This is a genomic window from Streptomyces sp. SP18CS02 (assembly GCF_036322365.1).
Taxonomy (GTDB): domain Bacteria; phylum Actinomycetota; class Actinomycetes; order Streptomycetales; family Streptomycetaceae; genus Streptomyces.
Genome location: NZ_JAQYXC010000294.1, coordinates 394,851 through 510,193, shown reverse-complemented (window position 1 = coordinate 510,193; position 115,343 = coordinate 394,851). Strand labels below are relative to the sequence as shown.

Genomic DNA, 115,343 nt, shown 5'->3' with positions numbered 1-115,343 from the left:
TCTGCCAGTCGGACCAGTCGGTGGTCCCGGTGGCGCGGGTACGGACCTGGACGGTGCCGTGCAGTTCGTCGTGGGGGTCGTCCCAGACGACGCCGACCAGCGAGAACGGCTTGACGTCCCGTCGGGCCAGGCCCTGTTGGACCGCCGCGGCCGCGCGTTCGGTACCGAGGGGCACCAGGGGCACGGACTGGGTGGAGCCCGGCGGCGCCGGATCGTCCACGAATGCCGCGGTGACGGCGGAGGCGGAGGCGGGCACGGACAGCGGAATGACGAGGGCGGCGGTGCACGCGACGCCGATCGAGGAAGCAAGGAAGTCACGCATGGAAAAATCCTGAACATTCCGCACTTTCCGCGCCCCCCGGGAAACCCGCCGGAGACTGACGGCCCCTCGGGCCGACCGGTGGACGGCGTCACCGTTACGGCCCCTTCGCCCGGCCCGTCGCGCGTACCCTTGCGCGGGTGAACGCACGCGACCGCACCCCCGCCGACCTGCTGCGATCCGCGCTTGCCGCGGACCCGGCCCGCCCCTTGATCACCTATTACGACGACGCCACCGGAGAGCGCGTCGAATTGTCGGTGGCCACCTTCGCCAATTGGGTGGCGAAGACGGCCAACCTCATCCAGGACCATCTCTCCGCCGAGCCCGGTGAGCGCATCGCGCTGCTGCTGCCCGCGCACTGGCAGACCGCCGTCTGGCTGGTCGCCTGCTCCTCGGTGGGTGTCGTCGCCGAACTGGACGGCGACCCGGCCGCCGCCGACCACGTGGTCGCGGGAGCCGGCCGGCTCGACGACGGCCTGGCCTGCTCCGGGGAGCGGCTGGCGCTCTCCCTCGCCCCGTTGGGGCGCCGCTTCACGACGCCCCCGGACGGCTACCAGGACTACGCGGTCGAGGTCCCGACCCACGGCGACCGCTTCACGCCGTACGTCCCGGTGGACCCCGACTCCCCCGCCCTGGTCGTCGGCGGCACGGAGCTCACGGGGGCCGCCCTGGTCGAGCGGGCCCGCGAGGAGGCCGGACGGCTGGGGCTGACGGCCGGGTCACGCCTGCTGTCGGAGCTCCCGTACGACTCCTGGGCGGGCGTGGCGGCCGGGCTGTACGCACCGCTCGCCGCGGGCGCCTCGGTCGTGCTCTGCCGCAACTCGGACCAGCTCGCACCCGGTTCCATGGAGAAGCGCGTCGAGAGCGAGCGCATCACCGGCCGCGCGGTATGACAAGCCGCTGAGGGCCACCCGTCCGGCGCACGGCGTGCCGAGTCCCCCGGGACTCGGCACCGCCCGCGGTGGATGATCGGCGTCAAGGACCGCGCTGCGGACAACCAAGCGTCCGGTTCGGCCGTCTACTCCTGCGAACGGCCGCCGGGCGCGCGCCGACGCCGAGCAGGCACGAGGGACGGACCCAGACGTGACGGACAGTGCTGATACGCCCACCGGGCCGGACATTCCGGACGGGGACGACACGGCGTCCGTCGACGGTGGGGCGAGGGCCGGCGAAGGCGGCGGGGAGTCCCGGCGGGGCAGGGCGAAGTCCGGCCGGGGCCGGAAGCGGCCCCCGGATGGGAAGCGGTCCGCGGACGGGAAGCGGTCCGGCGAGGGCGGGGCGGCCGGAGCAGCCGGGCGGGCGGGAGCCGACGGCAACCGCAGGCGCTCATGGCTGCGTTGGACCGCTCTCGGCTCCTCCGTCGTGGTGCTCGCGGCGGCCGGTGGCGGCTGGTGGCTCTACCGCAAGCTCGACGCCAACATCACCACCGACCACAGCGCCGCCGCCGAGCTGGAGCGGTACGAGCGGGAGCGCCCCGCCTCCCTCGTGCGCGGCGCCCGCAACATCCTGATGATCGGCTCCGACACCCGCGCGGGCGAGGGGAACGCCGAGTACGGCCGCGACAAGGGCACCCAGCGCTCCGACACCACGATCCTGGTGCACCTGGCGGCCAACGGCGCGAGTGCGACGGCCGTCTCGGTCCCCCGCGATCTGATGGTGCAGCATCCGAGCTGCCTCAAGCCCGACGGGACGCGCACCGCGGCGCGGTTCGTGCAGTTCAACTCGGCGTTCGAGGCCGGTGGTACGGCGTGCACGATCCGGACCCTGGAGAAGCTCACCGGCGTCCGCGTCGATCACCACATGGTGATCGACTTCCGGGGCTTCAAGGACATGGTGGACGCCGTCGGCGGTGTGCGGGTCTGCGTCCGGGAGCCCGTCAAGGACGCGGACGCGCGGATCGACCTCAAGGCCGGGCCGCAGACCCTCCACGGCGAGCAGGCGCTGGGCTACGTACGGGCCCGCAAGTCCCTCGGGAACGGCAGCGACACCGAACGCATGGACCGCCAGCAGCAGTTCCTCGGCGCGCTGGTCAGCAAGGTGCAGAGCAACGGCGTCCTGCTCAACCCGGCGCGGCTCTACCCGGTCCTGGACGCGGCGACCAGGTCCATCACCACCGACCCGGGGCTCGGTTCGCTGAAGGACCTCTACTACCTGGCGCGCGCGATGCGAAGCGTGCCGACGGAGAAGGTGCAGTTCCTGACGGTGCCCCGACGGCCCTACAGCGCCGATCCGAACCGCGACGAGCTCGTGCAGCCGCAGGCGGGACGCCTCTTCAAGCGGCTGCGCGACGACGCGCCCGTGGTGGTGGTCCCGAACGACGCGTCGCGCAGCGAACCCGACGCGGACGCCTCGGCGAGCCCTTCGGCGACGCCGACTTTCGCCGGCACGAACGCCGCCGACGGTAGCTGCGAGTAAAGCAATATCCGAACAGGGGGAGGCAGTCTATGGAGATTGAGCGGAATGCCCGGTTGTAAGGGGCGTGGAATTTGTCACGGACGTCGCCCCGCGCTGAACTGGGCGGATAGTGTGACGCGATCCGGTGCTCCCGACCTCGTGGTCGCGCACTCATGGAGCACTCAAGGATCGAAAGACCGAGCGCCTGACGGGGGAGGCGCCTCGCGTGGCACCGACGGAGGACTCAAGCAACCGTGGACGCGCACAGCCGTGGACGGGCGGACGATATCGACCCCGCCGACCAGTGGGTGCTCAACCCGCAGACCGGTAATTACGAACTGCGACTGGACCAATCCGCAGGGAAGTCGTCCGGTTCGGGCCGGCGTCGCAGCACCGCTTCCAGAACGCCCGCGCAGGCGTCCCCGGCTTCCTCCGCGGCGTCGGCCGCCCCGGCCCCTTCGGGGTCCGCGCCTTCGGGCCCTTCCGGTTCCCCCCCCTCGCGCGGCCGCACCGCGGAGGTGCCCGGCCAGCGCAGGCGGCGCGCCCCCGGGAGCACGGACGGCCCGGGCGCGGGCGACGGCGCACAGGCGGCGGCCGGCCGTCGCAAGCGCAAGCCGCAGAAGTCCAGAAAGAAGAAGGCCCTGGTCTGGACGGGCGGGGTGACGGCCTTCGTGGTGGTCGCCGCGGGCGTCGGCGCGTACGCGCTCTACGCGCACTTCGACGGGAACCTGAACACGGTCGACGTCTCGGGCGCGGGCAGCGGCGGCTTCAAGAAGGACCAGGCGGTCAACATCCTGGTCATCGGTACGGACAAGCGGACCGGTGCGGGCAACGAGGGCTACGGCGACAGGAACAGCCCCGGTCACGCCGACACCACGATCCTCTTCCACGTCTCGAAGGACCGGACGAACGCGACCGCGCTCTCCATCCCGCGCGACATGATCACGGACATCCCGGACTGCCCGACGAAGCAGCCGGACGGTTCGAGCAAGGTCGTTCCGGGGCAGTCGGGCGTCCGGTTCAACATCAGCCTCGGCCAGAGCGGCCGCGACCCGGGCTGCACCATGCGTACGGTCAAGGAGCTCACCGGGCTGACCGTCGACCACTTCATGATGGCCGACTTCAACGCGGTCAAGGAGCTGACCACGGCGGTCGGCGGTGTCGACGTCTGCCTGGCCAAGCCCGTCAAGGACCCCGACTCGCACCTCGACCTGCCCGCCGGGCCGTCCAAGATCGAGGGCGAGCAGGCGCTGGCCTTCGTCCGTACCCGGCACAGCTTCGGGAACCAGAGCGACCTGGACCGGATCAAGGTGCAGCAGCAGTTCCTCAGCTCGATGATCCGTCAGATGAAGTCGGACGAGACGCTGACGAGCCCGACCAAGATGTACGGCCTCGCGGAGGCCGCGACGAAGGCGCTGACGGTCGACTCCGGCATAGGGAGCATCAAGAAGCTCACCGAACTCGCCGGGGAGCTCAGCAAGATCGACACCAAGAACATCACCTTCGCGACCGTGCCGGTGCGCGACAACCCCGCCGAGCGGGTCAAGGCGACGGTCGTCCTCGACGAGGCCACGGCCGAGCCGCTGTTCGCGATGATGCGCTCCGACACCTCGCTCACCGAGGTGAAGGAGAAGGAGAAGGACGCCAAGAACGCCCAGGCGGCGCTGTTGAAGGGCGCGCGGGCGCAGGCGTCGGACGTACGCGTGGACGTGTTCAACGGCAGCGGCAAGCAGGGCGCGGCGCAGGCCACGCTCAACTGGCTGCAGAACGAGCAGGGCGTCGGCAAGTCGACGAACATGAGCAACGCCCCGCAGAAGATCGCCAAGACGACGCTGGAGTTCGCGCCCAACCAGGCCGACCAGGCGCGCAAGCTGGCCGACCTGATGGGTCTGCCCGCCACGGCGCTGAAGCAGGGAACGAAGGACGCGGAGGGGCTCCAGGCGATGACGCTTACCCTCGGCGGTGACTTCAAGGGCGCGGGGGTGCCCATCACCGGTCCGGCGAAGGCGCCGGAGGGTGTGCAGAAGGTTGAGGCCGACAAGCAGGTGTGCGCGAAGTGACGGGCACAGCCTGAATGACAGGGGGACCTGGGGTGGGACAGAGCAGCGTGCGGGGGGAGGGTACGCGGGATCGCGTACCGCACGCCCGCGAACGGGGCTGGGACGACAGCTTCTACGGCGAGGACGCGGACGCGAAGGCGGACGCGGCGGAGGGCGGGCGGGGCGAGGGGCGTCCGGGCGCGGGGTCCGGTCCGGGCGGCGGGAGCCGTCCCCGGGACGGCAGGCGCCGAAGAGCCGGAGGCGGCCAGGGCGCGAAGAGCGGCAAACGGCGGATATTCCGCTGGATCGCCTCGGTGCTCTCGCTGCTGATACTCGGGACGGCCGGCGCCGGATACCTCTACTACCAGCACCTCAACGGCAACATCAAGAAGGACAAGCTCAACCTCGGCAAGAACAAGATGGCCGAGCACAAGGCGAACGCCGCCGGGCAGACACCGCTGAACATCCTGCTGATCGGCTCGGACGCCCGCAACACCAAGGCGAACCAGGACCTGGGCGGGGCCAAGGAGACGTTCAACGGCACCCCGCTCGCGGACGTGCAGATGCTGGTCCACCTCTCCGCGGACCGCAGCAACATCTCGGTGGTCAGCATGCCGCGCGACACCGTGGTGAAGATCCCGGAGTGCGAGGACCCGAAGACCCACCAGGTCTACAAGGAGAGCCGGTTCGCCCCGACCAACGAGTCGCTGGGCCGCGGCGGCCCCGGCTGCACGGTCGCCACCTGGTACGAGTTGACCGGCATCACCATCGACCACTTCATGATGATCGACTTCGCCGGCGTGGTGTCGATGGCCGACGCCATCGGCGGTGTACCTGTCTGCGTGGAGCAGAACATCCACTCCCGCAACCGCCAGGGCCAGGGCTCCGGCCTGAAACTGCGCGCGGGCACCCATCCGGTCCAGGGCGAGCAGGCGCTCCAGTGGCTGCGCACCCGGTACGGCTTCATGGACGGCACCGACCTCGCCCGTACGCGCGGTCAGCACATGTACATGAACTCGATGGTCCGGGAGCTGCGGGCGAACACCAAGCTCACCGACCCGATCAAGCTGCGCAAGCTGGCCGAGGCGGCGACCGACGCGCTCACCGTGGACACCGGGATCAACACGATCACCAAGCTGTACGAACTGGCCGAGGAGCTCAAGAGCGTCCCGACCGACCGCATCACCATGACCACGATGCCCAACTTCTACTCGACCCGCTTCAAGGAGAAGGTCGAGCCGCAGCCGGGTGACGCGGACAAGCTCTTCGAGATGATCCGCGAGGACATCCCGCTGGACGGCAAGGCGTCCAAGCGCAAGGCGCCCGCGGCGTCGAAGGACGCGGCCGCGCCGGCCGCCGAGATCGAGGTCATGGTGCAGAACGGCACCTTCACCAACCAGCTGGGGTCGGCGAAGGGCCGCGCGACGTCGGTCGCCGGTGTCCTGACCGGGAAGGGCTACACCCGGGCCAAGGCGGACAGCACCACCAATCCGCAGGCGAAGACGGTCGTCCAGTTCCCGAGCGCGGACCTGGAGGGTGACGCCCAGGCCGTCGCGAAGGCGCTGGGCGTCCCGGCGTCCTCGGTGAAGAAGTCCTCCGCGGTCCAGCGCATCACGCTCGTCGTGGGCGCGGACTGGCGCGAGGGCGACACCTACCCGAAGGCCGCCGCGAAGACCGGGGACAAGGCCCCGACGTCGGCCAAGCCCCTGTCCGCCGACGACACCACCGCGTGCATGCCGGTCCAGCCGGGCTTCACCTGGTCCTGACGGAGGTCGGGGTCGGGGGCCCGGGGGCGACGCGCTCCCGGGCCCCCGCCCGTACCGGCGACCGGAGGCGCAGCCGGCACCGGCGGGCCTGACGCGACAGCCCCGGGGCCGGCACCGGCGGGCCTGACGCCCGGACCGGCGGCCCTGACGCGACAGCCCCGGGCCGACGCGTGAACGCGTCGTGCGGCCGGGGCTGTCGCGGCCCGTCACGGACGGGCGGGGCGGGAACGCGGTGTCAGACGGAGGTCCGCACCGCCGGGCGGCGGCTCGCGATGACCTTGCGGGCCAGCGAGCGCGGGCTCGTCAGGAAGCCGAACCCCCACGACATGTGCATCGTCGCCAGCGCGACCGGGATCTGGGCGCGCGCCTTCAGCGGCAGCCCCTTGCCCGCCGGGACGGAACCCGCGACGATCGCGGCCAGATAGCCCGCCGGGATCACGAAGCCCACCGGCGAGACGGCCGCGCCCACGACGACACCCGCCGCGATCGCGCAGACCGCCGTCGGCGGCGCCAGGTACCGCAGGTTGATCGAGCCCTGGTGGTAGCGGGCGACCACATGGCGCCAGCGGCCGTAGTCCTTGTACTGCTTCGCCAGCGCGCGCACGCTCGGCCGCGGCCGGTACCGGACCTTCAGCTCGGGCGAGAACCAGATCAGACCGCCGGCCTCGCGGATGCGGAAGTTCAGCTCCCAGTCCTGGGCGCGGATGAACTCCTCGTTGTAGCCGCCCTGCTGCTCCAGCGCCTCGCGGCGGAAGACGCCGAGGTAGACCGTCTCCGCCTCGCCCGCGGCACCGCCCGTGTGGAAGGCCGCGTTGCCCACACCTATCCTCGACGTCATCGCGGCCGCGACCGCGTCCTCCCAGGCGTTCTCGCCCTCGGCGTGCATGATGCCGCCGACGTTCTGCGCGCCGGTCTCCTCCAGCAGCCGGACCGCCGTCGCGATGTAGTTCGGCGAGAGCATGCCGTGTCCGTCGACCCGCACCACGATCGGGTGGCGCGACGCCTTGATCGCCGCGTTCAGCGCGGCGGGCGTGCGCCCCGTGGGGTTGGGCACGGTGTGGACCCGGGCGCGCGGGTCGGACGCGGTCTCACGGACCAGCTCGGCGGCGATCTCGTCCGTACGGTCCGTGGACGGGCCGAGGGCGATCACCACCTCCATCTCGCCGTCGTACTCCTGGTCGAGGATGTGGCGGACCGAGTCGCGCAGGTGCCGCTCCTCATTGAGGACCGGCATGATCACGGAGACGGGGGGCAGGGGCATGGGTTCCTCGGAGGTCCGGGGGTCGTCCCCAGGGAGACAGCAGTTTCGGGCGCCACGTTACCGCGAACGGGGGACACGGTCGCGCGCCGCCCGGACGGCGGGCCCGGTCGCAGATCGTATGGGCTTACTGTGCTCAGGATTCCCCCCAGCCGCCCGCGGAGGTGTCCTTCGTGCCCACGCCGCCCCGCCGCCCCGCCCGCCCCCGGCCGCCCGCTCCCGGGCGCCCGAGACGGGCGGCCGGACGGAGGCCGCGGTGGGGCATGCGGGTGGCGACGGGCCTGTCGATGCTGGTCCTGGGCGCGGGCGGCATCGGGCACGCGGTGGTGACCAGCCTGGACACCGGGATCGGCCGGGTGGACCCGTTCCGGGACATGAAGAACCGGCCCGAGCCGGGCCACGGCACGAACGTCCTGGTCGTCGGCACCGACGGCCGCGACCGGATCACGCCCGAGGAGAAGGAGAAGTACAGACTCGGCGGAGCCCCCTGCCGCTGCACCGACACGATCATGCTGGTGCACATCTCCGCGGACCGGAAACGGGCGAGCATGGTGTCCCTGCCCCGCGACTCGTACGCCGAGATCCCCGAGCACACCGACAGCACCACCGGAAAGCACCACGCCGCCCACCCGGTGAAGCTGAACGCGGCGTACGCGGAGGGCGGGCCGAACCTGACCGTGCGGACGGTGGAGCACATGACGGGCGTGAAGATCGACCACTACCTGGAGGTCGACTTCACCAGCTTCATGCGGACCGTGGACGCGGTCGGCGGGGTGGAGATCTGCACGGCCAGGCCGATGAAGGACCCGTTCACCGGCCTCGACCTGACGGCCGGCACCCATGAGCTGGACGGCGGTCAGGCCCTCCAGTACGTGCGCTCGCGCCATATCGACGGCGCCTCCGACCTCGGCCGCATGCAGCGTCAGCAGCGCTTCCTGGCGGCGCTGATCGACCGGGCCACCGGCAACGGCGTCCTGCTGAACCCGGTGCGGTTCCAGGAGGTCGTCACCTCGATGCTGAGTTCGGTCCGGGCGGACGAGGACTTCGACACGGAGCAGATGCTGTCCCTGGCCAGGGCGATGCGCGGCTTCACCGCGGCGTCGTCCGAGTTCGCCTCCGTCCCGGTCAGCGACCCGAGCTTCCCGGTCAAGGGCCTCGGCTCGACGGTGAAGTGGGACGCGGCGAAGGCGAAGAAGCTGTTCCGCGCGGTACGGGAGGACAGACCGCTGGCCGCCCACCCCCCGCGCAGCGGTCCCCGCCGCACGCTCGTCGGTGTCTCGCCCCAGCAGATCCGGGTGCAGGTCTACAACGGGACGCGGCTGCGCGGCCTGGGCGCGCGGGTCGACGCGGCGCTGCGGGCCACCGGATTCAATACGACCCGGGTGGCCGCCAACTGGCCCCGGCGCGATCTCACCCGCACCATCGTCTGGTACGACCCGCGCTGGGACCGGTCGGCGAAGTCGCTGGCCACGGCGCTGCCGGGCTGCGAGCTACGGCAGGTCAAGGGGCAGGGCGCGACCCTGAAGGTGACGGCGGGCCCGGACTTCAGGGGGGTCCTCCCGGTCCGCGCGGAGACGGCCTACCAGGGCGAGTTCGGGGTGGTCACCGGGGACCAGGTGGTCTGCGAGTAGCAGCCGGGGCCACGCGACGCCGGGCCGGGCCGTCGGGAGGAGCGGGCGGGGCGGGCCCGGGGCGCGGACCCCGGTCCCGTCGTGCTCCCCGGCCTCAGTCGTCGATGCCCTCCGCCGCGCGCTGATCACGCAGCTCCTTGATCGCACGCCGGCGGGCGAGGCGGTGCGTACGCCGGATCTGTGCCTCCTGGTAGCGGCGCTTGTCCCGCTCGGTCTCCGGGATCACCGGCGGCACGATGCGCGGCTTGCCGTCCGCGTCGACGGCCGCGAAGACGAGGTAGGCGGAGCCCACCTGGGTCGCCGGGGTCGACTCGTTCCAGCGCTCGGCCAGCACCCGGACGCCGACCTCCATCGAGGACCGTCCGGTCCAGTTGACCTGGGCCTTCACATGGACCAGGTCCCCGACCCTGACCGGCTCCAGGAAGACCATCTCGTCCATGGACGCGGTGACCGCGGGCCCGCCGGAGTGACGTCCGGCGACGGCGCCCGCCGCGTCGTCCACGAGTTTCATGATCACGCCGCCGTGCACCGTACCCAGGAGGTTGGTGTCGCTGCCGGTCATGATGTGGCTGAGGGTGGTCCGGGACGCCGCGGTGGGCTTTCCTTCGAGCGTGGCCTGTTCGATGGCCTGATCTGTCATGCCCTCCACCATATGCCGGACTCCGGCATAGCCCGATTTGCATCAGCTTCGCAACAGCCCTGAACCGAATTTCCCCCCACCCTGTGAGGCGCGCGGGCCCGACCGTCACACTGGTCCGCATGAATGACTGGCCTGATGGATGGACCGAGGACCGCGACGGGCGCTACGGTCGCGGCAGCGCCGACGCCCAGCCCGAGGGCGCGCGGGTGATGCGCCATGTACAGCGCCCCGCGGTCCCGCAGCAGCAGTCACAGGGGTACGACGACCGGTACGGGCAGGCACCCGCGTACGACAGCCGGTACAACACGGGCCAGGTCTACGGCGCGCCCCCCGGAGGCGGCGGCCAGGGCGGTACGCGGATACCTGCCGGCACCCCCCGCCCCGCCCCCGACTGGCGCCGTCGCATCAAGGTCGGCTCCATCGTGCTGGTGGTGGCCGTCCTCGGCACCTCCATCGGTACGTACTTCTGGGCCGACGGCAAGATGCGCCGCGACGTCGATCTGTCCAAGGTCATCGACCGCCCCAAGGAGGGCGACTGCACGACGTATCTGATCGTCGGCTCCGACAGCCGTGAGGGCATGTCGGCCGAGGAGAAGAAGAAGCTGCACACCGGCTCCGCCGAGGGCAAGCGCACCGACTCGATGATGATCATGGCGGCCTGCGGCAGCGGGAACACCATGATCTCCCTGCCCCGTGACTCGGACGTGGAGATCCCGTCCTTCGTGGGCTCCGAGTCCGGCAAGACCTTCCCGGCCCAGGGCCGCCGGGTGAAGCTGAACGCCGCGTACGCGGAGGACGGCCCCGAGCTGCTGGTGCGGACCGTCGAGCACAACACGGGCCTGCGCATCGATCACTACGCGGAGATCGGCTTCGCGGGCTTCGCCAACATCGTGGACGCGCTCGGCGGCGTCGACATGAACATCGAGAAGGGCTTCAAGGACAAGAAGTCCGGCGCCGACTTCCAGGCGGGCGAGCAGACCCTCGACGGCGAGCAGGCCCTGGCGTTCGTACGGACCCGGTACGCCTTCGCCGAGTCGGACCTGGCGCGCACGAAGAACCAGCAGAAGTTCCTGTCGGCGCTGGCGAGCCAGGCGGCGACGCCGGGCACGATCCTCAACCCGTTCAAGCTGTACCCGGTCATGGGCGCGGGCCTGGACACGCTGATCGTCGACAAGGACATGTCCCTGTTCGACCTGGGTGAGATGTTCTTCGCGATGAAGGGCATCAGCGGCGGTGACGGAACGTCGATGAACATCCCGATCAGCGGAAGCCGGGGCGGCAATCTGACCTGGGACAAGGCGAAGGTCCAGCAGCTGGTGCAGCAGATCCAGAACGACGAGAAGGTCACCGTCACGGGGAAGTGAAAACCGCGTCGGGGGCCGCACCGCCAAGGCGGGCGGTCGGCCGGAGTCAATTCGAGGCATGTCCGGCCGCTGTGGCACACAGCGAGCGACTCCCGGGCGCGGTGCCGGCTCTCACCCGGTTCGGTACGCGGCCGGCCCGCCCTCCCCGCCCTCCCTGGGCGGGCCACCGAACGGGCCACCGGACGGGCGGACGGACGGACGGACGGACGGACGGCGCATCCGGCGAACCCCGATGGCCGTAACAGGAAGGCCCCTTCCCGGAGTCCAGGAAGGGGCCTTTCCGCGCTGGGCCTCGCGTCCGTCCCGGGACGTCAGCTCCCGGACGCGTACGTCACGAAGTCCGCCCACGCGGTGGGCGCGAAACCGAGCTGGGGGCCGCCCGGCGCGGCCTTGGAGTCACGGACGTGGACCGTACCGGGTGCCGCGGCGACCTCGACGCACTCAGGGCCGTCGTTGCTGCTGTAGCTGCTCTTGAACCACTGCAGGGCGGAGCCCTCGCCGCCCGACGACTTGCGGGTCATGTCTCTCCCAGCGCTTTCTCGATGAAGGCCAGAGACTCCCGTGGAGTGAGAGCCTGGGCCCGGATGATTCCGTACCGCAGCTCGATGATCCGGATCTCCTTGGGGTCGGAGACCAGGCGGTTGGACAGCTGGCCCTCCCAGTGTGCCACCGCGGTGCCGTCGTCGAACTTGAGCAGCTGGAACTGACCACCCATCCCCGCGTGGTCCTCCCGGTCGCTCGGCATCACCTGGATCTCGACGTTGCGCAACTGACCGACTTCCAGCAGGCGTTCGAGCTGACGGCGCGCAACCATTCTGCCCCCGAGAGGGCGCCTGATGGTCACCTCTTCCAGGACGAACGTGAGCGAGGTCAACGGCTGCCGCTCGAAGACCTCCTGACGCGACATCCGGGCCGCGACATAGCGATCGACCTGGTCCCGGCCGAACGACGGCCTCCGCATCTCGTACAGCGCACGGGCGTACTCCTCGGTCTGCAGCAGCCCATGCAGATTGTGGTTGCTGTAAGCCCCGAGCTCTGCCGCGTTCCGCTCCAACTTGGCCAGATCGCGGACCTTCTTGGGATACCGGGCCTCCGCCACGTCCTTCTTCATCGCGGCCAACTTGCCGCCCGCGCCCAGGGCCTCGTCCGCCCGGTCCAGGAACTCCGGCCTCGGGATGCGCTTTCCGGCCTCGACCTTGTGGACCAGGTTCTCGCCGTACCCGATCGCCGCGCCCAGCTCCGCGGCACGCATCCCGGCCGCCTCGCGCCAGAGCCTGACCTGCCGGCCGACCGCGGCGACGACCGCTCCCGAGTCGTCCTCCGGGTCCACGTCCCGGTCGGGCTCGTCCCCGCCGTCCGCCGTGTGAACCCCGCCGATCGCATCCGCCATACGACACCCGCTTCCGCCCGCGTCCGTACCGTGCTTACGCCCCGGCGCCGCCCGGGAATGGTCACCGTCCGTGCGTACGCCGCTTCGCTCAGCGTAAACACGAACCGCCCACCCCGGGCCCGACGAACGCCCACATCACCCGAACCGGACGTTCCCCTCACGGCGGGCGCGCGTGGATGCCGCGCGGGGACGCGGATTCCCGTTCCGTCAACCGTGATCGTTTGACCCGCGCACCTCACCCTCGGGAGCATCGAGCCGCGTTCCGGCTGGAAACCCTGGCCGACTACAGCAAGTCCGGGAACGTGCGCGGAAGCAGTTGACCCGCGAGCGCTTCCGGCCTCTTCGGTTCCGGGGCGGTCGACCCCACGGAGGCGTCAGAGGCCGCCGAACGGGCGTACGACAACAGCCCTCGGCGTCACCCCGGGGGCTGCGTCGTCCCTACGGGCCAGCGGCTGCCTGCAGCCCGGAGAACAGTCGGTGACCTGCACAAACGCCGCTACGGTGGTTGCGGACCATCACGATCCGCTGCGCGTGATTCGTAGCTTCGTAGATCTGGGTGCTTACGGAACACGCGGCCCTGACCAGCACGGACACCCGTCGCAGAGGGGTCACCCCAGGATTCCCCCATGATCGCGGGATCGCTGCCGTCCGGCCCCTACTCGGGGGCGCGACTGTACCGCTCCAGCGTCGCCTTCGACGTGGACTTGTCCTCAAGCCGCAGTTCCCACGGCCCCGTGTTCACGTCGAAGTCCTTCCCGAAGCCGACCCACTTCCCGGTCATCCGTCGGCCGGTCGGCTCGACCAGGAGCTGAATGGCCCCGTGGTAACGGGCCCCGTTGTAGTAGCCATCCGAAGCGGTCTGCTCCACCCACGACCCGGTCACCACGTTGCGGTCCACGGTCAGGTCCAGCGTGAGCGGGCTGTCCGGGTTCGAGGATGCCCCCGGCAGGCTCTGAGCGGTCAGCCGGTTGCCGTGCTGGACGATCACCATGTAGTGCTTGCCCTCGTACGTGTCTCCCCGGCTGGACGAGTAGAACTCGTACCGGCTGAGCCATACCCCTGAGAACGTCTCCTCGACGGTCTGCGCAGCCGACTGTGCCCCTACCGCGGCGGAGGTGACACCCTCTGCCCCTCTATCCATGTCGTGCCCTCCTGTCCCGTCTGCGTGGACTCTCGCCATCGGCATGGGCAGGGAAAACCCCAGGGCCTCGACAGGACGGCCCGTGACCCGCTCTAACGCCCTCGCGTAGACGCCTCGAGGTGTCTTGCTCGTACCTGACTCCCAGCGCTGTACCAGACGCTTCGACGCCTCGTTGGGTTCTCCCAGCTCTGCCCCTGCCCGGCGCAGGGCCTTGGCAAAGTCGTCCTGACTTAAGCGCAGGCCGATACGCACGGCCCGCAGCACATTATTCGGCACCACGGCGGTCGGCGTCATGACGTCAAAGCTAGACCCAACCCGCCTGCAGTGACACCGGTTTGACACCCCTGGGGGTGTCATTGACGCCCCTGTCGAGTGACGCCAAGGTGACGCCCGAAGTGTCGTCGCTCTGCCCCTTCCGGCGGCAGGAACATCTACCTCACGAACCAGGCAACCGGACGAGAGGGAGAGTGATGGCCAGCCAGAACGACGGAGCCCCCGGAGGGGGTCCGGGAGTAGCCGTAATCCTCTCCATGCCAGTACTTCAGCCCACCCCCGTGGAGGGCTGTGAGATCTGCGGAGAGCAGGCAGCGCAGCGGTCGGCCGCGCACCAGCGTGGGGACTACTCCGCCGTCAGCGACGCGAATGTCCGGCTCCGCAATCACAGGTACCACCGGGCCATCCGGTGACACGGGCACGCTCCTCGTCCGCGCCGTGCGGGGAGACCAAGCCCAGGTGTTTCAGGGCGACGGGCTTTCCCGATTCAGTCGGCCTGCGCCCCACCGATGTGCGCCATGTTCAACGGTGCGGCCGATTGGACGGGCCACAGCAGCACGGATGTGCTCCGCGAGCACTGTCCCTACATCTTCGAAGGCGCCGAGCGCGCGGGCGTGCTGCCGGCGCGACCATGCTGACCCCCGGCGCGGACGGCCCCACCGAGCGAGACGAAGTCGCCCGACCCAGCCCATGCGGAAGGCCCCCGGCAGCACGCCGGGGGCCTTCTCGTCATGCGGGTCAGCACCCGTTCCGCGGCCGGTGTCCGCCCAGTATCTCCCCAGCGTGACGCCCGGGAACAGCCCGGAACGGGCCCGAACGGACCGGAAGCCGATCGCCGCTCCCGGAGCGCCGGAGAAGGCCGCTGACCTGCGAAAACCCTGCTACGGCAGGTTGCGGGCCATCACGATCCGCTGCACCTGGTTCGTACCCTCGTAGATCTGGGTGATCTTGGCGTCGCGCATCATGCGCTCGACCGGGTAGTCGCGGGTGTATCCGTAGCCGCCGAGCAGCTGGACGGCGTCCGTGGTGGCCTCCATGGCCACGTCGGAGGCGAAGCACTTGGCCGCGGCGCCCAGGTAGGTGAGGTCGGCGTCGCCGCGCTCGGAGGCTGCGGCGGCCTGGTAGGTGAGGGCGCGGGCGGCGGAGATCTTCATCGCCATGTCGGCGAGCATGAACTGGATGCCCTGGAAGTCGGCGATCGGCTTGCCGAACTGCTTGCGTTCCTGGACGTAGCCCTTGGCGTAGTCCAGGGCGCCCTGGGCGATACCGAGGGCCTGGGCCGCGATGGTGATGCGGGTGTGGTCCAGGGTCTTCATCGCCGTGGCGAAGCCGGTGCCCTCCTCGCCGATCATGCGGTCGGCGGGGATGCGCACGTTGTCGAGGTAGACCTCGCGGGTCGGCGAGCCCTTGATGCCGAGCTTCTTCTCCGGCGCGCCGAAGGAGACGCCCTCGTCGCTCTTCTCGACGACGAACGCCGAGATGCCCTTGGAGCGCTTGGTCGGGTCCGTGACGGCCATGACCGTGTAGTAGTCGGAGACGCCCGCGTTGGTGATCCAGCGCTTGACGCCGTTGAGCACCCAGAAGTCACCGTCCCGGACGGCCTTGGTCTTCATGCCCGCGGCGTCCGAGCCGGCGTCGGGCTCGGAGAGGCAGTACGAGAACATCGCGTCGCCCTTGGCGAGCGGGCCCAGGTACTTCTTCTTCAGCTCCTCGGAACCGGAGAGGATCACCGGGAGCGAGCCGAGCTTGTTCACGGCCGGGATCAGGGAGGACGACGCGCAGACGCGGGCCACCTCCTCGATGACGATCACCGTCGCGAGCGCGTCGGCGCCCGCGCCGCCGTAGGACTCGGGGACATGGACCGCGTGGAGGTCGGAGGCGACCAGGGCGTCCAGCGCCTCCTGCGGGAAGCGGGCCTCCTCGTCCACCGCGGCGGCGAACGGAAGGATCTTGGCCTCGGCGAGCGAGCGGACGGTGTCCCGGAGCATGTCGTGCTCTTCGGACGGGCGGTACAGATCGAAGTCAGGCGTTCCCGCCAAGGTCTCTCACTCCCCAGAGCTCTGCTAACTACCGTTAAGTAACCCTGATTTTAGAGGCCACGACCCGGTCAGGCATACGTGAGCTTGATGACAGCGGAAACCATGCCCCCGCGGTGGCCCGACTATGCTCGGGCAGGCATTCCGAGCCCGCAGGCTCGCTTTCCGAGCCCGTACGTCGATGGAGCACCGCATGGCCCTCAAGATCACCGTGATCGGCACCGGATATCTCGGCGCCACCCATGCGGCGGCCATGGCGGAACTGGGCTTCGAGGTCCTCGGCCTCGACGTCGTACCCGAGAAGATCGAAATGCTCTCGGCCGGCAAGGTCCCGATGTACGAACCGGGACTGGAAGAGCTGCTGCGCAAGCACGTGGCGGGCATCGAGGGCTCCACCGGCCGACTGCGGTTCACGACCTCCTGGGAGGAGGTCGGGGAATTCGGCGACGTCCACTTCGTCTGTGTGAACACTCCGCAGAAGCACGGCGAGTACGCCTGCGACATGAGTTACGTCGATGCCGCGTTCGGCTCCCTGGCCCCGCATCTGAAGCGGCCCACGCTGGTGGTCGGCAAGTCGACCGTGCCGGTCGGCAGCGCGGAGAGACTGGCCGGGCTGCTCACCGCCCTGGCACCCGTGGGCGCCGACGCGGAGCTGGCCTGGAACCCGGAGTTCCTGCGTGAGGGCTTCGCCGTGCGGGACACCCTGCACCCCGACCGGATCGTGGTGGGCCTCGCCTCCGAGCGCGCCGAGAAGCTGCTGCGGGAGGTGTACGCCACGCCGATGGGCGAGGGGTCGCCCTTCGTGGTGACCGATTTCCCGACCGCGGAACTGGTGAAGACCTCCGCGAACTCCTTCCTGGCCACGAAGATCTCCTTCATCAACGCCATGGCGGAGGTCTGCGAGGCCGCCGGCGGCGATGTCGCCAAGCTGGCGGAGGCGATCGGCCACGACGACCGGATCGGCGCGAAGTTCCTGCGGGCGGGCATCGGCTTCGGCGGCGGCTGCCTTCCGAAGGACATCAGGGCCTTCATGGCACGCGCGGGCGAACTGGGCGCCGACCAGGCGCTGACCTTCCTGCGCGAGATCGACTCCATCAACATGCGGCGGCGCGGCCAGATGGTCGGCATGGCCCGCGAGGCGCTCGGCGACAGCTCGTTCCTGGGCAAGCGGGTCGCGGTGCTCGGCGCGGCGTTCAAGCCGGACTCGGACGACGTACGGGACTCCCCTGCCCTCAACGTCGCCGGGCAGATCCACCTGCAGGGCGGCCAGGTGACGGTCTACGACCCGAAGGGCATGGACAACGCCCGCCGGCTGTTCCCGACGCTCGGTTACGCGGACAGCGCCCTGGAAGCGGTGCGGGGCGCCGATGTGGTGCTGCACCTGACGGAGTGGCGCGAGTTCCAGGAGCTGGACCCTCAGAAGCTGGGCGAGGTCGCGACGGCGCGGATCATCCTCGACGGCCGCAACGCCCTGGACCCGGTGCGCTGGCGTGAGGCGGGCTGGACCTACCGCGCGATGGGCCGCCCGCGCGCCTGACGGGCGTCCGCGCCGCCCCCGCCGCCCCTACGGGTTCCGGCGGGCGCGGTACGTGCGCATCTTCGCGCGGGCGCCGCACACCGACATGGAGCACCAGCGGCTCCGGCCGCCCGGACTGCGGTCGTAGTACGCCCAGTGACAGTCGGGTGCCTGGCACGCCTTGAGCCGCGCCCAGCTGCCGTCCGCGGACGCCGTCGCGATCGCCTCGGCCACACGCGAGACGAGCCTGTCCGGGGCCGCCGGGCGCAGACCCGCCGCGCCCCGGTCGTCGACGGTCACCACGAGCGGGGCTTCGGCCAGCAGGTCGGCCAGCGGAGTCGTCGTACCGTGCGGCGGGTGGCCGGCGTGCGCGAGGCAGGCGACGCGCAGCGCCTCGCGCAGTTCACGGGCGGCCGGCACCTCCCCCTCAGCCAGTCCGAGGGCGGCGCGACCGGTCGGCGTGTCGAGGGAGTCGACACGCGTCTCGATGTGCAGCGAGTTCACCAGGGCCTCGATCAGGGCGAGTCCTCCCGGCGCCGGCGCTCTTTCCATCATGGTCGCGACGTTACCCCCTGTCCGGCCGCATGCAGTAACAGTTACCGACTAAGCTGCTCAAGCGGTAACGACATCGCGAGAGGAGTTGGCCATGGCCATCGCCAGGCTCGGGACCGTGGTCCTGGACTGCCCTGATCCGCACGCGCTCGCCGCCTTCTACGCCGAGCTGCTGGGCGGCTGCGCCGAGGACGGCCCGGACGGCTGGGTCGACCTGATCGGGCACGGCGGCACTCCGCTCGCCTTCCAGGCCGCCCGCGGGTTCGTCCCGCCCCGGTACTCCTTCCACGACGGCACGCAGCAGTTCCATCTGGACCTCACCGTCCACGACCTCGACGAGGCGGAGGAACAGGTCCTGGCCCTCGGCGCCAAGGCGCTGGACACGGACAACCGGGGACGCTCCTGGCGTGTGTACGCCGACCCCGCGGGGCACCCGTTCTGCCTCTGCGCCTGCTGAGGAGGGATTCATGGCATTCGCCACACTCACCCTGACCGCGATCGACTGCCCCGATCCGCGCGTGCTCGCCGACTTCTACGCCGCCGTCCTCGGCGGGGACATCAAGGACGACCCCGACGGCGAGTGGGTCGAACTCCGCCTGGCCGACGGCGGGCGGCTCGCCTTCCAGCGGGCTCCGGAGCTCCGCCCGCCGAACTGGCCGCGGGCCGACGACAACTCGCAGCAGCTGCATCTCGACCTCACGGTCGAGGACATCGACTCCGCACAGGAACAGGTCCTGGCGCTGGGCGCGCGACCGCTGGACATCGACGACAACGGCGGTGAGCGGGGATTCCGGGTGTACGCGGATCCGGCCGGGCACCCGTTCTGCCTCTGCCGCGCCTGACCAGGGTCCATCGCGCGGAGCCGGGCGCCGGCCGGTCCGCCACGAGGACGCCACCGACCGCTGTACGTGACCGCTGTACGTGACCGCTGTACGGACCGCGCCGCCGGCCGCCGTACGGCCATGTCGCACCCGCCGGGCGGCGGTCGTACGCCGTCGGGCGGCCGGGCAGCGGCGCACCCCTCGCGGCCACCGCCGCGGGCGTCACGTCCCGTACGGCGCCTCGCGCGCCACACCCTCCGCCTCGCGTACGACACGCGCCGCGTTTCCCCAGGTCAGCGCGGCGATATCGGCCTCCTGCCAGTCCCGGTGCAGTAGCTCGGCCAGCAGATTGGGGTAGCAGGACGCGTCTTCCAGGCCGATGGTGTGCGGGGCGTCGGTGGCCGCGCCGTACGACCCGGACAGGCCGACGCACTCCGGGCCGGCGACCTCGCGGACGTGCTCGACGTGGTCGGCGACGTCCCGGAGTGTGGCCGGGCCCTCGCGGACGACCTGGTCGGGGGCGAAGCTCACCATGCACACGCCGGCGTTGGCCCGCAGCAGGCGCAGGACGTCGTCGGCGACGTTCGCGGGGTGACCGGTGAGCGCCCCGGCCGCCGAGCGGGAGAGCATGACCGGTGCCTTGGTGACCTCCAGGACGCGGCGCATGGTGGCGGCGGAGGCCCCGGAGAGGTCGATCAGGACGCCGAGCCGGTTCATCTCCCGGACCGCCTCCTCGCCGAAGGCGGTGAGACCGCCCGCCGTCCACCGGGTACCGGCCACGCTGACGCTGCGCACGCCGAGGGCGTGGTAGGCGCGCAGGGTGCCGAGCGAGTCGCCGAGCGCGGTGCCGGCGACGGGCCCGAGCAGGGACGCTATCCGTCCGCAGTCCCGGGCCTCGGTCATCTGGCGGGCGTCGAGGGCCAGCCGCAGGGCCTCGGGGCAGGCAGCGATCAGCGTCCGCACGGCGTCGATGCGTTCCAGCGTGCCGCTGACGGCCCGCTCGGTGGAGCCCGCCTCGTCCGGCGCGACGTGCAGCGACCAGAACTGGGCGCCGACGCCGCCGGCGCGGATGCGGGGGATGTCGGTGTCGAGGGAACTCGCCCCGTGCTCCAGGTCGTGCCAGAGCGTCCGGTCGAGCTCCTGGGCCAGCGTGTTGTGCCCGTCGACGACGAGTTGCGCCGCGAGGAGCACTCGGGCCCGTTCGATGTCCACCTCGGCCGCGGCGGGCGCCTCGGCGCCGCTCGGCGAATCGTCGAGCTCGCCGACCGCGAGGGGTGCGGCGGGTGCGACGTAGGGATGATCCTGAAGATCTGCCATGAGGGCTCCGGGGATGCGGTGCGAGCCGATGGGCCCACGCTCGCACGATCCGTCCACGAGTTCGCGCAGACGTACTGCATCCGGGTGATGCCCCGCCGGGTGCGGGCCTGGCCGGGGCGGCCTCGCCCGGGCCACGCAGAAGGCGCCCGCCCCGGGGCCTGGCGGGCGCCTTCGGGGACCGACCGCTGCGGTCAGGCGTCCAGGGATCCGAGCGTGGCGTTCGACGGGGCGCGGCCCGCCAGGGAGGCCGCGACCGTCTCCGCGTCGCGCAGCACCCGGACCGCGTTCTTCCAGGTCAGCTGGGCGATGTCGGCGTGGGACCAGTGCCGGGAGAGCAGTTCGGCGATCAGGCGCGGGTATCCCGAGACGTCCTCCAGGCCCGAGGGCGTGAACGCCGTGCCGTCGAAGTCGCCGCCGATGCCGATGTGGTCGATGCCCGTGACCTCGCGCATGTGGTCGAGGTGGTCCGCCACCGTCGCGACCGTGGCGACCGGGCGGGGGTTCTCCGCTTCGAAGGCCTCATGGATCCGCATGGCCTGCGGCGTGGTGTCCAGGCCGTGCAGACCGTGCGCGCGCATGTTCTCCTCGGCCCGCCGGGTCCACTCCACCGCCGCCGGCAGGATGAACTTCGGTACGAAGGTGGCCATGGCCACTCCCCCGTTGGCGGGCAGCAGGGCGAGCACGTCGTCCGGGATGTTGCGCGGGTGGTCGCACACCGCCCGGGCGGACGAGTGGGAGAAGATCACCGGCGCTTCGGAGGTCGACAGCGCGTCCCGCATGGTCGTGGCCGCGACGTGCGAGAGGTCCACCAGCATGCCGAGGCGGTTCATCTCACGGACGACCTCGTGGCCGAACGGCGACAGGCCGCCGACTCCCGGCGCGTCCGTCGCCGAGTCCGCCCAGGCGGTGTTGTCGTTGTGCGTCAGGGTCATGTAGCGCACGCCGAGCGCGTACAGCGCCCGCAGGGTGGCCAGCGAGTTGTTGATGGAGTGGCCGCCCTCGGCGCCCTTCAGGGACGCGATGCGCCCGGCTGCCCGCGCCGCCTCCATGTCGTCGGCCGTCAGCGCGGGCGCCAGGTCCGACGGGTAGCGGGCGAGCAGCTGGTCGACGCAGTCGATCTGCTCCAGGGTCGCGCTGACCGCCTCGTCGCCCGCCAGGTCGCTGCGGACGTAGACCGACCAGAACTGGGCGCCGACCCCGCCCGCCCGCAGCCGGGGGATGTCGGTGTGCAGCCGCCCGGTCTGGTCGACCGCGATGTCGAGCCGGTCCAGGTCGTAGCGGGCCTTGTTGCGCAGCCCCGAGGGCAGGTCGTTGTGGCCGTCCGCCACGGGGAAGGAGGCCAGCAGCTCGCGGGCCTCCCCGTCGAACGCGGCCGCCGTCACTTGGCGAACCCGAACGACGGGGAACCCTCGACCTTCGCGCGCAGTCGCTTGCCCTTCTCGGTGGCCTGGTCGTTGAGCTCCTGCTGGAACTCGCGCATCCGCGCCAGCAGCTCGGTGTCGTACGTCGCGAGGATGCGCGCCGCCAGCAGGCCCGCGTTGCGCGCACCGCCCACCGAGACGGTGGCGACCGGGACGCCGGCCGGCATCTGGACGATGGACAGCAGCGAGTCCATGCCGTCGAGGTACTTCAGCGGGACGGGCACGCCGATGACCGGCAGCGGGGTGACCGAGGCGAGCATGCCCGGCAGGTGCGCCGCACCGCCGGCGCCCGCGATGACCGCCTTCAGGCCGCGGCCGGCGGCCTGCTCGCCGTAGGCGACCATCTCGCGCGGCATCCGGTGCGCGGAGACGACGTCGACCTCGTAGGGGATCTCGAACTCGTCGAGCGCCTGGGCCGCGGCCTCCATGACGGGCCAGTCGGAGTCCGAGCCCATGACGATGCCCACCAGTGGATTACTCAACGATCGTTCCTCGCAGGTAGCCGGCGGCGTGGCGGGCGCGCTCCAGCACGTCGTCCAGGTCGTCGCCGTAGGTGTTGACATGCCCCACCTTGCGGCCGGGCTTCACGTCCTTGCCATACATGTGGATCTTGAGCTGCGGGTCACGGGCCATGCAGTGCAGGTAGGCCGTGTACATGTCAGGGTAGTCCCCGCCCAGGACGTTGCACATGACCGTCCACGTCGCGCGCGGACGCGGGTCGCCGAGCGGGAGGTCGAGCACGGCGCGGACGTGGTTGGCGAACTGCGAGGTGATCGCGCCGTCCTGGGTCCAGTGGCCGGAGTTGTGCGGGCGCATGGCGAGCTCGTTGACGAGGACGCGGCCGTCGCGGGTCTCGAAGAGCTCGACCGCCAGGTGCCCGACGACGCCGAGCTCCTTCGCGATCCGCAGGGCCAGCTCCTGGGCCTGGCCGGCCAGCTCCTCGGAGAGGCCGGGCGCGGGGGCGATCACCGTGTCGCAGACGCCGTCGACCTGCCGCGACTCGACGACGGGGTACGCCACGGCCTGGCCGTGCGGCGAGCGGACGATGTTGGCGGCCAGCTCACGGACGAAGTCGACCTTCTCCTCCGCGAGCACCGGGACGCCCGCCAGGAACGGGTCACGGGCGTCGGCCTCGGAGCGCACGAACCAGACGCCCTTGCCGTCGTACCCGCCGCGCACCGTCTTGAGGATGATGGGGAAGCCGCCCACCTCGGCGGCGAAGGCCGCCGCGTCGGCCGGGTCGGCCACGATGCGGTGCCGGGGGCAGGGCGCGCCGATCGCGTCGAGCTTCGCGCGCATCACCCCCTTGTCCTGGGCGTGCACCAACGCGTCGGGCCCCGGCCGGACGGGAATGCCGTCCGCCTCCAGGGCCCGCAGGTGCTCGGTCGGAACGTGCTCGTGATCGAAAGTGATCACATCGCAGCCGCGAGCGAACTCACGCAGCGTGTCCAGGTCGCGATAGTCGCCGATGACGACCTCACTCACCACCTGGGCCGCGGAGTCCTGCGGGGTGTCACTGAGGAGCTTGAACTTTATGCCGAGGGGGATGCCCGCCTCGTGGGTCATACGGGCGAGCTGACCGCCACCGACCATGCCGACTACCGGGAACGTCACTCTCCCAGGGTATCCGCCCGCCCGGTGGGCCTGTCACAGCACTGCTACACCGCCGGGGCTCCCGCGAGCGCCCCGCACGAGTGGTGGTTAGCATGGCTTGGTTGACCGAACCGACCGGACGGGGCCAGAGACCACCATGAGTGAACGCGGCGCACTGCGTGTGCGGCTGGACCAGCTCGCCCGGGAGATCGCCAAGTTCGGCCTCATCGGCGGTCTGGGCCTGCTGGTCAACATGGCGGTCTTCAACCTGGTGCGCCACACCACGGACGTCCCGGTCGTGCGGGCCAGCCTGCTGGCCACGGTCGTGGCCATCGTCTTCAACTACGTGGGCTTCCGCTACTTCACGTACAAGGACCGCGACAAGAGCGGCCGCACCAAGGAACTCACCCTCTTCCTGCTGTTCAGCCTGGTCGGACTGGTGATCGAGAACGGCGTGCTGTACGCCGCGACGTACGGGTTCGGCTGGGACACCCCGCTGCAGAGCAACTTCTTCAAGTTCTTCGGCATCGGCGTCGCCACCCTGTTCCGCTTCTGGTCCTACCGCACCTGGGTCTTCCGGGCGCTGCCCGCCCGCGAGGCCGTGCAGACGGCCGAGTCCTTCCTGGAGCAGCGCCGCCACGAGCCGGCCGCCCCGGCCGGCCAGAACGCGCGCTGACCCGGCCGTCCGCACGGCCTCGGACGACACCGCCCGGGGTCTTCCGTCCGGGGCCTTCCGTCCGGATCGGGCCGGATCGGTGAGCGGGGTCGGTCCGGCGGACGACGCGACGGGAGGGCACTCCCTAGCGCACCGGACGGTGCTCGTCGTCCTTGTCCTTGCGGCTGCGCGCCTCCCGGCTGAGGAAGAGGGCGAAGACCGCCGGCTGCTGCTGGAGCAGCTCCAGCCGTCCGCCGTCCGCCTCGGCCAGGTCGCGGGCGACCGCGAGCCCGATGCCGGTCGAGTTGCGGCCGCTGATGGTCCGCTCGAAGATCCTCGCCCCCAGGTCCGCCGGTACCCCGGGGCCTTCGTCGGTGACCTCGATGACCGCCTGGTTCCCGGTGACGCGGGTGCGCAGGGCGACCGTGCCGCCGCCGTGCATCAGTGAGTTCTCGATCAGCGCGGCGAGCACCTGGGCGACCGCGCCGGGCGTGCCGACCGCCCGCATGCCGACCTTGCCGGAGCGTACGATCGCCCGCCCGGCGCTGCGGTAGGCGGGGCGCCACTCCTCGATCTGCTGTTTGACCACCTCGTCGAGGTCGAAGGTGATCGCCGAGCCGGTGCGCGGGTCCCTGGAGTTGGTGAGCAGCCGCTGCACGACGTCCGTCAGCCGTTCCACCTGGGTGAGCGCGATCGTCGCCTCTTCCCGCACGGTGTCCAGGTCGTCGGTGACCGTGATCTCCTCCAGCCGCATGGACAGGGCGGTCAGGGGCGTGCGCAGCTGGTGCGAGGCGTCGGCGGCCAGACGCCGTTCGGCCGTCAGCATCCGGGCGATCCGCTCGGCGGAGGCGTCGAGGACGTCGGCGACCCGGTCCAGCTCCGGCACCGCGTACCGCTTGTGGCGGGGCCTGGGGTCGCCCGATCCGAGCCGTTCGGCCGTCTCCGCGAGGTCGGTGAGCGGCGAGGCGAGCCTGTTGGCCTGACGTACGGCGAGGAGGACGGCGGCCACCACGGCCAGCAGCGCCACCGCGCCGATGATCAGCAGGGTCCGGCCGACCTCACGGGTGATCGAGGAGCGGGACTCCTCGACGGTGACGGTCTCGCCGCGCTCGCCGTGGGCGGTGCCCCGGATCACGCTGTCGTCGGGACGCGCGCCGATCTCGATGGGGGCCCGGCCGGGGATCTCGATCATGGCGTACCGCTTGGCGCCGCTCTGCTCGGCCAGGATGTCGGGGTTGACCGGCTCCCCGCCGATCAGCCGGCTGTCGACGATGCTGACCAGCCGGAGCGCCTCGGAGTCCACGCTCTCCTGGGCACTGCTGCTGATGGTGCGGGTCTCCACGATGACGAGGGAGACCCCGAAGACGGCGATGACGACGAGCACCACGGCGAGCGTGGAGTTGATCAGCCGACGACGCACGGTGCCCTCCGGGCGGGTTGTACCGGAAGCGGTGGGGCCCCGGCGGTGGACGGCCCGACGACGGCCCGCTGCGGGACGTCACGGCCGGGAGTCTTCCGTCCGGACCAGGCCGGCGCGGTCCGGACGAGCGGCCCTGGGGACCTAGCTCTTCTCGAAGCGGAAGCCCACACCGCGGACGGTGGCGATGAAGCGCGGGTTCGCGGCGTCGTCCCCGAGCTTCTTGCGCAGCCAGGAGATGTGCATGTCGAGGGTCTTGGTCGACGACCACCACGTGGTGTCCCAGACCTCGCGCATCAGCTGGTCGCGGGTGACGACCCGGCCCGCGTCCCGGACCAGGACCCGCAGCAGGTCGAACTCCTTGGCGGTGAGCTGGAGCTCCTCCTCGCCCATCCAGGCGCGGTGCGACTCGACGTCGATGCGCACCCCGTGGGTCGAGGGCTGCGGCGCGGGCTCGCTGGCGCCGCGCCGCAGCAGCGCCCGGACGCGGGCGAGGAGCTCGGCGAGCCGGAACGGCTTGGTGACGTAGTCGTCGGCGCCCGCGTCGAGGCCGACCACGGTGTCCACCTCGTCGGCGCGGGCCGTCAGGACGAGGATCGGCACGGTGAGGCCCTCGGCACGCAGTCGCCGGGCCACTTCGAGGCCGTCCATGCCGGGCAGCCCGAGGTCGAGCACGACGAGGTCGATGGCGCCCTGGACGCCGGCGTCGAGAGCGGTGGGCCCGTCCTCGCGCACCTCGACCTCGTACCCCTCCCGCCGCAGGGCGCGGGCCAGCGGTTCCGAGATGGATGCGTCGTCCTCGGCGAGCAGTACACGGGTCATGGGGTGATGGTAGTCCGCACCGGGCGGCCGTCGCCGCGCCCTTCGCTCAAGATCGTCAAAGCCTGCGGGTATGGGATGCCATCCTGGTGATGACCTTCGAATCTGCTCCGGCGGTTCCAGTGAAACCTGTGATCCATCTCTCAAGTCCTTCCATATACGGCACTGTCGTGTCGTATGGTGGCGAGACGCCTGATGCACTACTCAGGGACCTTTGGCCCGATTCGAGCGCCAAGGGTCTCTTTTCTGCGCAAGGTCGGCTCTGCCAGCCTTGAGGCAGTGAATGACCTCTGGGCCGGGCTCCGTGGCGCGACGTTGCGTCCGGGGCGTGGATCCCGGCGCTGACCGTCCCCCCGCCGCGTACGCGGCGGACCCCCCTCGGGCGCGGGTGGGGCGGTCGTGCGCGCCGGTGCCGGCCCGCACCCCACCGGGCGCGTACCGCTCACGAAGCGACGCGTCCCGAGCAAGCAAGGATCGACCATGGCGTCAAGCCTGACGAAGGACTCGGCCAGTACCCCTGGTGCGGAGAAGACCTTCTTCGGCCACCCCCGCGGCCTGGCCACTCTCTTCCTGACCGAGATGTGGGAGCGCTTCAGCTACTACGGCATGCGCGCCCTTCTCGTGTACTACCTGGTCTCCGGGGGCGCCGACGCCGCCACCGGCAGCCAGGGCGGCGGCCTTGCGATGACCGCGGCGATGGCCACGGCCATCTACTCCGTCTACGTCTCCATGGTCTACCTGATGGCCATGCCGGGCGGATGGTTCGGCGACCGCGTCTGGGGCGCCCGCAAGACGGTCGCGATCGCGGGCTTCGTGATCATGGGTGGTCACCTCGCGCTGGCCCTGCCCGGTCAGGCGATGTTCTTCGTCGGTCTGGTGCTCGTCGCCGCCGGTTCGGGCCTGCTGAAGGCCAACATCTCCACGATGGTCGGTCACCTGTACGACGGCCCGGAGGACCCGCGCCGCGACGGTGGCTTCACGCTCTTCTACATCGGCATCAACCTCGGCGCCTTCGTCGCCCCGTTCGTCATCGGAACGGTCGGCAAGGAGCACAACTGGCACCTCGGCTTCGCGCTCGCCGCGGTCGGCATGGGCCTGGGTCTGCTGCAGTTCCTGCTCGGTACGCGCCACCTGAGCCCGAAGAGCAACATCGTCCCGAACCCGCTGAGCGCCGAGGAGCGCCGGACCGTTCTGCTCAGGATCACGGGTGCCGTGGTCGTGCTGGCCGTCTTCTACGGCGCCGTGGTCGCCCTGGGGATGTACACCCTGAACTGGGCGCTGGTCCCGCTGACCCTCGCCGGTCTGATCATCCCGGTCGCGGTGCTGGTCCGCATCAAGCGCGACAAGGACCTGTCGGCGACCGAGCAGTCCAAGATGAACGGCTACATCTGGTTCTTCGTGGCCGCCGCCATCTTCTGGATGATCTACGACCAGGGCGGTTCGACCCTGTCGCTCTTCGCGGACAGCAAGACCGCGGACACCGTCTTCGGCCTGGGCTTCTCGGCCACCTGGTACCAGTCGCTTAACCCGCTGTTCGTCATGGCGCTGGCCCCGGTCTTCGCCTGGCTGTGGCTGTGGCTGGCCCGCAGGAACCAGGAGCCCAACACCATCGTGAAGTTCGCGATGGGCCTGGTGGCGGTCGGCGCGTCGTTCTTCATCTTCATCGTCCCGATGGGCATGGCCTCGGACGGCAAGGTCTCCCCGATGTGGCTGGTCTCGATCTACATGATCCAGACCATCGGTGAGCTGTGCCTCTCCCCGGTCGGCCTCTCGGTGACCACCAAGATGGCGCCGCAGAAGTACGCCTCGCAGATGATGGGTGTCTGGTTCCTCGCCGTCACCGCGGGCGACTGCACCACCGGTCTGCTCTCCCTGGCCGGTGTCGATCTGAACGGCATCGGGATCATCGCCATGGAGGCGTCCCTGGCGGTCGCCGCCGGTGTGGCGGTGTTCATGTACCGCAAGAAAGTCCAGGCGCTGATGGGCAACGTGCACTGACACGCGCTCCCGTACGTCGGCAAGGGCCGTCCGCACCGGTTTCCGGTACGGGCGGCCCTTCCGCCGTCCCGGGGCGGCGGAAACGGCGCACGAGGCAGACGCGGGGAACGCGGCGGACGCGCGGTGCAGACGGCGGGCGAGCCGTGGCGCGGGCGCGCGGCCTGCGCGGCCCTGGTCGCCACCTCCGGGGCCATCGACCGGGCCGTGGCGCGGGCGCGCGGCCTGCGGCCCGGCGGATCGGCGTCCGGCGTCCGGCGCGCTACCGCCGAGCGTGCCGAGGGCAGGCGGCGAGGCGGGCGGACCGGGCCCCCGGGAGGTGGCCCCGCTGTCCGCGCCTGCCACCCGGGTGGCCACGGCGGGCTTCAGGGCGTCGTTGCCGGGCTCTCCCGCACCGGGCGCGGCCGGCAGCAGGACCGGGACCGTCCAGCCGGCCTCCGGCACCGCGGGCACAAGAGCCGTCCGCCGGCGGTACGGCACATGGCGGTCACCTCACCGGAGGCGGTCGCGATTCCTGACGCCTCATCAGTCCGTCCGTGCCGGGGGAAGACAAAGAGCACGCCGTATCGGCGTGCTCCACAAAGAACCTCTCGGACCCCGACGGCTACGCGGGGGAGGCCAGTTCGGCCCAGACCGTCTTGCCCGGCCGGTCGTCGTCCCTGATGACCCCCCAGTCCAGACAGAGGCGCTGGACGATGAACATGCCGTGTCCGCCCGGGCGTCCGGCGCGGTGCGGGGTGCGCGGCTCGGGCTGACCGGCGCCCCGGTCCTCGACCTCGAGACGGAGCACCTTGGCCTCCAGCGAGACGCGCAGCTCCTCCGGCCCTTCGGCGTGCAGACAGGCGTTGGTGACCAGCTCCGAGACGACCAGCAGTACGTCCTCGGCGGCGGCCCGCCGTTCGGCGCCGTCGGCCGGCAGCCAGCCCCAGTCGTACAGGGCCTGACGGGTGAAGTCCCGGGCGAGCGGAACGATTCCGCTCGCGCTGCCGAGGGAGAGCCTGCGCAGCTGCCGGTCGGACACGGCGCCGGAGCCGGCGGCGGCACCCGCGCCGGCCGGGGAGCCGGACGCTCCGGAGGGGCTCGGGGCCCCCATGGAGCCGCCGGAGCCGCCGGAACCGCCCGACGCGTCGACCTCACCCACGAAACCCGTCACGCCGCTCACGACGCCCGTCCCGCCCGGGACGGCGGCGACGCCCGTGGCGCCGGCCACCACGTCGGTGGCGCCGCCGATCCGGGAAACGCCGGAAGTGCCGGAGCCGTCCGGCTCGGGGCCGAGATCGCTCGGCGGATGCTGCTGGGGGGTACCCATCAGCGCATCACCTCACCGATTCACCAGTTCGCCATTACATCGATACAGAGCGTGCGGGCCCTTTGCAGACCCCCAGGGGTGCTGCGAAGTTCTTCTGCCCGACAGGGCGGGAAAGACACCCGCTTTGTCGCCACGAGCCGGGAGAAACGGGCGACAGGGACCTCTATGGGCCGCAACGGCCCTGGTGGGCGGGGTGAAGACCCGCCCCGTGCGCTTTCAGCCGGCGAGTGCCGACTCCAGGGAGTCGTGCACGGTGAAGACGGCTTCCGCACCGGTGATCTCGAAGACCCGGGCCACCACGGGCTGCATGGCCGCCAGGTGCACCGCGCCCCCCGCCGCCTCGGCCTTCAGCCGGGCGCCGAGCAGCACGTTGAGTCCGGTGGAGTCGCAGAACACAAGCTGCGAACAGTCGACCACGAGGCGTGAGCGCCCCTGATCGATCGCGGCTTCCAGCGGGGCGCGCAGCAATTCGGCGGTGTGGTGATCGAGCTCACCCGCCGGCGTAAGGATCTCGCTGCGACCCTCCGTCCGGACGCCGACCTTGAGTCGGCCCTGATTAGCGCTGCCGACCGTCCCGCGGTCCATGCCGCCCCTCTTCGCCGTGCCGTTGAGTCGGTAGAACAGTACGCCCTCCGCCGGGCGGCCGGTAGTCGGACTCCCGTACAATACGGACATACAGAACAATTGACACTTGCAACGATCCGCGTAGACCGGGTAGGGCTAGTAGGGACACAACCAACACGGCCGGCTTTGGAGGCGCCGCTCACCGCAGCCACACGTATGAGGCATCGGCGGCCATATGCCGAGAACGATGGAGGAGACCATGTCACCCCGGCTCGACGAAGCGCGTACCCCGGACGCGTCGTCGACACTGCCCCACCACACCGCGACCGACGGTCCCGAGCGGTTCGCGCTGCCCGAGATCCCCCCGTACGACAAGGTCGAACCGCTTGACGCGAGGGCCCTCTCCAAGACGCTCTTCGCCCGCCTCGACACCCTTGAGGAGGGCACGCACGAGCGTGCCTACGTACGCAACACCCTGGTCGAGCTGAACCTCGCCCTGGTGAAGTTCGCCGCCTCCCGGTTCCGCTCCCGCAGCGAACCCATGGAGGACATCATCCAGGTCGGCACCATCGGCCTCATCAAGGCGATCGACCGCTTCGAACTCGCCCGAGGGGTCGAGTTCCCCACCTTCGCGATGCCAACCATCGTCGGTGAGATCAAGCGCTTCTTCCGCGACACCTCCTGGTCCGTGCGCGTCCCGCGCCGGCTCCAGGAACTCCGCCTCGACCTGGCCAAGGCCGGTGACGAGCTGGCCCAGCAGCTCGACCGCTCGCCGACCGTGGGCGAGCTGGCCGAGCGGCTCGGCCTCAGCAAGGAGGAGGTCCTCGAAGGGATGGCCGCGAGCAACGCGTACACCGCGAGCTCGCTGGACGCCCAGCCCGAGGAGGACGACAACGAAGGCGCGCTGGCGGACCGCATCGGCTACGAGGACCACGGACTGGAGGGCATCGAGTACATCGAGTCCCTCAAGCCGCTGATCGCCTCGCTGCCGGCGCGTGACCGGCAGATCCTCTCGTTGCGCTTCGTCGCCGGACTCACCCAGTCCGAGATCGGCGAGGAGCTCAACATCTCGCAGATGCACGTGTCCCGCCTGCTCTCCCGCACGCTGGGCAAACTCCGCAAGGGCCTGACCCTGGAGGAATGAGCCCGGCAGCACCTCTTGGCGCCGCCGCCTCAGGGCGAGGGGCCCGTTCCGTCAGGAACGGGCCCCTCGCCCTGTCGCCCCTCGCCCGTACCGCTGTCCCGCCGTACCGCCTCCTGAGGAACTTCGGCGACCGCACGCGCAGGCCCGCCTCGTAGGCGGCGTACCCCTCACCGACGTCGATGGCGGGCGAGGCGAACTCCTCGGCGGTGTCGAGACGGAACGGCGCCTGCCCGGCCGCGAGGTTGTCGAACTCCCAGGCCGACAGCGCGCACGCGCGCAGCAGCTCCCCGGCCCGGGTGACGAGACCCGGCCGCAGTACGACCCCCCTGACAGTCCGACACCCCCAGCCCGATGGCCCGGCCGTGTCCCAGCGGCCCCGCCGCGTGCGCCGTGTGCGCCGTGTGCGCCGTGTGCGCCGAGGCGGCCGTCGCCGCGTGGGGCGACGGCGCCGTGTTCGCCGTGTCCATACGGTCAGGCCGCCATGCCGGACGGTGACGGGCGCCCGTGGGGGCGACGGCCTCCGCCGGGGCCGGGGGACGGGGGACGGGCGCCCGTCTGTGCGGCTCCCTCAGCGGCCGGCCGGGGTGATCCCGGCGACGTGGGCGGCGACCGCGGCGAGGTGCGCGAGGGAGGAGTCGGCGGCCGCGTCCGGCAGGGCGACGATGACGTGGTCGATGCCCTGCCCGGCGAGCTCGCCGCAGAGCTGGACGGTCTCCTCCACGGACCGGCCGTCCGGGACGCGCAGGTGAAGGGTCTTCTCGATCGCCTCGAAGGGCCGCCCGACACGCTCGCAGTGCGCCCGCAGGACGGCCAGCTTGTGCGGGATGTCGGCGCCGAAGAACAGGTTGCAGGCGTCGGCGTACTCGGCGACCAGCCGCAGGGTCCTCCTTTCGCCGCTGCCGCCGACGAGGATGGGCGGGTGCGGCGCCCTCAGGGGCTGCGGGGAGTTGAGGGTGCGCTCCAGCCGGTAGTGCCGCCCCTCGAACGCCTCGTCGCCCTCGCCCCACATCCCCTTGGCGATCCGCAGCGTCTCCTCCAGCCGCTCGAACCGCTCGGCGACCGGCGGCAGCCGGAAGCCGAGCCCCCGGTGCTCGTCCTCGTGGAACCCCGCGCCGATGCCCAGGACCGCCCGCCCGCCGGACAGTACGTCCAGAGTGGTGACCTGCTTCACCAGCAACCCGGGCTGCCGGTAGGTGACCCCGGTGACCAGGGTGCCGAGGGTGACGCGACGGGTGAGGGCGGCGGCGTAGGACAGGGCGCTGTACGCCTCCAGCATCGGGTCCTCGGCGGCACCGAAGTTGGGGATCTGCCAGAAGTGGTCCATGACCCAGAAGCTGTCGAGCCCCGCCTCGTCGGCACCGCGCGCGGCCGCCGCGAACCTCCCCGCGATGGCGGCGTCCCCTCCGCTCCACAGGAAACGGGGACAGGTGAGACCGAGCTTCATGAGGTGCTCCTTCAGGGCATGCCGAACAGCCTGCCGGTGGCCGGCAGGCTGTGGCGGATCGCGTGGAGTGTGCGCGGAGGCCGTCGAGCGCGGCCGTCCGGAGGCGCTCCGGGGATTCCTCCGGAAGCGCTCCGGGATTCTACGGCACCGCCCCCGGGCCTGTCAGGGCCCCGCGGCAACGCCCGGCACTCCGCCGGGCGTTGTCTCCGACCCGGCACGTCCGGCACCGGCCGGCGCCGCCCCGTCAGAGCTCAGGACACCCGCACGCCCGCCCGCCAGACCGCGGACGTCAGGGGTACGCCCGGCCGGTAGGCGAGGTGGACGTGGGAGGGGGCGTCCAGCAGGGCGATGTCCGCGCGGGCGCCGGGGGCCAGGCGGCCGATGTCGGTGCGGCGGAGCGCGCGGGCGCCGCCCGCCGTGGCCGACCAGACCGCCTGGTCCGGGGTCATGCCCATGTCCCGAACCGCCAGCGCGACGCAGAACGGCATGGAGGACGTGAACGAGGAGCCCGGGTTGCAGTCGGTGGACAGCGCGACCGTGGCGCCCGCGGCGAGCAGGCGGCGCGCGTCCGGCCACTGGGCGCGGGTGGAGAACTCGGCGCCCGGCAGCAGCGTCGCCACGGTGTCGCCGTTCGCGAGCGCGTCGACGTCCTCGTCCGTGAGGTGGGTGCAGTGGTCGGCCGACGCCGCGTCGAGCTCGACGGCCAGCTGGACGCCGGGGCCGTACGACAGCTGGTTGGCGTGGACGCGCGGGTGCAGGCCCCGCGCCACGCCCGCCGTGAGGATGGCGCGCGCCTGGTCGCCGTCGAAGGCGCCCTTCTCGCAGAACACGTCGATCCAGCGGGCGTGCGGGGCGCAGGCGTCCAGCATCGGCCCGGTGACGAGCTCGACGTAGCCGGCGGGGTCGTCGGCGTGGTCGGGCGGGACGACGTGCGCGCCCAGGAAGGTGACCTCGTCGGTGTGGCGGGAGGCGATGCGCAGCGCGCGCGCCTCGTCCTCGACCGACAGTCCGTAGCCGGACTTGGTCTCGAACGTCGTCGTGCCCTGCCGCAGCGCTTCGTCGAGGTAGCGCGTGAGATTCGCCTCGAGCTCCGCGTCGGAGGCGGCGCGGGTCGCGGCGACGGTGGTGCGGATGCCGCCCGCCGAGTAGGACTGCCCGGACATCCGGGCGTTGAACTCCGCGGTGCGGTCGCCGGCGAAGACCAGGTGGGAGTGGGAGTCGACGAACCCGGGGATCGCGGCCCGGCCACCGGCGTCGACCCGGTTGTCAGTGGCTGGTGCTTTGCTTGATTCACCGACCCAGGCGACGCGGTCACCGTCGATGACGACCGCCGCGTCCTGGATCAGGCCGAGGGGGGATCCGTCACCGAGGGAGGGGTCGTTGGTGACCAGACTGGCGATGTTCGTGATGACGGTGGCCGTGGCCGCGACCGCGCTGTTCGTGTGCGCGGGGGCGTCCGTCGCCGGGGGGTTGTTCGTGGTCTCGGGGCCGCTGTTCATGTGGAGGAGTGTTCCCTTCAGCCGCGCAGCGCGGCGATCGAGTCCGACAGGGCTCGGGGGACGTCCGGCACGAGGACGTGGGCTCCGTCCCGCACGATGTGGCGCCCGCCCACGACCGTATGGCGCACATCTGCCGCCGACCCGGCGAATACCGCTGTTTCAGCAGCCAGACGGGGCAGCGGCCCCGCTGTCCTGACGGTGTCCAGCGCGATCGTGGTGAAGTCCGCGAGCGCGCCCGCCTCCAGGCGTCCCGCGTCGGGCCGGCCGAGCGCGGCGTGGCCGTCGGTGGTGGCGGCGCGCAGCAGGGCCGCCGCCGTCCAGTGGCCCCGGGTGCGGGAGCGCAGGCGTTCGTCGAGTTCCATCGCGCGCGCCTCCTCCAGCAGGTCGACGACCGCGTGGCTGTCGCTGCCGAGCGACAGCGGGCTGCCCGCGCGCTGGAGGGCGACGGCCGGGCCGATGCCGTCGGCGAGGTCCCGTTCCGTGGTCGGGCACATACAGGTGCCGGTGGCCGTGGATCCGATGAGGGCGATGTCCTCGTCGGTGAGGTGGGTGTTGTGGACGCCCGTCGTGCGCGGGCCCAGCACTCCGTGGTCGGCGAGCAGCCGCGTCGGCGTGCGGCCGTGGGCGGCCAGGCAGGCGTCGTTCTCGGCGGTCTGCTCGGAGAGGTGGACGTGCAGAGGCGCCCGCCGCTCGTCCGCCCAACGGGCGACCGTGGCGAGCTGATCGGCGGGGACGGCCCGTACGGAGTGGATCGCGGCTCCGATGCGGACGCCGCCGCCGTCCTTCGCGGCGCCCGCCGTGCCCGCCGTGCCCGCCGCGTCCCCCGATTGACCCGAGTGATCCGCCTCGTCGAGGTCCTGGAGCAGCGAGACGCGTTCCGCCCAGGCGTCGGCCGTGCCGTCGGAGAAGCGCAGTTGGTGCTTGTTGGGGGGCTCGCCGAAGCCCGCGGACAGGTAGGCCGTGTCCAGCAGGGTGATGCGGATGCCCGCCTCGCCCGCCGCCGCGACCAGCGCCCGGCCCATCTCGTTCGGGTCGGCGTAGGGCCTGCCCCCGGGCGCGTGGTGCAGGTAGTGGAACTCGCCGACGGCCGTGATCCCCGCCAGCGCCATCTCGGCGTACACGGCGCGGGCGAGCGCGAAGTAGGTGTCCGGGTCCAGCCGGGAGGCGACCTGGTACATCACCTCGCGCCAGGTCCAGAAGGTGCCCGAACCCACCTGGACCGTGCCGCGCAGGGCGCGGTGGAAGGCGTGGCTGTGGGCGTTGGCCAGGCCGGGGATGGTCAGGCCGCGCAGGACGACCGCGCCTCGCGGGGGGCTTCCGACGCCCGTGCGGACGGCCGAGACGCGGCCGTCGGCGACGTCGAGGGCCACGCCCGGCTCGACGTTCGTGCCGAGCCAGGCGTGCTCCAGCCAGTACGTCACCTGCACGCCAGGCCCTCCAGTACGTCGGCGAGTGCGAGCACCCCGGCCACGCAGTCGTCCTCGTCCGCCGACTCGGCCGGGGAGTGCGAGACGCCCGTGGGGTTGCGCACGAACATCATGGCGGTCGGGACGGAGGCCGACAGGATTCCCGCGTCGTGTCCCGCGCCCGTGCCGAGCACGGGCACCTGGCCGCCGAGGATCTTGGCCAGCTCGTCGCGCAGGGCGTGCTCGAACTCGACGACCGGGGTGAAGGACTCCCGGACGACCCGCAGGTCGAGGCCGTGCCGGGCGGCGGCCTCGGCCGCGGCGGCCTCGACGGCCGAGACGACGGTGTCCAGGGTCGCCTGGTCGGCCGCGCGGGAGTCCAGCCAGCCGCGCACCAGCGACGGGATGGCGTTGACTCCGTTGGGCTCGACGCTGATCTTGCCGAAGGTGGCGACGGCGCCGGCCAGCTCGGCCTCACGGCGTGCGGCGAGGACGGTCTCGGCGTATCCGAGCATCGGGTCGCGCCGGTCGGCCAGCCGGGTGGTGCCGGCGTGGTTGGCCTCGCCGTGGAAGTCGTACCGCCAGCGGCCGTGGGGCCAGATGGCGGAGGCGATGCCGACGGCGTCACCGGACAGGTCGAGGGCGCGGCCCTGCTCGACGTGGAGTTCGACGAACGCGCCGACGCGGGCGAGGCGCTCGGGGTCGGGGCCGATGGCGGACGGGTCGTAGCCGGCCGCCTCCATGGCCTGCGGGAGCGTGACGCCCTCGCCGTCGCGCAGTTCGTACGCGGCTTCCCTGGTCAGCTGTCCCGAGGTGAGCCGGGAGCCGACGCAGGCGAGGCCGAAGCGGGCGCCTTCCTCGTCACCGAAGTTGGTGAGCGCGAGGGGTCTGGTGAACTCCGCGCCCCGGTGCCGCAGTTCGTCCAGGGCGGCGAAGGACGACACGACGCCGAGGGGGCCGTCGAAGGCGCCGCCGTCGGGGACGGAGTCCAGGTGGGAGCCGGTGACGACGGCGTCCTGCCCGAGCGGGTCGCCGAGCCAGGCCCACTGGTTGCCGTTGCGGTCGGTCTCGTAGGTGAGCCCGCGTGTCTCGGCCTGCTCCTGGAACCAGGTGCGGCAGTCGGCGTCGGCTCCGGTCCAGGCGTAGCGGCGGTAGCCCCCGCTGCCGGCGTCGCGGCCGATCGGCAGGAGCTGGCGCCACATCTCGTGGAACGAGGTGCTCACGCGTCGTCACCCTCGCGCATCGGGACGCGGACGCCCCGCTCGTCGGCGACCTTCTCGGCGATGTCGTAGCCCGCGTCGACGTGCCGGATGACGCCCATGCCGGGGTCGTTGGTGAGCACGCGGCGGATCTTCTCGCCGGCGAGCTTCGTACCGTCGGCGACCGTCACCTGCCCGGCGTGGATGGAGCGGCCCATGCCGACACCGCCGCCGTGGTGCAGGGACACCCAGGAGGCGCCGGAGGCGACGTTGACCATGGCGTTGAGCAGCGGCCAGTCGGCGATGGCGTCGGAGCCGTCGAGCATGGCCTCGGTCTCACGGTACGGGGAGGCCACCGAGCCGCAGTCGAGGTGGTCGCGGCCGATGGCGAGCGGGGCCTGGAGCTCGCCGGAGGCGACCATGTCGTTGAAGCGCTCGCCGGCCTTGTCGCGCTCGCCGTAGCCCAGCCAGCAGATACGGGCCGGGAGGCCCTGGAAGTGGACGCGCTCGCCGGCCAGCTTGATCCAGCGGTGGAGCGACTCGTTCTCGGGGAAGAGGTCGAGGATCGCCCGGTCGGTCTTGTGGATGTCGGACGCCTCGCCGGACAGGGCGGCCCAGCGGAAGGGGCCCTTGCCCTCGGAGAACAGCGGGCGGATGTAGGCGGGGACGAAGCCGGGGAAGGCGAAGGCGCGGTCGTAGCCGGCCAGCTGTGCCTCGCCGCGGATCGAGTTGCCGTAGTCGAAGACCTCGGCGCCCGCGTCCATGAAGCCGACCATGGCTTCGACGTGCCGGGCCATGGACTCGCGGGCCCGCTGGGTGAAGTCGGCCGGCTTCTCGGCGGCGTAGGAGGCCATGTCGTCGAAGTCGACGCCGACGGGGAGGTAGGCGAGCGGGTCGTGGGCCGAGGTCTGGTCGGTGACGATGTCGATGGGCGCGCCCTCGGCGAGCATGCGGGGCAGCAGCTCGGCGGCGTTGCCCAGGAGGCCGATGGAGAGCGGCCTGCGGGCGTCCCGGGCCTCGACGGCGAGCTGGAGCGCGTGCTCCGGGCTGTCGGCCCGCACGTCGAGGTAGCGGTGCTCGATGCGGCGCTCGATGGCGCGCGGGTCGACGTCGATGCAGATCGCGACGCCGTCGTTCATGGTGACGGCGAGCGGCTGGGCGCCGCCCATGCCGCCGAGTCCGGCGGTCAGGGTGATGGTCCCGGCCAGTGTGCCGCCGAACTTCTTCGCGGCGACGGCGGCGAACGTCTCGTAGGTGCCCTGGAGGATGCCCTGCGTGCCGATGTAGATCCATGACCCGGCCGTCATCTGGCCGTACATGGTCAGACCGAGGGCCTCCAGGCGACGGAACTCCTCCCAGTTCGCCCAGTCGCCCACCAGGTTGGAGTTGGCGATCAGGACCCGCGGAGCCCACTCGTGGGTCTGCATGACACCGACGGGGCGACCGGACTGGACGAGCATGGTCTCGTCCTGCTTCAGCGTCCGGAGCGTGCGGACCATGGCGTCGTACGAGCGCCAGTCGCGGGCGGCCTTGCCGGTGCCGCCGTAGACGACGAGCTTGTCGGGGTGCTCGGCGACCTCGGGGTCGAGGTTGTTCTGGAGCATGCGCAGGGCGGCTTCCTGCTGCCATCCCAGGGCGCTCAGTTCCGTACCGCGCGGGGCCCGTACGGGGCGGGGTCCTGACATGGCGATGCCTCCTCCGGCGTCACTGCTCTGTTGATTCTGTTATTCACATCTTGGCGTTATGAATAGATGTAGTCAACGCCTGCGGCGCGGATCGCCGGATGGTTCCCTTGCCCCATGGCTTCAGTTCTGGCACCAGACCCGACAGGCCCGGTTTCCGACCGTCGCGACCAGGCCGTACGAGCAGCCGTCCAGCAGGAACTCCTCACCGAGACCGAACCCGTCGCCGCCCTCCTCGACATCGCCGGCATCCGCGCCTCGGCCGCCGCCCTGACGGCCGCGTTCGCCGAGGTCACCGACGCCCCCGTGCTGCACGCCTTCGCCGTCAAGGCGTCCCCGCTCGTCCCCGTGCTCCGCCTGCTCCACGAGGCGGGTCTCGGCGCCGAGGTGGCCAGCCCCGGTGAGCTGGCCCTGGCCCGCGCCGCCGGGGTGCCACCGGAGCGCATCGTCCTCGACTCCCCCGCCAAGACCCCCGCCGAGCTGCGGGAGGCCCTGGCCCTGGGGATCGCCGTCAACGCCGACAATCCGCAGGAGCTCGCCCGGCTCGACGGACTGACGGCCGCCGGCGCCACCGCCGCCCCGCTCGGGCTGCGCGTCAACCCGCAGGTGGGCGGCGGCGCGATAGGCGCCCTGTCCACCGCCACCGCTACCTCCAAGTTCGGTGTCGCCCTGCGCGACGAGGGTGCCCGCGCCTGGGTGGTCCAGGCCTTTCTGGCCCGTCCGTGGCTGACCCGGCTGCACACCCACACCGGCTCGCAGGGCGTGCCGCTGGATTTGATGGCCGCGGGTGTCCGGGCCGCCTACGAGCTGGCCGAGGAGATCAACGCGGCGGCCGGGCGCCGTCAGATCGACACCATCGACATCGGCGGCGGTCTCCCGGTGAACTTCGCCTCCGACGAGGAGACCCCCCGCTTCGCCGACTACGCCCGGCTGCTCGCCGCCGAGGTCCCCGGTCTGTTCGACGGGCGCTACGGGCTGGTCACCGAGTTCGGCCGGTCGCTGCTGGCCAAGCACGGCACGGTGCTGGCCCGTGTCGAGTACGCCAAGAGCTCCGGGAGCCGGCCCATCGCCGTCACGCACGCCGGCGTCCAGGTCGCCACCCGTACCGTCTACGACCAGGCCGCCTGGCCGCTGCGCATCGTCGCGTACGACCCGAGGGGGGACCGCAAGGCCGGCCCGCCGGTCGAGCAGGACGTGGCCGGCCCCGCCTGCTTCGCCGGTGACCTGCTCGCCGTGAAGCGGCCGCTGCCCCTGCTCGCCCAGGGCGACATCGTGGCCGCGCTGGACACCGGGGCGTACTACTTCGCACACCACTACGCGTACAACTCACTGGTCAGGCCGGGGGTGTACGGCTTCATCGGCCGCGCCGACGGCTCCGTCGCGTTCGCGACCGTACGCGGTCCGCAGACCGTGGAGGAGATCGTCGGCGAAGCAGGTGGCGGACACCCGGACGCGCTACTGATCACGTGACCCGCGCATCCCCCCCGACCCACCGGGCACAACCTCCCCATCCGTCCGACGGACCCACGGGGAGTTTCCTTTGACCACGCACGAGGCCGCCACGCCCCCGCCACCCGAGGCACCCGCCCTCAAGCGGGCCATCGGGACGAAGCTGCTGATCCTCTTCGTCATCGGCGACATCCTCGGCACGGGCATCTACGCGACCACGGGCAAGGTGGCGGGAAAGGTCGGCGGCGCGCTCTGGCTGCCGTTCGTGATCGGCTTCGCGGTCGCGCTGCTGACGGCGGCCTCGTACGTCGAACTCGTCGGGAAGTACCCGAAGGCGGCCGGGGCGGCGCTGTACACGCAGAAGGCGTTCCGGGTCCCGTTCCTCACCTTCATCGTCGCCTTCATGGTGATGTGCTCGGGGCTGTCGTCGGCGAGCGCCGCCGCCCGCGCGTTCAGCGGCGACTACCTCGCGGAGTTCACCGGGGCGATCCCGCCGACGCTCGTGGCGATCCTGTTCATCGTGGCGCTCGCGGCGCTCACGCTTCGGGGCGTCTCGGAGTCGGTCAAGACGAACGTGGTCCTCACCCTCGTCGAGCTGAGCGGACTGCTGATCATCCTGGTGATCGGCGCCTGGGCGGTGCTGACCGGCGGGGGCGAGCCCGCGCGCCTCGGCCAGTTCCAGGCAGGGGCCGGATACGCGCTGTTCACCAGCGTGCTGGGGGCCACCGCCCTCGGCTTCTTCGCCTTCGTCGGCTTCGAGGACTCGGTCAACATGGCCGAGGAGACCAAGGACCCGGTCCGCGCGTTCCCCAAGGCGATCTTCCTGGGCGTGGGCGTCACCGGCACCGTCTACGTACTGGTGGCCCTGATCTCCTCACTGCTGGTCGACCACCGCGTACTGGAGGGGTCAAGCGGCCCCCTGCTGGAGGTCGTCAAGGCGGGCGGCGTCGCCTTCCCGCCGAAGCTCTTCGCGCTGATCGCCCTGTTCGCGGTCACCAACTCCGCACTGATCAACATCATGATGGCCTCCCGCCTCTGCTACGGCATGGCCAACGAACGCATCCTGCCGAAGGCCATGGCCCGCGTCCTGCCCCATCGGCGCACCCCGGTCGTGGGCATCGTCTTCGTCTCGGCCCTGGCCATCGGGCTGGTGTCGACGGGCGGGATCGAGGGGCTGGGCGACACGACGGCCTTCCTGCTGCTGTGCGTGTTCGCGGTGGTCAACATCGCCGTACTGGTCCTGCGCCGCGACCCGGTCGGGCACGATCACTTCCGTACGCCGACGGTGCTGCCGGTCCTCGGCGCGATCACGTCCCTGATCCTGGCGAGTCCGCTCGCCGACCGGGACGCGTCCGTCTACGTCCGGGCCGGGATCCTGCTGGTGATCGGCATCGCCCTGTGGGGCCTCAACAGGGCCGTCATGCGGGTACGCCAGGAGGACTGAGAGCCCGGTCCCTCGACGACCCTACCCCTCTGAACGCATGTTCCACTGGAAAATGCCAGAACTCCCACCTGCGGAGGGAACGTTGCGTAGCCTCTCCGTCACAGTCGCGCCCAGCGCAACGGGGAACAGGGAGGGGAGCCCGCGTGCCCGGAATCGACGAGTGCCTGCTCGAAGCCATGGCCCTGCCAGGCGCACGGGGCGCGGCCATAGTCGACTGGACCAGTGGTCTGGCCCTCGGCACGGCCGGGGAGTCCCCGGTGGGCGACCACGAGACGACCGCCGCCGAGACGGCCGAACTGGCCAGGGCCGCCGCCGAGTACGAGTCGTTCACCGAGCTCATACCCGTCGGCGCGGGACCCGTCGGTGCTTTCGGCAGGTCTCCCGGCGGACGTCCCGGCGGAAACCCCGGGGAACCCGGCGGGATGTCCGGAGCCGAGCCGGGTGCCGGGCCCGTCGGGGGAGGCGACGGCGCACCGGGCGGCGGGGAGTTGCCCGACGGCCCGCCCGTCGAGGACGTCATCGTCACCACCCGTACCGGATATCACGTGCTGCGCTTCGTCGAGACGTCCTTCGACAGCAGCGTCTTCCTCCATCTGTGGCTCGACCGCTCCACGGGCAACCTGGCCCTCGCCCGGCTGCGCCTGCGGGACCTCGCCGAACGGCTGGTGCTGGCATGAGCGCCCACGCCGCCAGAACCGTGGTCTCCCCGATGCTGCTGCGGCTGGCCGCGGAACGGGCGACCGGGGCGCTGTTGCGCGACCACGGCACGCTCTACCTGGTCGACGGCCGGGTCACCCACGCCGAAAGCCCCGTCGCCCCCGGCCTCGACGTCCTGCTGGCGGCGGGCGGACGACTCCCCCGGGAGGGCTGGGAGGAGGCCGTGGACCGGGCCGGCGCCCGCCACCAGGTCGGCAGGTTCCTCGTCGACAGCGGACGGATCGGCGACGGGGAGCTGGAGATATGCCACCTGGCCGCCCTGTACGACGCGGCGTTCTTCGCCCTCGCGCCGGCGAGCGGCCCCACCCGTTTCCGCTACGGCGTCTCCCACTGGATCGGCCCCGTACGGCCCGTGTCCGCCGTCGACGTGGAGCGGGAGACCCTCCGCCGTCGTGAGCTGCTCGACAGCGTGTGGCCCTACCCCACCGTCGACACCGCCCCCGTGGTGCCCCGCCCCGCCGCGCCCGGCCAGTCCGTGACGGCCCGCCAGCGGGCCCTGCTGGCGCACGCCGACGGTGTCCGCACCCCCGCCGCCCTCGCCTGGGCGCTGGGTCGGCCCGCCTTCCACACCCTGCTGGACACCCGTCGGCTGGCCGCCGCCGGACTCGTCGAGACCCCGTGCGAACCCGCGCCCCCGGTCGCGTCGCCCCCGGTCCCGGACTGGGTCAAGGACATCGCCGCCGATCCGGACATCGCCCTGCTCCGCCGACTCCGTGACGCTCTGGAGGCACACCTGTGACAACCCGTTCCATCCACCGGGCCTTACGTACGCCGTCATGAGGCGCGCCCTGCGACAGCGCGCCGAAAGGAGACAACTGATGACGGCCGAAGCCGGAGTGCTCGGGGAGCTCAGGCGCCTGCGGGCCCGGGTCCCCCAGCTGACCGGGGCGCTGGCGGCCAGCGCCGACGGGCTCGTCCTGGCCCAGGACACCGTCGACACGGAGGCGGAGGGCGTCGCCGCGCTCACCGCGGCCGCCCTGGGCGTGGCTCTGCGGCTCACCGAGGCCACCGGACAGGGCGGCTTCCGCGAGCTGCTGATCCGCGGCGAGAGCGGCTACGTGGCGACCTACGCGGCGGGCGGCTCCGCCGTCCTGACCCTGCTCGCCGAGCCCCGCATCAACGTGGGCCGGCTGCATCTGGAGGCCCGGCGGTCCAGCGCGCGGATAGGCGAGCTGGTCGACGGGGCCCTCGAACGGCGGGACACGGGCTGACGGCCCGGTCGTCCCCGCATCCTCGCGAACACCTCATCCACGAGAAGGAAGTGCGTCACACATGGCCAACACCGAGACCGCTCTGAAGGAAGCCACGACCGTGATCGAGGGCGCCCTGGGCGCCGCCCTCGTCGACTACACCAGCGGTATGGCGCTGGGCATGGTCGGCGGCGGCAAGGACCTCGATCTGACGGTCGCCGCCGCGGGCAACACCGACGTGGTGCGCGCCAAGGTCCGCACCATGGAGATGCTGGGGCTCCAGGAGGAGATCGAGGACATCCTGATCACCCTGGGCACCCAGTACCACCTGATCCGGCTGCTCAAGTCCCGGGGCGCCAACGGGCTGTTCCTCTACCTGGCGCTGGACAAGGGCCGGGCCAACCTGGCGATGGCCCGCCACCAGCTGCGGAAGATCGAGGCGGATCTCGAAGTGTGACCCGGTCGGCCTTCGACGGGCGCCCCGGCGAAGCTGCCGGGCACCCGTCGAAGCCGCCCCGAACGGCACCGGGCGGCCGCTGACGGCACGGGGTGGTGGCTATTCGACGAACAGTCCCCGCGCCGCCGCCCCGGCGTCGAACTGCTCCAGCCGCGCCTGCGCGTCCGGCAGCTCGTCGCACATGGCCTCCAGCAGCACCCGCCCCAGCAGCATCGGGGCGCACGCCGTGTCGAAGGCGAGACCCGTGCCGACGGCCGCCGGGATGAGCAGGTCGCTGTGCTTGGCCACCGGGGCGAACGCGGAGTCGGCGACCGTCACCACCGTCAGGCCCGCCGCGTGCGCGTACGCGAGCGCCTCCACGACCTCCCTGGGGTGCCGGGGCAGGGCGAAGCACAGCAGTACCGAGGCGCCCGCCCGTACGGCGGCGTCGATCCGGTCGGTGAGCATCGTGCCGCCCTCGTCCAGCAGACGGACGTCCGGGTGCACCTTGGCCGCGAAGTACGCGAAGCCGCGCGCCTGCGAGGAGGCGGCACGCAGCCCCAGGACGGGCAGGGGACGGGACGAGGCGAGCAGCCGGCCCGCCCGCTCCACCGGCTCCGGGTCGGCGAGCAGCGCGGCGAGGTGCCGCAGGTTCTCGATCTCGGCGTGGACGGCCTGCTGGTACTCGTTGAACGCCGACTCGCCCCGCTCCGGCTCCGCCGGCGCCACCTCGCGCAGATGCCTGCGCAGCGCCGGGTAGCCGTCGAAGCCGAGGGCCACCGCGAACCGGGTCACCGACGGCTGGCTGACGCCGGCCAGTTCCGCCAGCTCCACGCTGGACAGGAACGGCACGTCGGCGGCGCGGCGCACCATGCAGTGGGCGATGCGGCGCTGTGTCGGCGTCAGCCGGTGCCCCTCGAAGAGCGCCTGCAGCCGTGCGGCGGGGCTGTCGCTCATGCCGTTCCCCTTGTCATACCGAGCTCCTACGTTTCCGTGATCCGGTCGAGCGGCGGGGCTGCCGCCGTGGCGTCGCCGACGAGCGCCCGCCGTCGCGCTCCGGGCCGGGCGAGGACCCCGCCGGCACGACGGTCCGCGCGACCGGCGGGGCCGGGTCCGGCCGCGGGTCGCGCCGGCGCGGCGCCCGGACCGCGGCGGCCGGTTCACGGCCGGCCGCGGGACGGTACGCGCCGCAGGGCCGACGCCTCCGCCGGGCGCCCGGCGAGGCGGAGTCGGCCCGCTCCCCGACGCCTCGGGACAGTACCGCGTGACCGGGGGACGCGGGTGCCGAAAGGGGCCGGGAGCACCGGTGGGACGCAACCCGGCCGCGGCGGCGGGGACTTGGCCGGTACGGAGGGCGGGCCCGGCACACGCCCCGGCGCCCGTCCCGGCCGCGGGCAGCGGCCCCCGAGGGGACGGAGGAGGCACGAGGTACGGAGGACGCGGCAGGCACAACAGGGGGCGCGGAGGGCGCTGACGGCCCCGCCGCCGGTGGGCCGCACACCGTCGGACGGCCGGGCGTGGAGCCGCCGAGGACGGCGACCCCGTCGAGCGAGGACCCACCCATGACGGGGGACGACATCACGCGCACACGCCTCCGATACCGGACGGTCCACGGCCCCCGGGCGTTCCTCATCAGCCGTGCGCCCGGAGCCATGGGCCGATTATTCAGCCATCAAGAACTCTGCATGACCATATACAGTCCGGCGAGGAACGGCCGCCGAGCGGCTCCGACGCCGCGCACCAGCCCCCTCCCGAACGGCATCACGGCGGCGCGCGAGGCCCCTGGGACCGGGCCCGCGAGAGGGGGGTTACCCCCACTGACGCGCCGGCTCCCGCTCCGTACCGTGGCCTCCATGGAAACCCGCGATTCCGAGCTCGGGAAAGAGCTCGACGCCACCCTCCAGGCCCGCCGTGAGCTGGGCACCGAGTACGAGTCGGCGCTCATCGAGTCGTTCCTGGAGAAGCTGGAGCGGCGCCTGGACGGCGCGGTCGACCGCCGGGTGCGCCGTCAGGTGGCGGAGCAGCAGATGGTGGTGGCCCGGGGCGGGCGGCCCGCCGTGGGCCGCGACGGCGAGAACTTCGGCGAGCGCTTCGGTTTCGCCGTCGTCTCGCTGGTCCTCGCGGTGCCGCTGACGGCGATCGCCACGGGGGCGGCCGGCTTCCGGGGCCTGGTCGTCACCTGGCTGGGCGTCATCGGCGTGAACGCGGTCCACGCCGCCCGTGGCCGGCTGAGGTGGCCACGCGAGCAGCGCGGTACGTCCGACCGGGACGCGGCCTGAGTCCCCCCGCCCGGCCGGTTCCGGGCTGTCGACGCGGTCGCACGGCTCCCCCTCGGTGACGCCCGGCACCACGTCGGTGCAGCCCGGCTCCCCCTCGGTGACGCGGACGTCGCGCGGGCCGGGCTCACCGCGCGGGGACTCGGACAGATGGGTGAGGGCGGCCTTGGCCGCCCTGTACACCGCGCGGTGCGGAAAGGCGGTGCGGGCGCCGATGGAGGAGACGCCGACGAGGCCGACGGTGCGTTTCCCTGCCGCCGCGGCGGCAGGTCGCCCGCGCACGGGCGGCGCCTCCGCGGGAGGCGGGCGCCGGAGGAGGAGTTGCGCGGGGACCGCCGCACCCCCGTTGCCGGGGGGCGGGACGACGGCGGTCCCCGCGAGGGACACGGGCCCGGGTCAGGGCCGGTCTCCGCGTCCGTGGCGTCCATGGAGGTCCGGGAGCCGCTCCGGAGGTCCTTGTCGCCGACACCCCTAAAGGTGCCTGACGCGTGTTAAGCGGGTGCTGCCGGTACGTGACGTGCTCGTACCGATTGTGCGAAGCCCCGATACTCCGACGCTACTTGCCGTCCCGGGCCAGGAAGGCGAGCAGGTCCTGACGGCTCACCACACCGGTGGGCTTGCCCTCGACCAGCACGATCGCCGCGTCGGCCGAGCCGAGCACGGACATGAGGTCGGCCACGGGCTCACCGGAACCGACCTGCGGCAGCGGCGGGCACATGTGCTTCTCCAGCGGGTCGCCGAGGGAGGCGCGCTGGGCGAAGAGCGCGTCGAGCAGCTCGCGTTCGACGACCGATCCGACGACCTCCGCGGCCATGACGTCGGGGTGACCGGCGCCCGGCTTGACGATCGGCATCTGGGAGACGCCGTACTCGCGCAGGACCTCGATGGCCTCGCCGACGGTCTCCTCCGGGTGCATGTGCACCAGGTTGGGGATGCCGCCCTCCTTGTGGTTCAGCACGTCGCCGACGCGGGCCGACGGTCCGCCCTCCTCCAGGAAGCCGTAGTCCGCCATCCACTCGTCGTTGAAGATCTTCGAGAGGTAGCCGCGGCCGCTGTCGGGGAGCAGGACGACCACGACGTCGTCGGGGCCGAGGCCCTCGGCGACGCGCAGGGCGGCGGCGACGGCCATGCCGCAGGAGCCGCCGACGAGCAGGCCCTCCTCCTTGGCGAGGCGCCGCGTCATCTGGAAGGCGTCCTTGTCGGACACCGCCACGATCTCGTCGGTGACGTCACGGTCGTAGCCGGCGGGCCAGAAGTCCTCGCCGACGCCCTCGATGAGGTACGGCCGCCCGGAGCCGCCCGAGTAGACGGAGCCCTCGGGGTCGGCGCCGACCACGCGCACCCTGCCCTCGCTGACCTCCTTCAGGTACCGGCCGGTGCCGGAGATGGTGCCGCCCGTGCCGACGCCCGCGACGAAGTGGGTGATCTTCCCCTCCGTCTGGTCCCACAGCTCGGGACCGGTGGTCTCGTAGTGCGAGCGGGCGTTGTTCGGGTTGGAGTACTGGTCGGGCTTCCAGGCGCCCGGCGTCTCACGGACGAGCCGGTCGGAGACGTTGTAGTACGAGTCGGGGTGCTCGGGGGCGACCGCCGTGGGGCAGATCACGACCTCGGCACCGTACGCGCGCAGAACATTGATCTTGTCCGTCGATACCTTGTCGGGGCAGACGAAGATGCACTTGTAGCCCTTCTGCTGGGCCACGATGGCGAGGCCGACCCCGGTGTTGCCGGACGTCGGCTCGACAATGGTGCCGCCGGGCTTGAGAGCACCGCTCTCCTCGGCTGCCTCGATCATGCGCACGGCGATCCGGTCCTTGACCGAGCCGCCCGGGTTGAAGTATTCGACCTTGGCCAGGACGGTCGCCTGAATGCCTGCGGTCACACTGTTGAGCTTCACCAGCGGGGTGTTGCCGACGAGGCTGATCATCGAGTCGTGGAATTGCACCGTAATCTCCGGGGTCTCCGTAATGGTCCTGCCAGCGTATGCGTAGTCGGAGGCGGTTACGGGGCAGTTAGCTCCTGAATGGCTTCAAGGAGGTGGCTGCCCCTATGTCGAGGGCGAGAGTGGCACGGCGGATCGCCGCGGGCGCGGCGTACGGCGGCGGGAGCGTTGGCCTGATCGGGGCGGCGGCGGTCGGCGTGGTGCTGGCCGAGCTCCAGCTGGCCAAACGGTCGGTGGGCGGTGGCGTGGCACCACTGCCGCCGTCCGCGGACGGGCTCTACGGCCGGGGCTACGAGCGGGCCGAGGCCCTGCGTCTGGCGCTGCTGGGCGACTCCACGGCGGCGGGGCAGGGTGTGCGGCGGGCGGGGCAGACGCCGGGCGCGCTGCTCGCCTCGGGGCTGTCGGCGGTGGCGGAGCGTCCGGTGGAGCTGCGGAACGTGGCGCTCCCGGGGGCCCGCTCGGACGATCTGGAGCGGCAGGTGACGCTGGTGCTCGCCCATCCGGGTCGAATTCCGGACGTCTGCGTGATCATGATCGGCGCGAACGACGTGACGCATCGCATGTCGGCGCCGCAGTCGGTGCGCTACCTGGCGGCGGCGGTACGGAGGCTGCGGGCCGCGGGCGCGGAGGTGGTGGTGGGCACCTGCCCCGATCTGGGCACCATCGAGCCGGTGTACCAGCCGCTGCGGTGGCTGGCCCGCCGGGTGTCGCGCCAGCTGGCGGCGGCGCAGACGATCGTGGTGGTGGAGCAGGGCGGCCGCACGGTGTCGCTCGGCGACCTGCTGGGCCCGGAGTTCGAGGCGAACCCGCGGGAGATGTTCGGCGCCGACAACTACCACCCGTCGGCGGAGGGGTACGCGACGGCGGCGATGGCCGTGCTCCCGACGCTCTGCGCGGTCCTGGGCGTATGGCCGGAGACGGACCGCCTGGACGCGGACCGGCACGAGGACATGATGCCGGTGGCCAAGGCGGCGGCGGAGGCCGCGGCCGAGGCGGGTACGGAGGTCACCGGCGCCCGGGCGCCGTGGGCGCTGCTCAAGCACCGCCGGCGCCGGCGTCTGCCGGCGGTGGTGGACCCCGCCCCGGTCCCGGACGGCCGGTCGACGCCCTGAGCTGCGGGCGGTCGCCCGCCCCCCGAGGGCCCCGCGGGCGGCCGGGGGGACGCCGCACGGGGCGCACCGGTGGGGCGGCCCGCGGGCCCCTGTCCGGCCCCACCCATAAGCGAGCGCTTAGAAATGCGGTCCGCATCACACGCCCGGCCGGGTGACCTGAGCGATACGTACGGGTAACTTCCCTCTCAGTCCTGCCCCTCAGCCCTTCTGGAGCCGTGATGCCCGAAGCCGTGATCGTCTCAGCCGCCCGCTCCCCGATCGGCCGGGCCTTCAAGGGCTCGCTGACGGAGCTGCGGCCGGACGACCTGACCGCCACGATCATCCAGGCCGCGCTCGCCAAGGTGCCCGAGCTCGACCCGCGCGACATCGACGACCTGATGCTGGGCTGCGGGCTGCCCGGCGGCGAGCAGGGCCACAACCTGGGCCGTATCGTCGCCGTGCAGATGGGCATGGACCACCTGCCCGGCTGTACGGTCACCCGCTACTGCTCCTCGTCGCTCCAGACCTCCCGGATGGCGCTGCACGCCATCAAGGCGGGCGAGGGCGACGTCTTCATCTCGGCGGGCGTCGAGATGGTGTCCCGCAGCGTGAAGGGCACCTCCGACGGCATGCCCGACACGCACAACCCGCTGTTCGCCGAGGCCGAGGCCCGTACCGCGGCGGTCGCCCAGAGCGAGGGTTCGGACTGGCACGACCCGCGCGAGGACGGCCTGATCCCGGACGCGTACATCGCGATGGGCCAGACCGCCGAGAACCTGGCGCGCCTCAAGGGCGTCACCCGTCAGGACATGGACGAGTTCGGCGTGCGGTCGCAGAACCTCGCCGAGGAGGCCCTGAAGAACGGGTTCTGGGAGCGCGAGATCACCCCGGTGACGCTTCCCGACGGCACGGTCGTCTCCAAGGACGACGGTCCGCGCGCCGGCGTGACCCTGGAGGGCGTGCAGGGCCTCAAGCCGGTCTTCCGCCCCGACGGTCTGGTCACCGCGGCGAACTGCTGCCCGCTGAACGACGGCGCCGCCGCCCTGGTGATCATGTCCGACACCAAGGCGCGGGAGCTGGGCCTCACCCCGCTGGCGCGGATCGTCTCCACCGGCGTCTCGGGCCTGTCGCCCGAGATCATGGGCTACGGTCCGGTCGAGGCCAGCAAGCAGGCGCTGAAGCGGGCCGGGCTGACCGTCGGCGACATCGACCTGTTCGAGATCAACGAGGCGTTCGCGGCGCAGGTGATCCCGTCCTACCGCGACCTGGACATCCCGCTGGACAAGCTGAACGTCAACGGCGGCGCCATCGCCGTCGGCCACCCCTTCGGCATGACGGGCGCCCGTATCACCGGCACCCTGATCAACGGCCTGCAGTTCCACGACAAGCAGTTCGGCCTGGAGACGATGTGCGTGGGCGGCGGCCAGGGCATGGCCATGGTCATCGAGCGGCTGAGCTGAGCCGTGGCGGAGGGTAGGGGCCGCCCGAGGAACGAGGGGCGGCACCTGCCCGCAGCGGTGGCGAAGCACACCGCGACCGACCAGCACGAGCGGCTGAGCTGAGCCGTGGCGGAGGGTAGGGGCCGCCCGAGGAACGAGGGGCGGCACCTGCCCGCAGCGGTGGCGAAGCACACCGCGACCGACCAGCACGAGCCCCCCCGGTCCCCGTCCGCGCCCCCGGCGTGCGGGGCGCGTGCGGGGGCGGGCGGGTGGCTTCGGCGGGTCGCCAACCCTTCCGCGTCCCAGCCGTGACCGAATCTCCCCCAGGATGTGACCTATCTCCTGGGGGAGAGTTGTTTTTGCAGGTCAGAGTGGTTTTGGGGTTAAACGCCAGACCCAAGGACCTGTCCATTTCGTGACGTAATGCACTGACACCGGGCGCGGGCTCACGACAAGCTGATGTAGGAAGTCGGGGGGATCGATTGAAACCGGGAGTAAGTCCGTGAGCGCTATGTCTGTCGCCCTGCTGCTGACCACGGCCGCCGCCACGGCCGTGGGCGCCGCTGCCCTGCATGCCGCCCACGGGCTGCGCAAGCAGGTCGCCGCCCTGCGCACCGAGCTCGCCGCCGCCGGGGGGACCGGCCGCGGCGCCACCGTTCCGCACGCCCGCACGTCCACCCCGGTCGAGGAGATACGCGCGGCCGTCGCCGAGGCGCTGGCCGAGGAGCGCGAGCGCGAGCTGGCCGAGGCGCGTGCCTTCTGGGCCGCGCAGGAGGCCCGTGACGCCGCTGACGCCCCCACCCTGCTGGGCGGGCCGGGCGGGCCGGCCGGTCTCTCCGACGACGGTACGTACTTCGTGCCGCGCCAGACGGACTTCGTGGGCCTGGAGGCCATGGGCTTCGACGACGGCCACGCCGAGGACCTCGACGCCCTCGCCGAGCTCACCGACCTCCCCGAGGCCACCGGGCAGCCGGAGGACTCCCCCGAGCTCGCCGCGGCCCGCCGCCGCCACCCCTCGCACCCCGACTTCGTACCGGTCCAGACCCCCGTCGTCACGGACCACGAGCGGACGGTGTCCCGCTTGGAGGAGCTCGCCGAGTCCCGCACGCCGCTGACCGACGTGCGTCCCGGTCCGCTCGGCACGCTCGACGTGTACGTCTTCGCCGACGGCACCACGCTCTGTATGACCCCCGGCCACCGCGAGACCGCCGAGCGGCTCGCCGAGGCCCTCAGGGACGGCGAGACGCCCTTCCTGCTGGGCGGCTCGGGAGTCTCGGGGGCGTACGCCCTCACGTTCTCCTTCGGGGACGAGGAGAACGTCTACATCCTCGCGGACCGCGTCATCGCGTCGCTGTAGCCGAAGGGCCGCAGCCCCGCGCGGAGCCCCGGCCCCCGCGGTCCGGCCTCGGCCCGCCGCCCCGCCCCGCCCGGGCGCTTCAGAGCGCCGCCCGTACCGCGGCCCGCTCCACCGCCTCCACCGCCTCGTCCAGCTCGTCCCTGCCCTCGGGGCCGGCCGGGGTCGTACGCAGGATTTCCGCCAGATCGTTGCCCGCCACCACCAGCTGGTCGGCCACCGAGAAGAGGCCGGCGTCCGGCATGGTCCTCGGCTCCTCGCCGGGCGTCTCGATCCGCTGGGCCCGGAGTGCCAATTCCCTGGCCAGCGCCAGTCCCTCGGCCGCCGCGCCCCGCTGGAGCCGGCTCTGCGGGGCGGCCCGCAACCGGTCGGCGAACCGCTCCACGGCGGCCGTCAGTTCACTCGTATCTCGCACTCCGCGACCCTATGCGCCGTCACGGGACTGTTGCCAATACGCCGGCACTCGGGCACGGTGACGGGAAGGAGCACACGCGCAAAGCGTCCGGAGGCGCCGATGTCCCCAGTCTTCTCCGAAGAGACCCATCGAAATCTGCTCTCCCGAATTCCCCATTGCACCGGTCGTGAAGTGTCCGACTGGCTTCGCACCGTCGAGGAAGGCCCCTCCCTCGTCCGATTCGAGGAGAAGGTCAGCTGGCTCCGGGGCGAACACGACCTCGCCTACGGACACGCCAAAGCGATCATCCATGAGTACGACCTGAGGCGCGCCGCGAGAAAACTGCTCTGACGGCGCAGGCGAAAAGAACCGGCCCGCGCCGATTCGACCGGCACCCACACCGATACCACCTACGGAAAGGGCCCGCCCGGCAGATGCCGGACGGGCCCTTCGTGCCCCGTGGGACGACGTCAGTCGTCGCCCTGCAGGATCGAGATCAGCCGCAGGAACTCCAGGTAGATCCACACCAGGGTCATGGTGAGGCCGAAGGCCGCCATCCAGGACTCCTCGCGCGGAGCGCCGTAGGCGATGCCGTCCTCGACCTGCTTGAAGTCGAGGGCGAGGAAGCAGGCACCGAGGATGATGCCGATGACGCCGAACAGGATGCCGAGGCCGCCGCTGCGGAAGCCGAGGCCGTCCCCGCCGCCGAACAGCGCGAACAGGGCGTTGACCGCCATCAGCAGGACGAAGCCGATCGCGGCCGCCATCACGAAGCCGTAGAAGCGGCGGGTGACGCGGATCCAGCGCATCTTGTACGCGATGAGCACGCCGGCGAAGACCGCCATCGTGCCGAGCACCGCCTGCGGGACCACGCCGGCCGCGACGTACGTCGAGACGGCGCTGGAGATCACCCCGAGGAAGACACCCTCGAAGGCGGCGTACGCCAGGATCAGCGCGGGCGAGGCCTTGCGCTTGAACGACTGGACCATCGCGAGGACGAACGCCACCAGGGCGGCGCCGATCGCGATGCCGTACGACTTGTTGACGTTGGCCGGGTCGACAGGCAGCAGGAGCCAGGCGAGCGCCGCGGTGACGAAGACCGTGCCGAGCGTGATGGCGGTGCGCGTCACCACGTCGTCGATGGTCATGGCACCGGTGCGCGCCGGAGCCTGCGGCGGGGCGCCTACCGGGGCACCCTGCTCGGGTGCGTACGGATTCGTCGCGTACGGGTTCGTCGCGTACGGGTTGGTCCCGGCGGCGGGTCCCCCGGCCTGCGGCTGCTGCGCGTTGAAGCCCGCGTAGCCGTTGTCGCGGCTGAACCCCCGTCGCGAGAAGACCGGGTTGCTGCTCCTCATCTCACTCCTCCATGGCCGCCGTGCGCGGCCTTGCATCAAGAGTAATGGGAGAGCAAAGGAAACACCCTCGTGCTCGGGGAGGATCTTTCCTTCCCCCGTGCGCACGCCGTGGGCGGCCGGTGTGTGCTCCGCGGACCGGCGGGTGCCCGGGAGGAGCGGGCCCGCGCGTGGGACCGCTCCCGAGGGGCGGGCACGAGTGCCCGGAGCCGGACTCGAACCGGCACGGCCCGAAGGCCAGCGAGGTTTAAGCTCGCCGTGTCTGCATTCCACCATCCGGGCATGGCGCGCGGTTCCGCGTTGGCACATGACCTTATCCGGAGGCTTCCCCCGATCAGCGGAACGGGGTCCCGATGTTGTCTTATTTTATTGACGACTGAGGATGCGTCAGCGCAGGTGAGAGGCGAAAGGGGCAGCGCCGCAAGGCAGGGGTGCGCAAATACATACGCCACGGAATGACGGAAAGTCGTCGCCTCGAAACGGCGCACGGTCGCCTTTTCGCGCCCCGGCGCTCTTGAGTGCCCCGGTCTCGGGGATGCCGTCATACCTCAGGATGAGGGAGCGGCCCCGCGGTCCGACTCCAGGCTGCCCCTGGAACGGGCATGCGGACGGACGCCCGGAGGTGCGGGCGGAGCGGACGATGGTGTGGTCCTCGAACGACGCCATCGCCCGCCCCTTCGACAGGAGCCCCTCGTGACCACCACCCCCACCGCTTACCGCGCCACCGCGGTGGCCGCCCGCGCCACGGATCTGTCCAAGGTCTACGGGCAGGGCGAGACCAAGGTGGTCGCGCTCGACCAGGTCACCGTCGACTTCCGGCAGGGCGAGTTCACCGCCATCATGGGCCCCTCGGGTTCCGGCAAGTCGACCCTCATGCACTGCGTGGCCGGCCTCGACACCTTCAGCGCCGGCTCGGTCCGCATCGGGGACGTCGAGCTCGGCACGCTCAAGGACAAGCAGCTCACCCAGCTGCGCCGCGACAAGATCGGCTTCATCTTCCAGGCGTTCAACCTGCTCCCGACCCTGACCGCGCTGGAGAACATCACGCTGCCCATGGACATCGCGGGCCGCAAGCCCGACAAGCAGTGGGTGCAGCAGGTCATCGACATGATCGGCCTCTCCGGCCGGCTCGGCCACCGCCCCGCGCAGCTCTCCGGCGGCCAGCAGCAGCGCGTCGCCGTGGCCCGCGCCCTGGCCTCCCGTCCCGAGATCATCTTCGGTGACGAGCCGACCGGAAACCTGGACTCCCGCTCGGGCGCGGAGGTCCTGGGCTTCCTGCGCAACTCCGTACGGGAACTCGGGCAGACCGTCGTGATGGTCACCCACGACCCGGTGGCCGCCTCCTACGCGGACCGCGTGATCTTCCTCGCGGACGGCCGGATCGTCGACGAGATGCTGCGCCCGACGGCGGACGGCGTCCTCGACCGGATGAAGGAGTTCGACGCCAAGGGCCGCACCAGCTAGTCGTGACCGTCAGGTCCCGCCCGGACCACGACGCCCCGCGCCGCCCCGAACGGCCTCCACCGGACACCCGATCCCAGGACACACACCTCATGTTCCGTACCGCCTTGCGCAACGTGCTCGCGCACAAGGCCAGGCTGCTGATGACCGTTCTCGCCGTGATGCTCGGCGTGGCCTTCGTCTCCGGCACCCTGGTCTTCACCGACACCCTGTCCCACGCCTTCCGCAGCCAGTCGGCCAAGAGCTACGACGACGTCGCCGTCGCCATCACCTCGTACGCCGACCCGGACGACCCTCAGCAGGAGCCCGGTCTCTCCCAGCAGACGCTCGACAGGATCGGGAAGCTGGACGGGGTCGCCTCCGTCACCGGGCGGGTCGACGGCTTCGCCGGGGTCGCCGACCCCGACGGCAAGCTCATCGGCGTCGGCTGGTCCAACAAGGGCTCCAACTTCGCGCCCGGCAAGGACGGCAAGGACGCCGCCTACGCCTTCGCCGAGGGCTCCGGCCCGGTGAAGGACGACCAGGTCGCGCTGGACAAGGACACCGCCGCCAAGGGCGATTACCAAGTCGGCGACCGGGTGCGGGTCGCCACGAACGGGCCGGTCAAGGAGTACACGCTCACAGGCGTCTTCACCACCGATGACGGCGCCGTCAACGCTGGCGGCAGCCTGGTCCTCTTCGACACCTCCGTCGCGCAGGCGCTGTACCTGAAGCCCGGGTACTACGCGAACCTCACCGCCACCGCCGTGCCCGGCGCCGACGACGACCGGATCCTTGCCGCGGTGAAACCCCTGGTCCCGCAGGACGCCGACGCCACGACCGGTGCCGCGCTCGCCAAGGAGCAGGCCGAAGAGATCGAGAAGGGGCTCAGCGGCATCAACCAGATGCTGCTCGGCTTCGCCGGTATCGCGCTCTTCGTCGGTGTCTTCCTGATCTCCAACACCTTCACCATGCTGGTCGCCCAGCGCACCAAGGAACTGGCGCTGATGCGCGCCGTGGGCGCCTCCCGCAGGCAGATCACCCGCTCGGTGCTGGCCGAGGCCGGCGTCGTCGGCCTGGTGGCCTCCGTGGTCGGCTTCGCGCTCGGGACCGTCCTGGCGGCCGGCCTGCGGTCCGGCATGGCCTCCTTCGGCATGAAGGTCCCCGACGGGCCGCTGGTCGTCGGTACGACGCCGCTGATCGCCGCCCTGGGTGTCGGTGTGCTGATCACGATGCTCGCCGCCTGGCTGCCCGGCCGCCGCGCCGCGAAGATCCCGCCGGTCGCCGCCATGAGCAGCGTCCACGCGGTGGCGACGACCAAGTCGCTGGTTGTGCGCAACTCCGTCGGCGCCGCCATCACCGCCATCGGCGCGGCGCTGGTCGTGATGGGTGCCGCGGCCGGCTCGGACGGCCGGTGGACCATCGCCGGTGGTGCGTTCCTGGCCCTGGTCGGCGTGATCGTCCTGATCCCGTTGCTGTCCCGCCCCGTCATCGCCCTCGTACAGCCGCTGCTGCTCCGCGTCTTCGGGGTGTCCGGAAAGCTGGCGAGCCAGAACGCCGTGCGCAACCCGCGCCGCACCGGCGCCACCGCCTCCGCCCTGGCCATCGGCCTGACGCTGGTCACCGGGCTGTCGGTGCTGGGCGCGACGGTCGGCACGGCGCTGGACAAGACGACCACGGACCAGATCAAGGCCGACTACATGGTCGCCATGGCCAGCGGCGGCAACCTCGACAAGTCCGCGCTGACCGCGTTGGAGAAGGCGCCGGGCGCCACGGCCGTGTCACCGCAGTCGGCCGCGTACTTCGACGTCGGCGACCAGTGGGTCTCCGCGTCGGCCATCACGCCGGGCGACATCGAGAAGGTCCTGAACGTCGGGCTGGTGAACGGTTCGCTGGCCGCGCTCGGCAAGGGACAGCTGGCGGTCGCCGAGAAGACGGCCACCGAGCAGGGCTGGAAGGTCGGCGACACCCTGCCGGTGACCTTCTCCGACAAGAAGAAGGACAAGCTGACCGTCGGCGCCGTGTACAAGGACAGCCAGTTCCTGTCGCCGGTCCTGGTCGACACCAAGGTCGTCGCCCCGCACGAGGCGAAGCCGTCCATCCAGCAGATCTTCGTGACCATGGACGGCGGTAGGACCGCGGCGAACGAGAAGGCGCTGGTCAACGCCCTGGGTGAGAATCCGGCGATCAACGTGATGGACAAGCAGGACATCCGTGACCAGTTCGGCGGCATCATCAACATGATGCTGAACATCATGTACGGCCTGCTGGCCATGGCGCTGCTCATCGCGGTGCTCGGGGTGGTCAACACCCTCGCCATGTCGGTGTTCGAGCGTCAGCAGGAGATCGGCATGCTGCGGGCGATCGGCCTGGACCGCCGCCGGGTGAAGCGGATGGTGCGTCTGGAGGCCGTGGTCATCTCGCTCTTCGGCGCGGTGGTCGGCATCGGCCTCGGCTCGTTCCTGGGCTGGGCGATCGGCCAGAGCGTCAAGTCGGAGCTGCCGAGCTACTCGCTGATCATCCCGTGGGACCGGATCGCGGTCTTCCTGGTGCTGGCCGGTCTGGTCGGCGTCCTGGCCGCGATGTGGCCGGCCCGCAGCGCCGCCCGGCTGAACATGCTGAACGCGATCAAGGCCGAGTAGTCCGGAAGGCACGACGAAGGGCCGGGCTCCCCACGGGGGAGTCCGGCCCTCGGTCGTCGGCGGCCGGCAGGGCCGGTCCGGCGGGCCGGACCGGTCAGGCGCCCGCCGGCTCGCCCCAGGTGCGGGCCCGCAGCGGCATGCCGGAGGCGCCGCTCTCCGGTGTGCGCACCGCGAGGATCTGGTTGACGCCGATCCTGTTGCGCTCGAAGGAGACGGCGCAGGCGGCCATGTACAGGCGCCACACACGGGCCCGGCCGGGCGAGGTGAGGCGCTTGGCGTCCGCCCAGTGGGCTTCCAGGTTGGCCACCCAGCGGCGCAGCGTGAGGGCGTAGTGCTCGCGGATCGCCTCGATGTCGCGGACCTCGAAGCCGGCCTCCTCCAGGGTGCCGGCCGTCCGGCCCACCGGGGCGAGCTCCCCGTCGGGGAAGACGTAGGCGTCGATGAAGTCGTCCACGTGGTAGGCGGACTCGTCCTTCTCCGGGCGCCGGGCGATCTGGTGGTTGAGCAGCCGCCCGCCGGGCTTGAGGAGGGCGTACAGGTCGTCGGCGTAGCCGCGGTAGCGGACCTCCCCGACGTGCTCCGCCATGCCGATGGACGAGATCGCGTCGTACGGGCCGTCCCTGACGTCCCGGTAGTCCTGGACGCGGATCTCGATCCGGTCGGTCAGTCCCTCGTCGGCGATCCGCTTGCGGGCGTAGGTGGCCTGCTCGGTGCTGAGGGTGACACCGACGACCTGGGCGCCGTACTCGCGGGCGGCGTGGATGGCCATGGAGCCCCAGCCGCAGCCCACGTCGAGCAGCCGGTCGCCCTCCTTGAGGCCGAGCTTGCGGCAGATCAGGTCGAGCTTGTCGGCCTGTGCCTCCTCAAGGGTCGCGCCCTCGGTCCAGTAGGCGCAGGAGTAGACCATGGACGGGCCGAGGACCAGCTCGTAGAAGTCGTTGCCGACGTCGTAGTGGTGGCTGATGGCCTCCCTGTCGCGCCGCTTGGTGTGCAGTGGCCCGCTGCGCCGTCCGACCTCCTCGACGGGCGGGGCGGGCGGCGGCCAGGCCCCGGCGATCCGTACGAGCTCCTTGGCGGCGGCTCTCAGCCGCGGGTCGCGCACCGGGTGCACGGTGTCCTTGGCGTCCCCTCCGCGCTCCCAGATGAAGGAGGCGAGCCGGTCGAGGGCCTCGTACAGGTCCCCCTCGACATCGATCTCGCCGGCCACCCAGGCACGGGCGAGTCCGAGCTCGCCCGGCTTCCACAACAGCCGTCGCAGGGCCCGCCGGTGCCTGACGACGAGCACGGGCGCACCGGGCGGCCCGGCCTCACTCCCGTCCCAGGCCCGGATCCTGACGGGGAGCGGAACGCCCAGCAGGTCCTCGGCGAGCGTGGTGAGCCGCGACGCGGCGTCGGCCATGGTGCACACCTCCGTGATGGTGGATCCCAGAAATGCTCGACACCACGTAAACACCGCGGGCCCGCGAATGCAGTCCCGAAACCGCGCAACGGACAGGCAAAACCCCCTCTGCCCGCGCGAGTGCGCCCGCTGACGCCCTTTCACGCCGGACGCGCGCCGGGGCGCCCCCTTGAGGGGAGCGCCCCGGAAAAGGCCGGGAGGCCGCCCGCACCACGGATGGCGGACGGCCTCTCGGTCGGTACTGCTTCTGAGTCAGGCCTTGGCCTTCTCCGGGGCCGACGTCGCCGCCGGCGCCGGCTTGGCCGCCTCGTAGAACTCCTCGCGCGGCGACTCGATCGCGCCGAGCGAGACGACCTCGCGCTTGAGGAACATCGCGAGCGTCCAGTCCGCGAAGACGCGGATCTTGCGGTTCCAGGTCGGCATGGCCATGCCGTGGTAGCCACGGTGCATGTACCAGGCGAGACGGCCCTTGAGCTTGATCTTCACCTTGCCCATGACGATCATCGCGACGCCCTTGTGCAGGCCGAGACCGGCGACCGCACCCTTGTTGGCGTGGCTGTACTCCTTCTGCGGGAAGCCCCGCATGCCGGAGATCACGTTGTCACCGAGGACACGGGCCTGACGCAGCGCGTGCTGGGCGTTCGGCGGGCACCAGGCGTTCGGGTTGCCGGCCCTGCGGCCGACCATGTCCGGGACCTGGGCGTTGTCGCCCGCGGCCCAGATGTAGTCGGTGCCCTGCACCTGGAGCGTCGCGGCGGTGTCGACGTGGCCGCGCGGCCCCAGCGGCAGACCGAAGCGGGTGAGCGCAGGGTTGGGCTTCACACCGGCGGTCCACACGATGGTGCTGGAGTCGACCTCCAGGCCGTTCTTCAGGACCACGTGGCCGTCGACGCAGGAGTCCATGGAGGTCGAGAGGTAGACCTCGACGCCACGGCTCTCCAGGTGCTCCTTGCCGTACTGGCCGAGCTTCGGGCCGACCTCGGGAAGGATCTTGTCCGCCGCGTCCACCAGGATGAAGCGCATGTCCTCGCGCTGCACGTTCTGGTAGTACTTCGAGGCGTCGCGGGCCAGGTCCTCGACCTCGCCGACGGTCTCCGCGCCGGCGAAGCCGCCGCCCACGAAGACGAAGGTCAGCGCCTTGCGGCGGACCTCCTCATCGGTCGTCGAGTCGGCCTTGTCCAGCTGCTCGAGGACGTGGTTGCGCAGGCCGATGGCCTCCTCGATGCCCTTCATGCCGATGCCCTGCTCGGCGAGGCCGGGGATCGGGAAGGTGCGGGAGACCGCGCCCATCGCGATGACCAGGTAGTCGAAGGGCAGCTCGTAGGCCTCGCCGACGAGCGGCGACACCGTGGCGACCTTGCGGTCCTGATCGATGGTGGTGACCCGGCCGGTGAGCACCTCCGCCTTGGGCAGGACGCGTCGCAGCGGGACGACGACGTGCCTCGGCGAGATGCTGCCGGCGGCGGCTTCGGGGAGGAAGGGCTGGTACGTCATGTACGAGCGCGGGTCGACGACCGTGACGGTCGCCTCGCCGTAGCGCATCTTCTTCAGGATGCGACGTGCCGCGTACAGGCCTACGTACCCACCGCCTACAACGAGGATCCTGGGACGCTCCGTGGTGCTCATGCCATCGAGTATCCACCCCGCCGAGGGGGGCCGCTCGTGCGCCCCTTCACAAGCATCGAGGAGACCTCTGCTACACTGCGCGGCCCACGTGACCGAGGTCATGGCGCCGGAGGGGAACCAAGGTGTAACGGAAGACGTTGTTCACCCCTCGTGAACTGGACCGGAGAGGGCTTTGTTACCGCGGACCAGCCCCCGTGTTCACACCTTCGAAACAGGTACTGAAGAGTCACCTCGACAGAGGAAAGGGCCCTGACGGCCTCCCCGGAGGGCCCAAAAGCCCTTCGAGACCCTCGTCAGGGCCCTTTTCCTTGTGAAGAAGTTCACGAACTTTTCCGACCGGGCGTCGTGAAACGCCCTCCGGAGGGCCCTCAGGCGATGGACCAGGCGATTCCGTCGAGGATGTCGTGCTCGCTGACGACGACCTCCCGGGCCCCGGCACGCTCCATGATCTCTTGCAGCACGAGCGCGCCGGAGACGATGACATCGACCCGCCCGGGGTGCATCACCGGGATCGCGGCCCGCTCGTCGTGGGTCGCGGCGGCCAGCCGTCCGGTGATGGCGGCGACCTGCTCGTAGGAGATCCGGGAGCGGTGGATCGCCCGCGAGTCGTACTCCTGGAGGCCGAGCGCGATCGCGGCGACGGTGGTCACCGATCCGGCCAGCCCGACCAGCGTGCGCGCCTCGCGCAGCGGCACCGTCTCCTCGGCCAGGTCCAGGGCGGCGCGGACGTCGGCCCGGACGGCGGCGAGCTCCTCCCGGGCCGGCGGGTCCTGGCGGACGTGCCGCTCGGTCAGCCGCACACAGCCGATGTCGACGGACCGGGCGGCACGCACATGGGTGTCGCCGACCACGAACTCGGTGGAGCCGCCGCCGATGTCGACGACCAGGTACAGGTCGTCGCCGGTCAGCTCCTTGGTGGCGCCGGTGAAGGAGAACTCCGCCTCCTGGTCCCCACTGATCACCTCGGGCTCCACACCCAGGATGTCCAGCACGCCCTGGACGAACTCGTCCCTGTTCTCGGCGTCGCGCGAGGCGGAGGTGGCCACGAACCGGACCTTCTCCGCGCCGTGCTCCTTGATGACGGCGGCGTACTCGCGGCAGGCCGCGAACGTCCGCTCCAGCGCCTCGGGGGCGAGCCGCCCGGTGCGGTCGACGCCCTGGCCGAGCCGGACGATGGTCATCCGCCGGTCCCGCTCGACGAGCTCCCCGGTGACCGGGTCCGCGTCGGCGACCAGCAGCCGGATGGAGTTGGTGCCGCAGTCGACGGCCGCGACCCGGGTCACCGCGTCCCCTCCTCGTCCTGCGAGGGAGCGCAGGGGGTCACGCAGGGGCCCTTGGCCCACCACTCGGGCAGCATGGCGATCGCCTCGTCGCCCAGCGGGTTCACCCCGGGGCCGGCGGCCAGCGAGTGCCCCACCAGGACGTGCAGGCACTTGACCCGGTCCGGCATCCCGCCGGCGCTCGGGAAGCCCTCCAGGACCTCGATGGAGTCACGGCGCGCGATGTAGTCCTCGTGGGCGGCGCGGTACGCGGCCGCCAGCTCCGGGTCGGTCGCGAGCCGCTCGGACATCTCCCTCATGACGCCGTTCGCCTCCAGCGTGCCGATCGCGGAGGCCGCGCGCGGGCACGTGAGGTAGTACGTGGTCGGGAACGGCGTACCGTCCGGGAGCCGGGGCGCGGTCTCGACCACGTCCGGGTTGCCGCACGGGCAGCGGTGCGCGATGGCGCGCAGACCGCGCGGCGGGCGGCCGAGCTGTTCCTTGAAGGCCGCGACGTCCGCCTCGGTGGGCTCGGTGCGTTCGGTCTGCGGAGGGGGCGTTTCCATGCCTGCCTTGGCCTGCCTTGGTTCTGTCGGTCTACTGCTTGTTCTCGTGGTCGGCGCTGTCCACGCCGTCCCACAGGTTGGAGTACCAGGGGCGGTCGGCCGCGCCCTGGTCGGTGCGGCGCTGCCGCCCCGCGGCGGGGTCGATCACGGTGTAACCCGTCTCCCCCGGAAGTACATAGTGCAGGTGTTCGCGGGCCAACCGCCTGATGTAGGCGTCGTCCTGGAGCCTGGCCTTCTCGTCCCGCAGCTGCTCGACCCGCTCACGGGCCTCGGCGGCCATCCGCTGCTGCTCGGCGATCTCGCTCTGCTGCGACACGTACTGCCGCATCGGATAGGCGAGCGCCACCACGAGCGAGCAGACCACCAGGGCGAGGAAGGCCGCGCGGCCGGTGAGCCGGGAGCGGCGGGCCTGCCGGCGGTTCTGCGAGCGGTAGACACGGGCGGCGGTCTGCTCACCGAGCAGCCGCAGCCTGGTCGCGGTGGAGAACCGGTCCCGGGCCATTGCTCCGCCTCCCCTGTATACGTACGCTCCGCTTCGCTCCGGTCCTGGCCGTGAGGCGCGCGGAAGCAAGCCGTCCCCGCACACGGTACGGGACCGAGTGCGGGGACGTACGTAACCGGGCGTCCTACGGGCCGCCCAGGGGCGAGGTCAGCCCTTGAAGCGCGGGAAGGCGCTGCGGCCGGCGTACACCGCGGCGTCGTCGAGGATCTCCTCGATGCGCAGCAGCTGGTTGTACTTGGCGACGCGGTCCGAGCGGGCCGGGGCGCCGGTCTTGATCTGGCCGCAGTTCACGGCGACGGCGAGGTCGGCGATGGTGACGTCCTCGGTCTCGCCGGAGCGGTGCGACATCATGCACTTGAAGCCGTTGCGCTGGGCCATCTCGACGGCGTCCAGGGTCTCGGTCAGCGAACCGATCTGGTTCACCTTCACGAGCAGGGCGTTCGCCGAGCCCTCCTCGATGCCGCGGGCCAGACGCTCCGGGTTGGTGACGAAGAGGTCGTCGCCGACGATCTGGACCTTGGCGCCCAGGCGGTCGGTGATGACCTTCCAGCCGGCCCAGTCGTCCTCGAACAGCGGGTCCTCGATGGAGACCAGCGGGTACGCGGAGACGAGCTCCTCGTAGTACTCGGTCATCTCGGCGGCCGAGCGGGACTTGCCCTCGAACTCGTACGAGCCGTCCTTGTAGAACTCGGACGCGGCGACGTCGAGCGCCAGGGCGATGTCCTTGCCCGGGACGTAGCCGGCCTGCTTGATGGCCTCGAGGATGAGGTCGAGGGCGGCGCGGTTGGACTCCAGGTTCGGCGCGAAGCCGCCCTCGTCGCCCAGACCCGTGGAGAGGCCCTTCTCCTTCAGGACCTTCTTCAGGGTGTGGTAGACCTCGGCGCCCCAGCGCAGGGCCTCGGAGAAGGACTCCGCCCCGATCGGGGCGATCATGAACTCCTGGATGTCCACGTTGGAGTCGGCGTGCGAGCCGCCGTTCAGGATGTTCATCATCGGCACCGGCAGCAGGTGCGCGTTGGGGCCGCCCAGGTAGCGGAAGAGCGGGAGGTCGGACGCCTCGGAGGCGGCGTGCGCGACGGCGAGCGAGACGCCGAGGATGGCGTTGGCGCCGAGCGACGACTTGTCCGGGGTGGCGTCCAGGTCGAACATCGCCTGGTCGATCAGCCGCTGCTCGGTGGCGTCGTAGCCGACGAGCTCCGGGCCGATCTGCTCGATGACGGCGAGGACGGCCTTCTCGACACCCTTGCCGAGGTAGCGGTTCTGGTCACCGTCGCGAAGCTCCAGGGCCTCGAACGCACCGGTGGAGGCACCGGAGGGGACGGCAGCACGGCCGGTGCTGCCGTCGTCGAGGCCGACCTCGACCTCGACCGTGGGGTTGCCTCGGGAGTCCAGGATTTCCCGGGCTACGACGACGTCGATGGACGGCACGAGCATCTCCTTCTGGGATGTGACGCAAAATGTGACGCTTGCAGTGCAGGGTCTCTTGGCCTTGCGACAAGAGCCTAACCGGCTCCGGGGCCGTGGCCAGCCGACGCCCGCCCCGTGGGACGAAAAAGGGTTCAAGGCCCGGCATTGGCGGGCAAACAACCACAGGATTTACTGGGCGGTAACCACATGGACCGGCCCACGCCACCGAAAAACCCCGGCCCGCCGCGCACGGGGGAGAGCGCGGCGGGCCGGGGTGGTCCGCACGGGCCGGCCGGACCGGGGCGAGCGGGCCCCTGATGGAGGGACGCGTCGCGGCCGGCGGTCCTGGCCGGGCCGGTGGGCGGGTGGAGCCGGCGGCCCGGGGCGGGCCGACGGGCTCAGGGGGTCACTTCAGGTGGAGCTGCTGGCCGGGGAAGATCAGGTCGGCGTCGTCGACGATGTCCTTGTTCAGCTCGAACAGCTTCTGCCAGCCGCCCTTGACGCCGTGCGCCTCGGCGATGGTGCCGAGCGTGTCGCCCGCCTCGACCTTGTACTCGCCGTCACCCTTCTCGACCTTCTCGCCGGTCGGGGTGGTCACGGTCTTCGGCGCGGCCTGCTTCGGCGCGGTGCGCTGCTCGCTGCGCGTGGTGGGCTGCTCGGCCTTGCGCTCCTCCTGCTTCGGGGCGCTCTCCTGGGCGGAGCCGCCGTCGTAGGAGGCGTTGGACAGGCCGACGCCGCAGCTCGGCCAGGCACCCTTGCCCTGGCCCGCCAGGACCTTCTCGGCGACCTGGATCTGCTGCGACTTGGACGCCTGGTCGGCGCTCGCGGCGTACGCGGTGCCGCCGTACGCGGCCCAGGTCGAGGAGGAGAACTGCAGGCCGCCGTAGTAACCGTTGCCGGTGTTGATCGACCAGTCGCCGCCGGACTCGCACTGGGCGACCTTGTCCCACTCCGCGGTGGTCGCGGCGGAGGCGGTGGTGGCGCCCATCAGGGGAGCGGCGACGGCGGCGCCGGTGATGCCGGCGAACGCGGCGAAACGGATGGCCTTGGAAGGACGACGGTGCTTGGCCTTGCCGGAAAACAGCATGGGACATCTCCTCACCGACGCCTGCGAGGTGAGCTGTCGGGTTCGGGCCTAGTGAGTTGCCCGGCCGCGCGACGTGTCGCGCGGCTTCACCCCGAGCCGGTCGCCGGCCATCTCCCGATGGCCGGACCCGGCGCTTACCTTGGGTCCCCCGCTCCTGCCTACGGCGCTCGAAGCGTCGACTGTTCCCGTCGACCGACGGCAGGATTCGGCGTACCGGTCGATGGGGCCCGCGGTGGCGAGCAGTTACGACCGTAATCACAGACCTCCCTGATGTTCAAAGATGGACATCAGGGTCAATACACCCAATCCGGCCCGCCCCTGGCGGACATTTGTGCTGGTGAGCCGCACATCGGTCGGATCAGGCGGGCGAGCCGGGCCAGTTGCCGCAAAGAGACGCTTGTCTCACTTATACAGAAGCGGACAAAGGGGAGCGAATCACTCCTGAGCCGCGGTCAGATCCAGGCTCTGACCAGGCTGGATCAGATCCGGATCCGCACCCACGGTCGCCTTGTTGGCGTCGTAGAGAGCAGTCCAGCCGCCGGGCAGCTCGTGCGTCTCCGCGATGTCCGACAGGTTGTCGCCCGGCAGGACGGTGTACTGGCCGTCCTCCAGCGCGACCCCCTCGGCGTCACGTGCCGTTCCGTCACCCCGTGAGGCATGTCGGCCTGTTTCGCGCTCGGTGCCCGGATTGACTGGATTGCCGGTACCGGTGGCCTTGTCGCCTTCGGAGGCGGCGGGGTCGGCGGAGTCCGCCGGGTCGGTGGAGGCGTCACCGTCCACCGGCGCCTCCCTGGCCGGCTCGCCCCGGTGCTTGCCGCCGCCCGTCCCGGCGTCCCCGGCCGGGTCGTCCTTGGCGGACGCGGCCGGGCCGGACGAGCCGGAAGCGGTCCCGGCGGGCGTGGTGGACTCCTCGGGCGTCGACGACTTCGAACCGTCGGCACCGTCCGCGCCGTCCGCCGTCCCGGTGGAGGCCGAGGGGGCGGGAGTGGCCGGTGCGCCGGAGGGCTTGGCGGCCGAGGGCAGACCCGCCACGGGCGCGCTGCCGTCGGTGAGTCCCGCGATGGGGGCGCAGGTCTCCCAGGGGGCGATGCCCTGCGCCGCGTAGGCCTTCTCGGCGACGGCTATCTGCTGGGCGCGGCTGGCGAGGTCGGCGCGCAGGGCGTACGCCGTGCCGCCGTAGGTCTCCCAGGTCTCCTGCGAGAACTGGAGGCCGCCGTAGAAGCCGTTGCCGAGGTCGGCGCTCCACATGCCGCCGGACTCGCACTCGGCCACCCGGTCCCAGGTGGTGCCCTCGACGGCCGACGCGGACCCCGCGCCGAGCAGCGGAAGGGCGATCGCGGAACCGGTCACCCCTGCCGCGACGATGATGGCGGGAGCCTGACGAGGTCGCCGGTGCCGGCCGTTCCCGGAGCGCATGCGGTTGCCTTTCGCGTGACTGCTGAGGTGACGGTGAACGTAGCGGCATTCGAACGTCTGTTACAAGTCGATGCAGCGGAGATAACGCGAAAGTCACAGATCTGATGGAGCGTCAGTTCGCATAGGATGTGAACTCGACCGGGAGCGTGCGCAGTCCACGCATAATGAGCCCTCCACGCCACCGCAAATCGTCCGGATTCCCCGCGAGTCGCAGGTCGGGCAGGCGGGTCAGCAGCGTCGCCAGCGCGGTCTGCCCTTCGAGCCGGGCAAGGGGCGCGCCCAGGCAGTAGTGGATGCCGTGCCCGTACCCCAGATGCTGGTTGTCACGCCGTGCGAGGTCCAGGGTGTCCGGCTCGTCGAAACGCGCCGGGTCCCGGTCGGCCGCGGCGAGGACGACGAGGACGGGGTCGCCCGCCTCGATCCGCTCCCCTCCGAGGGTGAGCGGCTCGGTGGCGAACCGCCAGGTCGCCAGCTCCACCGGCCCGTCGTAGCGCAGCAGTTCCTCCAGCCCCGTCTCCAGCAGGTCGCGCTCCCCCGCGGCGAGGGACTCCTGGAGCCGGGCCCGCTGGCCCGGGTTGCGCAGCAGCGCGTACACGCCGTTGCCGATCAGGTTGACGGTCGTCTCGAACCCCGCGAACAGCAGGATGAACGCCATCGCCGCCGCCTCGTTCTCGGTGAGGTGCTCGCCGTGGTCGCTCGCCCTGATCAGCCCCGAGATCAGGTCGTCGTCGTCCCCCTCTCCCAGGGCTTCGCGCTTGCGGTGGATCAGCTCCGCGAGGTAGCCCCGCATCTTCTTCACCGAGCGCGCCACCCCTCCGCGGGGGCCGCCGCCGTGGCGGATCATCATGCCCGCCCAGTCCCGGAAGTCGTCCTGGTCCTCGCGCGGGACGCCGAGCATGTCGCAGATGGCGTAGATGGGCAGCGGGAAGGCGAACTCATGGATGAGGTCGGCGCTCCCCTTCGCGGCGAAGTCGTCGATGAGCCGGTCCGTCAGTTCCTGCACCCGGCTCCCGAACTCGGCGACCCGTCGCGGTGTGAACGCCTTGGACACCAGTCGGCGCAGCCGGGTGTGGTCCGGCGGGTCGATGTTGAGCAGATGCGTCATCAGCTCCGCCTTGCGCTCACCGGGGATGCCGGTCTTGCCCTTGGCGTGCGCGGGCTCGTCGTGGTGCGCGGGATTCTTGCTCAGCCGCTGGTCGGCGAGGGCCTGCCGGGCGTCGGCGTACCTGGTCACCAGCCATGCCTCCACCCCGCTGGGCAGCTTGGTCCGGTGCACGGGCGCGTGCTCCCGCAGCCAGGCGTAGGCGGGGTACGGGTCGGCGGCGAACTCCCAGGTGAAGAGTTCGGGTGCGGCGTTCGGGTCGTCCGGGGCGTTCACCCCTCGACGGTATCCGCCCCCGGGGCGTCCTCCGCCGAGGTGTCCGCCCCCGTGGGGCCGTCCTGCGCGCCGAGCATCCCGAGGGCACCGGGGTGCCCGGCGTCGGCGGCCCTGCGCATCCAGTGCGCGGCCCCGGCGGTCCTGCCCTCCTTGGCGTCGAGCCCGGCGAGCCGGAAGGCGCCGTAGGAGTCGCCGCGCCGGAAGCCCTCCTCGTACCAGGCGCGGGCCTCGTCGTGGCGGCCCTGCTCCTCCAGAAGGACGCCCAGGTTGGCCGGGTCGAGCCGCGCGCCCTCGTCGGCGGCGTCCCGGAAGTAGGCGGTCGTCTCCTCGTCGGACCGGGCGCGGTTCGGGTGCGGGGCCGCGCTCCGCACGGTGTCCCCGGCGTCGATCGCCCGGCCGATCCAGACGGCCGCGACCCCCTCCTCGGCCCGGTACCGGTGCAGACCGCCCAGGCTCCCGGCGACCTTCTCGTACCCGGCGTCGGCGGCGGTGACGTACCAGTCGAAGGCCGCCTCGTCCTCCCCCCTCCCGAACAGCAGGTCCCCCAGGTGGTGCGCGGCTTCCGCGTTCCCCTCGCCGGCCGCCTGGCGCAGCGCCTCCTCGGCCCGGTCCCGCAGCAGCTTCCCGAGCAGCAGGGCCGCCTTCGCGTCGCCCGCCCCGGCGGCCGTCTCCAGGTGGAACTCGGCCTCCCTGGCCATTCCGCGGCCTGCCAGCAGCCTGCCCAGGGCCCCGGCGGCCGCCCTGCTCCCCTTGCCCGCCGCCGGCCGGTACCAGCGTTCCGCCGCGGCCAGGTCGCCGTCGACCCGCTCGGCGAGCATCCCGATCCTGAACATGGCGTCAGGGTCGCCGTCCTCGGCCGGCGGCAGGTACTGGGCCCGTGCGGCGGCGGCCACCGCGTGGAGGTCGTAGGAGGGGTCGGTGCTCGCGGTCCGCAGCACGTGCGCCCACACCGCCGGCGTGACCGCGGGCACTTCGGAGCGCCGCCGCGCGTTCCCGACCAGCGACCCGTGCGCCTGCCAGGTCCCCTCCGCGCGCCCGGCCACGAGCAGACCGGCGAGCCCCAGCCGGGGCCGGGACGCCCAGTCGAGGGCGTCCTCGAACGACTCGTCCGCCGCGGCGGCCTCGTCGGTGCCGTACAGGTCGTACGTGGCGCGCAGCATGCTCAGCGGTACGGGGCCGGTCACCCCGCACCGGGCGAGGTCGATCGCGGCACGCACCAGCAGGTGACCGCGCGGATGGTCGGACGGGCGCCGGGCCCACTGCCACTCGTCCCACAGCTCCGGCCCCAGCGCCAGGAACTCGGTCACGCCGTGCCCGCCCCGCCATTCCAGGGCGTCCTGGAGGCGCGGGTCCTCGGACTCCGCGAGCCGCCGCGTCTCGTCCTCGCTCCAGACGCGGGCCAGTTCGACGATGCGGGCCCGGCTCAGCAGGCGCGCGTGGGCCGTCGTACCGAAGCGGTGGGCGCGGTACATCCTGTCGGTCATCGTGGCGAGCACCGGCACGTCCATGGCGGTCAGCCGGGAGAGGAGTCCGGCGTCCAGCCCCCGGTCGTGGAGGTGCCCCTCCAGCTCGTCGAGCCACAGCACGCACGGCCCGCCCCGGTGGCGTATCCGCTCGGGCAGGTACCGCAGGTCGGAGCCCGGCGGCGGGACGCACACCTGGTGCCGGGGCAGCCGGGCCGACATCGCCGCCCAGGCCGTCGTCGTCTTGCCGGTCAGCGGCTCACCGGTCACCAGGACCAGCCCGGTCAGCCGCTCCAGGTCGGCGTCGCGGTCCCGGCGGACGTAGGCCCCTTCGTTGCGTGCTCCCAGGTCCACCGGCCCGGTCCCCGACACCGGCAGCCAGGCGGCCGGGTCGGGGGTGGCGGTGTACTGGTTCAGGACGCCGATCGAGCCCGACTGGACGACGGCCGAGGCGACGCCGCCCACGACGGTGTTCGATGTGCCGCCGGGAGCACCGGGAGCACCGGAACCCTCGGCCAGCGCCCGGAACTCGTCCAGCACGGGCTTCGGCGCCCGGGGTAAGTAGCTCTCCAGCCAGTCGAGCAGCTGCGCGGGAACCATCCGGTCACCGTTCTCGACCAGCTTGTGCCTGAAGTAGTCGAGTGCGACGAGCTCCATGCCCCCCGTGTCGACCAGCCGTGTCCTGACCGCCTGCCAGCCGTCCTCGGGCATCACCCGTACGAGCACGTCCGCCGCGGCAGCCGCCAGTTTCCGCAACTCCCTGACCATGGATCCCCCGCCCCGTGCGTCCCTGAGGGCAACGTTACTGACCGGCGTGGCCCTCCGCCGCCCTGATCGCGTCCCGGTAGGCGCGGCCCGCGGCCCGGAGCGCGGCTTCCGGATCGACGCCCTCCGCCTCCGCCCGTACCGCCAGGGCCAGCAGCCGGTAGCCCATGCCCTCGCCCGGGGGGAGCTCCACGTCCAGTCCGGCGCCGCGCGCGCGGCCGGCCAGCTTCGCGGCCAGGGCGAGGCCGGGCTGACCGAGCGGGACACCGTCGGTGACCGAGTCGCGCTGCTTCTCGATCGCCTTGGTCCGCAGCCAGTGCGCCTTGACGTCCTCGGGCGTCTCGGCGCTCTCGTCGCCGAAGACGTGCGGGTGGCGGTGGATCAGCTTGTCGACGAGGGTGCCGGCGACATCGTCGATGGAGAACGGCTCCTCCTCGTCCGGCTGGGCCTCCTGCGCGATCCGGGCGTGGAAGACGACCTGGAGCAGGACGTCTCCGAGCTCCTCGCGCAGTGCGTCGCGGTCGCCGTCCTCGATGGCCTCGACGAGTTCGTACGCCTCCTCGATGGCGTACTTGGCGAGGCCCTCGTGGGTCTGCCGCGACGACCAGGGGCACTCGCGCCGGATGCGGTCCATGACCTCGACGAGGTCCAGCAGCCGGGCGCCCGGCAGGTCGTACGAGCCGGGCAGCAGCTCCAGGTCGGGCATCCGGACGCGGCCGGAGCCGGCGAGGCGGGCCAGGCCGTCGGTCAGGGCGCGGTCGCCCTCGCCGGACGGCAGGACCACGACGGTGGCGCCGCCGGCGCAGGCGTCGACCAGCTCCTCGGCGGTGGGCGCGGCGGTCTCGGCCTTCACCCCCGCCTCCCGCAGGTACGGCAGCTGGGGGTGGGCCTCGTCGGCGCACAGCACCCGGTCGGCGGCGTGCAGCGTCTGCCACGCCGGCCAGGACAGGAGCCCCGGGGCGACCCGGTGGCTGGCGGTGAGCAGGACGATACGGCCGGGGGTGTCAGCGTTCACCCCTCGAACCTACCTCTCCCGCTCAGGCGCCGGCCGGGGCGGCCTCGGGCTCCTTCGTGAGCCGGCGCAGCCAGGGCGCGCTGTACTCGCCGAGCTGGATCTTCTCGTTGTCCCAGGAGCCGTAGCGCGGGTTCACGTCGATCCGCAGCGCCTTGGACGCGGCCCCGAACACCTCGGTCAGCTTCTGCTGGCCCTCCGGGGTGCTGGTCGCGCCGAGCTTCTCCGCGACCTTGTTCATGAGCACGTTGCGGCGGACGACCGCGTCGATCTCGTCGGGGGCGATCCCCTGCTGCTGGAGGAGCATGGCGGCCAGCTGTGTCTCGCCGCCGCTCTGCTCGGCCGCGGCCCGGCGGGTCTCCTGGACCTCCTTGCGGCTGGCCGTGACGCCGAGGTCGTCGGCGACGCGCTGGACGACCCGGTCGAAGATCATGCCGTTCAGCTTCTCCCGGTTCAGATCACCGGTCGCCTTGATCAGCTGGTCGGCCTGCGGGGACGCCTGCTGGGCGGTGCGGACGTCCTTGACCTGCGCCTGGAGTGCGGCCACCTCGATCCGGTCCCCGTCGATGACGGCCGCCGCGCCTGGGTGCGCGTCGCTGCCGCAGGCGGTGAGAAGGGGCGCCGCGGCGAGGAGGGCGGCGGCGGCGGAGAGCGCAGTGCGACGGCGGCGGTGCAAAGGAGCCTCCCGGCGTGGGTCGTGCGTCAGTGTGAACGACCTTGCGGTGATCGATGTTAGGCAGTGGACGTGGCCCAGGCCACTACTTCGGGGCCACTGTTCCGACTGTTTCGACCAACGAGTCACGCGTACGGGGGGTCTCGGGGCGCAGCATGATCGTCCGGGAGACGACGAACGTGATGGGGACGGCCGCCGCGGCCGCCACCAGGGGGGCGTACCGGCTGGAGAGGCCCGCCACGTCCACCAGCAGGTAGACGCCGCTGGTGGTGATGACGAAGTTCGCCGCGTTGGTGAGGGGGAACAGCAGGAACTTCCGCCAGGTGGGGCGGGTCCGGTAGGTGAAGCGGCTGTTCAGGAAGAACGAGCCGGTCATGGAGAGGAGGAAGGCGACGACATGGGCGGCCACATAGGGCAGGCCCAGGGCCAGCAGGAGCAGGTAGAAGCCGTAGTAGGTGGCGGTGTTCACCACTCCCACCAGCGCGAACCTGACGATCTGGCCGCGGACGGTCATCGGCGTACGAGCTCCCCACGGGGCTTGGCGTGCGGTACGGAGGTGCTGGTGGTGTTGGTCGCCTTCACCAGGAAGTGCGGGCGCCGCTTCACCTCGTAGTAGATACGGCCCACATACTCCCCGATCAGCCCCAGCATGACCATCTGGACCCCGGCGAGGGCCGTGACCGTCACGAGGAGCGTGACATACCCGGGGGTGTCGACACCGTGCACCAGCGCGACACCGACGATCCAGGCCGCATACGCTCCGGCGACGCAGACCAGCAGCAGACCGACGTAGAGCGCGGCGCGCAACGGTTTGTCGTTGAAGGAGAGCAGACCGTCCAGGCCGTAGTTGAGCAGTTTCCCGAAGGTCCACTTGGACCGGCCCTGTTCACGGGCCGCATTCTCGTACGCGAACGTGGTGGTACGGAATCCCACCCAGGCGAAGAGGCCCTTGGAGAAACGGTTGTATTCGGTGAGTTCCAGGACGGCGTCGACGGTACGGCGTGACAGCAGCCGGAAATCGCCGACCCCGTCGACCAGCTCGACGTCGACGAGCCGGTTGATCAGCCGGTAGTAGGCGCGGGCGGTGAGGGTACGGGTCACCCGGTCGCCCTTGCGGGTGCGCCGGGCGATGACCTGGTCGTATCCCTCGCCGTACAGCTGGATCATGCGGTGGACCAGCTCGGGCGGGTGCTGGAGGTCGGCGTCCATGATGACGACCGCGTCACCGTCGGCGTGCTGGAGCCCGGCCAGCATCGCCGCCTCCTTGCCGAAGTTGCGGCTGAAGGAGACGTAGCGGGTGCGGGAGTCGGCGGCCGCCATCTCCTCCAGCAGCGGGAGCGTACGGTCATGGCTTCCGTCGTCCACGTAGACCAGCTCGAATTCCGTCCCCGATCGGGACAGTTCCGCGGTCACGTGTGCGTGGAAGCGGCCGATGATCTCCTCTTCGTTGAAACACGGCACAACAATCGAGATCAGCACGGAAGAACGACAACGGATGCGTGTGTCGACGGCGGACGGTTCATATGGCGGGCAGGCGACCATTGAATGAACTGGCTTATGGGCGGGCTGATTTCGTCGCCATCGCTGGCATATTCGTCAGCACCATGCAGAGTCATGACACCCGTTCCCCCGCGTTCCACGCCTTTCCGGGTTCCCGCGCCTCCGGCACCCGTGCCGGGGCCGCGGCCGCCCTGCTCACCGTGGTCGCGGTGTGTGCCGGGGACGCCGTCGCCCGGACGTTCCCCTTCGGTCCGCGCACCCGCGCGGTCAACGACCTCGGCAACCAGTTCGTGCCGTTCCACGCCCAGCTGTGGGACCTGCTGCACGGGCGGGCGGACGGCGGGCTGCTGCTCAACTGGCGCTCGGGGTACGGGACCAGCTTCCTGCCGGACCTGGGGACGTACCTGACCAGTCCCTTCTCGGTGCTCGTCGGGCTCTTCCCCCGGGACGGCATCGATCTGGCGGTGTACGTGATCACCGTCCTCAAGACGGCGGTGGCCGCCGCCGCCATGAGCCTCCTGCTCCTCACCCTGCGCGGAGGCGCCCGCTGGGGCGCGGCGGTGCTCGGCGCCTCGTACGCGCTGTGCGGCTGGTCCGTCGTCGAGGCCTCCTACAACCCGATGTGGCTCGACGGGCTGATCGCCTTCCCGCTGCTCTGCCTGGTCGGGGAGTGGGTACGCACGGGCCGGCGCCGGGTGCTGGGGCCGGTGGTCGTCGCGGTGGCGTGGACGGCCAACTTCTACACCGCCTACATGGCGACGATCGGCGCGGCGCTGGTACTGCTGGCGTCGTCGCTCGTCCACGGCGGGGCGGGCCGGGGGGCGGGGCGGGGGACGGCGGGGACGCCCGGGGCAGCGCGCGTGCCGGCGCGGGCCGCCGCGACGGTGCTGCTGGGCATCGGCCTGGCCGCGCCCGTCCTGGTCCCGGTCTTCCTCGGCTCGCGCCACGCGCACCCGGGCTGGACCCGCACGTTCACACCCGCGAGCTGGTCCGATGTGGCGGCACGGGCGCTCCCGGCGACCTACGGCTTCTTCACTCCGGCCGTCTTCCTCGGCACGGGCGCCCTGCTCCTCGCGGCCGCGCTCGCCTTCCACCGGGAGGTGCCCGCGCGGGAGCGCTGGGTGTGGACGGGTCTTGTGGTGGGAGTGGTGCTGTCGTTGCAGTGGGGACCGACGCATCTGGTGTGGCACGTGTTCGCCACGCCCAACGGCAGTCCGTACCGGCAGACGTTCGTACTGGCGGGGGTGCTGGTGATCGCCGCCTGGTCCTCCGTGTCCCACGGCTGGCCGGGGTGGCGGCCGCTGCTCGGCGGCGGCGCGGTCCTGGGGGTGATCGCGGCGGGGGCGGCGGCCGGGGACCTGGTGACGGTGTGGACGTACCCGCTGTTCGCCGCCGGGCTGGCGGCGGCGCTCGGCGGGGTGGTACTGGCCCGCGGCGGCCGCTACACCGCGGTGGGCGCGGTGCTGCTGTCCGGCGCCCTGGTCGGGCAGGCCGCGGCGACCGTCGCGTACGCGGACCGGGAGCGGCCCGCCCGGCTGGACGACTATCCGGCGTGGGGTGCGGCGCACGACGCGCGGGCGGCGGCGGTGGCCCGCGCGGACGGCTGGCCGCGCTACCGGACCGACCCGGGGCGCCCGCAGCTCACCGGGAACGACCCGCTGCTGGTCGGCGGGCAGGGCGCCGCGTACTACAGCAGCCACACCCCGGCGGTGCTGACCCGGACGCTGACGGCGCTGGGCGGGGGCTGGACGTCCAACGGGCGCAGCGTGCAGTCGCTGGACAACCCGGTGACGGACGCGCTGTTCTCGGTGGGGGCACGGGTGCGGGGGACGCGGACCGTCCGCGCGGACGCGGTGCCGCCCCTGGTGACCGTCCGCCCGCCCGGCCCGCGGCCCCGTTACGGGGCTTCGCCCTTCCGCAACCAGGAGCTGTTGCTGGGCGCGCGGGTCTACGGCCTGCCCGCCGACGGCGTGTGCCCGGTCGGCAGCGAGGTCTTCGTGTGGGCGCCCGACGTGACCGGCACGGCCCGGCTCGGTGACGGCGGCCGGGCGGTCGAACTGCGCGGCTCGCCGCCCCGGCGCCGTGCGCCGCTCACCCCGCTCGGCACCCAGCGCGTGGCCGGCACCGCGGTCGTACTGGAGGGCACGGCGGGCGGCGGAAGGCGGGTCACCGGCCCGGGCGCGGGCGGCGTCGGCTGTCTGGACCGGGCCGCACTGGCGGCCGCCGTGGCCGGGCTGACCCGGACCGGGGCGGTCGCGGTGCGGGTCACCGCCGACGGCGTCCGCGCCGAACTGCCGCCCGGGACCCGGGGCACCGCCGTGCTGTCCACCCCCAGGACCGCGGGCTGGAGCTGCGACGGCCGCCCGGCCGGCTCGTATCTGGGCCTGGTCGCGGTCGAGGTGGACGACGGGCGGACGACCCTGGACTGCTCGTTCCGCCCGCCCGGCCTGCGCGCGGGTACGGGCGTGGGGTCGATGGCGCTGCTGATCCTCGTGGGACTGGTGGTGTTGCCCCGGCTCAGGCACCGACGCGCCGGTCGCCTGGCCGCCACCAACACTTCATCCGGACAGCACCCTCCTGTGGCCCGCGGGGCGGTCGAGTCGGCGTAGCTTGCGCCGCATGCCCTCCCTTCTGAGCAACCGGCTGGCGAAGCGGGTGCTGAAGCCCGCCTTCACCCTCGTCGAGCAGCGGCTGGAGCGCGCCACCACGGCCCTGCAGTCCGACCTCGACGCCCTGCACCACGAAGTGGCCGATCTGCGTCGGCAGAGCTACGGGCTCGGGTTGCTGCTCGACCAGTCCGGGCGCGACGGCCACCGGATGCCCACCGCCGCCCAGGTGGAGACGCTGGTACGTGAGGTGCGCGCCGTGACCGGCGACCGCGGCGAGCGCGTCCGTCAGGGCGTCACCGTCGCCTACCGCCATCTCGTGGCGCTGGAGGCGCTCGGGGCCGGCGGGTTCGCCGGCTCGGTCTCGGAGGTCTGCGGACGGCTGACGACCGTGCCCCTGCTCGCGCCGCCCAACGGGGAGGTGCTGGAGCTCGGGACCCTGCACGGGCTGTTCGCCGCGGCGCTGCGGCGGATGCTCCAGCGCGAGGGCCTGGAGGCGCGGCTGACCATCGTCGACAGACTGGACGGTTCGCCGGCCCGCGCGGACGTGGTGCGGGCCAATCTGGCGCTGGGGGGTTCCTGTTCGGCGGACGAGGCCCGCGTCGTGCGGGGCCGGTTCGGTGAACCGGACGTACAGGAGAGGCTGGCCGACCGGCGTTACGGCGTGATCGTGGTGAACGGCGACCACGACCTGACGGCGGTACGGGAGCTGGCGGCCCCCGGCGCGGTCGTGGTGCTGGGCACCGGGCAGCAGCGCACGGCCGGGCTGACCGGTCTCGGGCGGGTCGCGGACTCGGCCTACTGCCGCGTGGTGTGACGCGGCCCCGGGGCACGCGGGCCGGGCGGGACGCGAACGAGAGGCCTAGAGACCGCGCATCTGCTGCTGGCGGTCGAGCGCGCGGCGCAGCTCCGCGGCGAGCGGGTGGTAGGGGCCGTAGGTCCGCTCCGTGTCGTACAGCAGGTTCTGGAGCTGCTGGTAGGCCGCCGTGTGGTCGCCCATCGCCAGCAGCAGATGACCGATGCGGTGGCGGATGTCGAAGGCACGGCCCTGATCGGCCCCGGCCGGCCGGCCGTTCTCGTAGTACGGCAGGACCGCGCGGTACTCGGCGAGCGCGGCGGTCGCCTCGCCCAGCTGCTCCAGGCACTGGGCGGCGTCATAGCGGAACTGGAGGGTCTGGGGGTCGCCCAGGCCCGCCTCGGCCGCCCGGTCGTCGGCCAGCCGGCGCAGCTCCGGCAGCGCCCGGCGGTACTGCCCGTCGTCCATCAGGGTCGTCGCGTACTGCTTGCGCAGGATGCGCACGACCGGGGAGTGCTCGCCGTGCTCGGCGGCGGCGGCCGGAAGGATGCCGCCGAGGATGTCGACGGCCTGGGTGATGCTGCCCTCGCCCAGCAGCCGCTTGACCTCGTCGACGGCGGCGGCCACATCGGGGCGGCCCACGGCGGGCGGCACGGCCGGTGGCGGGGGCGCCGGCGCGGAGGCGCGGTCCGGCCAGGGGGCGTGCGGGCGCAGGAAGGGGCGGGTCGGGTCGAGCGGGCCCGCCGGGACACCGCGCGCGGGCAGCAGCGGGGCGAGCACCTCGTAGACCTCCTGTGCCCCGGACGGCCGGTGCTGGGGGTCCTTGGCGAGCAGCCGGAGGACCAGCGCCTCCAGGGCCTCGGGGACCTCGGGCCGCAGCTGCCGGACGGGCAGCGGCGGCTCGTAGAGGTGGCGGTGCAGGACTCCGAGCGCGGTGGAGCCGGCGAACGGCACGTTGCCGCTGAGGAGTTCGTGGAGGAGGACGCCGAGCGCGTACAGATCGGTGTACGGGCCGACGGCGCCGCCCATCGCCTGTTCCGGCGCCATGTAGGCGGGGCTGCCGATCGGGGAGCCGGTGTGGGTGAGGCGGGTGGTGTCGGTGTCGATCACGGAGGCGACGCCGAGGTCGAGCACGGTGACCGTGCCGTCCGGCTTCACCATCACGTTGCGCGGCTTGAGGTCGCGGTGGACGATCGGCACCGCGTGCACGGCGGCGAGCACCGCGCACAGCTGCGCGGCGACGGCGACGGACCACTGCCAGGGGTACGGGTCGTGCTCGGCGAGGTGGTCGGCGAGGTCGGCGCCCTCGACGTACTGCATGACGAGGTACAGGTCGTCGTTGTCGCTGCCCGCGTCGTGGACGGTGACCAGACCGGGGTGGGAGACCTGGGCGGTGACCCGGCACTCGCGCACGAAGCGGCGGCGCATCTCGTCGGCGGCGGTGGCGGGAGCCATGTGGTCGGGCCGCAGCAGCTTGACGGCGACGCGCCGGTCGAGCCGGGTGTCGTACGCCGTCCAGACCTGGCCCATGCCGCCCTGGCCGATGACGGTGGACAGTTCGTACCGGCCGGCGATGACCCGTCCGTTCACCGGTCCCGGCCCTCCTGGCCCTTGTTCCCGCGCAGGATGTCGCTGAGCTCGTCGAGCTCGGCCCGCACCTGGTCGATGCGCGGGTGCTGGTCGGTGCCGGCGCCGGGCCGGGCCTGCGGCCGGGACGCGGGCGCCGGCCGGGGCGGGGGCGGGGGCGTGGGCTGGGCCTGCGGCTGGGGCTGGACCTGCGGTTGGGGCTGGGGCTGGGGTTGGACCTGCGGCTGGGGCGGCACCGGCTGCGGGGGCCCCTGCTGCGCGGAGTACACGGGGACGGTGGTGGCCTGCGACGGGTACCCGTACCCGAACGCCGGTCCGCCGGGCGGGTAGTGGCCGGGCGCCAGCGGGGCGCGGCGGGCCGCGAAGTGGCTGATCTCCGCGTACAGGTAGTAGGCCGTCACGACCAGGGCGGCTCCCAGCATGACCATCATGCTGATGTTGGACCTGGGCAGGCTCAGGTCCTCCGTGGGGTCGGTGAACAGCACGCCCCAGCAGACCCCCTCGATCAGCGTCACCGCCGCGAACAGCGCCCAGTGCAGGGCCCGGCGTGTGAGCACGGCGAGCCGGATCATCGGCGCCCAGGCCAGCAGGCCGCAGGTGAAGAGCGGCAGCATCGCGAAGAGCACGCGCAGCACGATCACCGACGCGGGTATGTCGCGGGGCTGCTGCGGCGCGTAGCCGTGGCCGTGGCCGTGCATTGCTGCTCCTGAAAGGGGCCTGGGGACGAGGCGGGGGGGCGATACGGGGACGAGCGTATACATCGACACCGACAACGGCCGCCGAGTTGTACGGAACCGTTGTCGAACTGATCACGCCGGCCGCCCGCGCGCCGGGCCGCGCCCGCGTCCCCCGCCCGCGTGGTCAGGCCTGGACCGTGCCGTCCGTCAGCCCGTCGTACAGTCCCTGCACCAGTCGCTCCCCCAGCCGCCCGGCGAGCCGCAGGGCCTCCTCGAACTCGGCCAGCGCGCGGAACCGTTCGCCGTAGCGCTGCTGTTCGGCGAGGGGCAGACGGGGCAGCTGGAGGCGGCGCACGTCGAGCCGGGTCGCGGTCGAGGCGTAGCTGCTGGCCCGCCGGTTGTTGGCGGTGCCGCGCAGGAAGCCTGCCAGGAACCAGGGGTCGAGCGCCGCCGGGTCGGGGCGCAGCAGCTGGAGGTTGCGGCCGAGGGCCGCGCCCGCCGTCGCCTCGTCCACCACGCGGGCGACCGAGCCGCCGCCGAGCACGGGCACGACCACATCACCGCTCCGGACCAGCACGGGCTCCTCGCCGGGGCTGTCGGGGAGGCTGCCGGAGGGGGCCTGACCGGCCATGACGTCCTGTTCGGTGAGGACCCGGGCCGTGCCGGTGCCGGCTCCGCCCGCCCTCAGTTCCAGGGCGCCGGAACGGGCGAGTTCGCCGACGGTGACGCCGGGGTAGCGGGCGGCCTCGCCCGGGGCGGGGCGGGGCGGCGACGGGGTGAGCTCGCCGGTGCGGCGCAGGACGGACGTCAGGCGGTCGCGGACCTCGGCCAGTTCGGCCGCGCCGCCGCCCGTCGCCGGGGGCGGCAGGTGGCGGGCGGGGGCCAGGTCGACATCGTCGTCCAGGAGTGCGATGACGGGCACCGAGCGGCTGACGCCGGGCTGCCCGGGAAGGGTGCCGTGCCGGTCGAAGGGCTGCCAGGCGTCCAGTACCGCGGTGTGGACGGCCTGCCAGTCCAGCTTGTCGCGGCCGGCTCCGGCCTGTTCGGCCGCGGCGGTGGCGGCGGTGGCGGCGGTGTCGATGACCAGCAGTTCCTGGGAGGCGGGGACGCCGGCGCCGGGCTTGCGCAGCACCCAGAGGTGGAGCGGGACGCCGTAGGGGGGCGCGGCTCCGGCCGGCAGGGCGACGACCGCGCGCAGGGCGCCCCGGCGCAGCAGGTCGGCTCGGATGCGGCGGCCCGAGCGGCGGGACGCGGCGGCGGGCGGCATCAGCAGGACGGCGGTGCCGCCGGGGCGCAGCCGGGCCAGGGCGTGCTGGACCCAGGCCAGTTCGGACTCGGTGCGGGCCGGGAAGCCGTACTCCCAGCGGGGGTCGTAGGCCAGCTCGTCGTGGCCCCAGTTCCGCTCGTTGAACGGCGGGTGGCAGAGCACCACGTCGGCGGCGAGCCGCGGGAAGGCGTCGGCGCGCAGGGAGTCGCCGGCCTGGACGCGGATGTCGGCGTCCGCGTCCAGGGCCAGGCGCAGGGCGGTGAGCGCGGCCAGGTCGGGGTCGGTCTCCTCGGCGTACAGCGCGGTGGGTTTCTCGACGGCCCGCAGCAGGGTTCCGGTGCCCGACGCGGGGTCGAGGACCGTCCCGGAGGAGCCCTTCGCGGCGGCGAGGGCGGCCATCAGGGCTGCGGGTCCGGGCGGTGTGAGCGTGTACTGCCGGGGGTTGGCGTCCAGGTGGCGGCCGAGCAGGAACTCGAACGCCTGCCGGGCGCCGGTCTCGGCGGCGAGCTCGGCGCCGGCGCGCAGCAGCGGTACGGAAGGGGCGAGGGCGCCCACGGGCGGAGTGGCGACGGCGCGCGGGACGCCGAAGCGCAGGGTCAGCACCTCTTCCAGGGCGGTGGGCAGCCGCTGGGCCATCCGCTCGTCCGACACGGCGGTCAGCTCCAGCCAGCCGCTGGGCCTGTCCCGGACGAGCAGGAGCGCGCAGCCCACGTGGGTCAGGGCGGTGACGGCGCCGCCCGGGTGGCCCGCGACCTGCTGCCAGACGCGTTCACGCAGCGGGACCTCGGCGAGCTTGCCCTGGACGCGGAGCCATCGCTCCACGTCCTCCAGCGCGAACGAGGGGCTCGTCTCGGTGCCGCCGACGGGCTTGGGGAAGTCGGCGTGGCGCCGCCGCCAGTTGCTGACGGCGGCCCGTCCCACCCCGGCCAGCCGGGCGATCCCGGCCGCGGTCACCTCTGCTGCGTTGTCCGGCACCTGGCTGGCTCCCTTCGTCTCCTGCTGTGTGGCGCCGATCCTACTGCCGTCGGCCATACACACCCTTTCACAGTGTGAGCCGAACCAGAATGTGTGAACCGTGTTGACTCGGTTCACAGCCTCTGGTCTTATTAACCCGTCGCCACACGGGGTTCACGACGGGCTCCGGTCACACCTCAGTCATGTCCGGGAGGGCAAACCCATGTCCCACTCCATGCAGCAGCCCCAGTACGGCGCCGACCCCGGTGCCGGTCAGTACGGCGCCCCGGCGCCGCGGCCGGCCCGCAACGGTCTCGGCACGGCGGCCCTGGTCCTCGGCATCATCGGTACGATCTCCGGCTTCATCCCGTTCTTCTTCTGGCTGGCCGGCATCCTCGGTCTGATCGCCCTGATCCTGGGCCTCTCCGGCCGGGGCCGCGTCAAGCGCGGCGAGGCCACCAACAAGGGCGTCACGACGACCGGCGCGGTGCTGGGCCTGGTCGCGCTGATCCTCTCGGTCGTCGGCGCCGTGATCACCTTCAAGGCGGTGGACGACGCGGTCGACGAGCTGAACAAGGAGCTCGGCAGCAGCAGCGCCTCGAAGGCGCCGGCCGCGGACAAGGCCGGCGGGGACGCGGCCTCCGGGGCCGCCAAGGAGGACAAGGGCAAGGGCCTGAGCGCCGGCGACAGCTCCGTCTACGACGACAAGGTCGAGGTCACCGTCTCCGAGCCCACACCGTTCTCGCCCAGCGAGTACGCGGCCGGTCACACCGAGGGCAACAAGGCCTACCAGGTGTCGATCGTGATCGAGAACAAGGGCACCGAGAAGTTCGACGCCACCCTCGTCACCGTCGACGCCCGCGCGGGTCAGGAGGGCGTGACGGCCGAGGAGATCTTCGACGACAAGGTCGGTACGGGCTTCAGCGGCTCGGTCCTGCCCGGCAAGAAGTCCACGGTCACGTTCGCCTTCGACGCCCCGGCCGACGCGAAGAACCTGACGGTCGAGGTCAGCCCCGGCCTCTCGTACGACGCGTCGCAGTGGGAGCTGAAGCTCTGACCCGCTGAGGCGCCGGGCCGCCCAGGCTCCGCCCGCCGGGCCCCGGGCCACCCGGCCCTCCCCCGGCCCGCTCCCCCGCATCCCCCGCTCCTCGGCCCGGTCCGCTCTTCCCGCCCGCCGAGCGCCGTCCTCCCGCTCCCCGCCTCCCTCCCCGCTCCCGCTCCCCGCCTTTCACCCCCCGGAGAAACACCCCCATGTCTGCGACCGCCCTCCCCTGGTTCAAGCGTCCGGCCCTCGCCGCACTGTGCACCGTCGCCGCGCTCGGCCTCACCGCGTGCGGGCCGCTCGCCCAGGAGGCCGAGGAGACCGGCCCGTTCGCGGGGCTCTCGGGCCCCGAGATAGCCGACAAGGCCATGAAGGCCACCAGTGCGGCCTCCTCCCTCACCCTCGACATGAACCTCAAGACGACCGACGGCCCGATGAAGGCCTACATGGCCATCGACACCAAGGGGCAGTGCGCCGGCACCCTGACCCTCGGGTCCACCGGCACGGCGGAACTGATCAAGACCGGCCAGGTCGCCTACATGCGCTTCGACGAGGCGTTCCTGCTCGCCCAGAGCGGCGGCGGCTCCGCCGAGGAGACCGCGGCCGTCCTCAAGGAGCTCAAGGGGCGCTGGGTGGAGACCGACGTCAAGGACCCGGACGCCCAGGACAGCCTTGAGCTGTGCGAACTGGACAAGGTGCTCTCGGAGTTCAGGACGGGCATCGGCTTCGCCCGCAAGGGCGAGGAGACCACCGTCAACGGCAGGAAGGCGCTGACGCTCACCGAGTCCGACGGCGGGACGACCACCCGGGTGTTCGTCGCCACGGAGGGCGAGCCCTATGTGCTCAGGATCGAGCTCCAGGGGGGCGAGGAGCCGGGAACGATGTCCTTCTCCGAGTACAACAAGCCGGTCCCGGCGAAGAAGCCCGCCGCCAAGGACATCGTCGACCTGGACGAACAGGGCTGAGGACACTCCCGCACGGGGGACGGGAGACGGGGAAGCCGGGAAGGCCGCCGGAGGGGGGCGGCCTTCCCGGCTTCCCCGTGCCCGGCCTCCCCGTCCCCGGCTTCCCCGCGCCCGGCTTCCCCGCGCCCGGGTTCCGGGGCCGGGTTCCGGGTTGCGGGGCCCCGGGTTCACAGCCGATGGCGCACCCAGACGTTCGGCTCGACGTAGACGGCGTAACCGCTCGACGCCTCGGACCGCACCGGGACCAGCGCGCCCTCCACCCGCACCGGGCCGTCCGTGTCGAACGGCAGCCCCGTCCACTCGCGCCAGCGCTCCACGGAGTGCGCGATCGTCATCGAGGCGGGAGCCACCGTCTCCACCACACCGCCCGCCCGCACATGGACCCGCAGCCACGGATCGTGCGGCAGACCGTCCGCCTCCCGGGTGCGCAGGGCGTACTCCCGCATCGGCGCGTCGGGTTCCAGGTGCTTGGCACTCGGCCTGACGGGCGCGACGACCTCGCGGAAGCCCATTCCCCGCGCGTTCTCCCGCAGCGCGGCCAGCATCCGGGCCGACACTCCCCTGCCCTGCGCACCGGCGCCGACGGCGATCTCGATGGCGCTCACGGTGTCGGGGATGCGGCCGTGGCGCCGGTCCGAGAACGCCCACAGCAGCACCTGGTCCCAGCCGGTCGCCGGCAGCTCCCCGCGCCCCTCCGCGTGCAACTGGAACGGCACGCTGAAGGCCCGCGCCACCACCGCGCCCTCCTGGTCGGTGGCGATCAGGACGTACTCCGGAAGCTCGGCGACGATCCGCCCGATGTTCGCCCAGCCGATCGGGTCGTTGAGCATGAACTCCGGCCAGAGGTCGAGCATCCGCCACATGGGGCCCTGGAGCTCGGGACGCTCGGCAAGGGTCGTTATCCTCAGTTCCATCCGGGCAGGCTATGCAGCGCCTCCTCGGGCGCCCAAACGCTTTTGCCGCGGGCGGGGTTGGCGGGGGCGACCCCGGTCACGCCGGACGCGCCGCGCGGGGCCATCGGCCCGCTCGCTCCTCGGCGACGGCGGCCCGTCGTCCGCGCCGCCGCCCCCGGCAGGTCGTCAGCCACCGCACTGGACGAGCATCATCGACTTGTCCGGCGCGGTCACCGGTATCCCGTACTTGAGCGCCACCTGGGCGAAGCGGACCGCGTACGAGCACCGGACCGCCTTGTTCGGCGGCAGCCATGACGCCGGGCCCGAGTCGCTCTTGGCCGAGTTGGCGCGGCCCTCGACCGGGAGGAGGTTGAGCACGTCGTTGGCGAGCTGCCGGCGCTTGCTCTCCGGCCAGCGCGAGGAGCCCATCTGCCAGCTGTACGACAGCGGCACCACGTGGTCGATCTGGACCTCGGCGGCCTCGGCCTTGCGCCACTCGATGGTCCGGCCGGTGTAGGGGTCGTGCAGCGTCAGCGAGACGACCACGCAGTCGGAACCCGACCGGAAGCGCAGGTCCTGGCCGTCGCGGTGCAGAAGGTCGTTGCGGGTGTCACAGCCGTTCCTGGCCAGCGGCACCCCGTCGGCCGTGTCCATCCAGGCGTGGCCGAACTCGTCCCGCTCGTAACCGGTCCTGGGGCCGCGCCCCTTCGTGGCCAGCCTTTCGATGAGCCTCCGGGCCTCGGCCCGGTCCGCCTCCGCCGTCAGGGGCGCGAGCCCCGGCTTCGTACCGTCCGGGTTCTTCAGCGGACTCACCGCGCGCCCGTCGGAGGCGGGCCCCCCGGACGCCGCGGACCCCGACGAGGGGCCGTCCGGCCCGACGACCTCGCACCCCACCGCGAGTGCGGCGGTGGCGGCCAGTGCGAGCGCCGCCCGCGCCCCGCGTCCGCGACTCGCACGCCTCTCGTTGCGCTCCACCCGGCACTCCCTGCGTAGGCTGCGGAAACTCCCCCGCCGCGCCGCGGAGCCCAGCGACCGGCCGGGTGCCGGGCCACGTACGACGGTGCCCGTCGGGACGGGCAGGGAAGAATCCTAGGGGGTGTCCGGAACATCGCACCGGCGGCGGGGGAATCGCGCCGGGCCCTCCGGGGCCGGCACCCCGCGCGGAAGCCGCCCGGCCAGGACGGCCGGGCGGCGCGGATCGGCCGCCGGGACGGCAAAAGCGCGTTACGACCCCAGGATCGTCGTCAGGAACTCCCCGGTCCAGGCCAGGAGTTCACGGCCGACCACCGGCTTGCCGCCGATCGTGCCCGTCGTGGGCCGCGGCACCAGGATCTGGTGCGCCCCGGGCTTGATGACCGTGCGCGGGTAGAGCCGCTTGAGCCGCAGCTCCTGGGACTCGCGCAGCTCCACCGGCGCGAAGCGGATGTTCGCGCCCTGGAGCACGATCTCGCCGACCCCGCAGGCCCGCGCCAGCATCCGCAGGCCGGCCACGAGCAGCAGGTTCTCGACCGGCTCGGGGAGCTTGCCGTAGCGGTCGGTGAGCTCCTCCCGTACGGCCTTGATGTCCTCCTCCGAGTTCGCGGAAGCGATCGCCCGGTACGCCTGGAGGCGCAGCCGCTCGCCCGGCGCGTAGTCGTGCGGGACGTGCGCGTCGACCGGCAGCTCGATCTTGACCTCCAGCGGCGGCTCCTCCGCGGTCCCGTCGGCGCCTCCGTCCAGCGAGGCGCGGTAGTCCGCGACCGCCTCGCCGACCATCCGTACGTACAGGTCGAATCCGACGCCCGCGATGTGGCCGGACTGTTCGCCGCCGAGCAGGTTGCCCGCGCCGCGGATCTCCAGGTCCTTCATGGCGACGTACATGCCGGCGCCCATCTCGGTGTGCTGGGCGATCGTCGCCAGACGCTCGTGGGCGGTCTCGGTGAGCGGCTTCTCCGGCGGGTAGAGGAAGTAGGCGTAGCCCCGCTCCCGGCCACGCCCGACCCGGCCGCGCAGCTGGTGCAGCTGCGACAGCCCGAAGTTGTCGCCGCGCTCGACGATCAGGGTGTTGGCGTTGGAGATGTCGATGCCCGACTCGACGATGGTGGTGGAGACCAGGACGTCGAACTTCTTCTCCCAGAAGTCGACGACCACCTGCTCCAGCGCGCCCTCGCTCATCTGCCCGTGAGCGGTGGCGATCCGCGCCTCCGGGACGATGTCGCGCAGCCGGGCGGCGGCCCGGTCGATGGACTCGACCCGGTTGTGGATGTAGAAGACCTGTCCCTCGCGGAGCAGTTCGCGGCGGATCGCCGCGCCGATCTGCTTCTCCTCGTACGGGCCGACGAAGGTGAGGACCGGGTGGCGCTCCTCCGGGGGCGTCGTGATGGTCGACATCTCCCGGATGCCGGTGACGGCCATCTCCAGGGTGCGGGGGATGGGGGTGGCGGACATCGTCAGGACGTCGACGTTGGCGCGGAGCTTCTTCAGCTGCTCCTTGTGCTCGACGCCGAAGCGCTGCTCCTCGTCGACGATGACCAGGCCCAGGTCCTTGAACCTGGTCTCGGAGGAGAAGAGGCGGTGGGTGCCGATGACGATGTCGACGCCGCCGTCCTTGAGGCCCTCCAGGGTGGCCTTCGCCTCGGTGTCGGTCTGGAAGCGGGACAGGGCCCTGGTGACGACGGGGAACTGGCTGTACCGCTCGGAGAAGGTGCCGTAGTGCTGCTGCACGAGCAGCGTCGTCGGCACGAGGACCGCCACCTGCTTGCCGTCCTGGACGGCCTTGAAGGCCGCCCGCACGGCGATCTCCGTCTTGCCGTAGCCGACGTCGCCGCAGACGAGCCGGTCCATGGGGACCGTCTTCTCCATGTCCTCCTTCACCTCGGCGATGGTGGACAGCTGGTCCGGCGTCTCCGCGTACGGGAAGGCGTCCTCCAGCTCGCGCTGCCAGGGGGTGTCCGGGCCGAAGGCGTGGCCGGGGGCCGCCATGCGCGCCGAGTACAGCTTGATCAGGTCGGCGGCGATCTCCTTGACCGCCTTCTTGGCCCGCGCCTTGGTCTTCGTCCAGTCGGCGCCGCCGAGCCGGTGCAGGGTGGGAGCCTCGCCACCGACGTACTTGGTGACCTGCTCCAGCTGGTCGGTGGGGATGTAGAGGCGGTCGCCGGGCTGGCCGCGCTTGGCGGGGGCGTACTCGACGAGGAGGTACTCGCGGGTGGCGCCCTGCACGGTGCGCTGCACCATCTCGATGTAGCGGCCGACGCCGTGCTGCTCGTGGACGATGTAGTCCCCCGCCTCCAGGGTGAGCGGATCGATCGTCTTGCGGCGGCGGGTCGGCATCCGCTGGCCGTCCTTGCCGGCGGCCTTCTGGCCGGACAGGTCGGTCTCGGTGAGGACGGCGAGCCTGAGGGCCGGGTCGACGAAGCCGTAGTCGATCGAGCCGCACGCCACATGGACGACGGCCGGGGCGATCTCGGTCAGGTCGGAGTCGAGGCGGGCGGGGATGCCCTCGCCGCCGAGGACCTCGACGGTACGGGAGGCCGGGCCGTGCGCCTCGGTCACGTACACCGTGCGCCAGCCGTCGGCCAGCCAGCCCTTGGTGTCGGCCAGGGCTCTGGCCGTGTCCCCCCGGTACACCTCCGGGGCGTGCATGCCGAGCTTCAGGGTGTCGTCGTCGAGCTCCTCGTCGGCGGCGAACGGCGACACCGACCACCACATCATGCCGAGCTCGCGCGCCCGGTCCCGGACGTCGGCGATGCCCCACAGGGACGCCGCGTCCAGGTCGATCGGCGCCTCGCCGCCGCCGGCCGTGGCGGCCCAGGACGCCTGGAGGAACTCCTGGGACGTGGCCACCAGGTCCGCCGCCCGCGTACGGACCCGCTCCGGGTCGCACACCACGGCCATGGAGCCCTTCGGCAGCACGTCCAGCAGCAGCTCCATGTCGTCGACGAGCACCGGCGCGAGGGACTCCATGCCCTCGACGGCGATCCCCTCGGCGATCTTCCCGAGCAGCTCGGCCAGCTCGGGGTGCTCCTCGGCGAGGGCCGCCGCCCGCTCCCTCACGGAGTCGGTGAGGAGCAGCTCGCGGCAGGGCGGCGCCCACAGACCGTGCTCGGCGATCTCCAGGGACCGCTGGTCGGCGACCTTGAAGTAGCGGATCTCCTCGACGTCGTCGCCCCAGAACTCGATCCGCAGCGGGTGTTCCTCCGTCGGCGGGAACACATCGAGGATGCCGCCGCGCACCGCGAACTCGCCCCGCTTCTCGACCAGCTCGACCCGGGCGTAGGCGGCCGCCGCGAGCCCCTCCACGACCTCGTTCAGGTCCGCCTGCCGACCGGTGCGCAGACTGACGGGCTCCAGGTCGCCCAGGCCCTTGACCTGCGGCTGGAGCACGGACCGTACGGGCGCGACGACGACCGAGACCGGCCCGGTGGCGGGGTCGTCGGCGGCCGGGTGCGCCAGGCGGCGCAGCACCGCGAGGCGCCGGCCCACCGTGTCCGAGCGGGGCGAGAGCCGCTCGTGCGGCAACGTCTCCCAGGACGGGTACTCGACGACCGTGTCGGGGTCCAGCAGCGTGCGCAGGGCCGCCGCCAGGTCCTCGGCCTCCCGCCCGGTGGCCGTCACGGCGAGCACCGGGCGCCCGGCGTCCCGGGCCAGCGCGGCCACCGCGAAGGGACGCGCGGCGGGCGGGCCGACCAGGTCCAGGTGCGACCGGTGGCCGTCCGCGGCCGCCTTCACCGCTTCGGTGAGGGCGGGGTCCTTGACGACGGCGTCGAGCAGACCGTGCAGGCTCATGAAGGGTTCCATCCCGGGAAGTGGGGCAACGCGAACCGCCCGACACGTCACACGGGCCGGGGGTTCCCAGCGTACGACGTCGTTCCGGGGCCCGCGTCCCGAACATCCCGCCGCGCTCGGCCCGTGTCCGAAAATTCGTACGGCAGGCTTGTCAACCGGAACCCCCCGCCCGGACGTATAAGCCGTGAGACCCCCTCCGGCCGGGCCGGGGGTCCGCCCGGCCGGGTGACCCGACCTGCCGGCCGAGCCCTGGGAACAGCCCGACCGAGCCATGGGAACAGCCCGACCGGGCCGTGAGACCTGTCCGACCGCTGGGAGCCGCATGACCGTCGAGGAGTTCGAGGAGTTCTACGCTCACTCCGTCACACGGCTCGTCGGCCAGGTGTATCTGATGACGGGCGACCTCCACGAGGCGCAGGACGTGGTGCAGGAGGCGTTCGTACGGGCCTGGGGGCGCCGCTCCCGGCTGGTGCGGGACGCCGGGCCCGAGGCGTGGGTGCGGACCGTGGCGTGGCGGCTGGCCGTCAGCAGGTGGCGCCGCAGGGGCAGGGCCGCCGAGGCGTGGCGCACCCACGGCAACGGTCTGCCGGGTTCCGCGCCCGAGCCGGACGCGGACACGGTCGCGCTGGTCGAGGCGCTGCGCCGGCTCCCGGAGCGGCAGCGGCGCGTCGCGGTGCTGCACTACGTGTGCGATCTGACCGTGGAGCAGGTCGCCGCGGAGGCGGGCGTCTCCACCGGGACGGTCAAGACCCATCTGTCGCGGGCCAGGGCGGCGCTCTCCCGCCATCTCGGCCCCGAGCCGGGCACCGGCACCGGCACCGCCTCACGTACCGGTACGGACGCCTCGCGGCGGCCCGCGCGCCGCACCTCACCCGACCTCGTCCCTGACGCCACCGAGGAGCAGCCCGGTGTCTGACCTCCAGCGAGACGACCCGATCGCCTCGGCACTCAAGCGGGCCGCCGTCGCCGGCGGCCGTGCGGCCGTCCCCGCCCCGGCCGCGTACGTCACGGTCCGCGGTGCCCGGCGACGACGCCGCACCCTGGCCGCCACGGCCGCCTCGGCCGTATGCGTCCTGGCCGCGACGGGCGCCTTCACGGCGCTGCGGTTCCTGACGGACGCGCCGGCGCCGCCGGCGTCCCCGCCCTCGCCGCCCCCGTCGTCCGGCCCGTCCACGGTCCTGCCGTACGCCCCGGCGTCCCCGGCGTCCCCGTCGGTCCCCCCGCCCGTGATCACCCCGACGCGGGCTCTTGGGCCCGCCCTCCGATGACCACCGAAGGAGCCCACCCCCTCATGCGCGGAGCCGTGCTCACCAGGCCCGTACGCGGCGCCGAGGAGATACCCGGCGGGCCCCCGCCCGCCCCGCCGGCACGCCGGACGGACCGCTTGCCGTACCTCCTGGCGCTCGCCTTCCTCGTCGCGTACACGATGCTTTCCGTGCTGCGGTACCACCGCATGGACACCCGCTCCTGGGATCTGGGCATCTTCGAGCAGGCCATCCGCGGCTACGCGTGGCTCCAGGCGCCGGTCGCCGACCTCAAGGGGCCGGGCACGAACATCCTCGGCGACCACTTCAGTCCGGTCACCGCCCTCCTCGCCCCCGCGTACCGGCTCTTCCCCACGCCCGTGACGCTGCTCGTCGCCCAGGCCGCGCTCTTCGCGCTCGCGGTGATCCCCGTCACCCGCGCCTCCACCCGGCTGCTGGGCCGTGTGCCGGGCGGGGCGATCGGCGTCGCGTTCGGGCTGTCGTGGGGCATGCAGCGCGCCGTCGACTTCGACTTCCACGAGATCTGCTTCGCCGTCCCCCTGATCGCGTTCTCGCTGGAGGCGCTGCTGGGCCGCAGATGGGGCGCGGCCCTCTGGTGGGCGCTGCCGCTGGTGCTGGTCAAGGAGGACCTGGGCATCACGCTGGCGGCGATCGCGCTGGTGGTGGCCTGGCGGGCGCGTCGCACCTCGCCGCGCGCCGCGCTGTGCGCGATCGCGGTGGCGGTCCTGGGGACGGCCGCCACGCTGGTGACGCTGATCGTGGTCATACCGTCCTTCAACCATGGAAGCGGCTACGACTACTGGACCAAGGTCGGCGACGGTCCCACGCCCTTCGCCGGCGCCGAGACCAAGATCCGGACACTGCTGTGGCTGCTGCTGCCCACCACCGGCCTGCTCGCCCTGCGCTCCCCGCTGCTGCTGGCCGGCGCGCCGACCCTGGGCTGGCGCTTCCTGTCCGGCGACGACCACTACTGGTCCACGGACTGGCACTACAGCGCCGTGCTGATGCCGATCCTGCTGCTCGCCCTGGCCGACGCGGTGGACACCGGCCGCCGCAGCCCCCGGCCCTGGCTGCGCACCTACGCGGACCGGCTGCCCGCCTGCGCCGCCGCTGCCGCGCTCGCCCTGACCCCCTCGCTTCCGCTCGCGTCGCTCACCGAGGCCGGGGCGTACCGGAAGTCCCCGGGGGCGACGGCGGCCGAACGGCTGCTGGACCGCGTCCCGGACGACGCGACGGTGGAGGCGAACGTCGGTCCGATCAGCCGCCTGACGGGGCGCTGCCGGGTCCTGTGGGTGGGTGACACCCGGGGCGAGACACCGGACTGGATCGCGCTCGACAACAGGTCCGGCTGGCTGCGCAACCCGCACGACTTCGTCCGGCGGCTCCACCCGGACGCCCGGTTCCGCATCGCGGGCGAGGAGGCCGGTTACGTACTTCTGGAGCGGCGCGCGTAGGACGGACGGCCGCGCGACGCGTACGGGCCACGTGTACGGGCGAGGGCCCCGGTGGGCGTGGAGCACGCGCACCGGGGCCGTCGCCTGGCCGTTCGCGGCCGCCCGGCTACTCCGAGGCGATCGCGTTCAGTACGTTCATCCGCCCCGCCCGGAACGCCGGGACCAGTGCGGCGAAGAGGCCGACGAAGGCCGAGGCGACGAAGACCGTCAGGATCGTCGGCCACGGGATCTCCAGGACCTCCAGTCCCTCCAGGGCGAGCAGCTTCTGCGCCGACGTGCCCCAGCCCATGCCCAGGCCGAGGCCGAGCAGGGCGCCGAAGAGGGCGATGACCACCGACTCCAGGCGGATCATGCGCCGCAGCTGCCTGCGGGACAGGCCGATGGCCCGCATCAGGCCGATCTCGCGGGTCCGTTCGACCACCGACAGGGCCAGGGTGTTCACCACGCCGAGCACCGCCACGATGATCGCCAGGGCGAGCAGGCCGTAGACGATGTTCAGCAGCTGGCCGACCTGGTCCCGCAGGTCCTGCTTGAAGTCGGCCTGGTTCTGCACCCGGTACTGCGGATAGGCGGCGAGCGCGTCCTTGAGCGCTTCGTACGCCTCCTTCTCCTTGCCGTCCTGGGCCGTGGCGAACATGATCAGGTTCTTGGGCATCCGGTCGGCGGGCAGGTACTCCTGGGCGGTGGTGATGTTGGTGTACTTCGCGCCCTTGTCGACGTTGCCGTCGTCCGAGGTGATCGCCGCGACCTTCAGCTTCGCCGTCCTGCCGCCCTTGAACACGACCGACAGCTCGTCGCCGAGCTTCACGCCGTGCTCCTCGGCGTAGTTGTCGCCGACCGACATGGCGTTCTCGCCGTAGGCGGCGGAGAGTTCACCGGCGACCGTCTCGCGGCGCAGGTCCGTGGCGTACGTCGGGTCGGCGGCGACGATCCCCTTGCTCTCCGTCCGGCCGTCCGGAGAGGTGATCCGCGCGTCGAGGTACTTGTACTCGGTGACGTGCGCGATGCCGGGGGCCTTCTCCAGCGCGGCCTGCGCCTGGGGCACGACCGGCTGGCCGTTGTCGGACTGCACGATGAAGTCGGCGCCGACCGAGCGGTCGAGCTCGTCGGTCGCGGAGGCGACCATCGACGAGCCGACCACCGACAGGCACGCCACCAGGGCAAGGCCGATCATCAGGGCCGCGCCGGTGGCCCCGGTGCGGCGCGGGTTGCGCAGGGCGTTGCGCTCCGCCATCCGCCCGACCGGGCCGAACATCCGCAGCACCAGGGTGCCGATCACCCGGACCACACCGCCGGCGAGCAGCGGACCGACGACCACGAAGCCGACGAGGCTGAGCACCACACCGGCGCCGAGGAACAGCGAACCCTCGCCCGCGGTGCCGGCGAGCGTCGTGACGTACAGCGCGGCGGCGCCCGCCGCCGTGAGCAGCAGACCGGCGATCGCGCGGACGGTTCCGGCCTTGCCGTCGGCCGGCGTGCCGGCGTCGCGCAGCGCGGCCATCGGCGAGATCTTCCCGGCGCGGCGGGCGGGGACGTACGCGGCGAGCACCGTGACGACGACGCCGAGGAACAGGCCGATGGCGGGGGTCGTCCACTTCACCGTCAGGTCCTGCGTGGACAGTTCCATGCCCAGGGACGACATGAGCTCCATCAGGCCGATCGCCAGCCCGACCCCGGCGCCCACACCGAGCACGGAGCCGACGACGCCGAGCAGCACGGCCTCGACCAGCACCGAGCGGTTGACCTGCCGGCGGCTCGACCCGATGGCCCGCATCAAACCGATCTCCCGGGTGCGCTGGGCGACCAGCATGGAGAAGGTGTTGACGATGAGGAAGATGCCGACGAGGAAGGCGATCCCGGCGAAGCCGAGCATCGCGTACTTCATGACGTCGAGGAATCCGCCGACGTCCGCACGCCCGGCGTCCGCCGCCTCCTGCTGCGTCTGGAGCGTGTACGGCCCCTGGACGACGGCCGCCACGTTCCGCTTGAGCCGGTCGTGGTCGACGCCGGCCTCACCGGTGACGGCGACATGGGTGAACAGGCCCTCGGCGCCGAGCAGTTCCCGCTGGGCGGTGGCGGTGTCGAAGTAGACGACGGCCGCGCCCGGGTTGGTGACCTTGAACGAGGCGATGCCGGAGATCTTCGCCGTGAGGTCGCCGGTGACCGCGATGGTGCGCAGCTCGTCGCCCGTCCTCAGCCCGTGCTTCTCGGCGGTGTCGGCGTCGACCATCACCTCGGCCGGGCCGCGCGGGGCGTGGCCGGAGGTGATCTCCATCGAGCGCAGGTCGTTCCGCGTCCAGTTCCCGGCGATCGTGGGGGCTCCGGTGGTGGAGCCCATGTTCTCGTTCTCCGCGTCGACCACGGTCACGCTCATCGAGACGACGACACCCTCGGCGGACTCGACGCCCTCCGCCGTCCGCACGCTCCGGACCAGGGAGGCGGGGAGCGTCTCGGGCCTGCCGGTCTGGGGCGTCTCGTCGTCGGTCGCCGCCGTTGCCGGGCTGACGGTCACATCGGCGGCCGTCGCCGCGAAGAGCTTGTCGAAGGTGGTGTTCATGGTGTCGGTGAACACCAGTGTTCCGCTGACGAACGCCACCGACAGCAGCACCGCCACCGCCGACAGCGCCATCCGCCCCTTGTGGGCGAGGAAGTTGCGCAGGGAGGTCCTGACCACGCTCACGACGTCCGCCCCCGCGCGTCGAAGTCCTTCATGCGGTCCAGGACGGCCTCGGCCGTCGGCCGGTGCATCTCGTCGACGATGCGGCCGTCCGCGAGGTACAGCACCCGGTCCGCGTAACTGGCCGCTACCGGGTCGTGGGTGACCATCACGATGGTCTGGCCCAGCTCGTCGACGGACGTCCGCAGGAAGCCGAGCACTTCGGCGCCCGCCCGCGAGTCGAGGTTGCCGGTCGGCTCGTCCCCGAAGATGATCTCGGGCCGGGCGGCCAGGGCACGGGCGACCGCGACGCGCTGCTGCTGGCCGCCGGAGAGCTGGGTGGGCCGGTGCTTGAGGCGTCCGGCCAGGCCCACGGTCTCCACCACCCGGTTCAGCCAGGCGCTGTCCGGCTTGCGGCCGGCGATGTCCATCGGCAGTGTGATGTTCTCCAGCGCGTTGAGCGTCGGAAGGAGGTTGAACGCCTGGAATATGAAGCCGACGCGGTCCCGGCGCAGCTGGGTGAGCTTCTTGTCCTTGAGCTTGGTGATCTCCGTGTCGTCCAGGTGGATCTCACCGCTCGTCACCGTGTCCAGACCGGCGAGGCAGTGCATCAGCGTCGACTTGCCGGAGCCGGACGGGCCCATGATGGCGGTGAACTGCCCGCGGGCGATGTCCACGTCGACGTGGTCCAGTGCGACGACCCGGGTCTCCCCCGCCCCGTACGCCTTGACGACCTGCCGCGCTCGCGCCGCGACGGCCGTACGCCCTCCAGTACCCCCGTGCCTGGGAATGGTCACAGCCGTTGCCACGGTACGTCTCCTCGGTCGGATCGATGTTCGTTCGGGCCGCCGGTGCCGGCCGGCCTGATGCCGGTGGTCCCCGGTGGTCGGCCGGTGGTGGCCGGTGGTCGGGCCGGACAGCCCGGTTGCCGGGCGGCCGGACGGCCGGACGGCCTGGTGGCCTGGTGGCCTGGTGGCCGGAATCCGGCCGCTTCGATTCTTGCGGCGCGAGGCCGTCGGCGCGCTGGTGCTCAGCGCAGTGACGACCCTGGGGTTTTCCCCACCCCGTGGCCTTCCCCGTCCCCCCGGGGCCCCTCCGGAGCCCGTAAGAACAAGGTAAGGAGCGGCCCCCCGCCCTCTCGTCCTCCGGCGGGACGAACGCCCCCTGCCCGGAAGTAGGGAGATCCCCCTAGGGGACCTCGGCCTCACGGTGGAGCCGGCGGCCCCGGAGGTGTACCCCTCCCGCCGCGTGAGGTGCGGGTGAGAAGGTGACCCGAGCAACTACATGCATAGGGAAGGGATTTCGGTGACCGAAGCGATAACCGACGCCGCGGCGCCGGCCACCGCGTCGCGCAAACGCGGGCCGGTCGTCGCGGCGCTGATGCTCGGCATGGCGCTCGCCGCGCTCGACGGCACCATCGTCTCCACCGCCGTACCCCAGATCGTGGGCGATCTGGGCGGACTCTCCATCTTCTCCTGGCTCTTCTCCGGCTACCTGCTGGCCGTGACGGTCACTCTTCCGGTCTACGGGAAGCTCTCCGACACCTTCGGCCGCAAACCGGTCCTCATCGCGGGCATCGTGCTGTTCCTCATCGGCTCACTGCTCTGCGCCCTCGCCTGGAACATGGCGTCCCTGATCGCCTTCCGCGTCGTGCAGGGTCTCGGCGGCGGCGCGCTCCAGGGCACGGTGCAGACCATCGCCGCCGACCTGTACCCGCTCAAGGAGCGCCCCAGGATCCAGGCCCGGCTCTCCACCGTCTGGGCGACCTCGTCCGTCGCGGGCCCCGCGCTGGGCGGGCTGCTCGCCGGCTACGCCGACTGGCGCTGGATCTTCCTGGTGAACCTGCCGGTGGGGGCGGTCGCCCTGTGGCTGGTGGCCCGCCACCTGACCGAGCCGGCCCGCCCCCGTACGGCCGTACGGGTCGACTGGCCCGGCGCCCTGGCCGTCTTCGCCACCGGCGCCCTGCTGCTCACCGCCCTGGTCCAGGGCGGGGTGGCCTGGCCCTGGCTGTCGGCCCCGTCGCTGCTCCTGCTGGCCGGGGCCGGCGTGCTGGCTGCGGTCACCGTGTTCGTCGAACGCCGGGCGGCGGAGCCCATCCTCCCCGGCTGGGTCTGGCGCCGGCGCACGATAGCGGCCGTCAATCTGGCCCTGGGCGCGCTGGGCCTCCTCATGGTGGCGCCGACGGTCTTCCTCCCCACCTACGCGCAGACCGTCCTCGGCCTCGGCCCGATCGCGGCCGGTTTCGTGCTGTCGGCCATGACCTTGTCCTGGCCGATCAGCGCGGCCTTCTCCAACCGCGTGTACAACCGCATCGGCTTCCGGCTCACCGCGGTCATCGGGATCACGCTCGCCCTCCTGGTCCTGCTGGCCTTCCCGCTGCTGCCCCATCCCGGCGAGCCGTGGCAGCCCGCCCTGGTCATGCTGCTGCTGGGCGCGGCGCTCGGCCTTTTCCAGCTCCCCCTCATCGTGGGCGTCCAGTCCACGGTGCCGTGGTCCGAACGGGGCACCACCACGGCGTCGGTCCTCTTCTGCCGCCAGGTGGGCCAGAGCCTGGGCGCGGCCCTGTTCGGGGCGGTCGCCAACGCCGTACTCTCCTCCCGCCTGGGCGGCGGCGACCTGAACGATCCGGCGACGCTCACCCCTTCGGCGGTGGACGCGGCGGTGGACTACGTCTTCCTGGGGGCCGCGGCGGCGGGCGCGCTGGCGCTGCTGACCCTGCTGACGCTCGCTCCCCGCCGCTTCCCGGTCCTGCCGGACGGCGGCTCCTGAGGCGGGCGGGGTGCGAGGAGCGCCGCCCCGAGCACCCCGCCCCGCGCCCCCGTCCGCGGGAACGTCAGCCGTCGGCGCCCAGCCCTCCGGACGCCCCGGCCCCGGGCGGCACGTCCGGCAGGGACGGCAGATCCGATGCCGTGGACACCTCCGGACGCCGGGGCGGCGTCTCCGGACGGGCCGGCGCGTCGGGCGCGGGAGCCGCCCCCTCCGGCACGGGCGGCCTCTCCGGAACGGGCGACCTGTCGGGGAGCCGCGGCGCTTCCTGACGGGCCGGCACATCGGGCCGGGCGGCCGCCGCCCCGGGCTCGGCGCGCGCCTCGGGCCGGTACGGCACGTACGGCGGAGGAGCCGCCTCCTCCGTCACGACCGGTACGTACGCCCCCGGCCGGGCCTCGGCCGCCGGAGCCAACGGCCCCGGAGCGGGCGCCGCCTCGGCGTCCGCCGCCGCCGGAACGGGAGGCGTGTACGGAACGGGAGCCGTCGCCGGAACGGGAGCCGTCGCCGGGCCGGCCGTGGGGGCCTCCTCGGACGCGGGCGCACCGTCCTGCGCGGGCGCACCGTCCTGCGCGGGCGCCGGCTCCTCGGCGGGCGGCCCGCCGTGGACGGGCGGCCAGGCCACGGCCGGGGGCGCGCTCGGGCGCGGCGGCCCGTCCGGCCCGGGGCCCACGGCCGATTCCGGCTCCGCGTGCGGGGGGACCGGTGTCGCGGGCGGGACGTGCGCCGCGGCCGGGCGGGGCGCGGTGTCCCGGGCGGAGCCGGGGGCCTGTGCCGAGTCCTGCGGGGACCCCCCGTCCGGGGCCGCCGCTCCTTGGGCGGTACGGGCATCGGCCGCGAGGACCCCGTCCGGCCGGGGGGCCGCGTCCGGGGCCCGCGCCGCTCCGGCCGGGTGTGAGACCGGGCCCGCGTCCGTGGCCGGCTCCGTGCCCTCGGCCGCATCCCCGGCACCCGCCGCGCCCGCGCCGGGCGGAACCGTCTCCGCACCCGGGTTCGTGTCGTCGGCGCCGGGGGCCTCGTCGCCGGCGCCCGGGGCTTCGATGCCGTGCACCAGGGAGAGGTGCGGCCGGCCGCCCCCGGCCGGGGCCTCTCCCCGCCCTGCGCCCCCGGGTTCCTCCCCGGAGTCCTGCCCCTTCTCCGCGGCCCGCCCCTCCGCCGGGGCCGCCTCCCGGTCCTCCGCCTCGGGCGTCTGCTGCCCCTCCTCCGCGGACGCCTCCTGCCCCTCTTCCGGAGCCTCGTCCTGATTCAGTTCCGCCGCTTGACCCGTCAGGGTGGCCAGGCTGCTGCGTACGAGTGCCATGTGGGCCTGGAGTTCCTCACGGGTCTGCGCGTGCTCCCGCAGCACCTGTTCCGTCTCCCGCTCGGCCCGCTCCTCCTTCGCCCGCGCCTCGGTCAGCAGTTCGGCGGCTCGCGTGTCCGCCTCCTCCTGGATCCGCCGGACGTCGGCCTCCGTCTCGCCGAAGGCCCGCTCCACCTCGGCGAGCCGGGCCTCGGCGGCGGCGATGAGCTCCCCGTGCCGCAGGTCCGCCCGAGTGCGCCGCTCGGCCAGCTCGGCCTCCAGCACCGCCGCCCGCTCGGCGTGCGCCTTCTCCTGTGCGACGAGCAGACCGTCGGTGCGCTCCCGCGCGTCCCACAGCGCCACCTGCGCCTCGCCGCGCGCCTTCTCGGCCTGGACGCGCGCCTCCGCCAGCAGGGCGTCGGCCGTCTCGCGCGCCGCCGCCAGGGCCTGTTCCGCGTGCGCCTCGGCCGCCGCACGGACCGCGTCCGCCGCCTCGCGCGCCGCGTCCCGCTCCCGCCGGAACAGACCGTCCGCCGCGTCGGTCAGGGCCTGGGCCTGGGCCAGCACGCCGTTGCGCACCGCCTCGGCCTCCTCCTCGGCCAGGACGAGGATCTGCTGGGCCCTCAGGCCCAGCGACTCGTATCTCTGGGGTGCCAGACCGGAGACGGCCTCCCGCAGCCGCTCGGCCTCCTTCTCCATCTGCTTGGCGAGCACGGTGAGGCGCGCGGCGCGCTCCCAGGCGTTGTCGCGTTCCGCGAAGAGGTCGGTGACATGGCGGTCGACGTCCTTGGGCCGGTAGCCCCGGCCGCCACGTTCGACGACGACGAAGCCGTGCGGTGATGCTTCTGCGCTCATCCTTGAGCCCCTTTCCCTGCGGTTTCGGCGCATTCCAAGAATGCGCTAATCACCACAAAAAGGGGCGGAGCGCCCAGCCTGTGCCCAACAGGCCGGACGCTCCGTCATCAGCGCCGTATCAGAGCAGTCCGTCCCACATCTGCTCCAGCAGCACGGACCACCAGCTCTCCGGCGACGAGAGCGCCGCCGGGTCCAGCATCGCCAGCTGCGCCTGGAAGTCGACCGTCCAGCGGCCGGCCTGCTCCGGAGTGAGCCCGAACCGCAGACGCCACATCCGGCCCAGCAACGCCAGGCACCGGACGAACTCCGGCAGCCCGCTGTTGACGAACTGCGGCGCGCTCGGCAGACCCCCGGGCCCCGCCTCCACCGGTACGGCGACGATGTGCGCCGTGCCGTACTGGACGCAGATCGCCCGCCCGAAGTCGGATCCGACGACCAGGTAGGAGCCGGCGTCGGCGGCCGGCTGGACCTGCCGCTGGGCCGCCAGCTCCGCGAGGGTCGGAACGACCGGCTGGGCCGGCTGGGCCCAGAAGAACGGTCCGAAGTCGGCCGGCAGGCCCGCCCACACCAGGGTGCGCGCCACCAGCTCGGGAACGCCCTGCCGCGACACGGCCCGCTGGTCGAACCGGCAGATGCCCTGCGGCCCGAACGCCCCGGCCAGCTCCTGCGCCACACCCTCCGGCGGGATCGGCGGCGCGGGCTGTACCGGCGGCAGCGGCGCGCGCAGCGGCGCCGGACGCGCCGGCCCGTCGGCGACCTGGTGCAACTCGCCCTGATGGACGATGAGTTGCTGCATGCCCTGCTGACGGCTCGCGTGGTCGCGTCCGTACGGGGCGATCGAGGTGATCCGCGCCTGGGGCCAGGTCTCCCGGATCATCCGGGCGCAGTAACCGCCCGGCAGCTCGCAGGACTCCAGCTCCGTGTGCAGCTCCAGCACCTGCTGCGGCGGCACGTTCAGGGCCCGCAGCTCGTGCAGGATCTGCCATTCGGGGTGCGGGGTGCCGGGCGCCGAGCGCCGGATCAGCTGGGCCTCGGAGCCGTCGGGCGCGCGGTAGCGCAGCACGGCCTGGTACCCCGGTCCGATGGTCGGCCGGCCGCTGGGCTGCTGCGGATAGCCGTACGCGGGCGGGCCCTGCGGCACGTGTCCGTGCGGGTGCGGGGCATGGGGCTGAGGTACGGGACCCGGAGGCACGGGACCCGGAGGTACCGGTCCGGGCCCTCCGGGACCGGGCTGGGCCAGCATCGTCGCGGCGTGGTGCACACCGCCCCCGGGCGGGCCGGGAGGACCGGGCGGCTGCGGCGCGCCGGGGCCGGGGCTCGCCAGCATGGTCGCCGCGTGGTGGGCGTCCCCGCCGGGGGTGCGGGGATGTCCGGGAGGACCGGGGGGACCGGGCGGCTGCGGCGCGCCGGGGCCGGGGCTCGCCAGCATCGTCGCCGCGTGGTGGGCGTCCCCGCCCGGCGGCGGAGTGGAGCCGGGCGGAGCGGGGGGCGCGGGCGGCGGGGGCGTGCCGTGGCCGCCCTGGCTCCGGTTCGGGTTCTGGGTGGGGTGCGCGAGCATCGTCGCCGCGTGGTGCACCCCTCCACCGGGCGACGGGGTGGCACCCGGCGGGGGCGGAGGCGTGGGCGGGCCGGGGGGCTGGGGGCCGCCGGGACCCAGCTGCGACACGAGCTGCGTCGGCACGTACCCGCCGGCGGGCGCGCCGGGCGCGCCCGGACCCGTCGCGGGCGGCTGCGGACCGGGGCCGGCCCCGGGGGCCGCTTGGGGGAAACCCGGAGGCGTGCCCGGCGCGCCGGGCGGCGGCGGAGTCGTCGGCCCGCCGCCGCGGGCGGTCCGCGGCAGGGGCGCCTTGCTGGTGGCGGCGTCCGCGATCTCGCTCGCCGACGCCGCCTGCGGGTCGAGCGCGGGCACGACGGCGGTACGCGGCAGCTGGCTGCCGCCCGACATCAGCGCCGTCGGGGCGTCGGCCCCCACGGCGGGCGGCGGCGTGTCGTCGTCGTCCGACCCGGACAGGGCGGGGGCGAAGACCGTGGCGGGCAGCGGTACCGAGCCGTCGCCGTCACCGCTCGCCGCGTTGGCGTCGCTCCAGGGGCTGGAGGCGGGCACCCCGTCGGAGGCAGTGGGCTCGTGATCGGCGCCCGCGGTGCCGCCGATGGTGCCGGCGCCGGTCCAGGGGCCGCCCGCGACATGCGAACCGCGCCCCGAGGTCGAGGCGTCCCCACCCGGCCCGGCGGCGGTTCCGGTTCCGGTTGTGGTTCCGGCATCGGCGCCCACCGACCCGTACGCACCGGAAGAGGCGGACGAGAGGGAAGGGGAGGAAGAAGAGGAAGGGGAGGCGGAGGGAGCGGGAGGGCCGGCCGGGTCCGCGGCGGGCTCCGCGAGGGGCGCCCCCGCCGACGCGTCCCCCATGGACCCACCCTCGGCCTCGGAAGCGGCGGGAGCGGCGGAGGCGGCCGCCGGGGTGCTCTCCGGCGCCGCCGTACCGCCCGCGCGACGGTCCGGGATGCCCAGCTTGTCCGCCGCGTCCTGCAGCCACTCGGGCGGGGTCAGCAGGAAGGATGTCTGGTTCAGGTCGATCCGCTCCGGCGGCGGGGCCGCCCCCGTGTCGGCCGGTACCGGATCGGGGGCGCCGTACTCCTCCTCGTACCGGCGGATGACCTCACCCACCGGCAGCCCCGGCCACAGCGTCGCCTCACCGCTGTCCCGGGCGATCACCAGCCGCTGACGTCCGCCGTCCAGGGCGGGACCGCCCTCGCGGTCCTCCGCCCACACCACGAACCCCAGCTCGAACTCCCGAACCCGCACCTCCCGGTGCTGGTACGCGGGCACGTCGCCGTTGACCCACTCTTCCGCGCGCTCCTGCGCCTGCGCGAAGGTCACCATCGGACCGTCACCCCTCGTCGGAGACGGGGACGGCGCGCGCGAAGCCGCCGTCCACCATCAGGTTCGCCACCGTCTCCAGCTCGGGCGGGCCGCCCGCCAGCCGCTGGAGGAACTCATCGAAGTCGGCCCCGCAGGGCAGCAGCAGCCGCTCCACGCGCTCCTGAACCGTCCAGCCGGCCGTCTCACTGACGTCCCTGGCGTCGTCGTACGCGCAGAACCACACCGAACCGGGCGACGTGCCCCGCACCTTGACGGCGAGGATGCCGCCCTGGACGAAGGCGACGCCCAGGTAGTCCTTCGTCAGATGGTCCCGCAGGCACTTGTTGATGTACACCAGGTCGTTGACCGCGGCCTCGTCGCGCACGGTGAAGAACGGCTGGTCGACCAGCAGCCCCAGTTCGGCGTCGAGCGCGGCGCCGACCGGCGCGCACCCGCCCGCCGCCTTCAGGAAGGACCGGTACGCGCCGGGCAGGCGGTACCCCAGGTCCTCCTCCACGCCCAGCAGCTGCGCCTCGGTGACCGACACCGACCCCTTGGGCAGCCCGAAGTGCGCCGGCCGGGTCTCCTGGAGGGGCCGCGTGCCGCGCTTGGACTGGTTCACGGCGGCCGTGGCCAGCCCGCCGTGATGGCGCAGCAGCGCCTTCACCTCGACCGGGACCAGTTCCATGCGGCGGCTGCCCGCCACGTGGTGCCACGTCCAGCCGTGCGGCGTGGCCACGGGCGGGACGGTGTCCCACAGCTCGTGCCCGCTCGCGTGCAGCGCGGCGTTCGCGGACACGTAGTCCGTCAGCCGCAGCTCGTCCACGCCGAAGCCCTCCGGCGGCTCGGCGATCTCCGCGACCGCGCGCGCGTACGCCGAGAACACCGGGTGGCCGTTGTCGTCGACCCGCACCCCCCTGGGGTGCCGGGAGGCTCGGACCGGGTCCGGGAAGTGCACGACCTGCCCGGCGTAGGCCGCGTTCGGTGGCGCGGCGCTCCCCCGGCCCTGGAGGCCGGGAGGTGCCCCCAGCCCGAGCGGACCTGTCGTCATGATGGATGCCCCCTGCTGCTGACCGGCTGGTTCCGCACAGCCTAAGCGGTGGGGCGACCGGGGGTACCTGCCCGCCGTCACGGTGACCAACCGTCACGTCCGGGTGACCCAAAGACGACCCCGCGACACACCGATCACACGTTTCAGCGCCCCCGCTTCCCCATAAGCTCACCCATTTGGCAGGCTGTTTCCCGCAACTCGGGGGATTGCAGAGGGGACCGAACGCATCATGCACACAGCGCAACCAGGCACCACACCATCCGGGGGCGACCCACGCCTCAGCTGGAGCAGCACCGCCCCCGATCGCGCGCCGACGCTGAGCCACCGTCGCGACGGCATCCTGCCGACCGTCGGGGCGGCGCTCTCCGTGCGCGGCGAGACGCTCACCTGCACCGCCGGCCGGGCCGAACAGCCACCCGTCCTGCACGCACTCGTACAGGACTTCCTCGACACCCTTACGAGTGGACAGCGCGAGCGCTGGACCGGTCGCTGCCCGGAGGTGATCCTGCTGTCACGGCACCTCACGGCCACGGAGACCGGCCGGTCCAAACGGGCCCAGCGCAAGCCGCTCACACACGGCGAGGCCCGCCGCTCCCTGAAGAACGCCAAACTGACCGCCCGCCGCATCCGCGAGGACGGCGACCCCCTGCACGGCAGCTACGCCGCCCCCTGCCGCTCCTGCGCGGCGCTCCTGGCCCACTTCGGCGTACGCTCCGTCGACCCGACCGCCCAGAACGGCTGACCGCACCCCCATGCCCGACCTGAACACCACCCGCTTCCCGGTCGCCGTCGACGCCGCCCTGCGAGAGGCGGGGTGGCAGCCCGGCCGCTGGGACATCAAGCAGGCCGAGCAGTGGGCCGACACCCTGCGCGCCCACGTCTCACCGGCCGGCCACCGCCACAGCGTCTTCCCCGCCGCCGTCGAGGCGTGGGCCGAGTTCGGCGGCCTGCGCGTCACGGCGCCCGGGCCCGGCCGGCAGATCGCGCCCGCCCGGGTCCGCTTCGACCCGCTGGCCGGACTGCACCTGGCCCGCTCACTGGCCGACCTGGGCCGCGCGCTCGAAACGGAGATGGCGCCCCTGGGCGAGGAGGCGGACGGCCAGGCGGTCCTCGCGATCGACGCGGAGGGCAGGGTCTACAGCCTGGACCACGCGGGCGACTGGTATCTGGGCCCCGACGTCGACCACGCGCTGGCCACCCTGGTCTCCGGCACCCAGCCGCTGCGCCTCACGTCCCCCTGACCGGGGCGCGTCACCCCGCCGCCCTGCCCCCGGCGCCGCCCGCTCCGGCCCGCGCCACCGGCGCGGGCAGCACCGCCGACACCCGGAAACCGCCCTGGTCCGTCGCGCCCGAGACGAAGACCCCGCCGAGCGCGGTGACCCGCTCGCGCATGCCGACCAGGCCGTTGCCCCCGCTCGGCAGCCCGGCGTCCGCCGCCGCGCCGTCCGAGGGCCCGTTCTCCACCTGCATCGCGACCTCGTCGCCCCGGTGCGCCAGCCGGACCGTCACCCTGGCGCCCGCGGCGTGCTTGTGGACGTTCGTCAGCGCCTCCTGCACCACGCGGTACGCGGTGCGCTCGACGTCCGGCGCGTAGCCGCGGACCTCCCCCGTCACCAGCAGCTCCACGACCGTCCCGGTCTGCCGCGACTGCTCGACCAGCTCCTCCAGCGCGTCCAGACAGGGCCCGTCGTCCGCCGCCGCGGCCGCCGCGGCCGCCGCCCGGCCGACCGCGGCCAACGGCACCGGACGGACGGCCGCCCGCCCCGCCGCCGGTTCCGGTCGCGCTTCCGGTCCGGACCCGGAACGCAGCACCCCGAGCATCTCGCGCAGCTCCGTCAGGGCCTGCCGACCCATGTCCCCCACCAGCGCCGCGTTCCGCACGGCCTTCTGCGGGTCCTTGAGCGCGACCGCCTGGAGCGCCGCCGCGTGCACCACCATCAGGCTCACCCGGTGCGCGACCACGTCGTGCATCTCCCGGGCGATCCGGGTGCGCTCCTCGGTACGCGCCATCTGCGCGCGCTGCTCCGCCCGGTCCGCCAGCAGCGACAGCTCCTGCTCCAGGCTGTCGGCCCGCTCGCGCAGGCTCTCCATCAGCCGCCGCCGCGCTCCTATGTACAGGCCGTAGAGCACCGGCGGGGCGGTCAGCCCCAGCGACATGAAGACCGACACCAGCGGGACGTACCAGGAGCCGGGGTCGAAGTCCGCCGACGCGACGTCCTGGCGCACCCGTACGAAGGTCACGAGGCCCACGGCCGCCAGCGACATGCCGGACAGCGCGACGACGATGCGGCGGGGCACCTCGGAGGCGGCCAGGGTGTAGAGCCCGATGATGCCCATCAGGTAGCCCATCTCGGCGGGCGTGGTCGCGACGGAGACGAGCACCACGGTGATGGGCCAGCGGCGCCGCAGCACGAGCACGGAGCCCGCGGCCAGCCCGAAAAGCACCCCCACCGGCCCGGGCAGGCCGACCTCCTGTGCGAAGCCGACCCCCTGGGCCGCGCATTCGAGCGCCGAGAAGAAGGCGAGTGTCACATCCAGCACAGCGCTGCGCCGTCGGTCCCACCACCACCAGCCACGGACCGCGGTGCCCGCGGCGTCCTGATCTGCCCCCGTTGTGGTCATGCCCTCCACCCTACGGGCGGCCGCCACTCGCTTCCGGGGCCCTGAAGGCCCCGCCGGCAGGCCCGCAACGGCCCCCGCCCGCCAGGGGACCGAATGCGTCGATCTCCACCGTCGCATCGAGGGCACCTGGTACGGCATAGTGTTCTGTGCCGCACCAGGCAAGCCTGACTGAATGTCCGCTTTAGTGGGCTTAATCCCCTGTGGTGTAATTGGCAGCACTGTGGCTTTTGGTGCCATATGTCCGGGTTCGAGTCCTGGCGGGGGAGCTCAGAACACATACCGACGCGTGCTCACGGGTCCTGACCTCAGCGGTCGGGACCCGCGCTTATTTCCTCCCCGAAACCCCCCGGTATCCTGCGGATGTCCACCACCCGAAGCCGAAGGGCATTCCCGTGAGCGCCAACCGCCCGGCAGCCGTCGTCGTCCTCGCAGCGGGTGAGGGCACCCGCATGAAGTCGAAGACCCCCAAGGTCCTGCACGAAATCTGCGGGCGCTCGCTCGTCGGACACGTCGTCTCCGCAGCACGCGAGCTGGACCCCGCGCACCTGTGTGTCGTCGTCGGACACGCGCGCGAGCAGGTCACCGCACACCTCGACGAGCACTACGCGGGCACGCGCACCGCCGTGCAGTACGAGCAGAACGGCACCGGCCACGCCGTCCGCATGGGCCTGGAGGAGCTGGGCCCGGAGGCGTTCGACGGCACGGTGGTCGTCGTCTGCGGCGACACGCCGCTGCTCTCCGGCGAGACGCTGAGCGCCCTCGCCGCCACCCACACCACCGACGGCAACGCCGTCACCGTGCTGACCGCCGAGGTGCCCGACGCCACCGGTTACGGGCGCATCGTCCGCGACGGCGCGACCGGCGCCGTCACCGCGATCGTCGAGCACAAGGACGCCACCGACGAGCAGCGGGCGATCCGCGAGATCAACTCGGGTGTGTTCGCGTTCGACGGCCGGCTGCTCGCCGACGCGCTGGGCAAGGTGCGCACGGACAACAGCCAGGGCGAGGAGTACCTCACCGACGTGCTCGGCATCCTGCGGGAGGCCGGTCACCGGGTGGGCGCCTCGGTGGCCCCGGACCACCGGGAGATCCTCGGCATCAACAACCGCGTGCAGCTCGCCGAGGCGCGGCGGCTGCTCAACGAGCGGCTGCTGGAGCGGGCCATGACGGCCGGCGTGACGGTCGTCGACCCGGCGACGGTACTGGTGGACGTGACGGTGACCTTCGAGCGCGACGCGGTGATCCACCCGGGCACGCAGCTGCTGGGCGTCACGCACATCGCGGAGGACGCCGAGGTCGGCCCGAACAGCCGGCTGAAGGACACGACGGTCGGCAGGGGCGCGCGCGTGGACAACACCGTGGCCGACGGCGCGACGGTCGGCGAGGCCGCCTCGGTCGGCCCGTACGCCTATCTGCGCCCCGGGACCCGCCTGGGCACGAAGGCCAAGGCGGGTACGTACGTGGAGATGAAGAACGCCTCGATCGGAGAGGGCACCAAGGTGCCGCACCTCTCGTACGTCGGCGACGCGACGATCGGCGAGTACACGAACATCGGCGCCGCGAGCGTCTTCGTGAACTACGACGGCGAGAGCAAGCACCACACCACCATCGGGTCGCACTGCAAGACCGGTTCCGACAACATGTTTGTGGCTCCTGTCACGGTCGGGGACGGGGCCTACACCGCCGCCGGCTCGGTCATCACGAAGGACGTGCCCGCCGGTTCCCTCGCTGTGGCCCGGGGCCAGCAGCGGAATATCGAGGGCTGGGTGGCCCGGAAGCGGCCCGGCAGCGCCGCCGCGCAGGCGGCCGCCGCGGCGGCCGGAGAGGTCGACGCCGAAGGCTGACCGGAAACAGGCACGCCGAACTCGGCGTACCGTGATACGTGCACACAAATTCGGCTGGTTCGCGCGGAAGTGGCTCGCGGCCAGGGAACACGTCTGAGGAGACAGTGCTGTGACCGGGATCAAGACGACCGGCGAGAAGAAGCTGATGCTCTTCTCCGGCCGCGCCCACCCCGAGCTGGCCGAGGAGGTCGCGCACCGCCTGGGTGTCGGTCTCGTGCCGACCAAGGCATTCGATTTCGCCAACGGTGAGATCTACGTCCGCTTCCAGGAGTCCGCCCGCGGCGCCGACTGCTTCCTGATGCAGAGCCACACGGCTCCCATCAACAAGTGGATCATGGAGCAGCTGATCATGATCGACGCTCTGAAGCGCGCTTCCGCGCGGAGCATCACCGTGATCATCCCGTCGTACGGGTACGCCCGGCAGGACAAGAAGCACCGCGGCCGCGAGCCGATCTCGGCCCGCCTGATCGCCGATCTGCTCAAGTGCTCGGGCGCCGACCGGATCCTCACGGTCGACCTGCACACCGACCAGATCCAGGGCTTCTTCGACGGCCCGGTGGACCACCTGTCGGCGCTTCCGGTGCTGGCGGACTACGTGGGCGCGAAGGTCGACCGCAACAAGCTGACCGTCGTCTCCCCCGACGCCGGCCGCGTGCGGGTCGCCGACCGCTGGTGCGACCGGCTCGACGCGCCGCTGGCCATCGTGCACAAGCGCCGGGACAAGGACGTCGCCAACCAGGTGACGGTGCACGAGGTCGTCGGTGAGGTCGAGGGCCGCGTGTGCGTCCTGGTGGACGACATGATCGACACCGGTGGCACGATCTGCGCCGCGGCGGACGCGCTCTTCGCGCACGGCGCCGAGGACGTCATCGTCACCGCGACGCACGGCATCCTCTCCGGCCCGGCCGCCGACCGCCTGAAGAACTCCAAGGTCAGCGAGTTCGTCCTGACGAACACGCTGCCCACTCCGGGTGAACTGGAGCTCGACAAGATCACCGTGCTGTCCATCGCGCCGACCATCGCGCGTGCGGTGCGCGAGGTCTTCGAGGACGGTTCGGTGACGAGCCTCTTCGAGGAGCAGGGCTGATCACCACGGCACAGCGGCGGGGCCGTCCCTTCGGGGGCGGCCCCTTCGCCGTACCCGGACCCGCGCACAGGACGGTGGCCCCGACCGTGACCGTGATCCGATTGGGTGGCACGGCGGGCCGCGGGTAGAGTGGTGGGGTTGCTCGGCGAGGGAGGCCGCACGTCACAGTGCGGCGGTCCGTTATCGACGCGCTCTTCGTAGCAGGCCAAGTCCAGTCGTGGCCGGGTGACCACGACCGATTTCCGTCTTCTGCTTACGAGGAGTGCACATGTCCGAGGTGAAGCTCGCCACCGAGACCCGTACCGAGTTCGGCAAGGGTGCCGCGCGCCGCATCCGTCGCGCCAACAAGGTCCCCGGTGTCCTGTACGGCCACGGCACCGAGCCGGTCCACGTCACGCTGCCGGGCCACGAGCTCCTGCTCGCCCTGCGTACGCCGAACGTCCTGCTCTCCCTGGACATCGACGGCACCACCGAGCTGGCGATCCCGAAGGCCGTGCAGCGCGACCCGCTGAAGGGCTTCCTGGAGCACGTCGACCTGCTCCTCGTGAAGCGCGGCGAGAAGGTCAACGTCGAGATCGTCGTCGAGACCGAGGGTGACCTGGCCCCGGGCAGCTTCCTGGTCGAGAACGTGCTGAACACGCTCTCCGTCGAGACCGAGGCGACCCACATCCCGACCTCCGTGACCGTGTCCATCGAGGGCCTGGAGGCCGGTGACTCGATCCACGCCAAGGACGTCGCGCTGCCGAACGGCACGACCCTGGTGACGGACCCCGAGGCCGTCGTCATCCAGATCCTGGCCGCGCAGGCCGAGGAGCCGGCCGCCGAGGGCACCGAAGGCGCCGAGGCCGCCGAGGCCTGAGCCACGGGCTCCGCTTGACGGGGTGGCGGGCTTCGGCCCGCCACCCCGTTCCCCTGTTCGTACACCGCTGGTACGAAGCTCTCGTACGACCGCTCTTGTACCGACCGCTCTTGTACCGACCGCCGTTGTACGACCGCTGCTGTACGACCGCTCTTGTACGCGCGCGAGGAGACGTGACGCAGATGACGACCGACGCCACCGCCCCCTGGCTCATCGTGGGCCTGGGCAACCCCGGCCCGGAGTACGCCGCGAACCGGCACAACGTGGGGTTCATGGTGGCCGACCTCCTCGCGGAGCGCGTGGGCGGCAGGTTCAAGCGCGCCCAGAAGGCCCAGGCGCAGGTCGTCGAGGGCCGTATCGGCCCGCCCGGACCCGCGAACCGCCGGGTGGTCCTCGCCAAGCCCATGTCGTACATGAACCTGTCCGGCGGCCCGGTCACCGCGCTGCGGGACTTCTACAAGGTGCCCACGGCGAACATCGTGGCCATCCACGACGAGCTGGACATCGACTACGCGACGCTGCGCCTCAAGCTGGGCGGCGGCGACAACGGGCACAACGGCCTGAAGTCGATGACCAAGGCCATGGGGCCGGACTACCACCGGCTCCGGTTCGGGATCGGGCGCCCGCCCGGCCGTATGCAGGTCGCCGACTTCGTGCTGAAGGACTTCTCGTCGACCGAGCGCAAGGAGCTGGACTACCTCGTGGACCGCGCGGCGGACGCGGTGGAGTGCCTGGTGACCGAGGGCCTGGAGCGGGCCCAGTCGGCCTACAACTCCTGAGCGGCGACGACCGGCCGGGTCCGGCCGGTCCGGGATTGACCTCGGGCGGTCGCATCACCGAGGATCACGCCCCATGAAGAAGCGGACCTCGGCCCTCCCCCTTGCCCGCAACGCCGCCATGGCCCTGGTCGCCGCGTTGCTGGTCGTCGCGGGCGTCTGGGCGTCCTGGGGCACGGCCCAGCACATACTGCTCTCCAAGGGCCGCGAGCACGGCACTCTGACCGTCACCGGTTGTTCCGCGGACACCTGTACGGGCCGCTACGACCCGCAGGGCCCGGCGGGGCCCCGTACGGACATGTCCATCCCGCACTCCGTGGCCGCCGAGAAGGGCGCGAGCTTCCCGGTCGTGGTGAAGCCCGACACCAGTGAGCTGGTCCGCACGGGCTGGCCGGGCGGCCTGCACGCCTGGCTGCCGCTGGGCGGCGCGCTGCTGCTGGCGGCCCTGGTCATCGGCGGCGGTCTGCGGCTGCCGCGGTTGGCCTGGCTGGTGGCGGGGGCGGGCGGCGCGCTGCTGGTGGGGACGTTCTTCGCGCTCTGAGCCGGCCGGGGCCTCTGGTGCGGACCCGGACGAACGGCTCCGGGCGCCCGGATCCGGAGGAACGGGACCCGGGCGCGGCGCGCCGGACACGGCGGAGGGGGCGGTGCCTGTGCGGGCACCGCCCCCTCCGTCACGTCTGCGTCAGCCGGTGTTGCGCAGGCCGGCCGCGACACCGTTCACGGTGAGCAGCAGCGCCCGCGCGAGCAGCGGGTCGGGCTCCTCGCCGCGCTCGGCGGCCGCCCGCTGGCGGGCGAGCAGTGACACCTGGAGGTAGGAGATCGGGTCCAGGTAGGCGTCGCGGATGGCGAAGGTCTGCTGCAGCACCGGGTTGGACCCGAGCAGCTCCTTGCCGCCGGTCACCCGCAGCACCTCGGCGACGGTGAGGGCGTGCTCCGCCTCGATGTCGTCGAAGACGTGCTTGAGGTTCTCGGGGACGAGGGTGTCGACGTAGTGGCGGGCGATCCGCAGGTCCGTCTTCGCGAGGGTCATCTCGACGTTGGAGATGAAGTTGCGGAAGAAGTGCCACTGGTCGTACATCTCGTCCAGCACGGGGTCCAGACCGGCCTCGCGCAGCGCCTTGAGACCGGAGCCGACACCGAACCAGCCGGGCACGATCTGCCGCGACTGCGTCCAGCCGAACACCCACGGGATGGCCCGCAGGCCGTCGAGACCGGCTCCGGAGTCGGGGCGGCGCGAGGGCCGCGAGCCCAGGTGCAGCTCGGCGAGCTGGTCGACGGGGGTGGAGGCGAAGAAGTACGACGGCAGGTCCGGGTCCTCGACGAGCCTGCGGTAGGCGTCGTGGGCCGCGTCCGAGACGGTGTCCATCGCGGCGTCCCAGCGGGCCAGGGCCTCGTCGGACTGGCGGGGCGCGGTGTGCAGGGCGGAGGCCTGGAGCGTCGCGGCGACGGTCAGTTCCAGGTTCTCGCGGGCCAGCGACGGGATGAGGTACTTGTCGGAGATGACCTCGCCCTGCTCGGTCACCTTGATCTCGCCCTCCAGGGTGCCCCAGGGCTGCGCGAGGATCGCGTCGTGCGAGGGGCCGCCGCCGCGGCCGACGGTGCCGCCGCGGCCGTGGAAGAGGCGCAGGCGCACGCCGTAGCGGTGCGCGACGTCCCGGAGCCTGCGCTGGGCCCGGTGGATCTCCCACTGCGAGGTGGTGATGCCGCCGAACTTGGAGGAGTCGGAGTAGCCCAGCATGACCTCCTGGACGTCCCCGCGCAGGGCCACCAGGCGACGGTAGGACGGGTCGGCCAGCATGCCGTCGAGGATGACGTCGGCGGCCTTGAGCTCGTCGGTGGTCTCCAGGAGCGGCACGATGCCGATCTTGGCCCAGCCGGCGTGCAGGTCGATCAGTCCGGCCTCGCGGGCGAGGACGGCCGCGGCGAAGACGTCGTCGGCGCCCTGGCACATCGAGATGATGTAGGACTCGATGACCTCGGGACCGAACCGCTCGAAGGCCTCCTTCACCGTGTGGAAGACGCCGAGGGTCTTCTGGCCCGCCGCGTCGAGCGGGGCGGGGGTGGGGGCCAGCGGGCGGCGGGAGCGCAGCTCCTTGGCGAGGAGCTTCTGCCGGTAGTCGCGGGGCATGTCCGCGTAGCGCCAGGACTCCTCGCCGAGCCGGTCGAAGAGCTGGCCGAGCGCGTGGTGGTGGGCGTCGGCGTGCTCGCGCACGTCCATCGTGGCGAGCTGGAGGCCGAACGCGGACAGGGTGCGGATGACGCGGTCCATGCGGCCGTCGGCGAAGAGCGCGCCGCGGTGCCGGCGCAGCGAGGTCTGGATCAGCGTCAGGTCCTGGATCAGCTCGGCGGTGCCCAGGTAGTCGCGGCCCTCCTGGTGGGAGGTGCCGGCGGCCAGGCGCTCGCGCGTGTTGACCAGCTTCTGGCGGATGCAGGTGGCCTTGAGCCGGTAGGGCTCCTCGGCGTTGAGCCGCTTGTAGCGGGGGCTGATCTCGGGGAGCCGCTCCAGATCGGTCTGGAGGGAGGCGAGCAGCTCGTCGGTGGCGCCCGCGTAGCGGATCGAGTTGGAGAGCAGTCCGCGCAGGTAGTCGATCAGCTCGATGGCGTCGGTGATGCCGTGCTCGTGCTGGAGGATCAGGACGTCCCAGGTCACGGCGGGGGTGACGTTGGGGTTGCCGTCGCGGTCACCGCCGATCCAGGTGCCGAAGGTCAGCGGCCTGGTGCCGGGGGGCAGCTCGACGCCGACCCGCTCCAGCTCCGCCGCGAGGTCCTCCAGGACGTCGCCGACGGCGCCGGCGTGCAGCTCGTCGAGGTAGTAGATGGCGTTGCGCGCCTCGTCGGCGGGCTCGGGCCGCACCACGCGCAGCTCGTCGGTCTGCCAGATGAGGTCGATGTTCTCGGCCAGGCGCAGGTCGTGGCGGCGCCGGTCGGCGGCGGTGACCGGTGCGTCGAGCAGCTCGGCGATGCGCCGCAGCTTGTTCAGGACGGACCGCCGCGCGGCCTCGGTGGGGTGGGCGGTGAAGACGGGCCGTACGTTGAGGTTCTTGACCGTCTCGCGTACGTGGTCGGGGTCGCCGTCCTTGAGCATGTCGGCGGTGAGGGCGAGCAGGCCGCCCTCGGCGGCGCGCTTCTCGCGCATCTCGCGGCCGCGGTGGACCTGCTCGGTGACGTTGGCGAGGTGGAAGTACGTCGAGAACGCCCGCACCAGCCGGGCGGCGGTCTCCAGGTCCGTGTCCCCGAGCAGCGCGGCGGCGGCTTCGCCGTCCTCGCGGGTCAGGTGGCGGACCTTCTCGACGAGCTCCAGGAGCTCGGGCCCTTCCTGCCGGACGAGTGTCTCGCCCAGCAGGTCGCCGAGTCGGCGGATGTCGGAGCGCAGGTCGGCGCTGGCGGAGTAAGTCTGGTCGGCACTGCTCACAGGTGCGGCTCCTTGCAGTGTTCGAGCACGTCTGGAGGGGTACTGAAAGCTTGCGGACCGCGCTGTCCGACGACACCAGGATAGGTGTCCGTTCGCGTGACGGTCTCCCCAGCCCTCTTGCCGCGCGCCACGGCGGTGCCATACTTACGTCGCCGTAGGTTACGGAACCGTAGCCTTGTCGTTCCATCCGTATCCCTCACCCCCCAGGGGACGCCCATGACCACGAGCCCCGACATGCTCGAAACCGCCCCGGACCTGCCGCCCGCCACGCTGGGCGGTGACCGGAAGCGGTCGCTCGAACAGATCACGCTGCTGCTCTTCATCGCGGTGCCCTTCCTCGCCCTGCTGGCGGCGGTGCCGCTGGCGTGGGGCTGGGGCGTCAGCTGGCTCGATCTGGGGCTGATGGTGGCGATGTACTACATCGGCTGCCACGGCATCACGATCGGTTTCCACCGCTATTTCACCCATGGCGCGTTCAAGGCCAAGCGGCCGCTGCGGATCGCGCTGGCCGTGATGGGGTCGCTGGCGGTGGAGGGGCCGCTGGTGCGCTGGGTGGCCGACCATCGCAAGCACCACAAGTTCTCGGACGCCGAGGGCGACCCGCATTCGCCGTGGCGGTTCGGCGAGACGGTGCCGGCCCTGATGAAGGGCCTCTGGTGGGCGCACATCGGATGGATGCTCGACGAGGAGCGGACGCCGCAGGCCAAGTACGCACCGGACCTGATCAAGGACCCGGCGATCCGCCGGATCTCCCGGCAGTTCCTCGGCTGGACGGTGCTGTCGCTGGCGATCCCGCCGCTGGTGGGCGGCCTGGTGACGATGTCGTGGTGGGGCGCGTTCACGGCGTTCTTCTGGGGCTCGCTGGTGCGGGTCTCGCTGCTCCACCACGTCACCTGGTCGATCAACTCGATCTGCCACGCGGTCGGCAAGCGCCCCTTCAAGTCGCGCGACCGGTCGGGGAACGTGTGGTGGCTGGCGGTCCTGTCGTGCGGCGAGTCGTGGCACAACCTCCACCACGCCGATCCGACGTGCGCACGTCACGGCGTGATGCGGGGGCAGATCGACTCCAGCGCCCGGCTGATCCGCTGGTTCGAGAAGCTGGGCTGGGCGTACGACGTGCGCTGGCCCACCGCGTCCCGGATCGAAGCCCGACGCCAGGACGAGCCCGCGAACGCGGCATGATGGA

The 115,343-nt window shown here is 72.3% G+C and carries 94 protein-coding genes, 2 tRNA genes, 1 pseudogene and 1 riboswitch (2 of these 98 cut by a window edge); of the genes and pseudogenes, 43 read left to right on the top strand and 54 right to left on the bottom strand.

The annotated features are described in order from the left end of the window. Positions 1–322, bottom strand: the 5' end (the start) of a protein-coding gene (locus PUR26_RS26590; RefSeq protein WP_329875803.1) for a peptidoglycan recognition protein family protein. Its footprint begins 1,067 nt before the window's first position; only the first 322 of its 1,389 coding nucleotides appear in the window; its start codon is at positions 320–322; its stop codon lies off the left edge, out of view. A gap of 137 nt (positions 323–459) precedes the next feature. Here PUR26_RS26590 and PUR26_RS26585 point away from each other — a divergent pair, with 137 nt between their 5' ends. From PUR26_RS26585 to PUR26_RS26570, 4 genes are all read left to right on the top strand, one after another. Beyond that, complete coding sequence (locus tag PUR26_RS26585; RefSeq protein ID WP_329875801.1) at positions 460–1,212, top strand: TIGR03089 family protein; 753 nt, start codon at positions 460–462, stop codon at positions 1,210–1,212. Positions 1,213–1,402: 190 nt separating this feature from the next. Continuing rightward, positions 1,403–2,734, top strand: coding sequence for an LCP family protein (locus PUR26_RS26580; protein ID WP_329875799.1), 1,332 nt, complete (start codon positions 1,403–1,405; stop codon positions 2,732–2,734). 233 nt (positions 2,735–2,967) lie between these two features. Next, complete coding sequence (locus tag PUR26_RS26575; RefSeq protein WP_329875797.1) at positions 2,968–4,773, top strand: LCP family protein; 1,806 nt, start codon at positions 2,968–2,970, stop codon at positions 4,771–4,773. 14 nt (positions 4,774–4,787) lie between these two features. Further along, positions 4,788–6,518, top strand: a complete 1,731-nt coding sequence (locus PUR26_RS26570; protein WP_329875795.1) for an LCP family protein — start codon at positions 4,788–4,790, stop codon at positions 6,516–6,518. Between the two features lie 235 nt (positions 6,519–6,753). Here the strand turns inward: PUR26_RS26570 and PUR26_RS26565 are convergent, their stop codons facing one another. Further along, positions 6,754–7,779, bottom strand: coding sequence for a glycosyltransferase family 2 protein (locus PUR26_RS26565; RefSeq protein ID WP_329875793.1), 1,026 nt, complete (start codon positions 7,777–7,779; stop codon positions 6,754–6,756). 170 nt (positions 7,780–7,949) lie between these two features. Between PUR26_RS26565 and PUR26_RS26560 the strand changes: the two genes are divergently transcribed. Then, entirely contained in the window at positions 7,950–9,407 is a 1,458-nt protein-coding gene (locus PUR26_RS26560; protein ID WP_443077173.1) for an LCP family protein, read from the top strand. 94 nt (positions 9,408–9,501) lie between these two features. On the opposite strand, the gene PUR26_RS26555 is transcribed toward PUR26_RS26560, so the two are convergent. After that, positions 9,502–10,047: an acyl-CoA thioesterase gene (locus PUR26_RS26555; RefSeq protein WP_329875789.1), complete on the bottom strand. Its 546-nt coding sequence runs from the start codon at positions 10,045–10,047 to the stop codon at positions 9,502–9,504. A 119-nt stretch (positions 10,048–10,166) separates the two neighbouring features. Here PUR26_RS26555 and PUR26_RS26550 point away from each other — a divergent pair, with 119 nt between their 5' ends. Beyond that, positions 10,167–11,411: an LCP family protein gene (locus PUR26_RS26550; protein WP_329875787.1), complete on the top strand. Its 1,245-nt coding sequence runs from the start codon at positions 10,167–10,169 to the stop codon at positions 11,409–11,411. A 311-nt stretch (positions 11,412–11,722) separates the two neighbouring features. Here the strand turns inward: PUR26_RS26550 and PUR26_RS26545 are convergent, their stop codons facing one another. From PUR26_RS26545 to PUR26_RS26530, 4 genes are all read right to left on the bottom strand, one after another. Beyond that, positions 11,723–11,932, bottom strand: coding sequence for a DUF397 domain-containing protein (locus PUR26_RS26545; protein ID WP_329875785.1), 210 nt, complete (start codon positions 11,930–11,932; stop codon positions 11,723–11,725). Then, complete coding sequence (locus tag PUR26_RS26540; protein ID WP_329875783.1) at positions 11,929–12,801, bottom strand: helix-turn-helix domain-containing protein; 873 nt, start codon at positions 12,799–12,801, stop codon at positions 11,929–11,931. The genes PUR26_RS26545 and PUR26_RS26540 overlap by 4 nt, the downstream gene beginning before the upstream one ends. Before the next feature lie 655 nt (positions 12,802–13,456). Continuing rightward, positions 13,457–14,236, bottom strand: a complete 780-nt coding sequence (locus tag PUR26_RS26535; protein WP_329875781.1) for a helix-turn-helix domain-containing protein — start codon at positions 14,234–14,236, stop codon at positions 13,457–13,459. Between the two features lie 860 nt (positions 14,237–15,096). Continuing rightward, on the bottom strand, positions 15,097–16,254 hold the full coding sequence (locus PUR26_RS26530; RefSeq protein WP_329875779.1) for an acyl-CoA dehydrogenase: 1,158 nt from the start codon (positions 16,252–16,254) through the stop codon (positions 15,097–15,099). Positions 16,255–16,444: 190 nt separating this feature from the next. On the opposite strand from PUR26_RS26530, the gene PUR26_RS26525 reads away from it, so the two are divergent. Next, positions 16,445–17,788, top strand: a complete 1,344-nt coding sequence (locus PUR26_RS26525; protein ID WP_329875777.1) for a UDP-glucose dehydrogenase family protein — start codon at positions 16,445–16,447, stop codon at positions 17,786–17,788. 27 nt (positions 17,789–17,815) lie between these two features. Here PUR26_RS26525 and PUR26_RS26520 read toward each other — a convergent pair whose 3' ends face one another. Beyond that, on the bottom strand, positions 17,816–18,322 hold the full coding sequence (locus tag PUR26_RS26520) for a CGNR zinc finger domain-containing protein (protein WP_329875775.1): 507 nt from the start codon (positions 18,320–18,322) through the stop codon (positions 17,816–17,818). A 91-nt stretch (positions 18,323–18,413) separates the two neighbouring features. Here PUR26_RS26520 and PUR26_RS26515 point away from each other — a divergent pair, with 91 nt between their 5' ends. Continuing rightward, positions 18,414–18,776 (top strand): VOC family protein, encoded by a 363-nt coding sequence (locus PUR26_RS26515; RefSeq protein WP_329875773.1) that lies wholly within the window; start codon positions 18,414–18,416, stop codon positions 18,774–18,776. A gap of 10 nt (positions 18,777–18,786) precedes the next feature. After that, positions 18,787–19,161: a VOC family protein gene (locus tag PUR26_RS26510; RefSeq protein WP_329875771.1), complete on the top strand. Its 375-nt coding sequence runs from the start codon at positions 18,787–18,789 to the stop codon at positions 19,159–19,161. A 201-nt stretch (positions 19,162–19,362) separates the two neighbouring features. Here PUR26_RS26510 and PUR26_RS26505 read toward each other — a convergent pair whose 3' ends face one another. The 4 genes from PUR26_RS26505 to PUR26_RS26490 all read right to left on the bottom strand — a co-directional run bounded on the left by PUR26_RS26505 (position 19,363) and on the right by PUR26_RS26490 (position 23,492). Beyond that, positions 19,363–20,457, bottom strand: coding sequence for a dipeptidase (locus PUR26_RS26505; protein WP_329875769.1), 1,095 nt, complete (start codon positions 20,455–20,457; stop codon positions 19,363–19,365). Between the two features lie 191 nt (positions 20,458–20,648). After that, the gene (locus PUR26_RS26500; RefSeq protein ID WP_329875767.1) at positions 20,649–21,839 is read right to left on the bottom strand and encodes a dipeptidase; all 1,191 of its coding nucleotides are present in this window, start codon (positions 21,837–21,839) and stop codon (positions 20,649–20,651) included. Continuing rightward, positions 21,836–22,333 carry a 5-(carboxyamino)imidazole ribonucleotide mutase gene (purE, locus tag PUR26_RS26495; protein WP_329875908.1) on the bottom strand — a complete coding sequence of 166 codons (498 nt, stop codon included), beginning with the start codon at positions 22,331–22,333 and terminating at the stop codon, positions 21,836–21,838. The genes PUR26_RS26500 and purE overlap by 4 nt, the downstream gene beginning before the upstream one ends. A gap of 19 nt (positions 22,334–22,352) precedes the next feature. Further along, on the bottom strand, positions 22,353–23,492 hold the full coding sequence (locus tag PUR26_RS26490) for a 5-(carboxyamino)imidazole ribonucleotide synthase (protein ID WP_329875765.1): 1,140 nt from the start codon (positions 23,490–23,492) through the stop codon (positions 22,353–22,355). Positions 23,493–23,628: 136 nt separating this feature from the next. On the opposite strand from PUR26_RS26490, the gene PUR26_RS26485 reads away from it, so the two are divergent. Continuing rightward, a complete protein-coding gene (locus tag PUR26_RS26485) occupies positions 23,629–24,147 on the top strand; it encodes a GtrA family protein (RefSeq protein ID WP_329875763.1) in 519 nt (172 codons plus the stop codon). Positions 24,148–24,271: 124 nt separating this feature from the next. Here PUR26_RS26485 and PUR26_RS26480 read toward each other — a convergent pair whose 3' ends face one another. Next, positions 24,272–25,546, bottom strand: coding sequence for an ATP-binding protein (locus PUR26_RS26480; RefSeq protein ID WP_329875761.1), 1,275 nt, complete (start codon positions 25,544–25,546; stop codon positions 24,272–24,274). A gap of 141 nt (positions 25,547–25,687) precedes the next feature. Further along, positions 25,688–26,365: a response regulator transcription factor gene (locus PUR26_RS26475; RefSeq protein WP_329875759.1), complete on the bottom strand. Its 678-nt coding sequence runs from the start codon at positions 26,363–26,365 to the stop codon at positions 25,688–25,690. A gap of 477 nt (positions 26,366–26,842) precedes the next feature. Here PUR26_RS26475 and PUR26_RS26470 point away from each other — a divergent pair, with 477 nt between their 5' ends. Then, positions 26,843–28,360, top strand: a complete 1,518-nt coding sequence (locus PUR26_RS26470) for a peptide MFS transporter (RefSeq protein WP_329875757.1) — start codon at positions 26,843–26,845, stop codon at positions 28,358–28,360. 601 nt (positions 28,361–28,961) lie between these two features. On the opposite strand, the gene PUR26_RS26465 is transcribed toward PUR26_RS26470, so the two are convergent. Beyond that, positions 28,962–29,450 carry an ATP-binding protein gene (locus tag PUR26_RS26465; RefSeq protein WP_329875906.1) on the bottom strand — a complete coding sequence of 163 codons (489 nt, stop codon included), beginning with the start codon at positions 29,448–29,450 and terminating at the stop codon, positions 28,962–28,964. Between the two features lie 432 nt (positions 29,451–29,882). Next, positions 29,883–30,251: an STAS domain-containing protein gene (locus PUR26_RS26460; RefSeq protein ID WP_329875755.1), complete on the bottom strand. Its 369-nt coding sequence runs from the start codon at positions 30,249–30,251 to the stop codon at positions 29,883–29,885. Positions 30,252–30,477: 226 nt separating this feature from the next. Between PUR26_RS26460 and PUR26_RS26455 the strand changes: the two genes are divergently transcribed. Then, complete coding sequence (locus tag PUR26_RS26455; protein WP_329875753.1) at positions 30,478–31,374, top strand: RNA polymerase sigma factor SigF; 897 nt, start codon at positions 30,478–30,480, stop codon at positions 31,372–31,374. A 568-nt stretch (positions 31,375–31,942) separates the two neighbouring features. Here PUR26_RS26455 and PUR26_RS26445 read toward each other — a convergent pair. The 5 genes from PUR26_RS26445 to hutU all read right to left on the bottom strand — a co-directional run bounded on the left by PUR26_RS26445 (position 31,943) and on the right by hutU (position 38,607). After that, positions 31,943–32,818: an LLM class F420-dependent oxidoreductase gene (locus PUR26_RS26445; protein WP_329875751.1), complete on the bottom strand. Its 876-nt coding sequence runs from the start codon at positions 32,816–32,818 to the stop codon at positions 31,943–31,945. A gap of 251 nt (positions 32,819–33,069) precedes the next feature. Then, entirely contained in the window at positions 33,070–34,317 is a 1,248-nt protein-coding gene (gene hutI, locus PUR26_RS26440) for an imidazolonepropionase (protein WP_329875748.1), read from the bottom strand. A gap of 17 nt (positions 34,318–34,334) precedes the next feature. Next, the gene (locus PUR26_RS26435; RefSeq protein ID WP_329875746.1) at positions 34,335–35,744 is read right to left on the bottom strand and encodes a formimidoylglutamate deiminase; all 1,410 of its coding nucleotides are present in this window, start codon (positions 35,742–35,744) and stop codon (positions 34,335–34,337) included. Continuing rightward, positions 35,735–36,925 (bottom strand): allantoate amidohydrolase, encoded by a 1,191-nt coding sequence (locus tag PUR26_RS26430; protein WP_329875904.1) that lies wholly within the window; start codon positions 36,923–36,925, stop codon positions 35,735–35,737. The genes PUR26_RS26435 and PUR26_RS26430 overlap by 10 nt, the downstream gene beginning before the upstream one ends. 17 nt (positions 36,926–36,942) lie before the next feature. Then, on the bottom strand, positions 36,943–38,607 hold the full coding sequence (gene hutU, locus PUR26_RS26425) for a urocanate hydratase (RefSeq protein WP_329875744.1): 1,665 nt from the start codon (positions 38,605–38,607) through the stop codon (positions 36,943–36,945). Between the two features lie 114 nt (positions 38,608–38,721). Here hutU and PUR26_RS26420 point away from each other — a divergent pair, with 114 nt between their 5' ends. The 6 genes from PUR26_RS26420 to PUR26_RS26395 all read left to right on the top strand — a co-directional run bounded on the left by PUR26_RS26420 (position 38,722) and on the right by PUR26_RS26395 (position 43,861). After that, positions 38,722–40,074 (top strand): diaminopimelate decarboxylase, encoded by a 1,353-nt coding sequence (locus tag PUR26_RS26420; RefSeq protein ID WP_329875742.1) that lies wholly within the window; start codon positions 38,722–38,724, stop codon positions 40,072–40,074. Between the two features lie 70 nt (positions 40,075–40,144). After that, complete coding sequence (locus tag PUR26_RS26415; RefSeq protein ID WP_329875740.1) at positions 40,145–41,497, top strand: APC family permease; 1,353 nt, start codon at positions 40,145–40,147, stop codon at positions 41,495–41,497. A 143-nt stretch (positions 41,498–41,640) separates the two neighbouring features. Further along, complete coding sequence (locus PUR26_RS26410) at positions 41,641–42,174, top strand: hypothetical protein (protein WP_329875738.1); 534 nt, start codon at positions 41,641–41,643, stop codon at positions 42,172–42,174. Then, positions 42,171–42,953, top strand: a complete 783-nt coding sequence (locus PUR26_RS26405) for a transcriptional regulator (RefSeq protein WP_329875736.1) — start codon at positions 42,171–42,173, stop codon at positions 42,951–42,953. The genes PUR26_RS26410 and PUR26_RS26405 overlap by 4 nt, the downstream gene beginning before the upstream one ends. A gap of 37 nt (positions 42,954–42,990) precedes the next feature. After that, the gene (locus PUR26_RS26400; protein ID WP_329875734.1) at positions 42,991–43,425 is read left to right on the top strand and encodes a roadblock/LC7 domain-containing protein; all 435 of its coding nucleotides are present in this window, start codon (positions 42,991–42,993) and stop codon (positions 43,423–43,425) included. A gap of 61 nt (positions 43,426–43,486) precedes the next feature. After that, positions 43,487–43,861 carry a hypothetical protein gene (locus tag PUR26_RS26395; RefSeq protein ID WP_329875732.1) on the top strand — a complete coding sequence of 125 codons (375 nt, stop codon included), beginning with the start codon at positions 43,487–43,489 and terminating at the stop codon, positions 43,859–43,861. A 99-nt stretch (positions 43,862–43,960) separates the two neighbouring features. Here PUR26_RS26395 and PUR26_RS26390 read toward each other — a convergent pair whose 3' ends face one another. Further along, the gene (locus tag PUR26_RS26390; protein ID WP_329875730.1) at positions 43,961–44,797 is read right to left on the bottom strand and encodes a MurR/RpiR family transcriptional regulator; all 837 of its coding nucleotides are present in this window, start codon (positions 44,795–44,797) and stop codon (positions 43,961–43,963) included. 896 nt (positions 44,798–45,693) lie between these two features. On the opposite strand from PUR26_RS26390, the gene PUR26_RS26385 reads away from it, so the two are divergent. Next, the gene (locus PUR26_RS26385; protein ID WP_329875729.1) at positions 45,694–46,119 is read left to right on the top strand and encodes a hypothetical protein; all 426 of its coding nucleotides are present in this window, start codon (positions 45,694–45,696) and stop codon (positions 46,117–46,119) included. An 84-nt stretch (positions 46,120–46,203) separates the two neighbouring features. Here the strand turns inward: PUR26_RS26385 and PUR26_RS26380 are convergent. Continuing rightward, a pseudogene (locus tag PUR26_RS26380) lies at positions 46,204–46,398 on the bottom strand (SDR family NAD(P)-dependent oxidoreductase); the annotation flags it as partial. Between the two features lie 274 nt (positions 46,399–46,672). Beyond that, the gene (locus tag PUR26_RS26375) at positions 46,673–48,058 is read right to left on the bottom strand and encodes a cystathionine beta-synthase (RefSeq protein ID WP_329875727.1); all 1,386 of its coding nucleotides are present in this window, start codon (positions 48,056–48,058) and stop codon (positions 46,673–46,675) included. A 104-nt stretch (positions 48,059–48,162) separates the two neighbouring features. Between PUR26_RS26375 and PUR26_RS26370 the strand changes: the two genes are divergently transcribed. The 3 genes from PUR26_RS26370 (at position 48,163) to PUR26_RS26360 (ending at position 51,942) form a co-directional block, all read left to right on the top strand. Further along, positions 48,163–49,167: an SGNH/GDSL hydrolase family protein gene (locus tag PUR26_RS26370; RefSeq protein WP_329875725.1), complete on the top strand. Its 1,005-nt coding sequence runs from the start codon at positions 48,163–48,165 to the stop codon at positions 49,165–49,167. Positions 49,168–49,385: 218 nt separating this feature from the next. Further along, positions 49,386–50,606, top strand: coding sequence for an acetyl-CoA C-acetyltransferase (locus tag PUR26_RS26365; RefSeq protein ID WP_329875723.1), 1,221 nt, complete (start codon positions 49,386–49,388; stop codon positions 50,604–50,606). A 490-nt stretch (positions 50,607–51,096) separates the two neighbouring features. After that, the gene (locus tag PUR26_RS26360) at positions 51,097–51,942 is read left to right on the top strand and encodes a hypothetical protein (protein ID WP_329875902.1); all 846 of its coding nucleotides are present in this window, start codon (positions 51,097–51,099) and stop codon (positions 51,940–51,942) included. A gap of 79 nt (positions 51,943–52,021) precedes the next feature. On the opposite strand, the gene PUR26_RS26355 is transcribed toward PUR26_RS26360, so the two are convergent. After that, entirely contained in the window at positions 52,022–52,354 is a 333-nt protein-coding gene (locus tag PUR26_RS26355) for a hypothetical protein (protein ID WP_329875721.1), read from the bottom strand. A gap of 99 nt (positions 52,355–52,453) precedes the next feature. On the opposite strand from PUR26_RS26355, the gene PUR26_RS26350 reads away from it, so the two are divergent. Beyond that, positions 52,454–52,684, top strand: a complete 231-nt coding sequence (locus PUR26_RS26350) for a DUF4287 domain-containing protein (protein ID WP_329875719.1) — start codon at positions 52,454–52,456, stop codon at positions 52,682–52,684. Between the two features lie 119 nt (positions 52,685–52,803). Here PUR26_RS26350 and PUR26_RS26345 read toward each other — a convergent pair whose 3' ends face one another. After that, positions 52,804–53,688, bottom strand: a complete 885-nt coding sequence (locus tag PUR26_RS26345; RefSeq protein ID WP_329875717.1) for a Bax inhibitor-1/YccA family membrane protein — start codon at positions 53,686–53,688, stop codon at positions 52,804–52,806. Between the two features lie 197 nt (positions 53,689–53,885). Continuing rightward, positions 53,886–53,967: transfer RNA gene (locus PUR26_RS26340), tRNA-Leu, on the bottom strand. Positions 53,968–54,378: 411 nt separating this feature from the next. On the opposite strand from PUR26_RS26340, the gene PUR26_RS26335 reads away from it, so the two are divergent. Both PUR26_RS26335 and PUR26_RS26330 read left to right on the top strand, forming a co-directional pair. Further along, on the top strand, positions 54,379–55,149 hold the full coding sequence (locus PUR26_RS26335) for an ABC transporter ATP-binding protein (protein WP_329875715.1): 771 nt from the start codon (positions 54,379–54,381) through the stop codon (positions 55,147–55,149). A gap of 89 nt (positions 55,150–55,238) precedes the next feature. Beyond that, entirely contained in the window at positions 55,239–57,767 is a 2,529-nt protein-coding gene (locus PUR26_RS26330; RefSeq protein ID WP_329875713.1) for an ABC transporter permease, read from the top strand. A gap of 94 nt (positions 57,768–57,861) precedes the next feature. Here PUR26_RS26330 and PUR26_RS26325 read toward each other — a convergent pair whose 3' ends face one another. The 14 genes from PUR26_RS26325 to PUR26_RS26260 form a co-directional block, all read right to left on the bottom strand. Then, complete coding sequence (locus PUR26_RS26325; RefSeq protein WP_329875711.1) at positions 57,862–59,166, bottom strand: cyclopropane-fatty-acyl-phospholipid synthase family protein; 1,305 nt, start codon at positions 59,164–59,166, stop codon at positions 57,862–57,864. 252 nt (positions 59,167–59,418) lie between these two features. Beyond that, on the bottom strand, positions 59,419–60,792 hold the full coding sequence (locus PUR26_RS26320) for an NAD(P)/FAD-dependent oxidoreductase (protein ID WP_329875709.1): 1,374 nt from the start codon (positions 60,790–60,792) through the stop codon (positions 59,419–59,421). Positions 60,793–61,160: 368 nt separating this feature from the next. Further along, positions 61,161–62,075 carry a Ppx/GppA phosphatase family protein gene (locus PUR26_RS26315; protein WP_329875707.1) on the bottom strand — a complete coding sequence of 305 codons (915 nt, stop codon included), beginning with the start codon at positions 62,073–62,075 and terminating at the stop codon, positions 61,161–61,163. Beyond that, a complete protein-coding gene (locus PUR26_RS26310; RefSeq protein WP_329875705.1) occupies positions 62,072–62,617 on the bottom strand; it encodes a DUF501 domain-containing protein in 546 nt (181 codons plus the stop codon). Before PUR26_RS26310 ends, PUR26_RS26315 begins: the two co-directional genes overlap by 4 nt. A gap of 31 nt (positions 62,618–62,648) precedes the next feature. Next, on the bottom strand, positions 62,649–63,119 hold the full coding sequence (locus PUR26_RS26305; RefSeq protein WP_329875703.1) for an FtsB family cell division protein: 471 nt from the start codon (positions 63,117–63,119) through the stop codon (positions 62,649–62,651). Between the two features lie 147 nt (positions 63,120–63,266). Next, the gene (eno, locus tag PUR26_RS26300) at positions 63,267–64,553 is read right to left on the bottom strand and encodes a phosphopyruvate hydratase (RefSeq protein WP_329875701.1); all 1,287 of its coding nucleotides are present in this window, start codon (positions 64,551–64,553) and stop codon (positions 63,267–63,269) included. Positions 64,554–64,932: 379 nt separating this feature from the next. Further along, positions 64,933–65,613 carry a transglycosylase family protein gene (locus tag PUR26_RS26295; protein WP_329875699.1) on the bottom strand — a complete coding sequence of 227 codons (681 nt, stop codon included), beginning with the start codon at positions 65,611–65,613 and terminating at the stop codon, positions 64,933–64,935. 3 nt (positions 65,614–65,616) lie between these two features. After that, positions 65,617–65,789: riboswitch (cyclic di-AMP (ydaO/yuaA leader) on the bottom strand. Between the two features lie 259 nt (positions 65,790–66,048). Further along, complete coding sequence (locus PUR26_RS26290; RefSeq protein ID WP_329875697.1) at positions 66,049–67,029, bottom strand: transglycosylase family protein; 981 nt, start codon at positions 67,027–67,029, stop codon at positions 66,049–66,051. A gap of 112 nt (positions 67,030–67,141) precedes the next feature. Further along, positions 67,142–68,407 carry a cytochrome P450 family protein gene (locus PUR26_RS26285; RefSeq protein ID WP_329875695.1) on the bottom strand — a complete coding sequence of 422 codons (1,266 nt, stop codon included), beginning with the start codon at positions 68,405–68,407 and terminating at the stop codon, positions 67,142–67,144. Continuing rightward, complete coding sequence (locus tag PUR26_RS26280) at positions 68,404–70,638, bottom strand: hypothetical protein (RefSeq protein WP_329875694.1); 2,235 nt, start codon at positions 70,636–70,638, stop codon at positions 68,404–68,406. The genes PUR26_RS26285 and PUR26_RS26280 overlap by 4 nt, the downstream gene beginning before the upstream one ends. A 34-nt stretch (positions 70,639–70,672) precedes the next feature. Further along, the gene (locus PUR26_RS26275) at positions 70,673–71,650 is read right to left on the bottom strand and encodes a nucleoside triphosphate pyrophosphohydrolase (protein WP_329875692.1); all 978 of its coding nucleotides are present in this window, start codon (positions 71,648–71,650) and stop codon (positions 70,673–70,675) included. Between the two features lie 22 nt (positions 71,651–71,672). Beyond that, the gene (locus PUR26_RS26270) at positions 71,673–72,323 is read right to left on the bottom strand and encodes a SurA N-terminal domain-containing protein (protein ID WP_329875690.1); all 651 of its coding nucleotides are present in this window, start codon (positions 72,321–72,323) and stop codon (positions 71,673–71,675) included. 82 nt (positions 72,324–72,405) lie between these two features. Continuing rightward, positions 72,406–72,834, bottom strand: coding sequence for a GtrA family protein (locus PUR26_RS26265; RefSeq protein WP_329875688.1), 429 nt, complete (start codon positions 72,832–72,834; stop codon positions 72,406–72,408). After that, positions 72,831–73,799, bottom strand: coding sequence for a glycosyltransferase family 2 protein (locus PUR26_RS26260; protein ID WP_329875686.1), 969 nt, complete (start codon positions 73,797–73,799; stop codon positions 72,831–72,833). Before PUR26_RS26260 ends, PUR26_RS26265 begins: the two co-directional genes overlap by 4 nt. A 125-nt stretch (positions 73,800–73,924) precedes the next feature. Here PUR26_RS26260 and PUR26_RS26255 point away from each other — a divergent pair, with 125 nt between their 5' ends. Together PUR26_RS26255 and PUR26_RS26250 are read left to right on the top strand one after the other, a co-directional pair. After that, complete coding sequence (locus tag PUR26_RS26255) at positions 73,925–76,429, top strand: YfhO family protein (RefSeq protein ID WP_329875684.1); 2,505 nt, start codon at positions 73,925–73,927, stop codon at positions 76,427–76,429. A 10-nt stretch (positions 76,430–76,439) separates the two neighbouring features. Further along, positions 76,440–77,243 (top strand): class I SAM-dependent methyltransferase, encoded by an 804-nt coding sequence (locus PUR26_RS26250; protein ID WP_329875682.1) that lies wholly within the window; start codon positions 76,440–76,442, stop codon positions 77,241–77,243. A gap of 45 nt (positions 77,244–77,288) precedes the next feature. On the opposite strand, the gene PUR26_RS26245 is transcribed toward PUR26_RS26250, so the two are convergent. From PUR26_RS26245 to PUR26_RS26235, 3 genes are all read right to left on the bottom strand, one after another. Next, positions 77,289–78,812, bottom strand: a complete 1,524-nt coding sequence (locus PUR26_RS26245) for a serine/threonine-protein kinase (RefSeq protein ID WP_329875680.1) — start codon at positions 78,810–78,812, stop codon at positions 77,289–77,291. Then, positions 78,809–79,507: a hypothetical protein gene (locus tag PUR26_RS26240; protein ID WP_329875678.1), complete on the bottom strand. Its 699-nt coding sequence runs from the start codon at positions 79,505–79,507 to the stop codon at positions 78,809–78,811. Before PUR26_RS26240 ends, PUR26_RS26245 begins: the two co-directional genes overlap by 4 nt. Before the next feature lie 163 nt (positions 79,508–79,670). Then, positions 79,671–81,728 carry an N-6 DNA methylase gene (locus tag PUR26_RS26235; RefSeq protein ID WP_329875900.1) on the bottom strand — a complete coding sequence of 686 codons (2,058 nt, stop codon included), beginning with the start codon at positions 81,726–81,728 and terminating at the stop codon, positions 79,671–79,673. Positions 81,729–81,930: 202 nt separating this feature from the next. On the opposite strand from PUR26_RS26235, the gene PUR26_RS26230 reads away from it, so the two are divergent. Both PUR26_RS26230 and PUR26_RS26225 read left to right on the top strand, forming a co-directional pair. Beyond that, complete coding sequence (locus tag PUR26_RS26230; protein ID WP_443077171.1) at positions 81,931–82,764, top strand: DUF4352 domain-containing protein; 834 nt, start codon at positions 81,931–81,933, stop codon at positions 82,762–82,764. 194 nt (positions 82,765–82,958) lie between these two features. Beyond that, positions 82,959–83,714 (top strand): hypothetical protein, encoded by a 756-nt coding sequence (locus tag PUR26_RS26225; protein ID WP_329875676.1) that lies wholly within the window; start codon positions 82,959–82,961, stop codon positions 83,712–83,714. 167 nt (positions 83,715–83,881) lie between these two features. Here the strand turns inward: PUR26_RS26225 and PUR26_RS26220 are convergent, their stop codons facing one another. The 3 genes from PUR26_RS26220 to mfd all read right to left on the bottom strand — a co-directional run bounded on the left by PUR26_RS26220 (position 83,882) and on the right by mfd (position 89,371). Then, the gene (locus PUR26_RS26220; protein ID WP_329875674.1) at positions 83,882–84,628 is read right to left on the bottom strand and encodes an N-acetyltransferase; all 747 of its coding nucleotides are present in this window, start codon (positions 84,626–84,628) and stop codon (positions 83,882–83,884) included. A gap of 165 nt (positions 84,629–84,793) precedes the next feature. Then, entirely contained in the window at positions 84,794–85,582 is a 789-nt protein-coding gene (locus PUR26_RS26215) for an HNH endonuclease family protein (protein ID WP_443077170.1), read from the bottom strand. Positions 85,583–85,831: 249 nt separating this feature from the next. Then, entirely contained in the window at positions 85,832–89,371 is a 3,540-nt protein-coding gene (gene mfd, locus PUR26_RS26210) for a transcription-repair coupling factor (RefSeq protein ID WP_329875673.1), read from the bottom strand. A 322-nt stretch (positions 89,372–89,693) separates the two neighbouring features. Here mfd and PUR26_RS26205 point away from each other — a divergent pair, with 322 nt between their 5' ends. Genes PUR26_RS26205 through PUR26_RS26195 form a run of 3 tightly spaced genes read left to right on the top strand, consistent with a single transcriptional unit; the run spans position 89,694 to position 92,090 of the window. Continuing rightward, on the top strand, positions 89,694–90,287 hold the full coding sequence (locus tag PUR26_RS26205) for a SigE family RNA polymerase sigma factor (protein ID WP_329875671.1): 594 nt from the start codon (positions 89,694–89,696) through the stop codon (positions 90,285–90,287). Beyond that, positions 90,280–90,639, top strand: a complete 360-nt coding sequence (locus tag PUR26_RS26200) for a hypothetical protein (protein WP_329875669.1) — start codon at positions 90,280–90,282, stop codon at positions 90,637–90,639. Before PUR26_RS26205 ends, PUR26_RS26200 begins: the two co-directional genes overlap by 8 nt. Positions 90,640–90,662: 23 nt before the next feature. Continuing rightward, positions 90,663–92,090 carry a DUF2079 domain-containing protein gene (locus tag PUR26_RS26195; protein ID WP_329875666.1) on the top strand — a complete coding sequence of 476 codons (1,428 nt, stop codon included), beginning with the start codon at positions 90,663–90,665 and terminating at the stop codon, positions 92,088–92,090. Between the two features lie 106 nt (positions 92,091–92,196). Here the strand turns inward: PUR26_RS26195 and PUR26_RS26190 are convergent, their stop codons facing one another. After that, a complete protein-coding gene (locus PUR26_RS26190; RefSeq protein ID WP_329875664.1) occupies positions 92,197–94,770 on the bottom strand; it encodes an ABC transporter permease in 2,574 nt (857 codons plus the stop codon). After that, positions 94,767–95,555 (bottom strand): ABC transporter ATP-binding protein, encoded by a 789-nt coding sequence (locus PUR26_RS26185; protein ID WP_329875662.1) that lies wholly within the window; start codon positions 95,553–95,555, stop codon positions 94,767–94,769. The genes PUR26_RS26190 and PUR26_RS26185 overlap by 4 nt, the downstream gene beginning before the upstream one ends. 475 nt (positions 95,556–96,030) lie before the next feature. Between PUR26_RS26185 and PUR26_RS26180 the strand changes: the two genes are divergently transcribed. Further along, on the top strand, positions 96,031–97,515 hold the full coding sequence (locus tag PUR26_RS26180) for an MFS transporter (protein WP_443077169.1): 1,485 nt from the start codon (positions 96,031–96,033) through the stop codon (positions 97,513–97,515). 64 nt (positions 97,516–97,579) lie between these two features. Here the strand turns inward: PUR26_RS26180 and PUR26_RS26175 are convergent, their stop codons facing one another. The 3 genes from PUR26_RS26175 to PUR26_RS26165 all read right to left on the bottom strand — a co-directional run bounded on the left by PUR26_RS26175 (position 97,580) and on the right by PUR26_RS26165 (position 103,557). Continuing rightward, on the bottom strand, positions 97,580–99,646 hold the full coding sequence (locus PUR26_RS26175; RefSeq protein ID WP_329875658.1) for a hypothetical protein: 2,067 nt from the start codon (positions 99,644–99,646) through the stop codon (positions 97,580–97,582). Positions 99,647–99,764: 118 nt separating this feature from the next. Then, positions 99,765–102,527, bottom strand: coding sequence for an SUKH-4 family immunity protein (locus PUR26_RS26170; RefSeq protein ID WP_329875656.1), 2,763 nt, complete (start codon positions 102,525–102,527; stop codon positions 99,765–99,767). 7 nt (positions 102,528–102,534) lie between these two features. Further along, a complete protein-coding gene (locus PUR26_RS26165) occupies positions 102,535–103,557 on the bottom strand; it encodes an SMI1/KNR4 family protein (protein ID WP_329875654.1) in 1,023 nt (340 codons plus the stop codon). 229 nt (positions 103,558–103,786) lie between these two features. Between PUR26_RS26165 and PUR26_RS26160 the strand changes: the two genes are divergently transcribed. Further along, a complete protein-coding gene (locus PUR26_RS26160) occupies positions 103,787–104,299 on the top strand; it encodes a YwqJ-related putative deaminase (protein ID WP_329875652.1) in 513 nt (170 codons plus the stop codon). Positions 104,300–104,309: 10 nt separating this feature from the next. Next, a complete protein-coding gene (locus PUR26_RS26155; protein WP_329875650.1) occupies positions 104,310–104,798 on the top strand; it encodes an SUKH-3 domain-containing protein in 489 nt (162 codons plus the stop codon). 10 nt (positions 104,799–104,808) lie between these two features. Here PUR26_RS26155 and PUR26_RS26150 read toward each other — a convergent pair whose 3' ends face one another. Next, the gene (locus PUR26_RS26150; protein ID WP_329875648.1) at positions 104,809–106,179 is read right to left on the bottom strand and encodes a sensor histidine kinase; all 1,371 of its coding nucleotides are present in this window, start codon (positions 106,177–106,179) and stop codon (positions 104,809–104,811) included. Positions 106,180–106,373: 194 nt separating this feature from the next. Between PUR26_RS26150 and PUR26_RS26145 the strand changes: the two genes are divergently transcribed. From PUR26_RS26145 to PUR26_RS26120, 6 genes are all read left to right on the top strand, one after another. Next, a tRNA-Gln gene (locus PUR26_RS26145) sits at positions 106,374–106,445 on the top strand. Positions 106,446–106,571: 126 nt separating this feature from the next. Continuing rightward, positions 106,572–108,023, top strand: a complete 1,452-nt coding sequence (gene glmU / locus PUR26_RS26140; RefSeq protein WP_329875646.1) for a bifunctional UDP-N-acetylglucosamine diphosphorylase/glucosamine-1-phosphate N-acetyltransferase GlmU — start codon at positions 106,572–106,574, stop codon at positions 108,021–108,023. A 109-nt stretch (positions 108,024–108,132) separates the two neighbouring features. Further along, positions 108,133–109,110 carry a ribose-phosphate diphosphokinase gene (locus tag PUR26_RS26135; protein WP_329875644.1) on the top strand — a complete coding sequence of 326 codons (978 nt, stop codon included), beginning with the start codon at positions 108,133–108,135 and terminating at the stop codon, positions 109,108–109,110. A gap of 268 nt (positions 109,111–109,378) precedes the next feature. Continuing rightward, entirely contained in the window at positions 109,379–109,969 is a 591-nt protein-coding gene (locus PUR26_RS26130) for a 50S ribosomal protein L25/general stress protein Ctc (protein ID WP_329875642.1), read from the top strand. Between the two features lie 182 nt (positions 109,970–110,151). Continuing rightward, positions 110,152–110,748, top strand: a complete 597-nt coding sequence (gene pth / locus PUR26_RS26125) for an aminoacyl-tRNA hydrolase (RefSeq protein WP_329875894.1) — start codon at positions 110,152–110,154, stop codon at positions 110,746–110,748. 73 nt (positions 110,749–110,821) lie between these two features. Further along, positions 110,822–111,286, top strand: coding sequence for a hypothetical protein (locus PUR26_RS26120; RefSeq protein WP_329875640.1), 465 nt, complete (start codon positions 110,822–110,824; stop codon positions 111,284–111,286). Positions 111,287–111,427: 141 nt separating this feature from the next. On the opposite strand, the gene ppc is transcribed toward PUR26_RS26120, so the two are convergent. Continuing rightward, positions 111,428–114,157: a phosphoenolpyruvate carboxylase gene (ppc, locus tag PUR26_RS26115; protein ID WP_329875638.1), complete on the bottom strand. Its 2,730-nt coding sequence runs from the start codon at positions 114,155–114,157 to the stop codon at positions 111,428–111,430. Positions 114,158–114,373: 216 nt separating this feature from the next. Here ppc and PUR26_RS26110 point away from each other — a divergent pair, with 216 nt between their 5' ends. After that, positions 114,374–115,339, top strand: a complete 966-nt coding sequence (locus PUR26_RS26110) for an acyl-CoA desaturase (protein ID WP_329875636.1) — start codon at positions 114,374–114,376, stop codon at positions 115,337–115,339. Further along, positions 115,336–115,343 carry the beginning of a TetR/AcrR family transcriptional regulator gene (locus PUR26_RS26105; RefSeq protein ID WP_329875634.1) on the top strand. The gene runs 667 nt beyond the window's last position, so 8 of the gene's 675 nt are visible here — the first part of the coding sequence; the start codon lies at positions 115,336–115,338; the stop codon falls past the right edge of the window. The genes PUR26_RS26110 and PUR26_RS26105 overlap by 4 nt, the downstream gene beginning before the upstream one ends.

Excerpts from the sequence above, each read along its gene's own strand:
- PUR26_RS26525 (WP_329875777.1), top strand. The coding sequence starts at position 16,445 with ATGGCCCTCAAGATCACCGTGATCGGCACCGGATATCTCGGCGCCACC.
- hutU (WP_329875744.1), bottom strand. The coding sequence starts at position 38,607 with ATGTCAGGACCCCGCCCCGTACGGGCCCCGCGCGGTACGGAACTGAGC.
- PUR26_RS26265 (WP_329875688.1), bottom strand. The coding sequence starts at position 72,834 with ATGACCGTCCGCGGCCAGATCGTCAGGTTCGCGCTGGTGGGAGTGGTG.
- PUR26_RS26370 (WP_329875725.1), top strand. The coding sequence starts at position 48,163 with ATGTCGAGGGCGAGAGTGGCACGGCGGATCGCCGCGGGCGCGGCGTAC.
- PUR26_RS26395 (WP_329875732.1), top strand. The coding sequence starts at position 43,487 with ATGGCCAACACCGAGACCGCTCTGAAGGAAGCCACGACCGTGATCGAG.
- PUR26_RS26305 (WP_329875703.1), bottom strand. The coding sequence starts at position 63,119 with ATGGCCCGGGACCGGTTCTCCACCGCGACCAGGCTGCGGCTGCTCGGT.
- PUR26_RS26430 (WP_329875904.1), bottom strand. The coding sequence starts at position 36,925 with ATGTGGCGCCAGCTCCTGCCGATCGGCCGCGACGCCGGCAGCGGGGGC.
- PUR26_RS26360 (WP_329875902.1), top strand. The coding sequence starts at position 51,097 with ATGTCTGTCGCCCTGCTGCTGACCACGGCCGCCGCCACGGCCGTGGGC.
- PUR26_RS26350 (WP_329875719.1), top strand. The coding sequence starts at position 52,454 with ATGTCCCCAGTCTTCTCCGAAGAGACCCATCGAAATCTGCTCTCCCGA.
- PUR26_RS26180 (WP_443077169.1), top strand. The coding sequence starts at position 96,031 with ATGCATAGGGAAGGGATTTCGGTGACCGAAGCGATAACCGACGCCGCG.
- PUR26_RS26240 (WP_329875678.1), bottom strand. The coding sequence starts at position 79,507 with ATGCACGGCCACGGCCACGGCTACGCGCCGCAGCAGCCCCGCGACATA.
- PUR26_RS26175 (WP_329875658.1), bottom strand. The coding sequence starts at position 99,646 with ATGAGCGCAGAAGCATCACCGCACGGCTTCGTCGTCGTCGAACGTGGC.
- PUR26_RS26565 (WP_329875793.1), bottom strand. The coding sequence starts at position 7,779 with ATGCCCCTGCCCCCCGTCTCCGTGATCATGCCGGTCCTCAATGAGGAG.
- PUR26_RS26310 (WP_329875705.1), bottom strand. The coding sequence starts at position 62,617 with ATGGAAACGCCCCCTCCGCAGACCGAACGCACCGAGCCCACCGAGGCG.
- PUR26_RS26545 (WP_329875785.1), bottom strand. The coding sequence starts at position 11,932 with ATGACCCGCAAGTCGTCGGGCGGCGAGGGCTCCGCCCTGCAGTGGTTC.
- PUR26_RS26510 (WP_329875771.1), top strand. The coding sequence starts at position 18,787 with ATGGCATTCGCCACACTCACCCTGACCGCGATCGACTGCCCCGATCCG.
- pth (WP_329875894.1), top strand. The coding sequence starts at position 110,152 with ATGACGACCGACGCCACCGCCCCCTGGCTCATCGTGGGCCTGGGCAAC.
- PUR26_RS26460 (WP_329875755.1), bottom strand. The coding sequence starts at position 30,251 with ATGGACCGCGGGACGGTCGGCAGCGCTAATCAGGGCCGACTCAAGGTC.
- PUR26_RS26540 (WP_329875783.1), bottom strand. The coding sequence starts at position 12,801 with ATGGCGGATGCGATCGGCGGGGTTCACACGGCGGACGGCGGGGACGAG.
- PUR26_RS26295 (WP_329875699.1), bottom strand. The coding sequence starts at position 65,613 with ATGCTGTTTTCCGGCAAGGCCAAGCACCGTCGTCCTTCCAAGGCCATC.
- PUR26_RS26250 (WP_329875682.1), top strand. The coding sequence starts at position 76,440 with ATGCCCTCCCTTCTGAGCAACCGGCTGGCGAAGCGGGTGCTGAAGCCC.
- purE (WP_329875908.1), bottom strand. The coding sequence starts at position 22,333 with ATGGGCTCGGACTCCGACTGGCCCGTCATGGAGGCCGCGGCCCAGGCG.
- PUR26_RS26475 (WP_329875759.1), bottom strand. The coding sequence starts at position 26,365 with ATGACCCGTGTACTGCTCGCCGAGGACGACGCATCCATCTCGGAACCG.
- PUR26_RS26320 (WP_329875709.1), bottom strand. The coding sequence starts at position 60,792 with ATGAGCACCACGGAGCGTCCCAGGATCCTCGTTGTAGGCGGTGGGTAC.
- PUR26_RS26255 (WP_329875684.1), top strand. The coding sequence starts at position 73,925 with ATGCAGAGTCATGACACCCGTTCCCCCGCGTTCCACGCCTTTCCGGGT.
- PUR26_RS26535 (WP_329875781.1), bottom strand. The coding sequence starts at position 14,236 with ATGACGCCGACCGCCGTGGTGCCGAATAATGTGCTGCGGGCCGTGCGT.
- PUR26_RS26555 (WP_329875789.1), bottom strand. The coding sequence starts at position 10,047 with ATGACAGATCAGGCCATCGAACAGGCCACGCTCGAAGGAAAGCCCACC.
- PUR26_RS26205 (WP_329875671.1), top strand. The coding sequence starts at position 89,694 with ATGACCGTCGAGGAGTTCGAGGAGTTCTACGCTCACTCCGTCACACGG.
- PUR26_RS26345 (WP_329875717.1), bottom strand. The coding sequence starts at position 53,688 with ATGAGGAGCAGCAACCCGGTCTTCTCGCGACGGGGGTTCAGCCGCGAC.
- PUR26_RS26165 (WP_329875654.1), bottom strand. The coding sequence starts at position 103,557 with ATGACGACAGGTCCGCTCGGGCTGGGGGCACCTCCCGGCCTCCAGGGC.
- PUR26_RS26385 (WP_329875729.1), top strand. The coding sequence starts at position 45,694 with ATGGAAACCCGCGATTCCGAGCTCGGGAAAGAGCTCGACGCCACCCTC.
- PUR26_RS26195 (WP_329875666.1), top strand. The coding sequence starts at position 90,663 with ATGCGCGGAGCCGTGCTCACCAGGCCCGTACGCGGCGCCGAGGAGATA.
- PUR26_RS26550 (WP_329875787.1), top strand. The coding sequence starts at position 10,167 with ATGAATGACTGGCCTGATGGATGGACCGAGGACCGCGACGGGCGCTAC.
- PUR26_RS26485 (WP_329875763.1), top strand. The coding sequence starts at position 23,629 with ATGAGTGAACGCGGCGCACTGCGTGTGCGGCTGGACCAGCTCGCCCGG.
- PUR26_RS26225 (WP_329875676.1), top strand. The coding sequence starts at position 82,959 with ATGTCTGCGACCGCCCTCCCCTGGTTCAAGCGTCCGGCCCTCGCCGCA.
- PUR26_RS26505 (WP_329875769.1), bottom strand. The coding sequence starts at position 20,457 with ATGGCAGATCTTCAGGATCATCCCTACGTCGCACCCGCCGCACCCCTC.
- PUR26_RS26280 (WP_329875694.1), bottom strand. The coding sequence starts at position 70,638 with ATGGTCAGGGAGTTGCGGAAACTGGCGGCTGCCGCGGCGGACGTGCTC.
- PUR26_RS26455 (WP_329875753.1), top strand. The coding sequence starts at position 30,478 with ATGGAGGAGACCATGTCACCCCGGCTCGACGAAGCGCGTACCCCGGAC.
- PUR26_RS26405 (WP_329875736.1), top strand. The coding sequence starts at position 42,171 with ATGAGCGCCCACGCCGCCAGAACCGTGGTCTCCCCGATGCTGCTGCGG.
- PUR26_RS26220 (WP_329875674.1), bottom strand. The coding sequence starts at position 84,628 with ATGGAACTGAGGATAACGACCCTTGCCGAGCGTCCCGAGCTCCAGGGC.
- PUR26_RS26160 (WP_329875652.1), top strand. The coding sequence starts at position 103,787 with ATGCACACAGCGCAACCAGGCACCACACCATCCGGGGGCGACCCACGC.
- PUR26_RS26130 (WP_329875642.1), top strand. The coding sequence starts at position 109,379 with ATGTCCGAGGTGAAGCTCGCCACCGAGACCCGTACCGAGTTCGGCAAG.
- PUR26_RS26330 (WP_329875713.1), top strand. The coding sequence starts at position 55,239 with ATGTTCCGTACCGCCTTGCGCAACGTGCTCGCGCACAAGGCCAGGCTG.
- PUR26_RS26150 (WP_329875648.1), bottom strand. The coding sequence starts at position 106,179 with ATGACCACAACGGGGGCAGATCAGGACGCCGCGGGCACCGCGGTCCGT.
- PUR26_RS26420 (WP_329875742.1), top strand. The coding sequence starts at position 38,722 with ATGGCTTCAGTTCTGGCACCAGACCCGACAGGCCCGGTTTCCGACCGT.
- PUR26_RS26465 (WP_329875906.1), bottom strand. The coding sequence starts at position 29,450 with ATGGGGGCCCCGAGCCCCTCCGGAGCGTCCGGCTCCCCGGCCGGCGCG.
- PUR26_RS26230 (WP_443077171.1), top strand. The coding sequence starts at position 81,931 with ATGTCCCACTCCATGCAGCAGCCCCAGTACGGCGCCGACCCCGGTGCC.
- mfd (WP_329875673.1), bottom strand. The coding sequence starts at position 89,371 with ATGAGCCTGCACGGTCTGCTCGACGCCGTCGTCAAGGACCCCGCCCTC.
- PUR26_RS26470 (WP_329875757.1), top strand. The coding sequence starts at position 26,843 with ATGGCGTCAAGCCTGACGAAGGACTCGGCCAGTACCCCTGGTGCGGAG.
- PUR26_RS26520 (WP_329875775.1), bottom strand. The coding sequence starts at position 18,322 with ATGATGGAAAGAGCGCCGGCGCCGGGAGGACTCGCCCTGATCGAGGCC.
- PUR26_RS26120 (WP_329875640.1), top strand. The coding sequence starts at position 110,822 with ATGAAGAAGCGGACCTCGGCCCTCCCCCTTGCCCGCAACGCCGCCATG.
- PUR26_RS26325 (WP_329875711.1), bottom strand. The coding sequence starts at position 59,166 with ATGGCCGACGCCGCGTCGCGGCTCACCACGCTCGCCGAGGACCTGCTG.
- eno (WP_329875701.1), bottom strand. The coding sequence starts at position 64,553 with ATGCTCGTGCCGTCCATCGACGTCGTCGTAGCCCGGGAAATCCTGGAC.
- PUR26_RS26110 (WP_329875636.1), top strand. The coding sequence starts at position 114,374 with ATGACCACGAGCCCCGACATGCTCGAAACCGCCCCGGACCTGCCGCCC.
- PUR26_RS26170 (WP_329875656.1), bottom strand. The coding sequence starts at position 102,527 with ATGGTGACCTTCGCGCAGGCGCAGGAGCGCGCGGAAGAGTGGGTCAAC.
- PUR26_RS26390 (WP_329875730.1), bottom strand. The coding sequence starts at position 44,797 with ATGAGCGACAGCCCCGCCGCACGGCTGCAGGCGCTCTTCGAGGGGCAC.
- PUR26_RS26155 (WP_329875650.1), top strand. The coding sequence starts at position 104,310 with ATGCCCGACCTGAACACCACCCGCTTCCCGGTCGCCGTCGACGCCGCC.
- PUR26_RS26570 (WP_329875795.1), top strand. The coding sequence starts at position 4,788 with ATGACAGGGGGACCTGGGGTGGGACAGAGCAGCGTGCGGGGGGAGGGT.
- PUR26_RS26365 (WP_329875723.1), top strand. The coding sequence starts at position 49,386 with ATGCCCGAAGCCGTGATCGTCTCAGCCGCCCGCTCCCCGATCGGCCGG.
- PUR26_RS26515 (WP_329875773.1), top strand. The coding sequence starts at position 18,414 with ATGGCCATCGCCAGGCTCGGGACCGTGGTCCTGGACTGCCCTGATCCG.
- hutI (WP_329875748.1), bottom strand. The coding sequence starts at position 34,317 with ATGAACAGCGGCCCCGAGACCACGAACAACCCCCCGGCGACGGACGCC.
- PUR26_RS26400 (WP_329875734.1), top strand. The coding sequence starts at position 42,991 with ATGAGGCGCGCCCTGCGACAGCGCGCCGAAAGGAGACAACTGATGACG.
- PUR26_RS26290 (WP_329875697.1), bottom strand. The coding sequence starts at position 67,029 with ATGCGCTCCGGGAACGGCCGGCACCGGCGACCTCGTCAGGCTCCCGCC.
- PUR26_RS26445 (WP_329875751.1), bottom strand. The coding sequence starts at position 32,818 with ATGAAGCTCGGTCTCACCTGTCCCCGTTTCCTGTGGAGCGGAGGGGAC.